General features: G+C 71.6%; 106 protein-coding genes (2 of these 106 only partly in view). 58 read left to right on the top strand and 48 right to left on the bottom strand.

Features of this window, described 5'->3' with window-relative positions:
• A protein-coding gene (locus ACWEVP_RS32640) for an FAD-dependent oxidoreductase (RefSeq protein WP_452066402.1) crosses the window boundary here: on the bottom strand, window positions 1-622 show its 5' portion. The gene continues 881 nt to the left of window position 1, outside the view; only the first 622 of its 1,503 coding nucleotides appear in the window; its start codon is at window positions 620-622; the stop codon falls past the left edge of the window.
• An 84-nt stretch (window positions 623-706) separates the two neighbouring features.
• Between ACWEVP_RS32640 and ACWEVP_RS32645 the strand changes: the two genes are divergently transcribed.
• From ACWEVP_RS32645 to ACWEVP_RS32660, 4 genes are all read left to right on the top strand, one after another.
• On the top strand, window positions 707-1,981 hold the full coding sequence (locus ACWEVP_RS32645) for an ATP-grasp domain-containing protein (protein ID WP_452066403.1): 1,275 nt from the start codon (window positions 707-709) through the stop codon (window positions 1,979-1,981).
• 81 nt (window positions 1,982-2,062) lie between these two features.
• Window positions 2,063-3,079: a chemotaxis protein CheB gene (locus tag ACWEVP_RS32650; RefSeq protein WP_452066404.1), complete on the top strand. Its 1,017-nt coding sequence runs from the start codon at window positions 2,063-2,065 to the stop codon at window positions 3,077-3,079.
• Window positions 3,076-3,846, top strand: a complete 771-nt coding sequence (locus tag ACWEVP_RS32655; protein WP_452066405.1) for an ATP-binding protein — start codon at window positions 3,076-3,078, stop codon at window positions 3,844-3,846. The genes ACWEVP_RS32650 and ACWEVP_RS32655 overlap by 4 nt, the downstream gene beginning before the upstream one ends.
• 11 nt (window positions 3,847-3,857) lie before the next feature.
• The gene (locus ACWEVP_RS32660) at window positions 3,858-5,711 is read left to right on the top strand and encodes a CheR family methyltransferase (protein WP_452066406.1); all 1,854 of its coding nucleotides are present in this window, start codon (window positions 3,858-3,860) and stop codon (window positions 5,709-5,711) included.
• 42 nt (window positions 5,712-5,753) lie between these two features.
• On the opposite strand, the gene ACWEVP_RS32665 is transcribed toward ACWEVP_RS32660, so the two are convergent.
• The gene (locus ACWEVP_RS32665; protein ID WP_436392435.1) at window positions 5,754-5,909 is read right to left on the bottom strand and encodes a hypothetical protein; all 156 of its coding nucleotides are present in this window, start codon (window positions 5,907-5,909) and stop codon (window positions 5,754-5,756) included.
• A gap of 166 nt (window positions 5,910-6,075) precedes the next feature.
• On the opposite strand from ACWEVP_RS32665, the gene ACWEVP_RS32670 reads away from it, so the two are divergent.
• Window positions 6,076-6,786, top strand: a complete 711-nt coding sequence (locus ACWEVP_RS32670; protein WP_452066407.1) for a methyltransferase — start codon at window positions 6,076-6,078, stop codon at window positions 6,784-6,786.
• Window positions 6,773-6,982, top strand: coding sequence for a CDGSH iron-sulfur domain-containing protein (locus ACWEVP_RS32675; RefSeq protein WP_452066408.1), 210 nt, complete (start codon window positions 6,773-6,775; stop codon window positions 6,980-6,982). Before ACWEVP_RS32670 ends, ACWEVP_RS32675 begins: the two co-directional genes overlap by 14 nt.
• Here ACWEVP_RS32675 and ACWEVP_RS32680 read toward each other — a convergent pair.
• Together ACWEVP_RS32680 and ACWEVP_RS32685 are read right to left on the bottom strand one after the other, a co-directional pair.
• Window positions 6,967-7,959 carry an iron-containing redox enzyme family protein gene (locus tag ACWEVP_RS32680; RefSeq protein WP_452066409.1) on the bottom strand — a complete coding sequence of 331 codons (993 nt, stop codon included), beginning with the start codon at window positions 7,957-7,959 and terminating at the stop codon, window positions 6,967-6,969. The genes ACWEVP_RS32675 and ACWEVP_RS32680 overlap by 16 nt on opposite strands.
• Before the next feature lie 9 nt (window positions 7,960-7,968).
• Window positions 7,969-9,081: a carboxylate-amine ligase gene (locus ACWEVP_RS32685; protein ID WP_452066568.1), complete on the bottom strand. Its 1,113-nt coding sequence runs from the start codon at window positions 9,079-9,081 to the stop codon at window positions 7,969-7,971.
• 133 nt (window positions 9,082-9,214) lie between these two features.
• Between ACWEVP_RS32685 and ACWEVP_RS32690 the strand changes: the two genes are divergently transcribed.
• On the top strand, window positions 9,215-9,610 hold the full coding sequence (locus ACWEVP_RS32690; protein ID WP_452066410.1) for an STAS domain-containing protein: 396 nt from the start codon (window positions 9,215-9,217) through the stop codon (window positions 9,608-9,610).
• Here the strand turns inward: ACWEVP_RS32690 and ACWEVP_RS32695 are convergent.
• Window positions 9,607-10,695 (bottom strand): carboxylate-amine ligase, encoded by a 1,089-nt coding sequence (locus tag ACWEVP_RS32695; protein WP_452066411.1) that lies wholly within the window; start codon window positions 10,693-10,695, stop codon window positions 9,607-9,609. The genes ACWEVP_RS32690 and ACWEVP_RS32695 overlap by 4 nt on opposite strands.
• A gap of 98 nt (window positions 10,696-10,793) precedes the next feature.
• Here ACWEVP_RS32695 and ACWEVP_RS32700 point away from each other — a divergent pair, with 98 nt between their 5' ends.
• The 3 genes from ACWEVP_RS32700 to ACWEVP_RS32710 all read left to right on the top strand — a co-directional run bounded on the left by ACWEVP_RS32700 (window position 10,794) and on the right by ACWEVP_RS32710 (window position 12,585).
• Window positions 10,794-11,141 carry a hypothetical protein gene (locus ACWEVP_RS32700; RefSeq protein WP_452066412.1) on the top strand — a complete coding sequence of 116 codons (348 nt, stop codon included), beginning with the start codon at window positions 10,794-10,796 and terminating at the stop codon, window positions 11,139-11,141.
• Window positions 11,142-11,149: 8 nt separating this feature from the next.
• Window positions 11,150-11,629 (top strand): hemerythrin domain-containing protein, encoded by a 480-nt coding sequence (locus ACWEVP_RS32705; protein ID WP_452066413.1) that lies wholly within the window; start codon window positions 11,150-11,152, stop codon window positions 11,627-11,629.
• Between the two features lie 62 nt (window positions 11,630-11,691).
• Complete coding sequence (locus ACWEVP_RS32710; protein ID WP_452066414.1) at window positions 11,692-12,585, top strand: IS982 family transposase; 894 nt, start codon at window positions 11,692-11,694, stop codon at window positions 12,583-12,585.
• Window positions 12,586-12,605: 20 nt separating this feature from the next.
• On the opposite strand, the gene ACWEVP_RS32715 is transcribed toward ACWEVP_RS32710, so the two are convergent.
• Window positions 12,606-14,066 (bottom strand): aminotransferase class I/II-fold pyridoxal phosphate-dependent enzyme, encoded by a 1,461-nt coding sequence (locus ACWEVP_RS32715; RefSeq protein WP_452066415.1) that lies wholly within the window; start codon window positions 14,064-14,066, stop codon window positions 12,606-12,608.
• Window positions 14,067-14,145: 79 nt separating this feature from the next.
• On the opposite strand from ACWEVP_RS32715, the gene ACWEVP_RS32720 reads away from it, so the two are divergent.
• On the top strand, window positions 14,146-15,333 hold the full coding sequence (locus tag ACWEVP_RS32720) for an amidohydrolase (RefSeq protein ID WP_452066416.1): 1,188 nt from the start codon (window positions 14,146-14,148) through the stop codon (window positions 15,331-15,333).
• Here the strand turns inward: ACWEVP_RS32720 and ACWEVP_RS32725 are convergent.
• From ACWEVP_RS32725 to ACWEVP_RS32755, 7 genes are all read right to left on the bottom strand, one after another.
• Window positions 15,284-16,222, bottom strand: a complete 939-nt coding sequence (locus tag ACWEVP_RS32725) for an alpha/beta hydrolase (protein ID WP_452066417.1) — start codon at window positions 16,220-16,222, stop codon at window positions 15,284-15,286. The two genes, ACWEVP_RS32720 and ACWEVP_RS32725, sit on opposite strands and share 50 nt — an antisense overlap.
• A 52-nt stretch (window positions 16,223-16,274) precedes the next feature.
• Window positions 16,275-17,171, bottom strand: coding sequence for a TauD/TfdA dioxygenase family protein (locus ACWEVP_RS32730; RefSeq protein ID WP_452066418.1), 897 nt, complete (start codon window positions 17,169-17,171; stop codon window positions 16,275-16,277).
• On the bottom strand, window positions 17,168-18,481 hold the full coding sequence (locus ACWEVP_RS32735) for an LLM class flavin-dependent oxidoreductase (RefSeq protein WP_452066419.1): 1,314 nt from the start codon (window positions 18,479-18,481) through the stop codon (window positions 17,168-17,170). The genes ACWEVP_RS32730 and ACWEVP_RS32735 overlap by 4 nt, the downstream gene beginning before the upstream one ends.
• Window positions 18,478-19,320, bottom strand: coding sequence for an ABC transporter permease (locus ACWEVP_RS32740; RefSeq protein ID WP_452066420.1), 843 nt, complete (start codon window positions 19,318-19,320; stop codon window positions 18,478-18,480). The genes ACWEVP_RS32735 and ACWEVP_RS32740 overlap by 4 nt, the downstream gene beginning before the upstream one ends.
• On the bottom strand, window positions 19,317-20,090 hold the full coding sequence (locus ACWEVP_RS32745; protein ID WP_452066421.1) for an ABC transporter ATP-binding protein: 774 nt from the start codon (window positions 20,088-20,090) through the stop codon (window positions 19,317-19,319). The genes ACWEVP_RS32740 and ACWEVP_RS32745 overlap by 4 nt, the downstream gene beginning before the upstream one ends.
• Window positions 20,087-21,106, bottom strand: a complete 1,020-nt coding sequence (locus ACWEVP_RS32750; protein WP_452066422.1) for an ABC transporter substrate-binding protein — start codon at window positions 21,104-21,106, stop codon at window positions 20,087-20,089. The genes ACWEVP_RS32745 and ACWEVP_RS32750 overlap by 4 nt, the downstream gene beginning before the upstream one ends.
• 101 nt (window positions 21,107-21,207) lie before the next feature.
• Complete coding sequence (locus ACWEVP_RS32755; RefSeq protein WP_452066423.1) at window positions 21,208-22,422, bottom strand: ROK family protein; 1,215 nt, start codon at window positions 22,420-22,422, stop codon at window positions 21,208-21,210.
• Window positions 22,423-22,513: 91 nt separating this feature from the next.
• Between ACWEVP_RS32755 and ACWEVP_RS32760 the strand changes: the two genes are divergently transcribed.
• Window positions 22,514-22,849, top strand: a complete 336-nt coding sequence (locus ACWEVP_RS32760; RefSeq protein ID WP_452066424.1) for an ArsR/SmtB family transcription factor — start codon at window positions 22,514-22,516, stop codon at window positions 22,847-22,849.
• A 1-nt stretch (window position 22,850) separates the two neighbouring features.
• Window positions 22,851-23,330 carry an SRPBCC family protein gene (locus tag ACWEVP_RS32765; protein ID WP_452066425.1) on the top strand — a complete coding sequence of 160 codons (480 nt, stop codon included), beginning with the start codon at window positions 22,851-22,853 and terminating at the stop codon, window positions 23,328-23,330.
• Here the strand turns inward: ACWEVP_RS32765 and ACWEVP_RS32770 are convergent.
• Complete coding sequence (locus ACWEVP_RS32770; protein WP_452066426.1) at window positions 23,299-24,267, bottom strand: helix-turn-helix transcriptional regulator; 969 nt, start codon at window positions 24,265-24,267, stop codon at window positions 23,299-23,301. The two genes, ACWEVP_RS32765 and ACWEVP_RS32770, sit on opposite strands and share 32 nt — an antisense overlap.
• Before the next feature lie 62 nt (window positions 24,268-24,329).
• Here ACWEVP_RS32770 and ACWEVP_RS32775 point away from each other — a divergent pair, with 62 nt between their 5' ends.
• The 3 genes from ACWEVP_RS32775 (at window position 24,330) to ACWEVP_RS32785 (ending at window position 29,887) form a co-directional block, all read left to right on the top strand.
• Window positions 24,330-25,448 (top strand): epoxide hydrolase family protein, encoded by a 1,119-nt coding sequence (locus ACWEVP_RS32775; RefSeq protein WP_452066427.1) that lies wholly within the window; start codon window positions 24,330-24,332, stop codon window positions 25,446-25,448.
• 184 nt (window positions 25,449-25,632) lie between these two features.
• Window positions 25,633-28,629, top strand: coding sequence for an ATP-binding protein (locus ACWEVP_RS32780; protein WP_452066428.1), 2,997 nt, complete (start codon window positions 25,633-25,635; stop codon window positions 28,627-28,629).
• A gap of 31 nt (window positions 28,630-28,660) precedes the next feature.
• Window positions 28,661-29,887, top strand: a complete 1,227-nt coding sequence (locus ACWEVP_RS32785) for an FAD-dependent monooxygenase (RefSeq protein ID WP_452066429.1) — start codon at window positions 28,661-28,663, stop codon at window positions 29,885-29,887.
• Here the strand turns inward: ACWEVP_RS32785 and ACWEVP_RS32790 are convergent.
• Window positions 29,853-30,179: a DUF3140 domain-containing protein gene (locus ACWEVP_RS32790; protein ID WP_452066430.1), complete on the bottom strand. Its 327-nt coding sequence runs from the start codon at window positions 30,177-30,179 to the stop codon at window positions 29,853-29,855. The two genes, ACWEVP_RS32785 and ACWEVP_RS32790, sit on opposite strands and share 35 nt — an antisense overlap.
• A gap of 56 nt (window positions 30,180-30,235) precedes the next feature.
• On the opposite strand from ACWEVP_RS32790, the gene ACWEVP_RS32795 reads away from it, so the two are divergent.
• Window positions 30,236-30,445, top strand: a complete 210-nt coding sequence (locus ACWEVP_RS32795) for a DUF2945 domain-containing protein (protein ID WP_452066431.1) — start codon at window positions 30,236-30,238, stop codon at window positions 30,443-30,445.
• A gap of 80 nt (window positions 30,446-30,525) precedes the next feature.
• Here ACWEVP_RS32795 and ACWEVP_RS32800 read toward each other — a convergent pair whose 3' ends face one another.
• The gene (locus ACWEVP_RS32800) at window positions 30,526-31,650 is read right to left on the bottom strand and encodes a helix-turn-helix domain-containing protein (RefSeq protein WP_452066432.1); all 1,125 of its coding nucleotides are present in this window, start codon (window positions 31,648-31,650) and stop codon (window positions 30,526-30,528) included.
• Between the two features lie 173 nt (window positions 31,651-31,823).
• Between ACWEVP_RS32800 and ACWEVP_RS32805 the strand changes: the two genes are divergently transcribed.
• Window positions 31,824-33,092, top strand: coding sequence for a YncE family protein (locus ACWEVP_RS32805; RefSeq protein ID WP_452066433.1), 1,269 nt, complete (start codon window positions 31,824-31,826; stop codon window positions 33,090-33,092).
• Here ACWEVP_RS32805 and ACWEVP_RS32810 read toward each other — a convergent pair.
• The 3 genes from ACWEVP_RS32810 to ACWEVP_RS32820 are packed head-to-tail and all read right to left on the bottom strand — an operon-like array spanning window position 33,087 to window position 35,831.
• Window positions 33,087-33,500: a DUF5655 domain-containing protein gene (locus tag ACWEVP_RS32810; RefSeq protein ID WP_452066434.1), complete on the bottom strand. Its 414-nt coding sequence runs from the start codon at window positions 33,498-33,500 to the stop codon at window positions 33,087-33,089. The two genes, ACWEVP_RS32805 and ACWEVP_RS32810, sit on opposite strands and share 6 nt — an antisense overlap.
• 33 nt (window positions 33,501-33,533) lie before the next feature.
• Window positions 33,534-34,025 (bottom strand): GNAT family N-acetyltransferase, encoded by a 492-nt coding sequence (locus tag ACWEVP_RS32815; protein ID WP_452066435.1) that lies wholly within the window; start codon window positions 34,023-34,025, stop codon window positions 33,534-33,536.
• A gap of 9 nt (window positions 34,026-34,034) precedes the next feature.
• Window positions 34,035-35,831, bottom strand: a complete 1,797-nt coding sequence (locus tag ACWEVP_RS32820; RefSeq protein WP_452066436.1) for a sigma-54-dependent Fis family transcriptional regulator — start codon at window positions 35,829-35,831, stop codon at window positions 34,035-34,037.
• Window positions 35,832-35,968: 137 nt separating this feature from the next.
• On the opposite strand from ACWEVP_RS32820, the gene ACWEVP_RS32825 reads away from it, so the two are divergent.
• The 9 genes from ACWEVP_RS32825 (at window position 35,969) to groL (ending at window position 45,061) form a co-directional block, all read left to right on the top strand.
• Window positions 35,969-36,208, top strand: a complete 240-nt coding sequence (locus ACWEVP_RS32825) for a hypothetical protein (protein ID WP_452066437.1) — start codon at window positions 35,969-35,971, stop codon at window positions 36,206-36,208.
• 106 nt (window positions 36,209-36,314) lie between these two features.
• The gene (locus ACWEVP_RS32830; RefSeq protein WP_372664668.1) at window positions 36,315-37,967 is read left to right on the top strand and encodes a ferritin family protein; all 1,653 of its coding nucleotides are present in this window, start codon (window positions 36,315-36,317) and stop codon (window positions 37,965-37,967) included.
• Between the two features lie 20 nt (window positions 37,968-37,987).
• Entirely contained in the window at window positions 37,988-39,016 is a 1,029-nt protein-coding gene (locus ACWEVP_RS32835; RefSeq protein ID WP_452066438.1) for an FAD-binding oxidoreductase, read from the top strand.
• Between the two features lie 8 nt (window positions 39,017-39,024).
• Window positions 39,025-40,194, top strand: coding sequence for a toluene hydroxylase (locus ACWEVP_RS32840; RefSeq protein WP_452066439.1), 1,170 nt, complete (start codon window positions 39,025-39,027; stop codon window positions 40,192-40,194).
• A complete protein-coding gene (gene mimD, locus ACWEVP_RS32845) occupies window positions 40,191-40,562 on the top strand; it encodes a propane 2-monooxygenase effector subunit MimD (RefSeq protein ID WP_452066440.1) in 372 nt (123 codons plus the stop codon). The genes ACWEVP_RS32840 and mimD overlap by 4 nt, the downstream gene beginning before the upstream one ends.
• A gap of 41 nt (window positions 40,563-40,603) precedes the next feature.
• Complete coding sequence (locus ACWEVP_RS32850; RefSeq protein WP_452066441.1) at window positions 40,604-41,641, top strand: amidohydrolase family protein; 1,038 nt, start codon at window positions 40,604-40,606, stop codon at window positions 41,639-41,641.
• Window positions 41,638-42,336 carry a metal-sulfur cluster assembly factor gene (locus ACWEVP_RS32855; RefSeq protein WP_452066442.1) on the top strand — a complete coding sequence of 233 codons (699 nt, stop codon included), beginning with the start codon at window positions 41,638-41,640 and terminating at the stop codon, window positions 42,334-42,336. Before ACWEVP_RS32850 ends, ACWEVP_RS32855 begins: the two co-directional genes overlap by 4 nt.
• Window positions 42,333-43,358, top strand: a complete 1,026-nt coding sequence (locus ACWEVP_RS32860; protein WP_452066443.1) for an NAD(P)-dependent alcohol dehydrogenase — start codon at window positions 42,333-42,335, stop codon at window positions 43,356-43,358. Before ACWEVP_RS32855 ends, ACWEVP_RS32860 begins: the two co-directional genes overlap by 4 nt.
• 11 nt (window positions 43,359-43,369) lie before the next feature.
• Window positions 43,370-45,061, top strand: coding sequence for a chaperonin GroEL (groL, locus tag ACWEVP_RS32865; RefSeq protein WP_452066444.1), 1,692 nt, complete (start codon window positions 43,370-43,372; stop codon window positions 45,059-45,061).
• An 87-nt stretch (window positions 45,062-45,148) separates the two neighbouring features.
• Here groL and ACWEVP_RS32870 read toward each other — a convergent pair whose 3' ends face one another.
• From ACWEVP_RS32870 to rox, 3 genes are all read right to left on the bottom strand, one after another.
• On the bottom strand, window positions 45,149-45,748 hold the full coding sequence (locus tag ACWEVP_RS32870) for a hypothetical protein (RefSeq protein WP_452066445.1): 600 nt from the start codon (window positions 45,746-45,748) through the stop codon (window positions 45,149-45,151).
• Between the two features lie 71 nt (window positions 45,749-45,819).
• On the bottom strand, window positions 45,820-47,976 hold the full coding sequence (gene helR, locus ACWEVP_RS32875; RefSeq protein WP_452066446.1) for an RNA polymerase recycling motor ATPase HelR: 2,157 nt from the start codon (window positions 47,974-47,976) through the stop codon (window positions 45,820-45,822).
• A 29-nt stretch (window positions 47,977-48,005) separates the two neighbouring features.
• Window positions 48,006-49,433 carry a rifampin monooxygenase gene (gene rox, locus ACWEVP_RS32880; protein WP_452066447.1) on the bottom strand — a complete coding sequence of 476 codons (1,428 nt, stop codon included), beginning with the start codon at window positions 49,431-49,433 and terminating at the stop codon, window positions 48,006-48,008.
• 256 nt (window positions 49,434-49,689) lie between these two features.
• On the opposite strand from rox, the gene ACWEVP_RS32885 reads away from it, so the two are divergent.
• Window positions 49,690-50,343: an N-acetyltransferase family protein gene (locus tag ACWEVP_RS32885; RefSeq protein WP_452066448.1), complete on the top strand. Its 654-nt coding sequence runs from the start codon at window positions 49,690-49,692 to the stop codon at window positions 50,341-50,343.
• Window positions 50,276-50,776: an LmrA/YxaF family transcription factor gene (locus tag ACWEVP_RS32890; protein WP_452066449.1), complete on the top strand. Its 501-nt coding sequence runs from the start codon at window positions 50,276-50,278 to the stop codon at window positions 50,774-50,776. The genes ACWEVP_RS32885 and ACWEVP_RS32890 overlap by 68 nt, the downstream gene beginning before the upstream one ends.
• Here the strand turns inward: ACWEVP_RS32890 and ACWEVP_RS32895 are convergent.
• The 5 genes from ACWEVP_RS32895 to ACWEVP_RS32915 form a co-directional block, all read right to left on the bottom strand.
• Window positions 50,773-51,903 carry an epoxide hydrolase family protein gene (locus ACWEVP_RS32895; RefSeq protein WP_452066450.1) on the bottom strand — a complete coding sequence of 377 codons (1,131 nt, stop codon included), beginning with the start codon at window positions 51,901-51,903 and terminating at the stop codon, window positions 50,773-50,775. The genes ACWEVP_RS32890 and ACWEVP_RS32895 overlap by 4 nt on opposite strands.
• 104 nt (window positions 51,904-52,007) lie before the next feature.
• Window positions 52,008-53,903, bottom strand: coding sequence for a GmrSD restriction endonuclease domain-containing protein (locus tag ACWEVP_RS32900; RefSeq protein WP_452066451.1), 1,896 nt, complete (start codon window positions 53,901-53,903; stop codon window positions 52,008-52,010).
• A 22-nt stretch (window positions 53,904-53,925) separates the two neighbouring features.
• Window positions 53,926-54,708 carry an SDR family NAD(P)-dependent oxidoreductase gene (locus ACWEVP_RS32905; RefSeq protein WP_452066452.1) on the bottom strand — a complete coding sequence of 261 codons (783 nt, stop codon included), beginning with the start codon at window positions 54,706-54,708 and terminating at the stop codon, window positions 53,926-53,928.
• 22 nt (window positions 54,709-54,730) lie between these two features.
• Window positions 54,731-55,714 (bottom strand): glutathione S-transferase family protein, encoded by a 984-nt coding sequence (locus ACWEVP_RS32910; RefSeq protein ID WP_452066453.1) that lies wholly within the window; start codon window positions 55,712-55,714, stop codon window positions 54,731-54,733.
• A gap of 8 nt (window positions 55,715-55,722) precedes the next feature.
• Window positions 55,723-56,199 carry a MarR family winged helix-turn-helix transcriptional regulator gene (locus ACWEVP_RS32915; protein WP_452066454.1) on the bottom strand — a complete coding sequence of 159 codons (477 nt, stop codon included), beginning with the start codon at window positions 56,197-56,199 and terminating at the stop codon, window positions 55,723-55,725.
• Between the two features lie 108 nt (window positions 56,200-56,307).
• On the opposite strand from ACWEVP_RS32915, the gene ACWEVP_RS32920 reads away from it, so the two are divergent.
• Complete coding sequence (locus tag ACWEVP_RS32920) at window positions 56,308-56,865, top strand: YceI family protein (RefSeq protein WP_452066455.1); 558 nt, start codon at window positions 56,308-56,310, stop codon at window positions 56,863-56,865.
• Here the strand turns inward: ACWEVP_RS32920 and ACWEVP_RS32925 are convergent.
• Entirely contained in the window at window positions 56,852-57,493 is a 642-nt protein-coding gene (locus ACWEVP_RS32925; RefSeq protein ID WP_452066456.1) for a TetR/AcrR family transcriptional regulator, read from the bottom strand. The genes ACWEVP_RS32920 and ACWEVP_RS32925 overlap by 14 nt on opposite strands.
• A gap of 54 nt (window positions 57,494-57,547) precedes the next feature.
• Between ACWEVP_RS32925 and ACWEVP_RS32930 the strand changes: the two genes are divergently transcribed.
• Window positions 57,548-58,486 (top strand): pentapeptide repeat-containing protein, encoded by a 939-nt coding sequence (locus ACWEVP_RS32930; RefSeq protein WP_452066457.1) that lies wholly within the window; start codon window positions 57,548-57,550, stop codon window positions 58,484-58,486.
• Here ACWEVP_RS32930 and ACWEVP_RS32935 read toward each other — a convergent pair.
• Genes ACWEVP_RS32935 through ACWEVP_RS32955 form a run of 5 tightly spaced genes read right to left on the bottom strand, consistent with a single transcriptional unit; the run spans window position 58,483 to window position 64,533 of the window.
• A complete protein-coding gene (locus ACWEVP_RS32935; protein WP_452066458.1) occupies window positions 58,483-60,501 on the bottom strand; it encodes a glycoside hydrolase family 31 protein in 2,019 nt (672 codons plus the stop codon). The two genes, ACWEVP_RS32930 and ACWEVP_RS32935, sit on opposite strands and share 4 nt — an antisense overlap.
• Before the next feature lie 10 nt (window positions 60,502-60,511).
• Window positions 60,512-61,327, bottom strand: a complete 816-nt coding sequence (locus ACWEVP_RS32940) for a carbohydrate ABC transporter permease (RefSeq protein WP_452066459.1) — start codon at window positions 61,325-61,327, stop codon at window positions 60,512-60,514.
• Window positions 61,324-62,259: a carbohydrate ABC transporter permease gene (locus tag ACWEVP_RS32945; protein WP_452066569.1), complete on the bottom strand. Its 936-nt coding sequence runs from the start codon at window positions 62,257-62,259 to the stop codon at window positions 61,324-61,326. Before ACWEVP_RS32945 ends, ACWEVP_RS32940 begins: the two co-directional genes overlap by 4 nt.
• 2 nt (window positions 62,260-62,261) lie before the next feature.
• Window positions 62,262-63,491, bottom strand: coding sequence for a sugar ABC transporter substrate-binding protein (locus ACWEVP_RS32950; RefSeq protein WP_452066460.1), 1,230 nt, complete (start codon window positions 63,489-63,491; stop codon window positions 62,262-62,264).
• Window positions 63,492-63,525: 34 nt separating this feature from the next.
• Window positions 63,526-64,533 carry a LacI family DNA-binding transcriptional regulator gene (locus tag ACWEVP_RS32955; RefSeq protein WP_452066461.1) on the bottom strand — a complete coding sequence of 336 codons (1,008 nt, stop codon included), beginning with the start codon at window positions 64,531-64,533 and terminating at the stop codon, window positions 63,526-63,528.
• 347 nt (window positions 64,534-64,880) lie between these two features.
• Between ACWEVP_RS32955 and ACWEVP_RS32960 the strand changes: the two genes are divergently transcribed.
• Both ACWEVP_RS32960 and ACWEVP_RS32965 read left to right on the top strand, forming a co-directional pair.
• Entirely contained in the window at window positions 64,881-67,799 is a 2,919-nt protein-coding gene (locus tag ACWEVP_RS32960; protein WP_452066462.1) for a glycoside hydrolase family 3 C-terminal domain-containing protein, read from the top strand.
• 190 nt (window positions 67,800-67,989) lie between these two features.
• On the top strand, window positions 67,990-68,526 hold the full coding sequence (locus ACWEVP_RS32965; RefSeq protein ID WP_452066463.1) for an HNH endonuclease: 537 nt from the start codon (window positions 67,990-67,992) through the stop codon (window positions 68,524-68,526).
• Here ACWEVP_RS32965 and ACWEVP_RS32970 read toward each other — a convergent pair whose 3' ends face one another.
• Window positions 68,527-69,342: an SAM-dependent methyltransferase gene (locus tag ACWEVP_RS32970; RefSeq protein WP_452066570.1), complete on the bottom strand. Its 816-nt coding sequence runs from the start codon at window positions 69,340-69,342 to the stop codon at window positions 68,527-68,529.
• 122 nt (window positions 69,343-69,464) lie between these two features.
• Here ACWEVP_RS32970 and ACWEVP_RS32975 point away from each other — a divergent pair, with 122 nt between their 5' ends.
• The 3 genes from ACWEVP_RS32975 to ACWEVP_RS32985 all read left to right on the top strand — a co-directional run bounded on the left by ACWEVP_RS32975 (window position 69,465) and on the right by ACWEVP_RS32985 (window position 74,133).
• A complete protein-coding gene (locus tag ACWEVP_RS32975) occupies window positions 69,465-70,787 on the top strand; it encodes a cytochrome P450 (RefSeq protein ID WP_452066464.1) in 1,323 nt (440 codons plus the stop codon).
• A 67-nt stretch (window positions 70,788-70,854) separates the two neighbouring features.
• The gene (locus ACWEVP_RS32980; protein ID WP_452066465.1) at window positions 70,855-71,946 is read left to right on the top strand and encodes an alpha/beta hydrolase; all 1,092 of its coding nucleotides are present in this window, start codon (window positions 70,855-70,857) and stop codon (window positions 71,944-71,946) included.
• 87 nt (window positions 71,947-72,033) lie between these two features.
• Window positions 72,034-74,133: a putative bifunctional diguanylate cyclase/phosphodiesterase gene (locus tag ACWEVP_RS32985; protein ID WP_452066466.1), complete on the top strand. Its 2,100-nt coding sequence runs from the start codon at window positions 72,034-72,036 to the stop codon at window positions 74,131-74,133.
• A 4-nt stretch (window positions 74,134-74,137) separates the two neighbouring features.
• Here ACWEVP_RS32985 and ACWEVP_RS32990 read toward each other — a convergent pair whose 3' ends face one another.
• Window positions 74,138-74,800: a nitroreductase family protein gene (locus ACWEVP_RS32990; RefSeq protein WP_452066467.1), complete on the bottom strand. Its 663-nt coding sequence runs from the start codon at window positions 74,798-74,800 to the stop codon at window positions 74,138-74,140.
• 220 nt (window positions 74,801-75,020) lie between these two features.
• On the opposite strand from ACWEVP_RS32990, the gene ACWEVP_RS32995 reads away from it, so the two are divergent.
• From ACWEVP_RS32995 to ACWEVP_RS33005, 3 genes are all read left to right on the top strand, one after another.
• On the top strand, window positions 75,021-75,440 hold the full coding sequence (locus ACWEVP_RS32995; protein WP_400874874.1) for a hypothetical protein: 420 nt from the start codon (window positions 75,021-75,023) through the stop codon (window positions 75,438-75,440).
• Window positions 75,441-75,471: 31 nt separating this feature from the next.
• A complete protein-coding gene (locus tag ACWEVP_RS33000; RefSeq protein ID WP_452066468.1) occupies window positions 75,472-77,571 on the top strand; it encodes a (Fe-S)-binding protein in 2,100 nt (699 codons plus the stop codon).
• A gap of 76 nt (window positions 77,572-77,647) precedes the next feature.
• On the top strand, window positions 77,648-78,220 hold the full coding sequence (locus ACWEVP_RS33005) for an FHA domain-containing protein (protein ID WP_452066469.1): 573 nt from the start codon (window positions 77,648-77,650) through the stop codon (window positions 78,218-78,220).
• Here the strand turns inward: ACWEVP_RS33005 and ACWEVP_RS33010 are convergent.
• Window positions 78,182-79,501: an MFS transporter gene (locus ACWEVP_RS33010; RefSeq protein WP_452066470.1), complete on the bottom strand. Its 1,320-nt coding sequence runs from the start codon at window positions 79,499-79,501 to the stop codon at window positions 78,182-78,184. The genes ACWEVP_RS33005 and ACWEVP_RS33010 overlap by 39 nt on opposite strands.
• Window positions 79,502-79,638: 137 nt before the next feature.
• Window positions 79,639-80,283: a TetR/AcrR family transcriptional regulator gene (locus tag ACWEVP_RS33015; RefSeq protein ID WP_452066471.1), complete on the bottom strand. Its 645-nt coding sequence runs from the start codon at window positions 80,281-80,283 to the stop codon at window positions 79,639-79,641.
• Between the two features lie 114 nt (window positions 80,284-80,397).
• Between ACWEVP_RS33015 and ACWEVP_RS33020 the strand changes: the two genes are divergently transcribed.
• The 8 genes from ACWEVP_RS33020 to ACWEVP_RS33055 all read left to right on the top strand — a co-directional run bounded on the left by ACWEVP_RS33020 (window position 80,398) and on the right by ACWEVP_RS33055 (window position 92,348).
• On the top strand, window positions 80,398-81,246 hold the full coding sequence (locus tag ACWEVP_RS33020) for a shikimate dehydrogenase (RefSeq protein WP_452066472.1): 849 nt from the start codon (window positions 80,398-80,400) through the stop codon (window positions 81,244-81,246).
• Window positions 81,236-83,035 carry a TIM barrel protein gene (locus ACWEVP_RS33025; RefSeq protein WP_452066473.1) on the top strand — a complete coding sequence of 600 codons (1,800 nt, stop codon included), beginning with the start codon at window positions 81,236-81,238 and terminating at the stop codon, window positions 83,033-83,035. The genes ACWEVP_RS33020 and ACWEVP_RS33025 overlap by 11 nt, the downstream gene beginning before the upstream one ends.
• Window positions 83,036-83,379: 344 nt before the next feature.
• Window positions 83,380-84,681, top strand: a complete 1,302-nt coding sequence (locus ACWEVP_RS33030) for a sugar ABC transporter substrate-binding protein (RefSeq protein ID WP_452066474.1) — start codon at window positions 83,380-83,382, stop codon at window positions 84,679-84,681.
• Complete coding sequence (locus tag ACWEVP_RS33035) at window positions 84,678-85,664, top strand: carbohydrate ABC transporter permease (protein ID WP_452066475.1); 987 nt, start codon at window positions 84,678-84,680, stop codon at window positions 85,662-85,664. Before ACWEVP_RS33030 ends, ACWEVP_RS33035 begins: the two co-directional genes overlap by 4 nt.
• A complete protein-coding gene (locus tag ACWEVP_RS33040; protein WP_452066476.1) occupies window positions 85,661-86,491 on the top strand; it encodes a carbohydrate ABC transporter permease in 831 nt (276 codons plus the stop codon). Before ACWEVP_RS33035 ends, ACWEVP_RS33040 begins: the two co-directional genes overlap by 4 nt.
• A gap of 3 nt (window positions 86,492-86,494) precedes the next feature.
• Window positions 86,495-87,934, top strand: a complete 1,440-nt coding sequence (locus ACWEVP_RS33045; RefSeq protein ID WP_452066477.1) for a glycoside hydrolase family 3 protein — start codon at window positions 86,495-86,497, stop codon at window positions 87,932-87,934.
• Between the two features lie 94 nt (window positions 87,935-88,028).
• Window positions 88,029-91,475 carry a tetratricopeptide repeat protein gene (locus ACWEVP_RS33050; protein WP_452066478.1) on the top strand — a complete coding sequence of 1,149 codons (3,447 nt, stop codon included), beginning with the start codon at window positions 88,029-88,031 and terminating at the stop codon, window positions 91,473-91,475.
• A 102-nt stretch (window positions 91,476-91,577) separates the two neighbouring features.
• Window positions 91,578-92,348, top strand: coding sequence for an SH3 domain-containing protein (locus tag ACWEVP_RS33055; RefSeq protein ID WP_452066479.1), 771 nt, complete (start codon window positions 91,578-91,580; stop codon window positions 92,346-92,348).
• Between the two features lie 227 nt (window positions 92,349-92,575).
• On the opposite strand, the gene ACWEVP_RS33060 is transcribed toward ACWEVP_RS33055, so the two are convergent.
• Window positions 92,576-93,106, bottom strand: a complete 531-nt coding sequence (locus ACWEVP_RS33060) for an ArsR/SmtB family transcription factor (protein WP_452066480.1) — start codon at window positions 93,104-93,106, stop codon at window positions 92,576-92,578.
• 75 nt (window positions 93,107-93,181) lie between these two features.
• Between ACWEVP_RS33060 and ACWEVP_RS33065 the strand changes: the two genes are divergently transcribed.
• Window positions 93,182-94,390: an MFS transporter gene (locus tag ACWEVP_RS33065; protein ID WP_452066481.1), complete on the top strand. Its 1,209-nt coding sequence runs from the start codon at window positions 93,182-93,184 to the stop codon at window positions 94,388-94,390.
• Here ACWEVP_RS33065 and ACWEVP_RS33070 read toward each other — a convergent pair.
• The 4 genes from ACWEVP_RS33070 to ACWEVP_RS33085 form a co-directional block, all read right to left on the bottom strand.
• Window positions 94,366-94,716: an MmcQ/YjbR family DNA-binding protein gene (locus ACWEVP_RS33070; RefSeq protein WP_452066482.1), complete on the bottom strand. Its 351-nt coding sequence runs from the start codon at window positions 94,714-94,716 to the stop codon at window positions 94,366-94,368. The genes ACWEVP_RS33065 and ACWEVP_RS33070 overlap by 25 nt on opposite strands.
• Window positions 94,717-94,782: 66 nt before the next feature.
• Complete coding sequence (locus ACWEVP_RS33075) at window positions 94,783-96,213, bottom strand: DUF1996 domain-containing protein (RefSeq protein WP_452066483.1); 1,431 nt, start codon at window positions 96,211-96,213, stop codon at window positions 94,783-94,785.
• 564 nt (window positions 96,214-96,777) lie between these two features.
• On the bottom strand, window positions 96,778-97,677 hold the full coding sequence (locus ACWEVP_RS33080; protein ID WP_452066484.1) for a hydroxymethylglutaryl-CoA lyase: 900 nt from the start codon (window positions 97,675-97,677) through the stop codon (window positions 96,778-96,780).
• On the bottom strand, window positions 97,677-98,885 hold the full coding sequence (locus ACWEVP_RS33085) for a CaiB/BaiF CoA transferase family protein (protein WP_452066485.1): 1,209 nt from the start codon (window positions 98,883-98,885) through the stop codon (window positions 97,677-97,679). The genes ACWEVP_RS33080 and ACWEVP_RS33085 overlap by 1 nt, the downstream gene beginning before the upstream one ends.
• Before the next feature lie 115 nt (window positions 98,886-99,000).
• On the opposite strand from ACWEVP_RS33085, the gene ACWEVP_RS33090 reads away from it, so the two are divergent.
• Both ACWEVP_RS33090 and ACWEVP_RS33095 read left to right on the top strand, forming a co-directional pair.
• Complete coding sequence (locus ACWEVP_RS33090) at window positions 99,001-99,795, top strand: IclR family transcriptional regulator (protein ID WP_452066486.1); 795 nt, start codon at window positions 99,001-99,003, stop codon at window positions 99,793-99,795.
• Between the two features lie 112 nt (window positions 99,796-99,907).
• The gene (locus tag ACWEVP_RS33095) at window positions 99,908-101,302 is read left to right on the top strand and encodes an MFS transporter (RefSeq protein ID WP_452066487.1); all 1,395 of its coding nucleotides are present in this window, start codon (window positions 99,908-99,910) and stop codon (window positions 101,300-101,302) included.
• Here the strand turns inward: ACWEVP_RS33095 and ACWEVP_RS33100 are convergent.
• Window positions 101,271-101,786 carry an AAA family ATPase gene (locus ACWEVP_RS33100; RefSeq protein WP_452066488.1) on the bottom strand — a complete coding sequence of 172 codons (516 nt, stop codon included), beginning with the start codon at window positions 101,784-101,786 and terminating at the stop codon, window positions 101,271-101,273. The two genes, ACWEVP_RS33095 and ACWEVP_RS33100, sit on opposite strands and share 32 nt — an antisense overlap.
• A gap of 92 nt (window positions 101,787-101,878) precedes the next feature.
• Window positions 101,879-102,487: a sigma-70 family RNA polymerase sigma factor gene (locus ACWEVP_RS33105; RefSeq protein WP_452066489.1), complete on the bottom strand. Its 609-nt coding sequence runs from the start codon at window positions 102,485-102,487 to the stop codon at window positions 101,879-101,881.
• 235 nt (window positions 102,488-102,722) lie between these two features.
• On the opposite strand from ACWEVP_RS33105, the gene ACWEVP_RS33110 reads away from it, so the two are divergent.
• The 4 genes from ACWEVP_RS33110 (at window position 102,723) to ACWEVP_RS33125 (ending at window position 105,981) form a co-directional block, all read left to right on the top strand.
• A complete protein-coding gene (locus ACWEVP_RS33110; protein WP_452066490.1) occupies window positions 102,723-103,127 on the top strand; it encodes a pyridoxamine 5'-phosphate oxidase family protein in 405 nt (134 codons plus the stop codon).
• Between the two features lie 147 nt (window positions 103,128-103,274).
• Window positions 103,275-104,780 carry a GAF domain-containing sensor histidine kinase gene (locus ACWEVP_RS33115; RefSeq protein ID WP_452066571.1) on the top strand — a complete coding sequence of 502 codons (1,506 nt, stop codon included), beginning with the start codon at window positions 103,275-103,277 and terminating at the stop codon, window positions 104,778-104,780.
• Window positions 104,777-105,436, top strand: coding sequence for a response regulator (locus ACWEVP_RS33120; RefSeq protein WP_452066491.1), 660 nt, complete (start codon window positions 104,777-104,779; stop codon window positions 105,434-105,436). Before ACWEVP_RS33115 ends, ACWEVP_RS33120 begins: the two co-directional genes overlap by 4 nt.
• Before the next feature lie 110 nt (window positions 105,437-105,546).
• The gene (locus ACWEVP_RS33125) at window positions 105,547-105,981 is read left to right on the top strand and encodes a hypothetical protein (protein WP_452066492.1); all 435 of its coding nucleotides are present in this window, start codon (window positions 105,547-105,549) and stop codon (window positions 105,979-105,981) included.
• Between the two features lie 67 nt (window positions 105,982-106,048).
• Here the strand turns inward: ACWEVP_RS33125 and folE are convergent, their stop codons facing one another.
• Complete coding sequence (folE, locus tag ACWEVP_RS33130) at window positions 106,049-106,669, bottom strand: GTP cyclohydrolase I FolE (RefSeq protein WP_452066493.1); 621 nt, start codon at window positions 106,667-106,669, stop codon at window positions 106,049-106,051.
• A gap of 86 nt (window positions 106,670-106,755) precedes the next feature.
• Here folE and ACWEVP_RS33135 point away from each other — a divergent pair, with 86 nt between their 5' ends.
• Window positions 106,756-107,406: a helix-turn-helix transcriptional regulator gene (locus ACWEVP_RS33135; protein ID WP_452066494.1), complete on the top strand. Its 651-nt coding sequence runs from the start codon at window positions 106,756-106,758 to the stop codon at window positions 107,404-107,406.
• Window positions 107,407-107,443: 37 nt separating this feature from the next.
• On the opposite strand, the gene ACWEVP_RS33140 is transcribed toward ACWEVP_RS33135, so the two are convergent.
• From ACWEVP_RS33140 to ACWEVP_RS33150, 3 genes are all read right to left on the bottom strand, one after another.
• On the bottom strand, window positions 107,444-108,208 hold the full coding sequence (locus ACWEVP_RS33140; RefSeq protein ID WP_452066572.1) for a TSUP family transporter: 765 nt from the start codon (window positions 108,206-108,208) through the stop codon (window positions 107,444-107,446).
• A gap of 6 nt (window positions 108,209-108,214) precedes the next feature.
• On the bottom strand, window positions 108,215-108,913 hold the full coding sequence (locus tag ACWEVP_RS33145; RefSeq protein WP_452066495.1) for a CU044_5270 family protein: 699 nt from the start codon (window positions 108,911-108,913) through the stop codon (window positions 108,215-108,217).
• 153 nt (window positions 108,914-109,066) lie between these two features.
• On the bottom strand, window positions 109,067-109,513 hold the full coding sequence (locus tag ACWEVP_RS33150; RefSeq protein ID WP_452066496.1) for an RNA polymerase sigma factor: 447 nt from the start codon (window positions 109,511-109,513) through the stop codon (window positions 109,067-109,069).
• Between the two features lie 105 nt (window positions 109,514-109,618).
• Here ACWEVP_RS33150 and ACWEVP_RS33155 point away from each other — a divergent pair, with 105 nt between their 5' ends.
• From ACWEVP_RS33155 to ACWEVP_RS33165, 3 genes are all read left to right on the top strand, one after another.
• A complete protein-coding gene (locus tag ACWEVP_RS33155) occupies window positions 109,619-109,834 on the top strand; it encodes a hypothetical protein (protein ID WP_452066497.1) in 216 nt (71 codons plus the stop codon).
• A gap of 83 nt (window positions 109,835-109,917) precedes the next feature.
• The gene (locus tag ACWEVP_RS33160) at window positions 109,918-110,961 is read left to right on the top strand and encodes a LacI family DNA-binding transcriptional regulator (protein WP_452066573.1); all 1,044 of its coding nucleotides are present in this window, start codon (window positions 109,918-109,920) and stop codon (window positions 110,959-110,961) included.
• Between the two features lie 160 nt (window positions 110,962-111,121).
• Window positions 111,122-113,210 carry the 5' portion of a beta-galactosidase gene (locus ACWEVP_RS33165; RefSeq protein ID WP_452066498.1) on the top strand. It continues 1,991 nt past the right edge of the window, so 2,089 of the gene's 4,080 nt are visible here — the first part of the coding sequence; its start codon is at window positions 111,122-111,124; its stop codon lies off the right edge, out of view.

Below are 113,210 nucleotides of genomic sequence, written 5' to 3' on the forward strand. Positions count from 1 at the left end.
CGTTCAGCGCGGTCGCCCGCGCGTTCTCGACGACCGTGCCGCCCGCGCGCTCGACCTCGGCGGCCAGCCCGAGCAGCCACCGGCGCGGGTGGAAGTGGGCCTGCCCGGTGGTCCGGACGGCGCCGAGCGCGGGCACGTCGAGGGCGATGTCGGTGGTGAACGAGGCGGCCAGGCCCGCCGCGGCGGCGGCGTCCGCTTCGCTCTTGAGCGAGTCGACGGTCTTCTCCAGCGTGGTGTAGACGTAGCTGTCCGCGCGGGTGAAGCCACAGTCGATGCCGAGGTCGGCGGCGGTGGCGGCGATCCATTCGAGGGCCGCGGTCTGCGTCCTGGCGTAGATCCGCGCCGCTTTCTCCCCGTGCCGGGACGTCAGGTCCGCGTACTTGGCCCCGTGCTGGGCGCTGACCTTCGCGGTGGTGTGGCCGGACACCCCGGCCGCGACGCGTTCCGCTTCGAGCACCACGACCGAGCGGCCGCCGCGGGCGAGCAGCAGGGCGGTGGTGAGGCCGGCGATGCCCGCGCCCAGCACCGCGACGTCGGCCGACTCCGGGACCGGCACGCCGGTGCGGTCCGGCGCGGGGGCGGTCTCGACCCAGAGCGAAAGCGGTTCGGGCAATGCGGTCATGCGCGCGGGTTTCCCCTTCGCGGCACGCCGAAACTCGGCCGGCCGGACCGTTTCGGCCCGGGAGCGCCGGGTAGGCCACCGGACATGAGTACGAACATCTTCGTGGTCGGGCTGGACGAAGAGAACCAGCGCGTCCTGCAGAGACTGCCGTGGGCCGGGACGTACGACTTCCACGGCCTGCTGACTCCCGAGGAACTGCAGCACGGCGACATCGACTTCGAGGCGCTGCTGAAGACGGCGCAGCACCAGCTGGACGCCTTCGACGGCGACGTCGGCGCGATCGTCACCTACTGGGACTTCCCGGCGGCGACGCTCGTGCCGATCCTGTGCGCCCGGTACGGCCTCCCGAGCCTGTCGCTGGAGGCGGTGCTCAAGTGCGAGCACAAGTACTGGAGCCGGCTGGAGCAGCGCAAGGTGATCGACGAGCTGCCGAACTTCGGCATCGTCGACCTCGACGACGAGCACCCGGCGCCGCCCCGCGGCGTGGGTTTCCCGATGTGGCTCAAGCCGGTCAAGTCGTTCTCCTCCGAACTCGCGTTCAAGGCCGGGGACGAGGCCGAGTTCGCCGACGCGGTCGCCGAAATCCGGGCCGGCGTCGGCCGGGTCGGCGAACCGTTCGGGTACGTGCTCGACCAGGTGCGGCTGCCGCCGGAGATCGCCGAGGTGGGCGGGGCGGCTTGCCTGGCCGAAGAGGCCCTGCACGGCGTCCAGGCGGCCGTGGAGGGCTACGTCTACCACGGCGAAGTCGTCGTCTACGGCGCCCTCGACTCGATCAACTACCCGGACAGCTCGTCGTTCCTGCGCCACCAGTACCCGTCGCAGCTCGGCGAGGAGCCCGTGCGGCGGATGCGCGAGGTGGCCGAGCGCGTGATGAAGCAGATCGGCTACGACAACGGCACCTTCAGCATCGAATTCTTCTGCGACCCCGAATCGGGGCAGGTGTGCCTGCTGGAGATCAACCCGCGGCACTCGCAGTCGCACGCCGAGCTGTTCGAGTTCGTCGACGGCGTCGCCAACCACGAGATCATGGTGCGCCTGGGCCTCGGCCAGGATCCCGGCCGCCGGGCCGGCAAGGGCAAGTACCAGATCGCCGGGAAGTGGTACCTGCGCCGCTTCGAGGACGGTGTCGCCACGCGCGTGCCGACCCCGGAAGAGGTCGCGGCGATCGAGGACCGGATCGACGGCACGCAGATCGAGATCGTGCCCGAGGCCGGGCAGCGGCTTTCGGAGCTGCCGGAACAGGACAGCTACAGCTTCGAGCTGGCGCAGCTGTTCGTGGCGGCGCACACCGAGCACGAGCTGACGCAGAAGTACCAGGCGTGCGTGGACGCCTTGCGGTTCGAGTTCGACGAAGGGTGACGATCACGTTTCGACCGGCCGTGGGTGGGCTATCCGCCGGGCGTCCCCAGGTCTACCGTGGTGGTCGAGGAGGTGGTCACCGTGCCCGCAGTCCGGCGGGACGTCGTGGTCGCCGGGGCGTCGGCCGGCGGGGTCGAGGCGCTGCGCGCGCTGGTCCGGTCGCTGCCCGCCGACTTCCCCGCCACGCTGCTGGTGACCATGCACTTGCCCCCGGGGGCCCGCAGCGCGCTGCCCATGATCCTCGACCGTGCCGGCCCGCTGCCGGCTTTGCCCGCCACCCATGGCGCGCCGCTGCGGCCGGGGGTGATCTACGTGGCGCCGCCGGACCGGCATCTGCTGATCGCCGACGGATCGGTGATCCTGACGAGGGGACCGACGGAGAACGGACACCGGCCGGCGATCAACGCGACCTTCCGCTCGGCGGCGGTGACGGCCGGACGGCGCGCCATCGGCGTGGTCCTCTCCGGCACGCTCGACGACGGCGCCGCGGGCTTGCGCGCGATCGTCGACCGCGGCGGCTTGGCCGTCGTCCAGGATCCTGGCGACGCTCTGTACTCCGGCATGCCCCAGAGCGCGCTGGCGGCGGTGGATGCGGAGTTCGTCCTCCCGGTCGGCGAACTCGGCGCGGCACTGGACAAGCTGGCCCGCGTCCCCCTGGAGCCCGCCGAAACGCCGCCGCCGTCCGGCGCCCTGCTGCTGGAGGACCGGATCGCCCGCGACGGCGTCCGGCTCGGCGCCGTGCCGCCGAGCGCGGACCTGCCGACCGCCGGGTACACCTGCCCGGATTGCCAGGGCCCGTTGCTGGAGACCGACCCCATGGGGCAGTACCGCTGCCGGATCGGGCACGCGTGGTCGGCCGAAGCGCTGCTGGGTGCGCACGACACGGAGTTCGAACGGGCGCTCTGGACGGCGCTGCGTTCGCTCGACGAAAAGGCGGGGCTGGCCGAACGCCTGCGGGACGACGCGGAGCACCGCAACCACTACCTGCTGGCGGGCCGGTACGCGTCGACGCAGCGGGAATGTGCCGTAGCCGCGGAGGCCCTGCGCAAGTTCCTGCTTTCGCTGCCGGCGGAGGCGCCGGAGGAGTCCGGACGATGACCGCCGCGGCCGGGCGCGTGCAGCTGGAACCCGAGTACCGGAGAGGCGCGACCACCGCGCTCGTCTCCGGGGTCCTCGACATCGAGTCGTACCCCCAGTTGCGCGACGGGCTGCTCAAGATCGCCGCGGAGGCCCCCGACGGGCTCATCGCCGACATCGACGGGCTGATCATCCGCGACCCGGCCCTCGTGACGGTGTTCTCGCTGGTCGCGATGCGGATCGGGGACTGGCCGGGCATTCCGTTCAGCGTCGTCACCGGCCAGGCCGAGCACCGGACGATGTTCGCCGACCGGACCGTCGACCGCTTCGTGCCGGTGCTCGTCGACCGCGAAAGCGCCGAGGACCGGCTGCTGGTGCCGCCGCGCCGCCGGGCCGCGCAGCTGCTGGCGCGGTCGGCGAACTCGTCGGCGCTCGCCCGCGACTTCGTCCGCCGGGTCTGCACGGAGTGGGCGGTCCCGGACCTGGCCGACGACGCCCTGCTCGTGGTCACGGAGTTCGTCGAGAACGTCATCCGGCACACCGAGTCGGCCCCGCGGGTACGGCTGGAGCTGCGGGGCGGCCTGCTGAGCGTCGCGGTGAGCGACGACGACCGGAAGCAGGCGGTCCTGCTCGAACGGCTCGGGGCCCTCGAACCGGGGCTCGGCCTGCGCATGGTCGCCCAGGTGGCGAAGGTCTGGGGCTGCAACCGCTCGTGGTCCGGCGGCAAGGTCGTCTGGGCGGTGCTCACCAGGCGTGCCGCTCCGCCCGGTGACGGCGACGGCGGGTAGCGTGTCGCACCGTGACCGAGCCCAAGGAGCCGAACGGCGAATTCGAGTCGGTGCTCGCCTACCTCAAGGAGTCGCGGGGCTTCGACTTCACCGGGTACAAGCGGAGCAGCCTGATGCGGCGCGTCCGCCGGCGGATGAGCCAGATCGGTGTCGAGAACTACACCGACTACATCGACCAGCTCCAGGTGAACTCCGAGGAGTTCGTGTCGCTGTTCAACACGATCCTGATCAACGTCACCGGGTTCTTCCGCGACCCCGACGCCTGGGAGTACCTGCGTGAGCACGTGCTGCCCGGCCTGCTGGCCGAGCGCAGCCCGGAAGAGCCGATCCGGGTGTGGAGCGCGGGGTGCGCGGGCGGTCAGGAGGCCTACAGCCTCGCCATGCTCTTCGCCGACGCCATCGGCGTCGACGCGTTCCGCCAGCGGGTCAAGATCTACGCCACCGACGTCGACGACGAGGCGCTGGCGCAGGCCCGGCACGCGGCCTACACGCCCGCCGAGGTCGAGGGCCTGACCGAGGACCAGCTGGAGCAGTACTTCGAGCTGCAGGGCAGCCGGTACTGCTTCCGCAAGGACCTGCGCCGCTCGGTGATCTTCGGCCGCAACGACCTGGTGCAGGACGCGCCGATCTCGCGCATCGACCTGCTGGTCTGCCGCAACACGCTGATGTACTTCAACGCCGAGACGCAGACGAAGATCCTCGAGCGGTTCCACTTCGCGCTCGCCCCCAAGGGCATGCTGTTCCTCGGCAAGGCCGAGATGCTGCTTTCGCACGCCCGGATCTTCGAGCCCCTCGACCTCAAGCGCCGCGTGTTCCGCAAGGCCGTCAACGCCCCGGTCAGCTACAACCACTTCATCTCCACGGGCTTCCCGCAGCGCCGGACCCGCGACATCTCCGGGCTGGACGAGCTGCGCGAGCACGCTTTTTCGGCGAGCCCGGTGGCGCAGATCGTGGTGACCGAAGACGAAGTCACCGCGCTCGTCAACGCGCAGGCGGAAGTCGCGTTCGGACTGTCCGAACGCGACATCGGCCGCCCGCTGCGCGACCTCGACGTGTCCTACCGGCCGGTGGCGCTGCGCGCGTACGTCGAGCAGGCGCGGCTGGAGCGCCGGTCGCTGCGGATCAAGGACGTCGAGTGGCGCCGGGCCGGCGAGGTCGTCTGGTACGAGGTGCACGTCAACCCGTTGGTGGGCAAGGAGAAGAAGCTCCTCGGCGTGTCCGTGGTGTTCCACGACGTCAGCTGGGCACGGCAGCTGCTCACCGAACTGGAGCACACGAACCGCCAGCTGGAGTCGGCCTACGAAGAGCTGCAGTCGACGAACGAAGAGCTGGAGACCACGAACGAGGAGCTCCAGTCCACGGTGGAGGAGCTGGAGACCACGAACGAGGAGCTCCAGTCCACCAACGAAGAGCTGGAGACGATGAACGAGGAGCTGCAGTCGACCAACGACGAGCTCCAGACGATCAACGACGCCCTGCGCGAGCGCAGCCTCGACCTCGACGAGGTCAACGAGTTCTTCGAGTCGGTGCTGACGTCGGTCCAGGCGGGCATCGTGGTGGTCGACCGCGAGATGCGGGTCAAGGCGTGGAACCGCGGCGCCGAAGATCTCTGGGGTGTGCGCCGCGAAGAAGCCGAAGGGACGCACCTGCTCAATCTGGACATCGGGCTGCCGCTGACGGACCTGCGCCCGGCGGTCCGCGACGCGCTGGCGGACGCGGGATTCCACACCGAGGTCACGCTGGAGGCGATCAACCGCCGCGGCCGGGCGACCGTGGTCAGGCTGCGCTGCAGCGCCTTGCGCGGCGCGAACGGCGACAGCCAGGGCGCACTGCTGATGATGGAGGAAGCCGCGCCGGCCACGTAGCCACCGGACCAGGCGGGGACGCCGTCACGGGGGTGCCGCGCGTCAGCCGGACTGCGGGTCGCTGTCGTCGTGCTGGTCGCCGCTCGACGTACCTTGTTCCCCGCGCAGGGTCTCGCGCTGCGCCTCGGGGGTGTCGCCGTGCGGGTCTTCGCCCTCGGCCGGGTCCGTCGGGTGCTGCGTGCGGTCCTGCGATGTCATCTCGAATCCTCCTCCGGAGTCGTTTCCGCAGGCGGTTACCCCGCCGGTTTCCGTTCAACCACCCCGCGGCCGATCCGTTTGCCCCGATCTTCGCCGGGTAGCCCGGGGCGACGCGGACGTCCGCCGGCGGATGCGCCGGGGCCGCGGCGAGGCGAAGGAGACCGAGATGACCACGTCGGCGGAACCCGTCCGCCCGGGCCCCTTGGCCGCCCGGCCCGTCGTCCTCCGGCCCGCTCCGCGGCTGCTGCGGCTCCCGGGCGTCTATCGCCCCCAAGAAGACACCGCCCTGCTCGCCGCCGCGATCGCCGACCTGGCGATCCCGTCCGGAGCGCGGGCTCTGGACCTGTGCACCGGCACCGGCGCGCAGGCACTCACGCTCGCCCGCCGCGGCGCGGAAACCGTACTGGCACTGGACCTCTCCCGTCGCGCGCTCGCGTCGGTCCGCCTCAACGCCCTCACCCGGGGCCTGCGGATCCGGCCCCGCCGCGGCGACCTGACGACCGCGCTGGGGGAGGGGCCGTTCGACGTCGTCGTCGCGAATCCGCCGTACGTGCCGTCCCCGGCCGCCACGGTCCGCTCGACCCGCGGCTGGGACGCGGGCCCGGACGGCCGTGCCGTGCTCGACCCGCTCTGCGCGCAGGCGGGCACGCTGCTGCGGCCCGGCGGCACCTTGCTGATCGTCCACTCCGCACTGTCCGGTGTGGACAAGTCGCTGGAGATGCTGGCCGCGCAGGGGCTCCGGGCCGAGGTGGACCGGACCGCGCGCATCCCGTTCGGCCCGGTCCTGTCCGGACGGAGGGCGTTCCTGGAGGCCGCCGGCCTGATCGAGCCGGGGCAGCGGATGGAAGAGCTGGTGGTGCTGCGTGCCGAACGCTGACCGTCCCCGCCGCGTCACCGTGGTTCCGGGTGGACCGATCCTCGTCGAGGGACCGGTCGAGCTGTGCACGCCCGACGGCGACGTCGTCACGTCCGACCGGTTCGTCGTCGCGGTGTGCGCGTGCCGCCGGAGCAAGCGGTTCCCCTTCTGCGACACGAGCCACCGCAAGCGCGTCCGGGCTCAGCCCGGCGGCTGACGCAGCGACGACCGCCCGGCGCGCCAGCTCTCCAGCAGTCCCGCGCCGAAGCGGCCCTCCAGGAACTCCGTCGCCTGGATCCCGAACACGACGTCGGCGGCCAGCCCGGGCTCCCGCTCGAGCAGGTCGCCGAGCACGTCGTGCCGCATCACCTGTTCGTGGACGGCGTCCGCCTCGATGTGCTCGGTGTAGAAGAACCGGCACGCTTCGGGCGCGTCCAGCCGCCGCAACGCCTGGTCCAGCCGCGTCGCCGACGGCGCCGTCGTGATCTCCGCCGCCGCGAAGTGCCCGCACAGCGCGCCCCGCAGCGACCGGTGCAGGCCGAACAGCGACATCATGTTGACCACCGCGAGCATCGTGCCCGGCACCCGGTCGATCAGCTCGAGGTAGCCGTCCGGCAGGCCCGCGGCGCGCAGCAGGTCGGTGTAGAGGCGGGAGTGCGCGAGCTCCGCGCGGCCGCCGCCGTACTCGTCGAACTCCACCGCCACCAGCGCCGCCTTGGCGCGACCGCGCAGCCGCGGGATCACCCACGCGTGCGGGTCGGCTTCCTTGTGGTGGTAGATCGAGCGGTGCGTGAAGTACTCGCGCACCTGGTCCCAGTCGCCGTGGTCGCGCAGGAAGTGCGAAACCCCTTCGGCGTCGACCGGTTCGACCAGCAGCGCGTCGAGCTCGGCGGCGACGTCGTCGCCGCCCGGCACGGTGTCGCGCAGCGCGGCCAGGAACCGGGCCTCGAGGGCCCCGCGCAGCCGCAGCAGTTCCGGGTCCCACTCCCAGTCGGCCGAGACGCCCGGCAGGCCCTGGTAGTGCAGCTCGTAGCACAGGTGCAGGGCGAGCTGGAGGTCGTCGCCGAGCGGGTCGGCGTCCGCGAGGCCGTCGAACTCCAGGTCCGCGCGCGGCTGTTCGCGCAGCAGAGTCCGGCGGACGGAGCCCGAAAGCGGACCGCGGGAGGCCGGCAAGGTGGCGGCGAAGGTCGTCATGGCCGGGGTTTACCCGGTCAGCCGCGTTCCATGCCCCGGCGGGACGGTCCGCGCGGTCAGCCACCGCACCGCTTCCGCCGTCCCGCGCCCCGCCACCGCGCGCTGCTGCACCGAGCCGGTCCCGTCGGCGCGCAGGGCCGCGACGAGCGCTTGGACCTCGGCCAGGTCGCCGCTGTCTTCGAGCGCTGTGCGGACGTGCTCCAGCAGCGCCTCGACCCGCGACCACGCCGGGCCGCGCGTCTCCTCGATCGGGTCGACGAGCAGGCCGGTCAGCCCGTGCCGCGCCGCGGCCCACACCGCGGCCGCGCTCACCTGCGGCGACAGCGGCGCGGCCTCGCGCCCGGCGGCGAGGTCGGCCAGCGCCTGTCGCACCAGCGCCCGGCTCAGCAGGGCCTGGAGCACGGCGTGGTCGACGGTCAGCGCGGTGTCGGCGACGCGGAACTCGACCGTCGGGAACCGGCCGGACGGGCGGGCGAGCCAGAACGTCTGGTCCGGGTCGACGAGCGCGCCGCAGTCGACGAGCGTGCCGACCAACCGCCGGTAGGAGGCGTGGTCCCGCAGGTGCGGCGCGACACCGGAGCCGGGGAACCGGGACTGCAGCACCATCCGCCAGCTGTGGTAACCGGTGTCGCGCCCGTGGTCGAACGGCGCGTTGGCCGAGAGCGCGAGCAGGGTGGGCAGCCAGCGGCCGAGGTGGTTGACGACGGCGACCGCGGTGTCGGGGTCGCCGACCCCGACGTGGACGTGGCAGCCGCAGGCCTCGTAGTCGGTGACCACCGCGCCGTAAGCGGCATCGATGGCGGCGTAGCGGCCGGTGGCCGCGGGCGCCGCCGTCGCCGGCCCGGGTCCGACCGGCGTGCCGGTGGCCAGCAGGGCGCAGTCCTCGGCCGCGGCCGCGCCGGCCAGCACCCGCCGGGCCGCCGTCAGCTGGTCACGCAGCTCACCGGCGGTGGTGCAGACGCCGCTGGCGGCCTCGATCTGCGTGAGCCGCAGCTCGCGGTGCACCCGGGCGCCCTCCGGCAACGGACCGTGGTGGCGGTACCGCGCCAGCACCGCCTCCGCGCCCGGCGATGCGTGCCCGGTACGCGGGTTGACCAGCAAGAACTCTTCTTCGACGCCCATGGTGGGCGGACCGTCGGACACGGGCGGGCTCCTTCCGCGGGAAGCTCGCCGGCGATTACCCGCTCCGGTCCCGGAAATGCGCCCCCGCCGGGCGTTGTTTGGCCGTCGCCGCGAATCGGGTACCTGACTTCTCATGACTACTCATTTCCGGCGCGGAGAGGCTCCGACGGCCTCGCCGGCCCATCAATTGCCTTCGCCGCGCGCGCCCGCCGACCTGCACAGCGAGGTCCGCTGGAAGAGCGCCGACGCGATCGTCGTCCATGTGGCGGGCGACATCGACGCGTGTACGGCGCCGGACCTGCAGGGAACCCTGGCCGCGCACGTCCTGGCCCGGCCCGCCACCCTTCGCGTCGACCTCGGCGAAGTCTCCTTCCTCGGCACGGCGGGCATTCGGGCGCTTCAGCGGGCGCACCTGCTGGCCGATGACGCCGGCGTGCACCTCGTCGTCGACCCCGGCGAGTCCCGCGCCGTGGGGCGCGCGCTGGACCTGCTCGGCCGGCTGGGTGCCGATCCGCTGCCGAAGTCCTAGTCCCCACCGGTCAGCAGGTCGACTACGGCCTCGGCCCGGTTCTTCTCCGCGAAGGCGCGGCGCTGCCGGTCGGCGCCGCCGCCTTCGGCGACCAGCCGGGCGATCCCCTCCCGTGCGAACTCCAGGTCGCCCGCCGCCTCCAGCGCGGGGGCCGTCAGCGCGATCAGGTCTTCGAGCACCGCTTTCGCCGGCTCCAGGTCACCCGTGCGCGGATGCGGGCACGAGCCGGTCACGCCCTCCTTCGACGCCCGCCAGAGCCGGCCGCGCAGCACTTCGTTCGACAGTTCCGGCGCTGGGCCGCCGGTGTCCAGCGCGGTCGCGACGAGCCCGCGGGCCAGTACCGCCAGCAACACCGCTTCCGACGGTGTCGCGGCGACATCGGAGATGCGGAACTCCAGCGTCGGCTGCTTTTCCGAAAGCCGGACGTCCCAGTAGATCATCCCGCGGTCCAGGATGGCGCCGCTGCGCAGCCAGCCGTCGACGATGCTCTCGTACTCGTCGAGCGAGGCGAACCGCGGCGGCGGCCCGGCCGAAGGCCACCGGCTCCACTGGTGGTAGCGCCAGCTGGCGTAGCCGGTGTCGTAGCCGTCGACGATCGCCGAGTTCGCGGTGATGGTGAGCAGGACGGGCAGCCACGGCCGCACGCTGTTGAGGACGTCGATCCCGCTCGCCTTGCCGGGGATCGCGACGTGCACGTGGCAGCCGCAGGTGAGCGAAGTCCAGGCGGTGGCGCCGAAGTGCTCGGCCATCCGCTGGTACCGCGGGTTCGGCGTGATTTTCGGCGGCTCCGCTTCGGCCAGCGGGGGCGCGCCGGCGGGCAGCAGGCGGTAGCCGCGGGCCCGGGCCGCCTTGGCCAGGTCTTCGCGCAGCCCGCTCAGCTGGCGCAAGGCTTCGGCGTGCGTGCCGCAGACGTCGGTCGCGGCTTCCGCCTGGGACAGGTTCAGCTCGTGTTGCAGTTCGCCGGGAGCGTCTTCGGCGGCCTCCGCGGCGTCGACGACGTCGTCGCCTGCCTGCGAAAGGTGGCCGCGCCGGTCGACGACGAAGAACTCCTCTTCGATGCCGAAGGTCAGCACGTCTGGATTCACCGGGGCTACTCCTGCGGGTCGGGGAGCGGACGGAATACCCGGGCGCGTGCCTGCGCAAACGGCGTTTTCCCGGACGGGGAGCGGGTAATCGGCCCGGCATGAACGCTCCCACGCCGTCACTGCTGGCCGCCGACGCCGGGGCCACCCTGCGCCGGCTCGCCCGCAGCCTCGGTGACGGCGAACTCGACTCACCCGCCGAGGTGTACCGCGTGCTGGTCGCCCTGCGGCTGCTCGCGGGCGACCTGGCCTGCCTGCTGCCCGCGCTGCAAGGCGGGCTGGAGGAGGGCCTGCTGGCCGGCCGGGTGAGCGGGGACGCCGTCGCGGCGACGTGGGACGCGGTGGGGGAAGCCGGCCGGGCACTGGCCCACGCCCGGACCGTGGCCCTGCTGATGACGAAGGAACTGGAGAACGCCCAGGTCACCCTGCGGGACCTGGCCGCACCGTGAGGACACCGATGTCGACCGACGCGATCGTGCTGCTCAAGAACGACCACAAGACCGTGGAGAAGCTCTTCAAGGAGTTCGAGAAGGCCGGTGAGGAGGCGTACGCCGAGAAGCGCCGGATCGCCGACTCGATCATCGAAGAGCTGACAGTCCACGCGTACATCGAGGAGGAGATCTTCTACCCGGCCGCCCGCGAAGCCGTGCCGGAGACGAAGGACCACGTGCTGGAGAGCGTGGAAGAGCACCACGTCGTCGTGTGGATGCTGTCCGAGCTGCTGGGCATGGACCCCCAGGACGAGACGTTCGACGCGAAGGTGACGGTGCTGACCGAGAACGTCCGCCACCACGTCGAGGAGGAAGAGGACGAGTGGTTCCCGGAGGTCCGGTCGGCGATGGGCCGCAAGAAGCTCCAGGAACTGGGGCAGCGGATGATCGACGCCCGCGGTGACGCGCCCAAGAATCCCCTCGACCTCACCAGCGCCAAGGCCTAGACGAGTAATGCGTAAGTCTGGGTGGTGACCAGAGACAGGCGAAGGGTGTCCAAGATCCGTTTGTGACGACAGACCTGAACACCCTTCTCACCGCACTCTACGTCAAGATCGACGACCACCTCGCAGGCAGGCGCCGAACGGGCAGACCGCCAAAGCTGACCGACGCCGAACTGGTCACCCTGGCCGTGGCCCAGGCGCTGCTGGGGTTCACCTCCGAGGCCCGCTGGCTGCGGTTCCTGCCGGCTCGGATGCCCGGCGCGTTCCGCTACCTGCCCGGCCAATCCGGCTACAACCGCCGCCTGCGTGCCGCGTTGCCGCTGATCAAACACGTGATGCGCTGGCTCGCGGCGGACACCGACCTGTGGACCGACACGACCTGGATCGTGGACTCCACCCCGGTCGAATGCGGCCGATCCCGGCCGACGGTGAAACGTTCGGAGCTGGCCGGCTGGGCCAAGTACGGCTTCTGCCGCTCCCACTCGCGCTGGTTCTGGGGACTGCGGCTGCATCTGGTCTGCACCCCGGCCGGACTCCCGATCGCCTGGGTCCTGGCCGACCCGAAAGTCGACGAGCGACAGGTACTCATGGCCATCTGCAACCACGAACCCCACCTGCTCACCGACCGGCCCGGGCTGCTGATCATCGCTGACAAGGGCTACGTCTCCCGCGAATTGGACCACTACCTCGCCGAGCGCGGGGTCCGGCTGATCCGCCCCTCCTACCGCAACCGCACACCCCACCCCGGCGAACCGCTGCTCAAGTCCATCCGCCAGCTCATCGAGTCGGTCAACGACACCCTCAAAGGCCAACTCAACCTCGAACAACACGGCGGCCGCACCATCGACGGCGTCGGCGTCCGCGTCGCCCAACGCCTCCTCGCATTGACCGCCGCCATCTGGCACAACCGCGCCACCGGCCAACCCATCACCCGATCACTGACCGCCTACGACCACTGACTGAGTTACGCATTACTCGTCTAGCTCCGCGCCACGACCCGGACCGACTTCAGCTCGGAGTCGGCCGGGTCGGGCAGTTCCATGCCCGCTCCCAGCCCGCTGCGCAGGTAGCCGAGGATCGGCTCGGTGAGCACCTCGCCCGGCAGGACGCCGGGGGCGCCCGGGGGATAGGGCGTGATCATCTCCGCCGCGATCCGGCCCGGCGCTTCGGACAGTGGCACCTGTTCAGTGCGGCCGAAGAACGCGTCGCGCGGCAGCATCGCCGTCTCCAGCTCGAACTCGTGCGGCGGCGGGATCTCCACCGACGGCGGCTTCTCGAACGACGGCGCGGCCTTCAGCAACGCCCCGAGCGCGTCGACCAACGTGGCCGCCGTCCCGTCGTCGTCGGCATGGGTGAACTGCGCGACGATCCGGCGGTGGTCGGACAGGCCCACGGTCACGTGCTGGTGCTCGCGCAGCCAGTCGGCGGCCTGGTAGCCGCTGATGCCCAGCGGGTCCAGGTCGAGCACGACCTTGAGCGGGTCGACGGAGTCGGCGAGGTCCGGGCCGAGGAACTCGTCGTGCAGCACGGTGAGACCGAGCTCGCCCAGCCGGCCGCGCACGGAGGTCACCAGCCGCAGCGCCCCGTCGAGCAGCTCTTTGCCCTGCTCGGCCATCTGCCGCCGCCAGCCGTCGAGGGCCGCGTACACCAGTGAGCTGGGGCTGGTTGTCCCGAGCAGGTCCTCGCGCGCCTTCAGCACCTTCGGGTCCACGCGGTCGCCCTGCAGGTGGAACACCGAGCTCTGCTCGACCGCGGCGCCCATCTTGTGCACGCTCGTGACGCACACGTCGGCGCCCGCGTCCATGCCCCAGGGCGGCAGGCCGTCGTGGAAGGGCAGGTGCGCGCCCCACGCCTCGTCCACGATCAGCGGGATTCCCTGCTCGTGGCACCAGTCGGCGACCGCGCGGAGGTCGCCGCACGTGCCGTAGTCGGTGGGGGTGACCATCAGTGCGCCCTTGACCTCCGGGTCGCGCTCGTACGCTTCGGCGAACTCCCGGACGCCCGGCGGGTGGGTCATCCGCTGCTCGGCGTCCCAGTGCGGCCGCACCCACACCGGCTGCACGCCGCTGACGATCAGGCCGGAGATGACCGACTTGTGGACGTGCCGGGGCACCAGCAGCTTCTCGTGCGGGCCGGCGACCGCCAGCATCGCGCTCTTCACCGACAACGAGCTGCCGCAGGTGGAGAAGAACGTGTGCTCGGCACCGACCGCGTCGGCCATCAGTTCCTGGGCCTCGGCCAGCACGCCCCGGCGCATCAGCCGGTCGTCGAGGCCGTTGAGCGCGATCACGTCGGACCTGAACACGTCGGCGCCGACGACCTCGACGACCCGCGGGTCGATCCCCCGGCCCTGCTTGTGGCCGGGCGCGTTGAACGGGACGTACCCGATCCGGTGGTAGTCGCGCAGTGCTTCGAGCACCGGTGCCTTGCTGTGGTCCATTCCGCGCGGGTAGCCGGAAGCCGGCCGGGTGAAACACCCCCGTGGTGTGGCCGTGCGTGGTAGGGGTATTCCGGTGGGCATGGAGTGGCACGAAGAGCTGCACGAGCGGGCCGACGAGCGGATCGACGCGCTGGCGGACCGGCTGTGGTCGGTCGCGACCGACCTGCACGAGCGGCCGGAGCTGTCCTATGAGGAGCACGCGGCCGCGGAGCGGCTCACCGGGGAGCTGGCCACCGGCGGGTTCGCCGTGGAGACCGGCGTCGCCGGGCTGCCCACGGCGTTCGTCGCGCGGGCGGGCAGCGGCCGGCCGTGCGTGGCGCTGCTGATGGAGTACGACGCGCTGCCGGGGCTGGGGCACGCGTGCGGGCACAACCTGATCGCCGCCGCCGGGCTCGGTGCCGCCCTGGCCGCCCGCGAGGTGCTGGCGGACGAGCCGGGATCGCTGCTCGCCGTCGGCTGCCCGGCCGAGGAACGCGGCGGCGGCAAGGTGGCGCTGGCCGAGGCGGGTGTCTTCGACGACGTCGACGCGGCCCTGATGGTCCACCCCGGCGTGCACTCGTGGTCGTGGGCACCGCTGACCGCGCAGGTCGAGCTCAAGGTGACCTTCCACGGCCGCGCGGCGCACCCGACCGGCGACCCGGAAGCCGGCATCGACGCCCTGGCCGGGCTGATCCAGGCGTTCGGCGCGGTCTCGGCCCTGCGCCAGCGGCTCCCGGCGGGTTCGCACGTCCAGGGCATCATCACCCACGGCGGCGAGGCCACGAACATCGTCCCCGACCGCGCCGAAGGCCGTTTCGGCCTCCGCGCCCTGACGACCGACGCGCTGGACCGCCTGGCCGAGGACGTCGCGACGTGCGCCCAAGGCGCGGCACTGGCGACGGGGGCGAAGGTCGACGTCGAACGCCTCGGGCGCGGCTACGCGCACTTCCGCGACAACCCGGTGCTGTCGGAGCGGTTCACCGAGCACCTGGCGGCGTGCGGCATCCACGCGACCCCGCCCGCGCCGGGGGTGTACCTGGGGTCGTCCGACATCGGCGACGTGAGCGTCCGGGTCCCGGCGATTCACCCTTTCGTGGCGATCACGGCGGAGGAGTACTCCGACCACACGGCGGAGTTCGCGGCGGCCGCGGCGAGCCCGCGCGGCCGGTCGGCGATGCTGGCGTCCGCGGCGGCCCTGGCCCGGACGACGATCGACCTGTGCACCCACCCGGCGCTGGTCAGCCGGGCGTGGGACTGCTTCCGGGACCTGGAGCGCAACGGCCGCTGACCGGCGGGCGGCGCAGGAGCCGTTCGACGTGGTTCATCGCCTCGACGCCTTCCGGGATCGCCTGCATGAGCCAGTTGTGGAACATCCCGCTGTACTCGCGGTAGTCCACCTCGGTCCCGGCCTCCCTCGCCCGCTCCCGGAACCGGCGGCAGTCCGGCAGCAGGACGTCCCGCGTGCCGATGAACAGCGTGATCGGCGCGAGCCCGGCCGGGTCGGCGTGGATCGGGCTGACCAGCGGGTCGTGCGGGTCGGTCCCCTCGGTGTACATCCGGCCCGCTTCGCGCAGCCCGGCGATGCCGAGCATCGGGTCGGTCTCGTCGAGCAGTTCCGAAACCGGGTCCTCGAGCAGGACGTCCAGCCACGGCGAGTACAGGATCAGCCGCTCGGGCTGCGGCCGGCCGCCGGCCCGCAGGTTCTGCGCGATCGCCAGCGCCAGCGCGCCGCCCGCCGAATCGCCGGTCACCACCACGCGTCCGGCGTCGATCCCGTCGTAGGCCGCCTGCACCATCGGGATCGTCGCGGTGTGGTCGTGGTGCGGCACCAGCGGGTACACCGGCAGCGTCACCGCGCAGCCGAGCCGCGCCACCAGGTCGGCCGCGTACTTCCAGTGGTGCTTCTCGACCTGTTCGACGTACCCGCCGCCGTGCAGGTGCAGGACGTGCAGGTCGCCGGCCGCGCCCCCGCGCGGCCGGAACGTGAAGCAGGGGAAGCCGTTCACTTCGTGCTGCTCCACGTCGCAGCGCCGCCGGATCCTGCGCGGTGGCCGGGCCATCGACGGCTTCTGGTGCCGGGGCAGCCGGTGGTGCAGCGCGGAGGCGTTGTCGTAGAACCGTTTCTGGCCCGACGCCCGCAGCAACCCCATCCTGACCTTCGCCTGCACGCTGACCACCACGAACTCCTTCCCGTCCGGGCCCGGGTACCCGAGCCCGGACGGGACCTAACTAGGCGACGGAGGTGTAGTGCGACGCGTCTCCTTCGAGCGACTCGCTCGGCCGCCCGTCGAGGCCCACCGGGATGTCGCCGGCGACCGTGACGCGGTTGAGGCGGCGGGGGAGGCCGTCGTAGTTGTCGATCGCGTAGTGCTGGGTGATCCGGTTGTCGAACAGCACCAGCTGGTTCGGCTCCCACGCCACGCGCACGACGTTCTCCGGCCGCGTGACGTAGGACTGCAGCAGGCGCAGCAGATCGCGGGACTCGTTCACCGACAGCCCTTCGATCCGCTGCGCGAACCCGCCGATGAACAGGCCGCGTTCGCCGGTCACCGGGTGCACCCGCACCACCGGGTGCACGGTCCGGTACTCGCGCGAGACGAACTGGGCCCGGCGGGCCTGTTCCCGCTCGTCCACGGTCTCGGGCGGCTGGACGTAGTCGTAGTCGTTGGTGTGCACCGCCCGCAGCGTGCCGGCGAACGCGCGCAGCGGCTCCGGCAGGTCCCGGTAGGCCGCGGCCGCGTTCGCGATCAGCGTCTCCCCGCCGTAGGGCGGCACCACGAGACTGCGCAGCGTGCTGGCCTTGGGCGGATTGAGCACGAACGTGACGTCGGTGTGCCAGTGGTTGGCCCGGCCCAGTTCGCTGTCCACCGGCAGGATCGTCGGCGCGCCGTCGGCCGCGGGCACCGTCGGGTGCGCCTTGGTCAGCTCGCCGAAGCGCGCGGCGAACCGTTGCTGGCCCTCGTCGTCGAGCTCGGTGTTCCGGAACACGAGCGCTTTGTGCTCGTGCAGGGCGTCGGTGAGGAACGCCACCTGGGTGGCGTCGAGGTCCCCGGCCGGGTCGAGGCCGATGATCTCGGCGCCGATGGTTCCGGTGAGCTTGCGGACGTCGGTGCTGATCGCGGTCATGCGGGTTCCTTCACTCGGTTGCGGTTGACGGGACGCGCGAGGCCGTAGTGCTCGCGCAAGGTGGCGCCGGAGTACTCGGTGCGGAAGAGCCCGCGCCGCTGCAGCTCCGGGACGACGAGGTCGACGAAGTCGTCGAGCCCGCCGGGCAGGGTGGGCGGCATGACGTTGAAGCCGTCGGCGGCGCCGCCGGTGAACCAGGCCTCCAGCTCGTCGGCCACCTGGACCGGGGTTCCGGCGAAGACGCGGTGCCCGCGCCCGCCGGCCAGCCGCTCCAGCAGCTGCCGGATGGTGAGATCTTCGCGCCGGGCCAGGCCGACGACCAGCTCGAACCGGCTCTGGCCGCCCTCGGTGAAGCTGCCGACGTCGGGCAGGGGGCCGTCGAGCGGGTAGCCGGTGACGTCGTGGTCGAGCATCTTCGACAGCTGCCGCAGCCCGTAGTCCGGGGTGATCAGGGCGTTCAGCTCGGCTTCGCGCTCGCGCGCCTCGGCTTCGGTGCGGCCGAGGATCGGCGAGATGCCCGGCAGGATCTTGATCTCCTCCGGCGTGCGGCCGTACTTCGCCAGCCGGCCCTTGACGTCGTCGTAGAAGGCCTTGCCCTCGGGGAAAGTCTGCTGCGCGGTGAACACGGCTTCGGCGTGCCGGGCCGCGTACTCCTTGCCGGTCTCCGACGAGCCGGCCTGCACCAGCAGCGGGTGGCCCTGGACCGGGCGTTCGATGTTGAGCGGTCCCCGCACCCGGAAGTGCGGCCCGTCGTGGGAGATCGCGCGGATCCGGTCGGTGTCGGCGTAGACGCCGCTCGGCCGGTCGACGACCGCGGCGTCGTCGTCCCAGCTGTCCCAGAGCTTCTTGACGACCTCGATGAACTCTTCGGCCCGGTCGTAGCGCGCCGCGTGGGCGGGCCGGGTGGCCAGGTTGAAGTTCCGCGCTTCGTCGACGCCGGCCGACGTGACGATGTTCCAGCCCGCCCGGCCGCCGGAGAGGTGGTCGAGCGAGGCGAACTTGCGCGCGAGGTGGTAGGGCTCGTTGTAGGTCGTGGACGCCGTCGCGATGAGCCCGATGTGGACCGTGCTCGCGGCGAGCGCGGACAGCAGCGTCAACGGTTCGAAGTGGCTGTGGGAGTTGTGCTTGACGTTGCCCCACAGCGCGACGCCGTCGGCGAGGAAGAGCGAGTCGAGCTTGCCGCGCTCGGCGGTCCGCGCGATGTCCACGTAGTGCTGGAGCGTCCGGGCCCGGTGCGGGTCGGTCGACGGGTGCCGCCAGGCGGCCTCGTGGTGGCCGTTCGGCATCACGAACGCGTTGAGGTGCATCATGCTTTCTCCTTGGGACGCCAGGTCGAGAACCGCCGTTCGAGGCCGACGAAGCCGGCGTTGACGAGCACGCCGAGCACCGAGACCGCGATGATCCCGGCGTACATCTGCTGGATCTGGAAGTTCACCTGGCTGGTGTTGATGAGGTAGCCGAGCCCGGCCTTCGCGCCGACCATTTCGGCCGCCACCAGCACCAGGATCGAGGAGGACGCCGCCATCCGGATGCCGGTGAAGACGGTCGGCACGGCCGAGGGCAGGATCACCTTCCGGAACAGCCGCGGGCTGGACAGCCCGAGCGACCGGGCGGCCTTCACGAGCAGCGGGTCGACGGTGTTGACGCCGGCGATCGTGTTGAGCAGCACCGGCCACACGCAGGCGTAGACGACCAAGGTCACTTTGGACAGTTCGCCGATGCCCAGCAGCAGCGTGAACACCGGCAGCAGCGCCAGCGCGGCGGTGTTGCGGGCCAGTTCGAGCAGCGGCTGCAGGAACCGCGCCACCGGCCGGTACCAGCCGATCAGCAGCCCCAGCGGCACCGCCACCGCGACGGCGATCGCGAACCCGGCGGCCGACCGGCCGATGCTGGCCAGCAGGTGGTCGGCGAGCTGTCCGTCCAGGGTGAGCTCCCAGAGCGCCTGCAGGTCCTCCGACAGCGGCGGGAGGAACGTGCGGGTGCCCTCGTCGAGGACGAACCGGGGGACCAGCTCCCACAGCAGGACGAACAGCACGACGGCGGCGGACGCGTGCACCGCGCGCGTGAGCTTCTTCCGGACCCGCCGCGGCTTCGGTGACCGAATATCCGGTCCGATGTGGACGGACGGCTTCTCGAGGGTGGTGGTCATCCGGCCGCGCTCCGTTCGTGTTCGGCCGCCTTGCGGACCTCGTCGTGCAGCAGTTCCCAGAGCCGGTGCCGCTGCCGCCCGAACGCCGGGTCGGAGCGGACGTCACCGGAGCGGTCGCCGAGCTCGACGTCGACGACGGCCTTGAGCCGCCCGGGCCGGGACGTCAGGACGGCCACCCGCTGGCCCAGGTAGACGGCTTCGTCGATGCCGTGGGTGATGAAGACGATCGTCTTGCCGGTGCGGCGCCAGATCCGCAGCAGCTCGTCCTGCAGCTGTTCGCGGGTCTGCGCGTCGAGCGCGGCGAACGGCTCGTCCATCAGCAGCACGGCGGGGTCGTAGGCGAGGCTGCGGGCGATCGCGACCCGCTGCTTCATCCCGCCGGACAGCTCGTGCGGGTAGCGGTCTTCGAAGCCGGAAAGCCCGACCAGGGAAAGGTATTCGCGCGCCCGCTCGGCCCGCTCCCGCTTGCCGAGCGGCCCGCCTTCGAGGCCGAACTCGACGTTGGCGCGGGCGGTGCGCCACGGGAACAGCGCGTACTGCTGGAAGACGACGCCGCGGTCGAGCCCGGGGCCGCGCACCGGTTCGCCGTCGATGCGGACTTCACCGGACGTCGGGGTGGTGAGCCCGCCGAGGAGGTCGAGCAGCGTCGACTTGCCCGAGCCGCTCGGCCCGACCAGGGAGAGGAAGGTGCCGTCGGCGACGTCGAGGGAGACCTCGTCGAGAGCGGTGAGCGCGCCGAAGGTCTTGGTGACCGCCCGGATGCTGATCACTGGGTCACCGCCGGGGCGCCGTCGCGGTAGGGGTTGAACTCGTTGGTGTAGAGCTTCGAGGTGTCGATCCGGTCGCCCTTGATGTAGCCCTGCTGCTTCAGCCACGGCTCCCAGAGCGTGTAGTCCTTGTCGGCGATGAGGCCGCCGCGGGTGATGCCGACGCTCTTCCAGTACTTGAGCGTGTCGGTGTTCTCGTTGCGCCCGCGGGCCTGGATGATCTTCGTGAAGCGCGCGATCACCTGCTCGCGGGGTGTGGTGCGCTCCCACTCGATCGCCTTCGCCACGGCGGAGACGAAGATCTTCGTGGTCTCCGGGTACTTCTTGATGAAGTCGGTGCGCAGCACGTACGGGCCGCCGTTGTACGGGCCGAACGCCTGGACGTCGCTGAAGAGCGCTCGGACCCCGCCGGCGGCGACGGCGTGGTCCTGCAGGATCCCTTGCAGTGCGACGACGTCGAGCTGGCCGTTGCGCAGGGCCTGCTCGGCGTTCACCGGCGGGATGACGACCAGCTGCACCTGCTTGATCTCGTCGTCGGAGAGGCCTTGGCCCTTCAGCCAGGTGTCGAGCGCGGCTTCGAGGTTCGCGCCCGCGGTGTTGACGCCGACCTTCTTGCCGATCAGGTCGCGGGCGGTCCGGATCGGACTGTCCTCTTCGGTGTAGTAGCCGATGAACGCCTTGTCGTCGGAGCCGTAGTAGTTGACGACCGCCTTCACCGGCGCGCCCGCTTCGACGAGCTTGACGACCGCGCCGGTGAAGGCACCGCCGAAGTCGGTCTGGTCGGTGGCCGCGGACTGGATGTCCTGCGGGCCGCTGATCGTGTTGCCGACCCACTTCAGTTTGACCGGGCCGAAGTAGCCGAGGTCTTCGGCGAGCTCGGGCAGGGTCACGGCGTTCGCGCTGCCCTGGTAGCGCAGTTCGAGGTTCTCCGGCTGCCCGGGCGTGCCGGTGGCCGTCGCCGAAGCGCAGCCGACCAGCAGCACCGCGGCGGCGGCGAACAGGGGCAGGATTTTCTTCACGGTGGTTTCGTCCGTTCCGGGAGTCGGCGGGGTTGCCACGATTGTTCGGGGCCGCCGGGCGGACGGTCAATTTTGCGAGTTCGTGAAAAAACTCCGGCGATTCACGAAGCGTGCGAGAACCGGGTGAGAAGCGGACCGAACGGGTCTTCGTAGAGTCCCTGGAGGAGCACCGCGCCGCCCGCCGTCGCCAGCTCGGTGCCCGGGAAGCTCGTCGGCACAACGGTTTCCGCCGGATCGGCGCAGGTCCGGGAGCGCTCGCGGACCTCGTCCCGGATGGCGGGAAGGCAGCCGGCAACCTGGGCTACACTCCGGTCGACCACGACGAGCACGGCCGGGTTCAGGACGTCCAGCAGCAATGCGGCGGCCTGCCCGATGAGCCGCGCGCGGTCGTGGAACATCCGCACCGCCGCGGAATCGCCGGCCGCGGCGAGCGCGAGCAATTCCGGGAAATCCGGGCGGGCGAGGAGCCCGTTTTCCGCGGCTTTGCGCGCGAGCGTCGCTTCCGAAACGGCCGCTTCGAGGCAGCCGGTGCGCCCGCAGCGGCACGGCTCGGCGCTGTCGTCGACCGGCAGGTGCGCGACGGCTCCGGCGGCGGAGCGCGGTCCGTGGTGGACGGTGTCGCCGGTGGCGAACGCGGCGTCGACGACGTTGCCGGCGAACAGCTGCACGACGCTCTCGCACGCCTTCGGGTGGCCGAAGAGGCGTTCGGCGTGCACGAGGGCGCGCGCGTGGCCGTCGACTTCGACGGCGAGGCCGGTGCTCCCGGCGAGCAGGTCGCGCACCGGCACGTTCCGCCAGCCCAGCAGCGGGTGTTCGACGACGGTCCCGGACTCGCGGTCGACCCAGCCGCCCGTGGCGACGCCGAGCCCGAGCGGCTCGCGGTCCGGGGCGTGCCCGAGCAGCAGGTCGTCGAGGATCTCCGCGGCGCGGGCGAGCAGGTCTTCGGCGGCGAGCCCGTCGTGCGGTTCTTCGTGCTGCACCAGGACGTTCCCGCGCAGGTCGAGCAGCGCGACGGTGGCGTGGTGCACGGCGAGGTGCAGCGCGCCGGCGACGTGCCGCCCGGTGTCGAGGTCGACGGGCACGTGTGGCCGCCCGACGCGTTTTTCGGTCTCCGGGAGCTCGCGCAGCAGCCCGCGCCGGAGCAGCTCGGCCGCGTGCCCGGTGACGGCCGCGGCGGACAGGCCGGTCCGCCGCGCGATGGTGCTGCGCGCGATCGGCCCGTGGTCGAGGACGGCACGCAGGACCGCGCTCGCGCCGGCGCTGCGCCGGGCGCCGCGCGCATCCGTCCTCTGTGGACCGTCGGCCGCCGCCGTCATGGCCCGATCGTGGCAGACGCGGCGGCGGGTGCCCAGCGTGCCCAGGATGCGGGCTCTTGACGCATACTCATATCGGCATATGATGACTCCCGTGGCCCGAGCAGCGACAACCGCCGACACCTTCAACGCCGTCGCCGAACCCCGGCGGCGGCAGATCCTCGACGTCCTGATGGGCGGCGAACGGTCCGTCGGCGACCTCGTCGACGTGCTCGGCCTCGCCCAGCCGCAGGTGTCCAAGCACCTGCGCGTCCTGCGGGAGGTGGGCGCCGTGGACGTGCGCGGCGACGGCAGGCAGCGGCTCTACCGGCTCAACGGCCCGGCGCTCAAGCCGATCCACGACTGGGTCAAGCGCTACGAGCGGACGTGGGTCGAGCGGTTCGAGCTGATGGACGAAGTCCTCGAAGAACTCAAGGAACAGGAGCAGTGACGTGGAGATCACCACTCCCGCCGACGACCGGATTCTCATCACGCGAGAGTTCGACGCGCCCCGGCACCTCGTCTACCGCGTGTGGACGACGCCGGAGCTGGTGCGGCGCTGGTGGAGCGGGCACCGCGGCACCACCACCGAAGTCGAGCTCGACCTGCGGCCCGGCGGTCGCTGGCGATACGTGATCAAGACGAACGACGGCGCCGAGGTCGGCTTCCACGGCGAGTACCGCGAAGTCGTGCCGGACGAGCGGATCGTCTACACCGAGGTGTTCGAAATGCCCGGTGTGGACCTCGACTCCGTGGACGGGCCGCTCAACACCGTCACCTTCACCGCTCTGGACGGCGACCGCACGCGGCTCGAGCTGCTGACCGTGACCGGCAGCAAGGAGCTGCGCGACACCATCCTCCAGTCCGGCATGGAGGTCGGCGTCCGGGAGCAGATGGTGCTCATCCAGGAGCTGGCGGACTCCCTGCGCTAGCGGCGCGCAGGAACCGTTCGCCCGTCTTCGCCAGCTCGGCGGCGAGTGCCGGCGCGTCGAGGACCTCGAAGTCGACCTCGAGCAGCCCGAGGTACAGGCCGAGCATCTGCGCGTGGTCGGAGCCCACTTCCGCGACGCAGCGGTCCGGTCCTTCGGGCGTCACCTCGACCGCGAGCGGCAGCCGGGCCCGGACGTACGCCTCGGAAGCGTGCAGGCGCACCTTCGCGTGGAACCGCCAGGTCGCCGCCCCGACGCTGCGCTGGACGAACTGCGCGACGTCGCCCTCGGGCGGCTCGCGCGGGGTGAAGCGCGGCCCGTTCGGGACCTTCGGCGTCATCCGGTCGACGCGGAACGTGCGCCAGTCGTCCCGCGCGGTGTCCCACGCGACGAGGTACCAGCGGCGGCCCCAGCTGACCAGCCGGTGCGGCTCGACGTCGCGGCGGCTCGCCGCGCGCGTGTGGCTGGTGTAGTCGAACCGCAGCCGCTCGCCGGCCCGGATCGCCGCCGCGATCGCCGTGAGCACGTCCGCGTTGACGGCCGGGCCGCCGCCCGGCACCGCGACCGTCGCGGCCTGCAGCGCGTGGACCCGGTGCCGCAGCCGCGACGGCAGCACCTGCTCCAGCTTCGCGAGCGCACGCACCGACGTCTCGGCGATCCCGGCGACGCCGGTGGCCGTCCGCAGCCCGACCGCGACGGCCACCGCTTCGTCGTCGTCCAGCAGCAGCGGCGGCAGCTGCGCGCCCGCGCCGAGCCGGTAGCCGCCCTGGACGCCGGGGGAGGCCTCGACCGGGTAGCCGAGGTCGCGCAGCTTCCCGACGTCGCTGCGGACGGTGCGCGCGGTGACGCCCAGCCGCTCGGCGAGGTCGGCGCCGGTCCAGTCGCGCCGCGTCTCGAGCAGCGAGAGCAGCCGCAGCAGGCGGGCGGAGGTTCGCAGCATGCTCCGAGGATCGCACGAATCGCGGAAGAAAGTCTTCCGCAATGGTTCGTAACGTCCTTCCCATGACGAACCCCTTCCGCATCGACATCCCGCAGACCGAGCTGGACGACCTGCACCGCCGCCTCGCCGGGGCCCGGTTCGCCGACCCCGTGCCCGGCGACGAGCCGGACTGGTCCCGCGGCATCCCCACCGCCGCCGTCCGCGAGCTGGCCGAGTACTGGCGCGACGGCTACGACTGGCGCGCACAGGAGGCGGCGCTCAACGCGTTCCCGCAGTTCACGACCGTGATCGACGGCCAGCTTATCCACTACCTGCACGTCCGGTCGCCGCGTGCCGACGCGCTGCCGCTGCTGCTCACCCACGGCTACCCCAGCTCCTTCGCCGAGTTCCTCGACGTCATCGGGCCGCTGACCGAACCCGGCGCGGACGCGTTCCACGTCGTCGTCCCGTCGGTGCCCGGGTTCGGGTTCTCGACCCCGTTGAGCGGCCCGGGCTGGGAGCTCGCCCGGACGACCGACGCGTTCGCCGAGCTGATGGCGCGGCTCGGCTACGACCGCTTCGCCGCGCACGGGGGCGACATCGGCGCCGGCGTCACGGGCCGGCTCGCCGCCCTTTACCCGGATCGCGTGCTCGGCACCCACGTGAACAGCGACCGCGGCACGATCGCGCTCGCCGGTGAGCAGCTTCCTCTGCCGGAGAACCTGTCCGACGCCGAACAGTCCGAATTGGACGCCGCGCGCACGGCGTGGCGGGCGGGCCGCGGCTACCTCGACCTCCAGTCGCACAAGCCCGAGACGATCGCGGCCGCGCTCACCGACTCCCCGGTCGGGCAGCTGGCCTGGATCGCGGAGAAGTTCGAGGCGTGGACGGGTGCGGACGGCGTCGACCGCGACCGGCTGCTCACGAACGTCAGCCTCTACTGGTTCACCCGCAGCGGCGCGAGCGCGGCCCGGTTCCTCTACGAGGCCGCGCACTCCGGTCACGGCTGGCTGGCGCCGTCGGACGTCCCGGCCGGCTGGGCGGTGTTCGACAGCTCGCCGGTCGTCCGGCGGATCATGGACCCCGACGAGAAGATCGAGCACTGGTCCGACTTCGCCGAGGGCGGCCACTTCGCGGCGATGGAAGTGCCGGAGCTGCTCGTCGCCGACATCCGCGCGTTCTTCCGGACGCTGCGGCCGTGAACGTCCGCGCGCTCGCCGTCGGCCTGGTGCCGACCGCGTAGGGGACGCCCCGCGGCGTCCGGGGCGAGACAGTCCCGGCAACGCTGGCGCGGGGAGCGGGCGGAGAACGCGGCGGCCGAGCGCCTGCTGGGGTTCCTCGGCACCGGCCCCGCGGACATCCGGGTCCTGGGCCAGAATCGGCGGCGTGCAGTTCGCGATCCTCGGGCCGGTCGAAGCCCGCCGCCCCGACGGGACCGCCGTCGCCCTCGGCGGTCCCCAGCTGCGCGGGTTGCTCGCGCTGCTCGCCCTCGACGCCGGGCGCGTGGTCAGCGCCGAGCGGCTCATCGACGGCCTGCACGGCGACCACCCGCCCGAGGGTGCCGCCGAAGCGCTCCAGTCCCAGGTCTCCCGGCTGCGGCGGCGGCTCCGGGACGGCGGTGCGCCCGACGGGCTCGTCGAGTTCACGCCCGCCGGGTACCGGCTGGCCGTCGACCCGCAAGCCGTCGACGTCCACCGCTTCGAACGCCTCACCGCCGACGCGCGGGAAACACCCGATCCGGCCCGGAAACGCGCGTTGTTCGCCGAAGCGCTCGCCCTGTGGCGAGGGCCGGCGCTCGACGGTCTCGCCGACGCGCCCCGCGCGGCCCGGCTGGCCGAACTGCGGCTGGCCGCGACCGAGGACCGCGTCGAGGCCGACCTGGTGCTCGGCCGCCACGACCACGTCGTCGCCGAACTGCGCGAGCTGATCCGGGAGCACCCGCTGCGCGAACGGCTCGCCGCCCAGCTCGTGCGCGCGCTGCACGGCGGTGGCCGCTCGGCCGAGGCGCTGACCGTCTTCGCGGAAACGCGGGAGCGGCTCGCCGACGAGCTGGGCGCCGACCCGTCGCCGGAGCTGGCGGACGCGCACACCGCCGTCCTGCGCGCCGCCGCCCCGGCCCCGCCCCGGCGGGTGCCGGTGCCGCTCACCGGGTTCGTCGGCCGGACCGAACTCGACCGGCTGAAGACCGCGCTCGAGACGGCCCGGCTCGTGACGCTCACCGGACCCGGCGGCGCGGGCAAGACCCGCCTCGCCGTCGAAGCGGCGACCGGCGACGCCTGCTTCGTCGAACTGGCGACGACGACCGACGTGCCCCGCGCCGTGCTCGCCGCGCTGGGCCTGCGCGAACAGGGCGTCCTGACGCCGGGCGCGCCCGAAGACCCGGCCGATCGCCTGGCCACCGCCCTCGCCGACCGGCCGCCGCTGCTCGTGCTCGACAACTGCGAACACGTCGTCGGCGCGGCCGCGCGGCTCGTCCGGCGGCTGCTCGCCGCGTGTCCCGGCCTGCGCGTGCTCGCCACGAGCCGCGAACCCCTCGGCCTGACCGGCGAGACGCTCGTGCCGGTCGGCGCCCTGCCCGCCGGCGCCGCGGCGGAGCTGTTCACCGACCGGGCCGCGGCCGTCGCGCCCGGCGCGGAGCTCGACCCGGGTGCGGTGACGCGGATCTGCGCCGCCCTCGACGGCCTCCCGCTGGCGATCGAGCTCGCCGCGGCGCGCCTGCGGACGTTGCCGGCCGCCGACGTCGCCGCCCGGCTCGGCGACCGCTTCCGGCTGCTCTCGCGCGGCGACCGGACCGCCGAGCCGCGGCACCGGACCCTGCGCGGCGTCGTCGAGTGGAGCTGGGACCTGCTCGAACCGGACGAACGGCGGCTGGCGGGCCGGTTCGCGGTGTTCGCCGGCGGCGCGCGGCTCGGCGCCGCCGAGCGCGTGTGCGCCGAACCCGACACCGACGTCCTGCTCGCCGGTCTGGTCGAGAAGTCCTTCGTCGAGTTCGACGGCGGCCGCTACCGGATGCTGGAGACGATCCGGGCGTTCTGCGCCGAGCACGGGGAAGACCGGCGTGCGGAGCACGCGAAGTACTTCCTCGAGCTGGCCCGCGCGGCCGAGCCGAAGCTGCGTTCCGCCGAGCAGCTGAACGCCCTGGACACGCTGACCGCCGAGCACGCCGACCTCACCGCGGCGCTGCGCTGGAGCACCGCCGAAGACCCCGAAACCGCGGTCCGGCTCGTCGCCGCGCTGACCTGGTACTGGTGGCTGCGCGGGCGCCGCGGCGAGGCGACGCCGTTCGCGGACGCCGTCGTCGCCGCCTTCGGTTCCGAGCCACCGCCGGGGCTGGCCGAGGAGTACGTCGTCTGCCTGATCCACGCGTCGCGCACCGACGTCGAGCCGGAGCCGATCCTGCGGGAGCTCGCCGGGCCGCTGCGCCACCCGTACCTGTTCCTGCTGTGGGCGTTTTCGCCGCGCACCAAGGTGAAGGACGGCGAACGGCTGGCCGCGCTGGTCGGTGACGACCCGTGGTCGCGGGCGTTCACGAGCATCGGCGACGGCCTCGGCGCCCAGTACCGCGGCCGGATCGAGGAAGCCGAGACGCACTTTTCCACGGCGCTGCACGGGTTCCGCGCCCTCGGCGACCGCTGGGGCGAAGCGAGCGCGCTGGAGAAGCTCGCCGAGTTCGCGGACTGGCGCGGCGACCACGGGCGGTTCCGCGAGCTGATGGACGAATCCGTCCGGCTGGCCGGCGAACTGGGCTCCTTCGAAGACGCGGCCGACCTGCTCTGCCGCCGCGCCGACGGCGTTCTCCGCGCCGGCGACGCCGAAACCGCCCGCGCCGACTACGAAACCGCCGCCGAGCGAGCCCGCGCGGCCGGCACGCCGGTCACCCTGGCGCGGGCGCACGGCGGCCTCGGCGAAATCGCGCGGCGCGAGGGTGACCTGGCCACGGCCCGGCGCTGGTACACCGCGGCCGTCGGGCTCACCGGCGGCCCGGTCACCGGCGGCGAGACGCGCATCCGGCTCCACACCGGCTTCGGCTGGACCGCCGCCGCCGAGGGCAACCTCGACGAGGCGACCGAACTGCACCAGGAGGCGCTGGCCACCGCGCTCGAACACGCGAACCTGCCGGGCGCGGCCCAGGCGATCGAAGGCCTGGCCGGCGTCCTCGCCGCGCGAGAGGAGGACGAGCGGGCCGCGTTCCTGCTCGGCGTCGCGGTCGGGCTGCGCGGCGCGCCCGTCACCGGCGATCCGGATGTCGCGGGCGTGACCGAGCGGGTGCGCTCGCGCATCGGTGCCCCGGCTTACGAGGAGGCGTTCGGCCGCGGCCGGGAAATGCCCCCTGAGCAGGCCCTGAGCGAGTTCGGTCAGCGGCGGTTCGCGCTCGGTTCGTGAGCGGTCGGCGGGCGCGCCCACAGTCCGGGGCATGACGAAGACGATCCTGATCTCCGGCGCGAGCGTCGCCGGCCCCGCCCTCGCCTGGTGGCTGCACCACCACGGCTTCCGCGCCACCGTCGTCGAACGCGCCCCGAGCCTGCGCGAAGGCGGCTACAAGGTCGATATCCGCGGGGTCGCGGTCGACGTCGTCCGCCGGATGGGCCTCCTGGACGAGGTGCACGCGGCGAGCACCGACATGCGCGGCGCGGCGTTCGTGGACAAGCGCGGCAAGGAGATCGCGACGCTGGACGCCGACACGTTCGGCTTCCGCGACGGTGACGACACCGAGATCCTGCGCGGCGACCTCGCGAAGATCCTCTACGACGCGACCCGCGAGACCACCGAGTACGTCTTCGGCGACCGGATCACCGGCCTGGACGAGCGCGCGGACGGCGTCGACGTGACGTTCGCCCACGCGGCACCGCGCCGGTTTGACCTGGTCGTCGGCGCCGACGGCCTGCACTCCGGCGTCCGGGCGCTCGCGTTCGGCCCGGAGGAGGACTTCCTGCGCCGGTTCGACGCCTACCTCTCGATCTCGACCGTCCCCAACACGTTCGGGCTGGACCGCTGGGAGCTCCTGCACTCGGCGGCCGCGGGGAAGATGGTGAACGTCTACAGCACCGCCCGCGCCGACGACGCGAAGGCCGCGTTCTGGTTCAGCGCCCCGCCGCTGAGCTACGACCGCCGGGACGTCGAGAGCCAGAAGGCCCTGGTCGCGGACCAGTTCGCCGGTCTCGGCTGGGAGACCGCCGCGCTGCTCGACGCGATGCGCGAAGCCGGCGACTTCTACTTCGACCCCGTCTGCCAGATCGTCATGGACCGGCTTGCGGCCGGCCGCGTGACCCTGCTCGGCGACGCGGGGTACTGCCCGTCACCGGCGTCGGGGCAGGGCACCAGCCTGGCCCTGGCCGGCGCGTACGTCCTGGCGGGAGAACTGGCCACCGCGCCCGATTTCGAGGTGGCGCTGGCCCGGTACGAAAGCAGGATGCGGCCCTACATCGAGAAGAACCAGGCTCTGGCGAAGACGGCGTTGCGCGGGATCATCCCGCAGTCGCGCGCGTTCGCGTGGATCAACACCCGGATGATCAAGCTGATGCCCTACCTCCCGGGCCGCAACCGCGTCCTGGAGCAGATGGCCCGCCCGGTCCGGGAAGCGGCGAACGCCCTGACGCTCGACGACGTCACTTCTTCAGCGGATCGTGCCCCCAGTTCATGAGCGAGTACCGCCAGGTCGTCTCCTTGACGTCGCCGGACGGGCGCTGCGCGAGGTGGCGGTGGACGTAGCCGACGACCTTGCGCATGTGGGCGAGGTCGTCGGCGGAGACGTCGTCCTTCTTCTTGGTCAGGATGCCGATGATCCGCCGGCCGGACTCGTGCCCGACGGACTCGCCGCCACCTCGGTGCTGCCCGGCGTCCTTGGACTCGTCGGTCTTCAGCCAGTCTTCGAGCTGCTTGGCGGTCATGTTGACGCTCTCGCCGAACTCGCGGCGGGTTTCTTCGTCGTCCATTCGGGACGCATACCCGCTCGGCTGCGGGGGTATGCCCACCCGAGGAGGTGGTTCTCGTGAGCAAGGACTTCGAAAAGGGCGACCGCGTCCGCTGGGACGCGGGCAACCAGAGCTCGGTCGGGACGGTCGAGGAGAAGATCACCCAGGACACCCACGCGGGCAAGCGGGACGTCAAGGCGTCGCCGGAGGAACCGCAGTACCTGGTGAAGAGCGAGAAGTCCGGGAAGACCGCGGTGCACCACCCGGACAAGCTGCACAAGGCCTAGCGCGGCGCGGACCGGAACCGGCGGTGCGGGTGACCGGCCCGCCGGCGGCGTGCCGGTGGTCGGAGCCGCCCCCTCGCGAGTCAGCCCGCGGCCGTGAGCCAGTGGTGCAGCGCCCACCACGAACGCACCGCGTCGAGCACCCGGCCGCCGGTGTTCTCCGCCAACGGCAACGGCGTCAGCTCCGCCAGCCGGTCCAGCCGGTACCGGACGGTGTTCGGGTGCAGGTGCAGCGCCTCCGCCGTGGGGCGCAGGCGCTGGCCGTGGTCCAGGTACGCCAGCGCCGTCGCCGCCAGCTCGCGGTGGAACGGGTTCACCGGATCCAGCGCACCCAGCAGGGCCGTCGTCAGCAGGCCCGCCAGCAGGGGCTGGGCGGTCAGCGCGATCTCGCCCGCCAGCGCCGTCAAGTCGTGGTAGCCGCGGCCGGCGACGCGCGCCGCCGCCGTGCACAGCCGGTGCACCTCCCGCAGGGCGGGCAACGCCGCCGGGGGCGCCACCACCAGCAGGACGTCCTCGGCGAGCGCGACCCCGGCCGGTGACCGCACCGCCAAGCCGGTCAGCCTGCCTTCGACCAGGCCGTACACCCCGCCGAACTCGAGCAGCGCCTGCTCCAGGGTGCGGGCCTGGGCCGGGTCACTGACGTCCGACACCACGCAGGAGTACCGGACGTCCGCGTGCAGCCCGGCCCGCCGGAGCTCGTCGGGTGCCGGCGGGTGCCCCGAGAGCAGCAGCGTCCGCAGCAGCTGCGTGCGCGCGTCGCGCACCGTGCGGGACAGCTGGAGCTCGGCCGCGTGGTAACCCTTGACGATGTGGTGCTCCAGCGCCCCGGTGTAGCGCTCGGCGTCGAGGACGGTTTCCAGGATGATCTCGTCGGGCACGCCCGCCGCGCGGGCGCGTTCGACCGCGACGCGGGCCGCGTGCGTGCGGCCGGCCTGCACCCCGCGCAGCAGCTCGGTGAGCGGGACACCCTGCGCCGCGCGGTCGGCTCCGAGCGCTTCGGCAGTGGTGTAGTCCTCCCGGGCCGGGCCGTCGGGACTCGCCGTCGCCCGCAGCGCGGCCGACAGCAGCACCTGGACGTGCCGCCGGTTCTCGGCTTCGGGCAGCCGGGCGACCTCGGGCGACTCGCTGCGCGCCACCTTGACCAGCTCGTCCAGCAGGGCCTCGTCCGCGGCCAGCTCGTCGAGGATGCGGTGGAGCAGCGGCGTCACCGGGTACCTCCCGAAACCGTTGTGGCACCGCCACAACCGGCACCGGCGACGTTGGGCGGCCGACCCTACCGGCCGGGCTCCGGTGCCCGGTTATCGTGGCAATACCGGACAGTAACCCCTGCCCGGGGCAAAAACCACCGCCGCACCTCTTCATCGTCGAAAGGTGTCCTGTCGTGCGCACTTCCCCGAGAACCCGCCGACGGCGGTCCTACCTCTCGCGCCTGGCGTACCTGACCTCCGCCGTCGCCCTTCTGGCGACCGGCGCGGCGGTGCCCGCGACCGGCGCGCCCGCGGCCCTGCGGGAGGTGATGTTCGTCGGCAACAACTGGGAGGGGACGGCCGACGTCATCCAATCCCGCGGCTCGTTCGCGAAGGTCGGGCGCGTCAACATCATCCCCGACAAGGACGACCGGCTCCGCGAGATCTACCTCAACCCGATCAAGCTGGCGTTCTTCCTCGGCATCCGCAACGGGCCGGGGGAGGGGCACGACCAGTTCGTCGACGACATGTACACGACCCCGGACGGGGCATCGGTGGTGGCGTCGCGGCCGAGTTTCGCCGACGTCGTCTCGATCAGCCTGAGCACCGGCCGGATCAACTGGCGCTTCCCGGTTTCGGGGTTCCGCGCCGACCACATGGCGGTTTCGCCGGACGGCCGCCGCGTCGCCGTCTCGGCCTCGACGTCGAACACCGTGCACGTGCTGGACATCGTGACCGGGCAGCAGGTCGGCTCGTTCGCCACCGGCGACAAGCCGCACGAGAACGTCTTCACCGCCGGCGGCCGGTACCTGTGGAACATGTCGATCGGCAACGTCGACACGAACCTCGACGACCCCGGCTGGGACTTCACCAAGGGGGACCGGCGCATCACGGTCGTCGACGCCACGACCTTCCAGCAGGTCAGGGTGATCGACATGCGCGACCGGCTCGACGCCTTCGGGCGCCGGGACCTCTCGGACGCCGTCCGGCCGGTCGCGTTCACCCCCGACGAGTCCAAGCTGTACTTCCAGGTGTCGTTCTTCAACGGCTTCCTGGAGTACGACGTCGCGACCGACAAGATCACCCGGGTGAAGGAGCTGCCGAAGAACCCGGCCACCAGCGACGACCGCACGACGTTCGTCAACGACTCCCGCCACCACGGCATGTCGATGAACCCGGCGGGCACCAAGCTCTGCATCGCCGGGACGATGGACGACTACGCCACGGTCGTCGACCGTGCGACGTTGCAGCAGGGCACGCTGGTGCCGGCGGTGAAGCCGTACTGGGCCACGGTGAGCGGCGACGGCAGCGCGTGCGTCATCTCCGAAGCCGGCGCGGACCGTGTCACGGCGATCGACTTCGCGACGGGGCAGAAGCTGGTCTCGGTGCCGGTGGGCGACCACCCGCAGCGGGTCCGCATCGGCCACGTCCCCGACGGCTGGACGGGCCCGGCCGGGTCATGAGAAGTCGTAGGCGAGCGTGAACCAGCCGCGGACTTCGTCGTCCACATCGGACACTTCGCGCAGCTTGAGCCGGTGGCCGACCCGGGGCCCCGACGCCCACCGCGCCGGGGCGATCCGGTTCGTCTCGACCGGCCGCGGCAGGAACAGGTACACCAGGATGTCCCGGGAGCGGGGCCGGAGCTCGGCGAGCTTCCGGCCCCGCTTGAGGAACACGCCGACCTCGACGGCGTCCTCGTGCACGTCGCCGAGCGTCCGAAGGTGGTCGAGGACGGCGTCGTAGATCGCGCGGAACTTCGGGTCGCGCCCGGTGAAGGTCTCCTCGACCGTGCAGCCCGGCACGCACGTGTGGCCCTGGCCGGCCCGCGCGAACTCACGGTCGCAGCGCGGGCACGTCCAGCGGGTGGCCATGCCGTCCAGGATGGCACGGCCGCCGGAGCCGGCTTACCGGCCGGCCGGCGACCGGACGCCGAGCCACTGCTCGGCGCCGTACTCCTCGTACCGCTTCACCTCGGTGAAGCCCAGCTTCGCCGCGAGCCGCAGCGAGGCGGCGTTGGCGGTCTGGGTGCGCAGCGCCACCGGCTCGCCGGGCCGCGCGCCGGCGAACCACTCGAGGGCCGCCGCGCACGCCTCGGCCGCGTATCCGCGCCCCCACGCCGAGGGCAGGAACAGGTAGCCGATCTCGGTCTGCCCGTCACGGGAGTCGAGGGTGACCATGCCGATCATCGCGCCGTCGAGGTCCACCGCGAACGACCCGAACCGCCGCCCCGGCAGCTCCGGCACCGCGGCCTCGACCTCGGCGCGCGGCCGGGACCCGCCGATGTACGTGCCCACCTCCGGTGAGGCGAACAATTCGACGTACGCCGGCCGGTCACGGGCTTCGGATTCGCGCAGCACGAGCCGCTCGGTGCGGAGCGGGGCGGGTGGCCAAGTCACCCCGCCAACCTAGCGGGCCGGCGGCACGATCCCGTACTCGTGGATCTTGCGGTAGATCGTCGCCCGGGAGATGCCCAGCAGCTTCGCCGCCCGGACCTTGTTGCCGTCCGCGTCCTCCAGGCACTTCACGATCGCGTCGCGCTCGATCGACTCGAAGCGGTTCAGCGGCCGGCGCGCGACCGCGTGGAACTCCGCCGGCAGGTCGCCCGGGCGGATCGTGCCCGCCCGGCGGCGCTGGGCCACCGCCCGCAGCACCTGGTAGAGCTGCCCGGTGTTGCCCGGCCACTCCGCCCGCATCAGCAGGTGCAGCGCCGCCGCCGAACACGTCAGCCGCCCGCCGTAGCCGAGCTTGCTCAGCACCAGCGGGACCAGCTCCGCCAGGTCCTCGACGTGGTGGCGCAGCGGCGGCACCCGCACCGTCCGCGGGAACGACTTCAGCAGCTCGGCCAGCGCCGGTTTCGTCTCGGCCTCCGGGACGAGCGTGAGCACCACCCACGGCGCGCCGGCCCGCTCGCGCAGCTCCCGCAACGTCGTGGCCAGCGCGTTCGCCGCCGGGGCCGACAGCCGGTCGGCGTGGCGGACGACCAGCGTGCGGATCGGGGCCTCGGCGTGTTCGCGCAGCAGCGCGGCCCCGTCCACGCCCGCCGCCGCGTCCACGGTCAGCAGCCGTGCCGCCGGGTGGTGGCGCTGGTGCAGGCCCTTGGCCAGGGTCAGCTTGCCGGTCCCGGCCTCGCCTTCCAGCGCGACCCACTCGTCGCGCTGGTAGCCCGTGTCGAGCTCGTGCCCGCAGCGCAGCCACAGCGGCGCCGACCCGACCACGCCCGGCAGGTACATCGGCAGCATCGGCGTCGACGGCACCGCCAGGGCTTCTTCGGCCTCGATCAGCTTCACCGACAGCACGCCGCCCGCGGTGTCGGTCTCCCGCTGGCCCGGGACACGGCGGCAGAAGACGCGTACGCGCAGGCCGCTCGACAGCGCGAGCGTCGCCGACGTCCGGCGCCCGTCGGTGAGCGCCGCGGTGCCGTGGCTCAGCAGCACCGACTGGTCGGCCGGGTCGAGCAGCTGCCGCGCCCGGTCGTTCATCATGACGATGTCCTCGTTGAACGCCAGCACGATGCCCGTCCACCGGCGGCAGGTCTGCAGGTAGGCCTGGAAGAGGATCATCTCCCGCAGGTCGCTGTGGCGCAGCAGCGCCTGCCGGATCTGCTCGGCCGTCGACCGCGCCAGCGCGATCAGCAGCCCGCCGGCGTCCTTGTACCAGCAGGTGAGGTCGACCGCGCCGATCTTCTTGCCGGAGATCGGGTGGTGGATCGGCACGCCCGCGCAGGCCAGGTTCTCCAGGTGCTCGGCGTAGTGCTCGTGCCCGAACACCGTGGTCGCGCGGCCGTCCTCGAGCGCGGTGCCGATGCCGTTGGTCCCGACCGACTGCTCGCCGTAGCTGAACCCGGGCACCAGCTCGACGCGTTCGAGGTGCCGCTTCAGGTCGGCGTCGCCGGTCCGCTGGGTCAGTACGACGCCGCTGGCGTCGGTGAGGATCAGGCTGATGGGCTGCCCGTCGAACTGCTCGCCCAGCTTGTGCAGCACCGGCTCGGCGCCGCGCATGAGCGGGATGTCGAGGTTCTGGTCGCCGAAGTAGCGGGGGTCGATCCGGTCGGCCTCCACCCGGAACTCCCGCGAGCGCCGCCAGGAGGCCAGGATCGTCTGCCGGACCGTGCCGGGCGGCACCGGTTCGGCCGTCAGGAAACGCACCCGGGTGCGGGCGAGCTCGTCGTCGGCGAGCAGGGTTCCGGGCGCCATCTCGTCCACGTGACCTCCAGCTTCCCGCGGCCCACGTGGGTGCGGGCACACCCGTTGTGCCGCCCGTTCAGCGTAGGCGGGACGCGCGCACGGCGGTGTCTCAAATTGAGACGGTCTCCGCGGCGCGGTGGCAGTGCGATGGAGACATGACCGCCGAAACGTACAACCCGTGGACGATCGTCAACCTGGTCTTCACCCACCTGGCCGAACAGGGGCTGCACCCCACGTTCGGCGGGGAGGGCCACCCCGGTGAACCGGCCGCGGCGCTCCTGCGCGCGCTCGGGATCACCCCGACCGTCGAGGGGGACGCGCGCGTGCGCACGGGCGTCCACAGCGAGCTGGCCGAGCTGCGCGCCCGGATGCTCGGCCCCGGCGAAACGCCCTGAGCAGCGGTTCTGTCTCAGATTGAGACCCGCGTCACGCGAGCGCGCCCCTTCAATGGTCAACGCAGGACGTCCGCCCGACGGCGAGCGACCGACAAGGAGTTGATCCATGAGTCGCCAGAGTGTGGCGAAAGCCCACCAGAAGATCCAGGAACTGTCGTGGGAGCCGGCGTACCACACCCCGGTTTCGCACTACGGGACCGACTACACGTTCCAGAAGGCCAAGAAGAAGGACCCGTTGAAGCAGGTCCTCCGCTCGTACTTCCCGATGCAGGAGGAGAAGGACCACCGGGTCTACGGCGCCGAGGACGGCGCGATCCGCGGCAACATGTTCCGCCAGGTGCAGGAGCGCTGGCTGGAGTGGCAGAAGCTGTTCCTGTCGATCATCCCGCTGCCCGAGATCTCCGCGGCGCGGGCGATGCCGCTGCTGTTCCGCACGGTCCCGAACCCGGAACTGCACAACGGCCAGGCGATCCAGATGATCGACGAGGTCCGGCACTCGACGATCCAGCAGAACCTCAAGCGCCTGTACATGCAGAACTACATCGACCCGGCGGGCTTCAACTCGAGCCTGCGCAACTTCCAGAACGACTACTGCGGCACCATCGGCCGCCAGTTCGCCGAAGGCTTCATCACCGGTGACGCCATCACCGCGGCGAGCATCTACCTCACGATCGTCGCCGAAACGGCGTTCACGAACACGCTGTTCGTCGCCATGCCGGCCGAGGCCGCCGCGAACGGCGACTACCTGCTGCCCACGGTGTTCCACTCGGTGCAGTCCGACGAGTCCCGCCACATCAGCAACGGCTACGCGACGCTGCTGATGGCGCTGTCGGACGAGAGCAACCACCAGCTGCTCGAACGCGACCTGCGCTACGCGTGGTGGAACAACCACGCCGTCGTCGACGCCGCGATCGGCACGTTCATCGAGTACGGCACCAAGGACCGCCGCAAGGACCGCGAGAGCTACGCGGAGATGTGGCGCCGCTGGATCTACGACGACTACTACCGCTCCTACCTCGTCCCGCTGGAGAAGTACGGGCTCGTCATCCCGCACGACCTCATCGAGGAAGCCTGGAACCGGATCTGGAACAAGGGCTACGTCCACGAGGTCGCGCAGTTCTTCGCCACCGGGTGGCTCGCCAACTACTGGCGGATCGACCCGATGACCGACGAGGACTTCGAGTGGTTCGAGTACAAGTACCCGGGCTGGTACGACAAGTACGGCAAGTGGTGGGAGAACTACGCTCGCCTCGCGACGCCGAACGGGCACCACCCGATCGTCGCCGAAGACGTCGACTACGTGTACCCGCACCGCTGCTGGACCTGCATGGTGCCGTGCCTCATCCGCGAGGACATGGTGGTCGACCAGGTCGACGGCCAGCACCGCACGTACTGCTCGGAGACGTGCCGCTGGACCGACGCCGAGGCGTTCCGGCCCACCTACCAGGGCCGCAACACCCCGAACATGGGCCAGCTGGTCGGCGCCCGCGAGTGGGAGACGCTCTACCACGGCTGGAACTGGGCCGACGTCGTCTCCGACATGGGCTTCGTGCGCGACGACGGCAAGACCATGGTCGCCCAGCCGCACCTGGACCTCGACCCGAAGAAGATGTGGACGCTCGACCACCTGCGCCGGATGCCCGAGGTGCAGTCGCCGAACGTGCTGCTGAACCAGATGACCGACGAGCAGCGCGCCGCCTTCGTGGCCGACTACAACCGCCAGGGCCCGGCCGGGCGCCCGGCGCCGCAGACGGCCTGACCGCGTAGGAAGGGCCTGGCATGGCGGAAAAGCACCGCGTCCGGTTCGAGCCGGTCGGGATCGAAATCGACGTCGACGAGGACACCACGATCCTGCGCGCCGCCGCCGAGCAGGGCGTCATGCTCATGCACGGCTGCAAGGAAGGGCAGTGCGCGGCGTGCAAGTCGTTCATCCTCGACGGCGACGACGTCGAACACGACCGGTACTCGACCTTCGCGCTCCCCGACTACGAAAAGGAGGAAGGCTTCACGCTGCTGTGCCGGGCCCACGCCTACGAGGACCTGACGATCGAGCTGCTCAACTACGACGAGGAGATGATCCAGTCCGGGCTGCCGATCCAGGAGGCGACCGTCGAGGTCGTCTCGAACGAGAACGTCACCCACGACCTCCGGCACCTGGTGGTGCGCCTGGACGAGGAACTGAAGTTCTTCCCCGGGCAGTACCTGGACTTCGCGATCCCGGGCACCGAGGAGACGCGGTCGTTCTCGATGGCCAACACCTCCGCGCGCGACGGGCTGCTGGAGTTCGTCATCAAGGTCTACCCCGACGGGTTGTTCTCCCGGTTCCTGGACGCACGAGTCGCGGTCGGCGACCGGCTCCGGGTGACCGGCCCGTTCGGGGTGTTCACCCTGCGGGACAACCCGGGCGCGGACCTGATCTTCGTCGGCGGCGGTGCCGGGATGGCGCCGATCCTGTCGCTGCTGCGGTCGATGGCCGAGCGCGGCATCGACCGGAAGGCGACCTACTACTACGGCGCCCGTCGCGAGGCCGACCTCTGCTTCCACGCCGAACTGCGGGAGCTCGAGGAGAAACTGCCGAACTTCCGGTACGTCCCAGCGCTGTCCGAGCCGGGTGACGACGGCTGGGACGGCGAGACCGGCCTGATCACCGACGTCCTGCGCCGGGCCGGCCTCGATCTCAAGGGCGCCGATGCCTACGTCTGCGGGCCGCCGCCGATGGTGGAAGCCGCGCTGGAACTGCTGCCCGCGCTCGGCGTCGCCGACAAGCGCGTCTTCTACGACAAGTTCACCACCACGGGCGAAGGGTAAGGAAACCCATGACAGCCACCCAAGAACGCAGCGTACCCAAGCCGACGTTCACCGACGCCGAGGCGGGCGCCAAGGTCTTCCCCGACTCCACTGCCCGCCAGTACAACTACTTCACCCCGGCCAAGCGCAAGCAGAGCCACTACGAGGACGTCACCGTCGAGGTCCAGCCCGACCCGCGCCACTACCTGTCCCAGGGCTGGCTCTACGCCTTCGCCGACGGCAAGGCCGGGTACCCCCTGGAGTGGACCGCGCTCAAGGCGTGGGGCTCGGACCGCCCGGTGCCCGAACGCGGCCCCGGGTCCGGCGGCAAGGGCTACGACTGGCCGGCCCACGGCTGGCACGAGTTCCGCGACCCCAACGAGGAGTGGGAGCTCACCCTCTACCGGTACAACGCGAACGTCGTGCGCCAGCTCAACCAGAACATCGACGCCGCGCGCCAGGCCAAGGCGTTCGAGCAGTGGAACCGGAACTGGGTGGAGTTCGTCGCCAAGCACGTCGGCGCGTGGATGCACGTCGACCACGGCCTCGGCTTGTACCTGTTCGCCAACGCCAACCGCCGGGCGCCGACGAACATGCACAACAACGCGATCTCGGTGAACAGCATGCACCGGATCCGCGCGGCGCAGGACCTGGCGCTGTACAACCTGACGCTGACCGAGGAGATCGAGGGCTTCGACGGCACCGCCCACCTCTCGACCTGGAACGAGGACCCGGCCTGGCAGGGCGTGCGCGAGACCGCCGAACAGCTGACCGGGATCTGGGACTGGGGCGAGGCGATCTTCGCCGCCAACATCGTCTTCGAGCCCCTCGTCGGCGAGCTGTTCCGCAGCAACCTCGTGCAGCAGGCCGCGCCGGCCAACGGCGACTTCGTCACCCCGACGCTGATCGGCGCCGAGGAGTTCGACTTCTCCGAACGCGACCTCCGCTACACCAAGCCGCTGTTCGACCTGCTGATCAACGACAAGGAGTTCGCCGACCACAACCGCGCGCTGCTGCAGAAGTGGCTCGAGGACTGGGTGCCGAGGAGCATCGCGGCCGCCCGGGCGCTGCAGCCGCTGTGGTCGCAGCCCGACGCCAAGCCGATCCGGTTCGAGGACGGTCTCGACCGCGTGAAGAGCCGGTTCGCCGGAATCCTGTCCGAATTGGGCCTCAAGGCACCCGAGGAGCTGGGCCAGTGACTGTCTTCAAAACCGCGGAAAGCCCGTTCAAGGTCAACAACACCGCGTCCAACATGTGCGGTTTCACCCTGATGAACAACCAGGTCGGCGCGATCGTCGCGGAGGTGATGGGAACGAAGGACAACGTCACCATCACGCCGCTGCCGTCGATGATCCGGGTCGACGCGGTCGGCCGCATGGACGTCGTCTACGCCGAGGTCGACGAGGCCGCCGGCGAGGAAGAAGGCTGGTTCAACGCGGCCGAGTTCGAGGAGAGCATGTCCACCCACTACGGGCGGATGATCCACGAAGACGACCGCACGATCATGTTCGCCAACCCGGAGGACGCGGCCGAGTACCTCGATTTCGACCTCAAGCCCCTCAAGTAATCCAGCCAGGAAGCACTCGATCCCGCTCAGGAGGATCAACCATGTACGAAAAAGACGGCGAAAAGTATTTCGTGGTGGACGCCCACACCCACTTCTGGGACGCGAGCCCGGACAACTGGGTGAAGGGGCAGGAGGAATACGCCAAGGGCTGGATCGAGTGCTTCCACGCCTACCAGGGGCTCGGCCCGAAGGAGACCCACTGGCCCATCGACCGGTTCCAGAAGTACTCCGAGGAACTGATGATGCACGACCTGTTCGAGGTCGGGCACGTCGACACGGCCATCTTCCAGCCGACCAACCTGCGGCAGTGGTACAAGAACGGGTTCAACACGACCGAAGCCGACGCGGCGCTCGCCGAGAAGCACCCGGGCAAGTTCCTCGTCAACACCACCTTCGACCCGCGCGAAGGTGACGAAGGCCTGAAGGCGCTGGAAGAGCGCGTCAAGCGCTATGGCTGCAAGGGTGTCAAGCTGTACACGGCCGAGTGGCACGGGGACTCCCGCGGCTGGAGCCTGAAGGACCCGGAAGCCGCGCGGTACCTGGAGAAGTGTGAAGAGCTCGGCGTCAAGAACATCCACGTCCACAAGGGACCGACGATCTGGCCGCTGGACAAGGACGCCTTCGACGTGTCCGATGTGGACTACGTGGCGACGAACTTCCAGGGCCTCAACTTCATCGTCGAGCACGTCGGGCTGCCGCGCATCGAGGACTTCTGCTTCATGGCCACCCAGGAGCGCAACGTCTACGCGGGGCTCGCGGTCGTGGTCGGCGGCCTGATGCACGCCCGGCCGAAGTTCTTCGCGAAGGTCATGGGCGAGCTGATGTTCTGGCTCGGCGAGGACAAACTGATCTTCGGCGCGGACTACGCCATCTGGGAACCCAAGTGGCAGGTCGAGGGCTTCGTCGACTGGAACATGCCGGCAGACGACGAGCTGTCGGACTTCCCGCCGCTCACCGTCGACCAGAAGAAGAAGATCCTCGGGCTGAACGCCGCGCGGCTCTACGACATCGACGTGCCGGCGGAGCTGAAGCTCGCGGAGCCGAAGTCGGTCGAGCCGGTCGGCGTGCCGAACTCATGACCACCCTGGTGCTCGGTGCCCGCGCCGCCGTGTGGGCGGCGCTGGGCACCGTCCGCGACCCCGAACTGGACGAACCCCTCACCGACCTCGGGTTCGTCGCCCGCTGCGAGGTGGACGACGAAGGTCACGCCGTCATCCGGCTGCGGTTGCCGACGTACTTCTGCGCGCCCAACTTCGCGTTCCTGATGGTGGCCGACGCCTACGACGCCGTGGCCGGCGTGCCGGGCCTGACCGGGCTCGACATCAAGCTCGACGACCACTTCGCCTCCGACGTCATCAACCGCGGGGTGGCGGCCCGGCAGGGGTTCGTCGCCTCGTTCGAAGGTGAGGCCGCTGACGAGCTGGACACGCTGCGGTACGACTTCGTCCGCAAGGCGGTGCTGGCCGGCACCGACCGCGTCTGCCGGTCCCTGGCCGGGCGTGATCCGACGGCGCTGACGCTCGGCGAGGTCCCGCCGAGCCCGGACCTCGACCGCCTGCGGGCCCGGCGCCGTGAGCTGGGCCTGCCCGCCGACGACGGCGACCCGCTGCTGCTCGACCCGGCGACGGGGGCGGCGGTGGCCCCCGCCGACGCGAAGCGCCACCTGGCCTTCGCCCGGCTGACCCGCACGAGCATGGAGGCCAACTCCGGCGTGTGCCGCGGCATGTTGCGCGCGCGGTACTCGCTGACCGCAGAAGAGGAGGGCACGGGATGAAGGCCGTGCGGCTGCAGAAGTACCACCAGCAACCGGTGATCGAAGAGGTGCCGGAGCCGCGCGCCACCGGACCCTTCGACGTCGTGGTCAAGATCGGCGGCGCCGGCGTGTGCCGCACCGACCTGCACATCATCGAGGAGCAGTGGGCCGAGAAGTCCGGCGTCGAACTGCCGTACACGATCGGGCACGAGAACGCGGGCTGGGTGCACGAGGTCGGCCCGGCGGTGACCAACGTCGAGGTCGGGGACACGGTCATCCTGCACCCGACACCCACCTGCGGGCTGTGCCACGCCTGCCGCGCGGGCGACGACATGCACTGTCCCAACGGGAGCTTCCCGGGCATCGACTCCGACGGCGGCATGGCCGAATACCTGCTGACGTCGGCGCGGGCGTGCATCAAGCTCGACCCGGCGACGCAACCGGAAGACGTGGCGGCGCTGGCCGACGCGGGCATCACCGCCTACCACGCGGTGCGCAAGGCCGTGCCGCTGCTGTACCCGGGCACCACGTGCGTCGTCAACGGCGCCGGCGGGCTCGGGCACATCGGCATCCAGTCGCTCAAGGCGCTCACCGCGACCCGCGTGATCGTCGTCGACCGCAACGCCGACGCGCTGAAGCTGGCGGCCGAACTGGGTGCCGACGAGACGGTCCTCGGCGACGGCAAGCAGGTCGACGCGGTGCTCGACCTGACCGGCGGCGACGGCGCGGAGGTCGTGCTCGACTTCGTCGCCGAGCAGGGTGCCCAGCAGGACGCCTTCGCGATGACCCGGCGCGCCGGGTCGCACTTCGTGATCGGCTACGGCAGCAACATCGACATCCCGACGATCGACATCATCTCCACCGAGCGCAACGTGATCGGCAACCTGGTCGGCACCTACAACGACCTGGTGGAGCTGATGGTGCTCGCCCAGGCCGGGAAGGTCACGCTCCACACGAAGAAGTACCCGCTGGACGCGGCTCTCGACGCACTGGCCGACCTCGACGCCGGTCGCGTGCGCGGTCGGGCCATCCTCACCCCCTAGGAGCTCCGAATATGGCGAAGGAACTGCGGTTCGGCTCGGACGCCCGCGACCTGCTGCTGGCGGGGGTGGACAAGCTGGCCGAAGCGGTCAAGTCCACGTTGGGTCCCAAGGGCCGCAACGTGATCATCGAGAAGATCACCGGCTCGCCGGTGGTCACCAACGACGGTGTCACCATCGCGCGCGAGATCCACCTGAAGAACCAGTTCGAGAACATGGGCGCGCAGCTGGTCAAGGAAGCGGCGATCAAGACCAACGACGTCGTCGGCGACGGCACCACCACGGCCACCGTGCTCGCCCAGGCGATCGTCCACGAGGGCATGCGGGCCATCGCGGGCGGCGGCAACCCGGTGCTCGTCAAGCGCGGGATCGACCACGCCGTCGGACTCCTGGTGGCGCACCTGGAGAAGCAGGCACACCCGGTGGTGTCCGAACAGGACTACGCGCGGGTCGCGGCGATCTCGGCCAACGACGACGACACGGTCGGCGCGGTGATCGCCAAGGCCCTGCACACCGTCGGCGACGGCGGCGTCGTGACGGTCGAGGAGTCGCCGTCGATCGGGATGAGCGTCGACTTCGTGGAGGGCTTCGAGTTCGACAACGGCTACCTCTCGCCGTACCTGGTCACCGACCCGGGCCGGCTGGAAGCGGTGCTCGACGACCCCTACATCCTGATGTGCGCGGAGAAGATCACCAAGGTGCAGCAGCTGATGCCGTTGCTGGACAAGGTGATGCGCGCGCCGCGGCCGCTGGTGGTGATCGGCGAGACGGTCGAGGGCACGGCGCTGTCCATGCTGGTGCACAACCACCTGAACGGCACGTTCCAGTCGGTCGCGGTCCGCGCGCCCGGCTTCGGCGACCGGCGGCTGCACAAGCTGGAGGACCTCGCCGCGATCGTCGGCGGCGCCGTCCTTTCGCGACAGTCCGGGTTCACGATGGAGACGATGACCCTGGACCACCTCGGCCGGGCCAAGCAGGTCCGGGTCACCGAGAACCGCACCACGATCGTCGGCGGCGCGGGTTCGTCGGAGGCGGTGGACTTCCGGGTCGGCCAGCTGCGCGCGGAGCTGGAGCGCGCGCAGTTCGGCGTCGACGAGGACGTCCTCACCGAGCGGATCGGCGCGCTGACCGGCAAGGTCGCGGTGGTCCGCGTCGGCGCGGCCACCCCGGCCGAGCTGAAGGAACTGCAGCACCGGGTCGAGGACGCGCTGTCGGCGACCCGGGCGGCGATGGCCGAGGGCATCGTGGCGGGCGGGGGCGCGGCGCTCCTGCACGCGGAGAAGGCGCTGGAAGGCCTCGGCCTGGACGGCGACCAGGCGATCGGCGTCGAGATCGTCCGGCGGGCCCTGGCCGAACCGGCGTACCTCATCGCGCACAACGCGGGCCACCCCGCGCACGAGATCGTCGCCCGGACCCGGGAGCTGGGCGACGACGAGGGCTTCGACGCCCTGAACGACCGCTACGGCGACATGATCGCGCTCGGCGTGGTCGACCCGCTGCGGGTGTGCCGGTCGGCGGTGCAGAACGGGGCGTCGGTGGCGGGCCTGCTGCTGACGACCAATTCGCTGATCGCCGAGGAGCAGACCCCGTGGGGCGGGAGCCCAGCGTTGATGACGGAGTTCGGTCCGCTCGACGAAGGGCTGCACCAGCCTTCGCCCGACGCGAGCACGCCGCAGTCGCTCGGGATGGGCCCCTCCGTGGGCTGAACCTTCCGTCCGGCCCACGGGGAACGGAGGTCCCCTCACCGGTGTCCTGAGCCCCGGTGAGGGGACCTTTCGCCGCCGGTTCGGCGGTCAGGCCACCAGGCCGTGCCGGGCCAGCTCGTGCCCGGCCAGCTCCTCGATGACGTCCCGGTCCCGCTGCCGCCACCCCGTCGCGGCCTCGCCGAGCGAAGCCAGCCGCCGCGCCGGCAGGGTCGTCAACGCCCGCAGTGCCAGCAGGTCGAGCCCCTCGTCGCCGAGCGCGCGCAGCCGGGCGGCCGCCGACGCGCGGCGCGTGAACCGCCAGCGCAGTGGCAGCCACGTCGTCACCAAGACCACCACCGGCAGCGCGATGATGATCACCGCCAGCCACCACGCGAGGCTTTCCACCGCCTCGATCTGCCAGTGGCCCGCGTCCGCCAGCTTGGCGCCGGCGGACGAACCGCCGTGCAGCGCCTTCGCCAGCGCGTCGCCGACGAGCGGGAGCCCGCCCGCCGAGTTCGCCGCCGAATCGAACGTGCCCCGCAGCCCCGTGCCCGCGTCGACGAGCCCGTCACCGGGAGCGCGCAGCTTCATCACCTCGTCGTGGGCCGACGTCCCCAGCCAGACCGCGAAGATCACGAGCAGCAGGGCGAGCAGGTCGCTGACGAGCTGGGCGGTGCGGCGGATCGGCCGTTCGGCGTAGAGCTGCATCGGAGTGCCTTTCGCGGTGGGGGAGCGCGGGCGCGGGCAACGTACCCGCGCTCCCGGCGACCGAACCGCGGCTAGCTCCGGACCACCTCCGCGAGCCCGGCCAACGCCGCGGGCAGCGGGCCTTCGTGCAGCACGCCCAGCCGTTGCGTCGCGCGGGTCAACGCCACGTACAGGTCCGCCGCGCTGTCGGCCAGGATCGCCGCCGGTTCGACGACGAGCACCGCGTCGTACTCGAGCCCCTTCGTCTCCGACGCGAGCACCGCGCCCGGCACCCCCGGCGGCCCGATCACCACACTCGTCCCGGGACGCCCGGCCTCCTCCCGCACGAACTCCTCGATCGCCGCGGGCAGTTCGTCACCGGTCACCTGCCTGGACCACGGCGGAACCCCGCACGCCCGCACGGACTCCGGGGGTACGACGTCCGGCGCGAAGTCGGCCAGCACCGCCGCCGCGACCGCCATGATCTCCGCCGGCGTCCGGTAGTTGACCGTCAGCGAGCGGTACACCCAGCGGTCGGCCACGTACGGCGCGAGCATCGCGCCCCATGACCGCGCGCCGGCCGCCGAGCGGCGCTGGGCCAGGTCGCCCACCACCGTGAACGACCGGCCCGGGCAGCGCCGCATCAGCACCCGCCAGTCCATTTCGGACAGTTCCTGGGCCTCGTCGACGACCACGTGCCGGTAGGTCCAGTCCCGGTCCGCCGACGCCCGCTCGACCAGCGTGCGCGTGTCGGCCTCGACGAATCGTTCGGCCAGGTCCTCGGCGTAGAGCAGGTTCTCGGCCGAGAGCATGACGTCTTCGTCCATCTCCTCCCGGTCCAGCTTCATCGTCTGGAAGACGCCCTCGGCGTACTCGGCCTCGGCCCGCCGCCGTCGCGTCTCCGCCGCGGCGGCCGCCTTCTCCGCGGTCTTGTCGTGGCCCAGCAGGTCGACCAGCTCGTCGAGCAGCGGCACGTCCGACACGGTCCAGGCGGCACCCTCGGCCCGGAACAGCGGCGAGTCCGCGGGAAGCGAGGCGTACCACGAGGACAGCAGCTCCTCCGGCGTCAGGACCGGCCACAGGGCGTCCAGCGCCGCGCCGAACTTCGCGTCGCCGGCCAGGTCGGCCAGCAGCCCCTTCCGCATGCTCTCCCACTCGTCCTTGTCGTCGCGGCTGAGCCAGCCGCGGCCGATCCGGCCGATCGCGCGTTCGGTGAGCACGTAGGTGACGATGTCGGTGAACACCGCGCGGGCCTCGTTGTGCGGCAGCCCGCTGTCGCGCGCTTCCTGCCGGGCCCACTCCGCGGTCTCGGCGTCGATCCGCACGGTGACGTCCTTGAGCACGACCGGCACCGGTTCGGCCGGCAGCCGCTGCCGGTCGGCGACCGCGGCCTTCAGCACGTCGAGGATTTCCAGCGATCCCTTGAGCCGCGCGGCTTCCGGCGTGTCCTCGGCGGTGACGTGCAGGCCGGGGACGAGGTCGCCGGTGGTCGTGAACACGACGTCGGTCTCGCCCAGCGACGGCAGGACGCGCCCGATGTGGTTCAGGAACGCCGGGTTCGGCCCGACGACCAGGGCGCCGTGCCGTTCCATCCGCTCCCGCTGCGTGTAGAGCAGGTACGCGACGCGGTGCAGCGCCACGACCGTCTTCCCGGTGCCGGGGCCGCCCTCGATCACCAGCACGCCCGGGTGGTCGAGCCGGATGATCTCGTCCTGCTCGGCCTGGATGGTCGCGACGATGTCACGCATGCCCTCGCCGCGCGGCGCGTTGACCGCGGCGAGCAGGGCGGCGTCGCCCTGCGCGTCCCCGCCGGGCCGGCCCAGGTCTTCGTCGGTGAAGCCCAGCACCCGCCGCCCGCGCGTGTGGAACTGGCGGCGCCGGCGCATCCCCTCCGGGTTCGCGCCGGTGGCGGTGTAGAACGGGCGCGCCGCGGGCGCCCGCCAGTCGAGCAGCACCGGCCGGTACTCGTCCTCCTCGTCGAACAGCCCGACGCGCCCGATGTAGGTCCGCTCGTCCGAGACGGCGTCCAGCCGTCCGAAGCACAGCCCGTTGTCGACGACGTCCAGCCGCTTCACCTGCCGGCCGAGCGCCCGTACGCTGACGTCCCGTTCCATGGCGCCGACGCCGTTGCCGCCCAGGGCGGCCTCGTACTCGGCCTTGACCCGCGCGCGCTCGGCGTCGAGCCGCGCGTACAGCCCGGCGACGTGGTCGCGCTCGGACCGCAGTTCCGCTTCGTACCCCTGTGTCACATTCCCTCTTCGTTGTCCCGCTACAGCTTTCAGGCAGTGGGTGTGCCGAACCACTTCCGCAGCACGCCGGGCAGCCCGGCTTCGTCCTCGCCGGCCCAGACGACGTGGCCGTCGGGCCGCAGCAGCACCGCCGGCACGTCCAGTTCCTCGCTGACGTCGACGACGTGGTCGACCCGGTCCTCCCAGCCCGCCGCCGACAGCCGGCCGGTCTGGTCGAGCAGCAGCCCGCGGCCGGTGTGCATCAGCCCGTAGAGCCGGCCCTGCTTCAGCTCGACGTCCCGCAGCCGCCGTCCGAGCAGCGCGGGCCCGTCACCGAAGTCGTAGCGGATGCCGATCGCGATGATCTTCTCGGTGAGGTACCGGTTGACCTCGTCGAAGTCCATCAGTTCGGCCAGCAGCCGCCGCGCCGCCTGCGGGCCGGGCTCGAGCAGGAGCAGCTCCATCTGCGCGCGGGTGTTGTTCAGCACCTCTTCGGCCACCGGGTGCCGCTCGGCTTCGTAACTGTCCAGCAGCCCTTCCGGCGCCCACCCGTGCACTTCGGCGGCCAGCTTCCAGCCCAGGTTGAACGCGTCCTGGACACCGAGGTTGAGCCCCTGCCCGCCGACCGGCGGGTGGACGTGCGCCGCGTCGCCCGCCAGCAGCACCCGCCCCACCCGGTAGCGCTCGGCCAGCCGGGTCGCGTCGCCGAAGCGCGAGAGCCAGCGCGGCGAGTGGATCCCGAAGTCGGTTCCGGCCGTCTTGACCAGCTGCTCCTTCAGCTCCGCCAGCGTCGGCGGGGTCCGCCGGTCCTCGGCGACGTCCCCGGCGGGGACGCCGACCCGGTAGGTGCCGCCCTCCACCGGCATGAACCCGAACCGCTTCTGGGTCTTGCGGACCTCGACGTTGGCGGTGTCGATCTCCTCCCGCGAAACGCCCACCTCCACCTCGCCCAGCAGCGTGTCGTTCCGGCTCGGCTCGCCGGGGAACCCGACGCCGAGCAGCTTGCGCACGGTGCTGCGGCCGCCGTCGCAGCCGACCAGGAACCGGGCGCGCTCCCGCGTGCCGTCGGCCAGCTCGACCGTCACGCCGTCGTCGTCCTGGCTCAGCCCGGTCACCTCGTGGCCGCGCCGGATCTCGGCGCCCAGCTCGAGCGCGTGCTCGGTCAGCAGGCGGTCGATGACGGGCTGGTGGATGCCGAGCGTGTACCCGTGCGCGGTGTCCAGCTTGTCCGGCGACGGCTTCGGAATGCCGGCGAAGAAACCCCCGACCGGGTACTTCGTGCCCAGTTCCAGGAACCGCTCCAGCAGCCCCCGCTGGTCCATCACCTCGATGCTGCGCGCGTGCAGGCCGAGCGAGCGGACGACCTTCGTCGGCTCGGCGTCCCGCTCGAGCACCAGCACGCCGACGCCGTGCAGCCGCAGCTCCGCCGCCAGCATCACGCCGGTCGGCCCGCCGCCGGCGATGATCACGTCGAACAAAAAAGACCCCCTTGCATCACCCGCGTTTGCGCAGGTTGTGGCAACGGCTGAGAATTGTGCGGCACAACGGGGGTCTTGCCGCAAGCCCGGGGGTGCGCTATACGTTGGACATGGAGGGGAGTGGTTTTCCTCCCTCCGGTCTCCGGGACGTCTTCCCAGATCCAGCCCGTTCCTACCAGGTTCGCTTCGTCGCGTCCGGTCGATCTATGACGGCTGTCATAGTGTGGTTCCGGTCGCACTGTGCTCTCATGGAGTCATGACAGCTGTCATAGAAATCCGGGAGCTGGGCGACTGCCCGGCGGACCGGGACCGCGTCGCCGCGCTCGTCGCGGCCTGCTCGCCGGAAAGCCTCCGGCTGCGGTTCCTGATGGGCGGCCCGGCGTTGCCGGCCGAGGTCTTCCGGCGCTACGGGCGCTTCCTGCTCGCCGGGGCGCCCGCGCTGCTGGCCGTCCGGGACGGCGTGCCCGTGGGGCTGCTCAACTTCGTCGCGGAGACCCCGGGCGAAGCCGAGATCGGGATCCTCGTCGCCGACCCCTGGCAGCGGCGGGGGATCGGCAGCGCGCTCGCCCGGTGGCTGTGGGCGTCCGGGCGGTGGCCCGGCTGGACCGTGCGGGCCACCGTGCGCGCCGGCAACACCGGCGCCGAGGCTTTGCTGCTGCGTCAAGGGTTCCGGCCGGTGCCGACCTACGAACGCGGCGAACGGGACTTCGCGCTGGTCGTCCCGGACTGGGCTACCATGACGGACGTCATGAAGGAGGCGGCGGATGACGCGGACACCCCGCGAGCGGATGGTGCTGAGCGCCGCGCAGCTGGTGCGGATCCACGGTGTCGGGGCGACCGGCATGCGGGACGTGGTCGCGCACGCCGAGGCGCCACGGGGGTCCCTGCAGCACTACTTCCCGGGCGGTAAGGACCAGCTGATCGCCGAAGCCGTCGCGTGGGCGGGGGACTACGCGGCCCGCCGCGTCGCGCGGATCGCGGCGAAGATCGAAGACCCGACACCGGGCAAGCTCTTCGAGGCGATGGCCGCCCAGTGGCGCGACGAGTTCACGACACTGGGGTTCGACGCGGGCTGCCCGCTGGTCGCGACGGTCGCCGACACCGCGGCCACCAGCGAGAGCCTGCGCGAAGCGGTCGGCAAGGCGTTCGAGGGCTGGCAGCGCCCGGTCGCCGCGACGCTGCGCGAACTGGGCGTGCCGGCGGCCCGCAGCGCGTCGCTGGCGGTGCTGATGCTGAGCGCGCTGGAGGGCGCGATCGTCCTGGCCCGGGCGCACCGGGACGTCACGCCGCTCGACACGGTGGTGGCGGAGCTGCGCCCGCTGCTCGACGGTGCCGTGGCCTAGCGGCCGCGGAAGAACTCCCGGATGTCCCGCACCAGCACTTCGGGCGCTTGCAGGGACGCGAAATGGCCGCCGGTGTCGTACTCGGTCCAGCGCGTGACGGTGTTCGACAGCGCGGCGAGACCGCGGATCGCGTGGTCGCCGCGGAAGTTCGCCACCGCCGTCGGCACGCCCGACGGCGCCGGCCGCTCGCCCCAGCCGTCCTGGGCCGCCTCCCGGTAGAGGCGCGCGGCCGAGCCGGCGGTGCCGGTGAGCCAGAAGATCGTCACGTTCGTCAGGATCGCGTCGCGGTCCACCGGCGTCTGGGTCGTCGATGTGGGGTCCCAGCCTACGAACCACTCGAGGTTCCAGGCGAGCTGGCCGGCGGGGGAGTCGTTGAGCGCGTAGGCGAGGGTCTGCGGCCGGGTGGCCATCTGGGTGGCGTAGCCGGAATGGCCGTACCACCAGGCTTGGTTCTCCTCCGCCCGTTTCCGGTCCTCTTCGGACAGCCGCTCGAGGTCGCCGGGCGCGGTCGGCACCCCGGCATTGGCGACGGCGTTGACGTGCACGCCGAGCACCGCCTCCGGAGCGACCCGGCCCAGCTCGGGCGAGACGATGCTGCCGAAGTCGCCGCCCTGGGCGCCGTAGCGCGCGTAGCCGAGCCGTCGCATCAGCTCGGCCCACGCCCGGGCGGTGCGCCGGGTGTTCCAGCCGCGGTCGTGCGTCGGACCGGAGAAGGCGAAGCCGGGCACGGACGGCGCGACGACGTGGAAGGCGTCGGCCGGGTCACCGCCGTGGGCGCGCGGGTCGGTGAGCGGGCCGAGGATGCCGGCGAAGTCGGCGACGGTGCTCGGCCAGCCGTGGGTCAGGATCAGCGGCGTGGCGGCCGGCTCGGGGGAGCGGACGTGCAGGAAGTGCACACGCTGGCCGTCGACGGTGGTGGTGAACTGGGGGAAGGCGTTGAGCCGCGCTTCGTGGGCACGCCAGTCGTAGCCCGCCTGCCAGTATTCGACGAGCTCGGCGAGGTAGGGCTCGCTGACGCCGTAGTCCCAGCCGGCGCCGGGCAGTTCGCCGGGCCACCGGGTCCGCGAGAGCCGGCTGCGCAGCTCGTCGAGGTCGGCCTGCGGGATGTCGATGCGGAAGGGATCCATGGAGCCAGGATGGCGTCCGATCCGGACAGTTCCGGTCCTGATCGTCAGGTGTGCGGGGGAAAATGCGCGGAACCCCCGCCGGCCGCTGGGGCCGAAGGGCGCCGTCACAGACCGCCGCTGAACACGCCTTTCAGCTCATCGTCGACTGGTGCGTCGGTCTGCACTTCCTTGCCCATGACTTTGCTGATCAACGACACCAACGCTCGCTCGCGCCGGCTCACGACGGACTCGAAGTCGTCGCTTCGGAGATCGACGGCGGAGACTTGGTGGGAGCGCACGTTCCGATCGATCGTTTCGGGAGTCGTTTCGGCACTCTTCGCGAGTCCTCGCAGGTAGACCGACGGCGGCCGGCCACCGATGATCCGGTTGGTGCGTGCGGTCAGCGGTGTCTTGTTGATGATGGAGTTGTAGCGGTTGGCGTCGATGCCTGCCTTCTCGCACCACACTTTGGGAAAGATGTGGTGGATGTCGACGGCGTTGTCGAAGTAGTTCTCGTCGGACATGTCCGAGCCGGTGCACCAGTCCAGGGGGCTTTCGCGCAGGAGGAGGGCGTACAGGCCCTTGTAGGCGGCGGATCCGCGGGTGCGCAGCGACCACAGGCGGCTGGAGACGAACTGGGCTTCCTGCACGGTCCGCGGTTCGGTTTCCGCCCCACGGACCCAGTCCACCAGGTCCGGGACGTCGCGCGCGAACCGCGTCTCCGTGGTGCCGCCGTACAGCTCGCCGAAGACTCCGCACCAATACCAGCGGGAGATCTTCTGCCGGGCGCCGACCGTCTCCGCTTGCTGTCGCAAGAGCGCGAACACGGCGGCCATCGGGATCAGCTGGCTGCCGTAGGGCAGGAACCTGGTGTCGAAGATGTGCTGGGCGTGGAGGAACTGCGCGGCCGCCTTGAGGCCTTCGGTCACGTCCGGGGCCCACTTGAGGTATTCGGGCAGGGTGAGGTTGAGCATGTCCGCCCGGCGACAGCCGATCCGGGGAGCACTGGCCTCGTCACGTCCGGCCTCGATCGCCGCCTGCCGCCGCTCGATGGTGGCGAGCAGGGCTACGGCCTGCAGAAAGTCGGTGTTGGCGACGTTGGCCAGGATGTCGTACTTCCCGGTGTCCCACGCCGCCTCGCGGTCCTTCCAGTCCTGGCGCAGGTCGAAGTCGTCGGCCGCGAACGTGGCGGTGAGCAGCTCGAAGACCGTGAGCGTGACGCCACCCGTGTTCACCTTCTCGAAGACCTGGCAGACGGCTTGCCGGGGCGTGCCGCGACCGAGTTCGATGACGGGCAGCTGGTACTGGAGGAAGCGCTGCACGACGACGTCGTGAAAACTGCCCCACAGCTTGAAGTTCTCGCTTTGCCGTTCGGGGTCGAACTGGCAGAAACCCATCATCCACTGCATGGAATCGAACAGCGCGGTACAGGGGAACATCCTCGCCGCGTATTCCTTTTCGGGCGTGGAGAGGTCGAGGACCGTCCGGCCGCGGAAGTCGAGGCGGATCTTCGTTTCCGGCACGAACACGATCGCTTCCTCGCGATCACCCTCGTCGAGGACAGCCCGCTCCATGTCGAGGTAGAACCATCCCTTGACATCCTTGCTCCGAACGTCCTGGGTCTCGACGGGTGCCTTGCGAAAGATCGACTGGTAGAGGGACGTCAGCCGTTGCTGCCCGTCGAGGATCAGCCGGTCGGGAGTGGTTTTCGGCGACGGCGGGGCGCCTTCGACGGCACGGGTCTTGAAGCGGGTTTCACCGCCCTGCCTCAGCATCATGACCGTGCCCGCCGGGTAGCCGAGCGAGATGGAGGCGATGAGGCTCGCGATGTTGCGGTCCGGCCAGACCCACCCGCGCTGGAACTCGGGCAGCTGTGTTTCGCCCTGGTCGACCTGCGAAAGCAGGTCCTTGAGGAACTCCTTCTCGATACCGAAGGCCTCGACACCCACATCTGCTCCGTTCTTTGCGCCGTCCGCCCTATGTCGTTGACGGACGACGAAAGGTTTCAGAGTGGAGGTCAAGGAGCGATATCGATCGACGCTCTCAGGTGTGCGTACCGCCGTCGATGCGGATTTCCGTGCCCGTGATGAACTTGCCGTCCTCCGAAAGCAGCATCGCCACCACCCCCGCCACCGTCTCCGGGCCCGCCACCGCGTTGCCCACCTCCGTCGTGTGGTCCGTCGGCAGGATCGGCAGCAACCGCCCGAACAGCGAAAAGTCGACGTCCGGCGGCAACCACTGAGCCGCCGAGTCCGTGATGCCGCTCTTCACGCTGCCCGGCGCGATGCTCACCGCTCGCAGCCCCTGCTTGCCGTACTCCAGCGCCAGCGCGTGCGTGAACGCCTGGATCCCGCCCTTGCTCGCGCAGTACGCCGCCATGTACGGGTGGGCGAACGTCGCCGACGTCGAACTGAAGTTGACCACCACGCCGTGCTCGGAGGCGAGCAGCGCGGGCAACGCCGCGCGCGTCACCAGGAACGTGCCCGTCAGGTTCACCGCCAGCACCCGGTTCCACAGCTCCAGCGACGTCTCGTGCGTGTGCGACGCCAGCAGGATCCCCGCCGCGTTGACCACCGCGTCGAGCCCGTCGAGGGCGTCGGCCGCCGCGGCCACTCCGGAGCTCACCGAGGTCTCGTCGGCCACGTCCATGACGTACGTCGTCAGGCCCCCGCGCGGTGCGGCCTTCCGGGTGTCGATCAGCCCCTCTTCGTGGACGTCGACGCCGATGACGAGGGCACCCTCCTCCAGCAGGCGGAAGACGGTGGCCCGGCCGATGCCCGAGGCGGCTCCGGTGACCAGGATGCGGCGATCGCGCAGGCGTTCCATGGCGATCACCGTAGCCGGGGACCTACAGCGCGGGCACCCTCTCGTCGGCGGGCGGCGGGCCGGGTGGCGTGCCGTCGCCGAACGGGCGGCCGCCCAGCTCCTCGCGGCCGTGCGGGGTGAGCCAGCCCGCCGGGTCCGGCCCCAGCGGCACGATCCCGCTCGGGTTCACGTTCTTGTGCACCACGTAGTAGTGCTCCTTGATCTGCGCGAAGTCGATCGTGTCGCCGAAACCGGGCGTCTGGAACAGGTCGCGCGTGTAGGCCCACAGCACCGGCAGCTCGGTCAGCTTCTGCCGGTTGCACTTGAAGTGGCCGTGGTAGACCGCGTCGAACCGGACGAGCGTCGTGAACAGCCGGACGTCGGCTTCGGTGATCGTGTCGCCGACCAGGTACCGCCGGTCGGCGAGCCGCTCCGACAGCCAGTCCAGCCGCGCGAACAGCTTGCGGTAGGAGTGCTCGTATGCCTCCTGCGAGCGCGCGAACCCGCACTGGTACACCGCGTTGTTGACGTCGGTGAACACCGACCGCGCGACGTCGTCGATCTCGTCGCGCAGCTTCTCCGGGTACAGCTCGGGCGCGCCGTCGCGGTGGTACGCGGTCCATTCGGTCGACATGTCCAGCGTCATCTGCGCGAAGTCGTTGGTCACGACCTGGCCGCTCGGGACGTCGACGAACGCCGGCACCGTGATGCCGCGCGGGTACTCCGGGTCGCGCTTGAAGAACGCCTCCTGCAGCCGCTCGATCCCGAGCACCGGGTCCCGGCCGCCGGGGTCCAGGTCGAAGCTCCAGCTCCGCTCGTCGTGCACCGGCCCGGCGATGCCCATCGACAGGACCGGCTCGAGGCCGAGCAGCCGCCGCACGATCACCGCGCGGTTGGCCCACGGGCAGGCGCGGGCGACGACCAGCCGGTAGCGGCCGGGCTCGACCGGCCAGCCGTCGCGGCCGTCGGCGGTGATGCGGTCCGGGATGTAGTTCTGGTCCCGCTTGTACTCGCCCTTGTCGCTCATCGGCGTCCTCAGCAGTCGTCGGTCGGGGGAGCGGCGTCGAGCGCCGCGGCCAGCCGGGCCAGCACCGGCCCGGCCGTGCGGATGTCGTCGGCGCTCAGGTGGTCGAACACCGAAGCCCGCACGCGGGCCAGGTGGCTCGGGTAGGCCGCCTCCAGTCTGGCCAATCCCGCGCCGGTCAGCACGGCGTTGGACGCGCGGCCGTCCTCGGCGCACTTGCGCTTCTCGACCAGGCCGCGGCGGGTGAGGTCGTCGACGACCCGGCTGATCCGGCTCAGCGACAGCCCGGTCGTCGCGGCCAGCGCCGAGATGCGGAGCAGGTGGTCGGGGGCCTCCGACAGCGCGACGAGCACGCCGTAGTCGGTGATCGCCAGGCCGGTCTCGGGCAGGAACTGGTCCTCGAGCGCTCGCGGCAGCGCGGTCGTGATGCGCATCAGGGCCCGCCAGAACGGGGCTTCGTCGAGGTCGAGCGCGGACTGTTCACCCATACCGGCGAGTCTAGCCAATGCTTGCTTGCGCAACCAGTAAAAGTGAGTACAGTGTCGTTGAACCCTCAATCACCTGGGGGCGCCACCACGAGGAGATGACGTAGAGCCATGACCAGCGCGACCACCTACCCCCAGCTGACCGGTGAGTACACCCTGGACGCCGCCCACTCGCGGATCGGGTTCGTCGCCCGGCACGCCATGGTGACCAAGGTCCGCGGCAGCTTCAACGAGTTCACCGGCACCGCGACGATCGACGGGGACGCCCCGGAGAAGTCGTCGGCCCAGGTGACGATCCAGGCCCACAGCATCGACACGCGCAACGCCGACCGCGACGGTCACCTGAAGAGCAACGACTTCCTGTCGATGGACGAGTACCCGCAGATCACCTTCACCTCGACCGAGATCAAGCAGACCGGCGAGACCAGCTTCGACGTGACCGGCGACCTGACCATCAAGGACGTCACCCGCTCGGTCACCGTCCCCTTCGAGTTCGAGGGCTCGGCCAAGGACCCGTTCGGCAACGACCGGATCGGCTTCGAGGGCTCGACCACGATCAGCCGCAAGGACTACGGCATCACCTGGAACGCCGCCCTCGAGACCGGCGGCGTCCTGGTGAGCGACAAGGTCACCCTCGAGTTCGAGATCTCCGCGATCAAGAACGCCTGACGCCGGGAGCGGGGGCCGGTGCCGGGGGCCGGTTCCCGCTCGCCCGCAGGTTTTCGATCCCCACGTCGAGCGCCGCTTCCAGGTGGTCGATGCGGCCGGTCGACAGCATCACCACCACGCCGCCCTGCAGGCCCGCCAGCAGGGCGGCCGCGGTGCGTTCGACGTCCAGGTCCGGGCTCACCTCGCCCGCGTCCCGCAGCCGGACGATGCCCGCTTCGAGCTCGTTCTGCCAGCTCCGCAGCAGCTCGGTCACCACGGCCTGTGCGCCCGGGGTGGCCCGGCCCAGCTGGGAGATCAGCACGTTGAGCGGGCAGTACTGCCCACGCTCGCGGTAGTGCGAGACGACCGTGTCCCGCCAGCGCCGCCACGCCGGCCACGAATCCAGCTCACCCAGCTGCGGCTGCTGGGCCGCCATCACCTGGGTCGCTTCGAACCGCGCGACCGCCAGCAGGAGCTCTTCCTTGCCTTCGGGGAAGTAGTGGAAGAGCTGGCTCTTGCTGGTGCCCGTCCGGGCGCGGATGTCGTCCAGGGTGGTGACGGCGACCCCGCGTTCGCGGATCTCCGCCGCGGCGCCCTCGACGATCCGCTGCCGCGTCGCGGCGCCCTTCCGGGTCAGCGTTGGACTCACGGGTCCACTTTAAACCGGTGTCGCCGCGCCCTGCCACCGCGGAACAATCCGGACATGTCCACGTCGACGCCGCTTCCGGTCCTGGCGCTGATCAGCGCGGTCTCCGGCGCGGTCACGGCGTGGTGGATGCTCCGCCGCGACCGGCCCGCCGCGGTGATCACCTCGCCGCCGCCGGTGGCGGCCGTCCCCACGCAGCTGCCGGCCGACGAGCGCGCCGCCCGCCTGGCCGGCCTGGCGCACTTCGCCGAGGAGGCCGACGCCGACCCCGGCCTGCGGCAGGAGTGCGTCGACGAGCTGGTCGCCCACCTCGGTCACTGGTGGCCCGACTGGGCGGCGTGGCAGGCGGAGGTCCGGGCGCTCCTGCTCCCGCACCTGCGGCCGGGGTCACCGCGGTTCTGGCCCGGAATGGACCTCCATGCGGACGGCTGCGTGTTCCACGACATGGACCTGCGTGGCTGCGAGGTCCGTGACGTGGTCTTCCACCGCGTGCGCTTCGTCGGCGACGCGCGCTTCGACGGCGTGGTGGCCACTCGGTTGGTGAGCTTCGAAGGGTGCTGTTTCGCCCGCCACGCGTTCTTCGGGGGCGCCCGGTTCGAGGCGGGGGCGGATTTCGGGAATGCCACCTTCACCGGCACGGCCTCGTTCGCCGGAGCCACCGCCGGCGGCGAGGTGTGGTTCGACGAGGCCCGGTTCTCGGCCCGCACCGACTTCTCCGGGAGCGCGTTCGCCGACGTGTCGTTCGCGGACGCGGGCTTCGCCGGCCGGACGTCCTTCCGCGACACCCGCTTCGGCGACGCCTTCTTCGGCGGAGCGCGCTTCGGCGGGCACGCCGACTTCGCGGGCGCGACGGCGACCCGGTTCCGGTTCTCGCGGGCGCGGGCCCGCACGGACGTCCACGTGCGCCGGACGTGGCCGCCGGGCTGGGCCCTCGGACTTCCGGCGCCACGCAAGCCGGGCACCTGGGCCGGGGTCGTGCGCGGGAAACCGGGTTAGCACGCGGTTTCCCGCGCACGACCGGTGATCGGCACCTCCGCGCCGTCCCGCAGGAAGACCGGGATCCGGTCCGGGGGAGCGTCGGCGTCGACCCAGTCGCCGCCGTCGTGGCGGGAGCCGGTGACCGCGTCGGTCCAAGACGCGCCGGCGGGCAGGTAGACGCGCCGGGAAAGCACGCCGGGGGACAGCACCGGCGCGACCAGCACGTCCGGCCCGAGCAGGAACTCGTCGGAAACGTCCCACGCGGCCGCGTCCGCCGGGAAGTCGACGAACAGCGGCCGCATCGGGGGGATGCCTTGCTCGTGCGCCACCCGCATCTGCTCCATCAGGTACGGCCGCAGCCGCTCCCGCAGCCGCAGCGACGCCACGATCGAGGAGTAGGCCGAAGCGCCGTAGGACCACACCTCGTTGGGACCGCCGGTCATCGACGGCCCGAAGGCGGTGCGCGGGTCGCGGAAGCCGTGCAGGCGGAACAGCGGGCAGAACACCCCGTACTGGAACCACCGGACCAGCAGCTCCCGATAGGACTCCGAGGCCGGGTCGCCGCCGTGGAAGCCACCGATGTCCGTGGTCCACCAGGGAATCCCGGCCAGCGCCACGTTCAGCCCCGCGCGCACCTGGGCCCGCAGCGACTCCCACGTCGCCCCGACGTCGCCCGACCACAGCGCCGCCCCGAACCGCTGGCTGCCCGCCCACGCCGACCGGGACAGCAGCACGACCTCGTCGTCGCCCTCGGCGCGGATGCCGTCGTGGAAGGTCTGCGCGTTCGCCTGCGGGTAGAGGTTGAACACCGCCGAGCCCGGGCCGGCGTGGAAGCCGAGGTTGTGCGGGTGGCCGGGCTGGATCTCGGGCTCGTCGCCGTCCAGCCACCACGCGCGCACGCCCAGGTCGTAGTAGTTCTCCTTGACCTTGCTCCAGACGTACCGCCGGGCCGCCGGGTTGGTCGCGTCGTAGAACGCCACCGGCATCTCGACGTCGAACCCCTTGTCCTTCCAGGGCGCGTGCGCCGGGACGCCGTTCTCGGCGGCGACCAGCAGCCCCTTCTCGTGCAACTCCCGGTAGTTCGAAGACAACGGGCTCACCGACGGCCACACCGACACCATCAGCTTGGTACCCAGGGCGGACAGCTCCCGCACCATCCCGGCCGGGTCCGGCCACTCGGCCGGGTCGAACCGCCAGTCGCCGAGGTGGGTCCAGTGGAAGAAGTCCGCCACGATCACCGACAGCGGCAGCCCGCGCGCGTGGTACTCGCGGGCGACGGCCAGCAGCTCGTCCTGCGTGCGGTAGCGCAGCTTCGACTGCCAGAACCCGGCCGCCCACTCCGGCAGCATCGGCGCGTACCCGGTCGCGTCGGCGTAGTGGCCGAGGATCTCTCGTGGCCCGTCGCCGGTGGTGACCCAGTAGTCGAGCTGGCGGGCGTCGTCGGCGACCCAGCGGGTGCCGTTGGCGGCCAGCTCGACCCGGCCGACCGCCGGGTTGTTCCAGAGGAACCCGTAACCGCGGCTGGACAGCAGGAACGGCACCGACACCTCGGCGTTGCGCTGCACCAGGTCGAGGACGAGGCCTTTCTGGTCGAGCCGGCCGTGGGTGTGCTGGCCGAGGCCGTAGACCCGCTCGTCGTCGTAGGCGGTGAACCGCTGCTCGAGGCGGCCGTACCCGTTGCGCGACGGCATGAACAGCCGAGCGCCGGGCCACCAGAAGTGCGCGCGCTGCTCGGACAGCAGCTCCTCGCCGGTGCCGGTCCGGACGAACCGCAGCTGCGCGTCGATGCCCGTGTCGGTGTCGGCGATCTCGACGATCGCGGTCAGCGGGCCGTTGACGACCTTGCCGGTCCGCTCCTCGACCGACGCGGTGGCGGCCGACGGCTTCGCGGGCAGCAGCGCCCCCGGGACGTCGTCGGCAATGCGATGGCGCCCCGCGCGCACGCGCAGGCTGCCGTCGCCCCACGGTTCGATCCGGAGCACCTCGTGCCGCACGGTGACCTCGAGCGAGCGGCCGTCTTCGGACGTGATCACGCGCATCTCCTTAGTCTTTGACGGCGCCGCTGGTCAGCCCGGCGACGACGTACCGCTGGGCGACGACGAGCAGGACGGCCGCGGGGACCGCGGCGAGGACGGCGGTGGCCATGACCCCGTTCCAGTCGGCGGACTGGTTGCCGACGAACCGGTAGATGCCCACGGTGATCGGCTCGAACGACCGGCCGGTGGTGAGGGTGACGGCGAACAGGAAGTCCGCCCACGCGAACAGGAACGAAAACAGCCCGGCGGTGACGAGTGCGTTGCGGCTGACCGGCAGGATGATCGACACGAACGTCCGCCAGTACCCGGCACCGTCCACCCGGGACGCTTCGGTGAGCTCCTTCGGCACGGAGATCATGAACGCCCGCAACAGCAGCACGGCGAACGGGATGGTCGCGGTCGAGTCCGCGAGCACCAGCCCCAGGTAGTCGTCGATCAGCCCGAGGTTGCCGAACACGGTGTAGAGCGCGTTGGCCATCACGATGCCGGGGATCATCTGCACGATGAGCAGCACGAACACCAGCACCGGCCCGCCGCGGACCTTGAGCTGTGCGAGCGCGTACGACGCCGGCGCGGCGATCGCGAGCGACACGAGCACCGTGCCGAGCGCGACGACGACGCTGGAGAGCAGGTGCGGCCCTTGTGAGGCGAAGGCCTTGCGGTAGCCGTCGAGCGTGCCGTCGGACGGGAAGAACGCCGGGTCGGGGCGCAGCAGCGCACCGCTGGGCTGGAAGGAGGCGTTGACCATCCAGTACAGCGGGAACAGCAGCACCGCGACGATCAGGACGCCGAACACCGTGCGCGGCCAGGACGAGGTCTTCATGCCGCCGCCTCGGTCAGGGTCGCCTTCGCCGAACGCAGGTACAGCAGCCCGAACCCCGTCGCCACCAGGATCAGCACGTTGCCCACCGCGGCGCCCTGCCCGAACGCGAAGTCCCCGAAGCTCAGCCGGTAGGACCACGTCGTGAGCGTCTGGGTCGCGTTGGCCGGGCCGCCGCCGGTGACGACCATGATCACGTCGAACACCTTGATCGTGTAGACCAGCCCGAGCATGAGCACGATCCCGGTGACCGGCCGCAGCAGCGGCCAGGTGACGTGCCGGAACCGCTGCCACGCGCCCGCGCCGTCCAGCGCCGCGGCTTCGTGGAGCGACGCGGGGATCGCGCGCAGGCCGCCGTGCAGGATCACGAGGTTGAACGGGATGCCGATCCAGATGTTGGTCAGGATCACCGCCGGCAGCGCCCAGGCCGTGCTGCTCAGCCACGGCACCGCGTCGAACCCGAGGAACCGCAGCGCGGCGTTGAGCACGCCGTGGTCCTGGTCGAACATCCACCGCCACACCGCGCCGCTGACGACCAGCGGCAGCAGCCACGGCAGCAGGAGCAGCGACCGCAGCAGCGTGCTGCCGAGGAAGCGGCCGGTGAAGAACACCGCGAGCGCCAGGCCGATGCCGAACTGGAAGAGCAGTGAGCCGGCGGTGAACAGCACCGTGTCGAGCACCGCCGTCCCGAACAGCGGGTTGCCGAACACGGCCGTGTAGTTGCCGATGCCGACGAAGGGCGCTTCGCCGGTGTAGAAGGACTTCACCGTGTAGTTCTGCGTGCTCATCACGACGTTCGCGGCCAGGGGGTAGCCGAAGAACACCACGATGTAGGCCAGCGCGGGCAGCAGGAACGCCCACGCGGCGAACCGGCTGCCGCGCCGCGGTTTCCGGCCGGCGCCGGGGTTTCCGGCCGCGACGGCCGGGGCGACCAGCGTCACGAACCGCTCGCCTGCTGGGCGGCCTTCAGCGCCTGGTCGGCGGGCTGCTTGCCGGTGAGCGCCGCCTGCAGCGCGTCGGCCAGGGCCTGCGAGACCTTCGGGTACTTCTCGCCGAGTTCGGCGGTGCGGGAGCGGGCGCTGCCGACCTCGTCGACGAACGCCTGCATCGCCGGCTGCTCCGCGCCGAACTTCGCCGCGGTGGCCGTCTTCGACGGGATGTAGGCGTGGGCCTTGCTCCACTCGAGCATGGTGGGCTCGGCGAGGACGCAGGAGAGCACCTTGCCGGCGGCCTGCTGGGCCGGCCCGCCGGTGACCGGCACGGTGCCCACCTCGCCGCCGAGCGCGACCACCGGCTTCGCGCCCGCCTGCGGCACCGGGATCGGGACGACGCCGTAGTGCAGCGCCTTCTGCTCGTCGAGCCGGGCCAGGTTCCACGACCCGTTGACCATCATCGCCGCGTTGCCCGCGACGAACTGGTCGGCGACGTCGTTCTGGTTCCACGTCACGACGGACTTCGACGCCGACCCGGAGGTCACCAGGTCCGTCACGAATCGAAGCGCTTTCACCGACTGCGTCGAGTCCAATTGCGACAGTTCGGCGCCGTTGCTCCAGAAGAAGGGGAGGAACTGCCAGGTGCCCTCTTCGGACGGGATCGCGGAGAAGGCGAGGCCGTACTTGCCGTCCTTGGTGAGCTTGGCCGCGGCGGCCTTCAGCTCGTCCCAGGTCTTCGGCGGTTCGACCCCGGCCGCGGTGAGGAGGTCCTTGTTGTAGATCAGCGCGAGGCCGTTGACGCCGGGGGCGACGCCGTAGACCTTGCCCTGGTACGTCCCGGCCTTGACGATGCTGTCGTAGTAGCCGTCGGTGGTGATGCCGTAGGTGTCCAGCGGGGTCAGCGCGCCGGTCGCGGCGACCTGCTGCAGCGTCGGGTTGTCGGTGAAGAGCAGGTTCGGCAGCGTCCGGGAACTCGCGCCCTGCAACACCTTCGGCAGCATCTGCGCGGTCGGCACGGTCTGGCGCTGGATCTTGATCCCGGTCTGCGCCGCGCACGCGTCGAGGATCTTCTGCCACGCCGCCGAACCCTGCTCGTCGGCGTAGTAGTCGAGCTCGGTGATCGACGACGCGGGTGCCTCGCCGGCCCCGGAGGGCGGGGCGGCCGGGCTGGGGCTGCAGGCGGCGAGCACGGCGGCGCTCGCGGCCAGGACGAGGGCGCGACGGGGTAGGGACACGGTGATCCTCCTTCGACGCTGGAGCAGAACCAGGTCAGGCGCGCGGCGCGGCGGTGCTGTCGCGCCGGGTGAGCCGGGGCCCGAGCAGCCGGACCTCCGGGGTGGTGTGGCCGGCGAGCCGGCGCATGGTCATTTCGACGGCCTGGGCCCCGACCTCCTCGGCCGGGATGGCGACCGTCGTCAGCGCGACCGGGTGCTGCTCGGCCATGGTGTCCGGGCAGACCGCGACGACGGAGATGTCCTCGGGCACCCGCAGGCCGCGGTGGCGCAGGTCCGACAGGAGCCCCGGCAGCACGGCCTCGTTGTGCACGACCAGGCCGGTGAGATCCGGGTCGGCGGCGAGCAGTTCGCCGACGCACGCGCTCACCGCTTCGTAGGAGTGGGCGCAGGGCCGGTTCGTCGCCCGCACGTCGCGGCTCTTCGCGGCGTCGTCGAACCCGCGCAGGAACCGCGTCGCGTAGCTCGTGCCGCGCCGGTAGACGGCGGGGGAGGGGCCGATCAGCGCGATCGAGCGGTGGCCGAGGTCGGCCAGGTGCGCGACGCACGCCGAGCCGGCGGCGGTGAAGTCCAGGTCCACGCAGCTCAGCCCGGCCGGGTGGTCGGGCACGCCGATGAGCACCACCGGCAGGTCGAGCGCGATGAGCATCGGCACGCGCGGATCGGCGGCTTCGACGTCCATCACCATCAGCGCGTCGGCGATCGCCGACGAGGCCACCCGCTGCAGTGCCGCGGGGCCTTCGTCCTTCGTGAGCAGCAGCAGGTCGTGGTCGTGCGCGCGGGCCGCGGTGACCGCCGAGGCGACGAATTCCATCACCACGGCGACGTTGAGGTCCGTGCGCAGCGGCACGACCAGCGCGAGCACGTTCGTCTTGCTGCTGGCCAGCGCCCGGGCACCCGCGTGCGGGTGGTAGCCGAGCTTGCGGATACTCTCCTCGACCAACCGCCGGGTCTTGGGCGAGATCGAGCGCTTGCCGCTGATCACGTACGACACCGTGCTGGGTGCCACGCCCGCCGCCGTCGCGACGTCGTTGATCGTGACCACGGGCGGCCTCCTGGGGACAGGGTGGGCGGAAGGGCCGTCGAAGCGCATCGACGATGGGACGAAGGTAGAAGACACCAGACCGAAACACAAGCAGTGATTTGCCGACCATGGGAATTCGATTCCCATTCGACGGACACTTCCGTGTCGAATTCGTCGAACGCCGCTGATAGCGGCTTCTTGCCCAGCTCAGCGGCCGATTTTGACGCTGGGCCGGATCGGCTGGGAGCGCACCCAGAAAGTCTTGACCGCGCGCTCACACCGCTGTAATAGTCGTCACCATCCTCACCTTCGACGCGAATGTTCCGCGCCGCACTGTCGAAACGATTCGACGATTCGGGAGGCCGTCCGTGCGCCAGTCCCCGCTCCGCCGCGCCCTCGTCCCGGTGGTGGCCGCCACCCTGCTGCTGGCGCCCGCGCCCGCGCTCGCGGCGCCCCCGCCGCCGTTCCGGGACCCGGCGCTGCCCCTCGCGACGCGGATCGGCGACCTGCTGTCCCGGCTGACCGCGGACGAGAAGATTTCGCTGCTGCACCAGTACGAACCGGCCATCCCGCGGCTGGGCATCGGGGTATTCAAGACCGGCACCGAAGCGCTGCACGGCGTCGCCTGGTCGACCGACTACGACGCCGGCGGCGCGGTGGTGAAGGCCGACGGCACGGTGTTCCCGCAGGCCATCGGCCTGGCCTCGACCTGGGATCCCGCGCTGGTGAAGCAGGTCGGCACGGCCGTCGGGCGGGAGGCGCGCGGCTTCAACGCGCGCAACCCGACGCTGTGGGGCCTCAACCTGTGGGCGCCGGTGGTCAACCTGTTGCGCGACCCGCGGTGGGGCCGCAACGAGGAGGGGTACTCCGAGGACGCGTACCTCACCGGTGAGCTCGCGACGGCGTACGGCCACGGCATCCAGGGCGACGACCCGCGCTACCTGCAGGCCGCCCCGACGTTGAAGCACTACCTGGCCTACAACAACGAAGTCCGTCGCGACACCAGCAACTCCTCGGTGCCGCCCAAGATCCTGCACGACTACGACGAGCAGGCGTTCGAGATCCCGCTGCGCGCGGGGGCGGCGAACGCCGTCATGCCGTCGTACAACCTGGTCAACGGGCGGCCGAACACCGTCAGCCCCGATCTCGGCGGCCTGCTGCGGAAGTGGGCGCCGCAGGACATCGCCGTCGTCAGCGACGCCGGTGCACCGTCCAACCTGGTCGACTCCGAGAAGTACTACGCCACCAAGGCCGAAGCCGACGCGGCGGCGATCAAGGCCGGGCTCGACAGCTTCACCGACAACGACACCAACGGCTCGATCACCGTCGAGGCGGTCAAGGAAGCGCTCTCCCGCGGGCTGCTGACGATGGCCGACGTCGAGAAGGCCGACCGGCACCTGCTCTCGCTGCGCTTCCGGCTCGGCGAGTTCGACCCGCCGGGCCGCAACCCGTACGCGAAGATCACGCCGGCGGTCATCGGCTCCCCGGAGCACCGGGCCCTCGCCCGCAAGGCGGCCGACGAGCAGGTCGTCCTGCTGCGCAACGACGCGAACGCCCTGCCGCTCGACCCGGCGAAGAAGAAGGTCGCCGTCGTCGGGCCGCTGTCCGACACGCTCTACGAAGACTGGTACAGCGGCGCGATGCCGTACCGCGTCACGCCGAAGCAGGGCATCGCGGAACGGCTCGGGACCGCGGTTTCCTCGTCCGAAGGCGTCGACCGGATCGCGTTGAAGGACCTCGCGACCGGCCGCTACCTGACCGCGCCCACCACACCCGGCAAGGTGACCGCGGGCGCGACGAGCGCGGGGACGGCGGAGTCCTTCGACGTCTACGACTGGGGCGCCGGCAAGAACACCCTGCGCGCGGCCGCGAACGGCAAGTTCCTCGGCTACTCCGGCGGCGCGCTGGTGAACGACGCCGACCAGCCCGCCGGCTGGTTCGTGCAGCAGCAGCTCAAGCTCGACCCGCAACCCGACGGCAGCTACGTGCTCGAGTACGCGGGCAACGAGGTCACCGAGCCGTGGTTCGGCCCGAACCGCTTCGCCGTCGTCGGCGCCGACGGGATCCTGACGATCGCGTCGCCGGACGCGGCGCACGCGACGAAGTTCGGCCGCGAGGTGCTCAGCAGCGGTGTCGCGTCGGCGGTCGCGGCCGCGACGGGCGCGGACACGGCGGTCGTCGTGGTCGGCAGCATGCCGTTCATCAACGGCCGGGAGGCGAACGACCGGACGAGCACCGAGCTCGCGCCGGGGCAGCGGGCGTTGGTCGAAGCCGTGCGGAAGGCGAACCCGCACACGGTGGTCGTGGTGGAGAACAGCTATCCGACGACCGGCTGGGACAGCCTGCCGGTGCCGGGGCTCGTCTGGACGAGCCACGCCGGCCAGGAGACCGGGCACGCGGTCGCGGACGTGCTGTTCGGCGACGTGAACCCGAGCGGGCGGCTCACCCAGACCTGGTACGCCTCCGACGCGGGCCTGCCGGGCATCCTCGACTACGACATCGCCAAGACCGGGATGACCTACCAGTACTACCGGGGAAAGCCGTTGTACCCCTTCGGGTACGGGCTCGGTTACACGAGCTTCCGGTACGGCGCGGTGCACGCGTCGCGGGCCGGTTCGTCCGTGCGGGTCGGCGTCGAGGTGACGAACACCGGCGGCCGCGCCGGGACCGAGGTCGTCCAGCTGTACTCGAAGGCGTCCGGGGTGCAGCGGTTGCGGGACTTCTCCCGCGTGACGCTTTCCCCGCACGAGACGCGGACAGTCCGGTTCGACGTCCCGGTGGCGGCGCTGGCGTCCTGGGACGTCTCACGCGGCCGGTCCGTGGTGGCGCAGGGCGTGTACGGCTTCGCCGTCGGCCGCAACGCATCGGAGGTGTCGGCGGCACAGCCGGTCTTCGTGCCGGGGGAGCGGGCCGAGCCCCGCGACCTGAGCCGTCCGACGGAGGCGCAGAACTTCGACGACTACGCGGGCACGACGTTGACGGACACGGCGAAGACCGCGGGCACGTCGGTCGCGGCGGTGGCGGGCAGCTGGCTGGCGTACCGCGACGTAGCGCTGAACGGCCCCACGCGGTTCACGGCGTCGGTGTCCACAGTGGAGCCGGCGCGGGTGGCGGTCCGCCTGGACTCGCCGACGGGCCGGGTCCTCGGCACGGCGGCGATACCGTCCACCGGGGACAGGTACGCGTACACGACGGCGACGGCCGCACTGGCCGGGGCGACCGGCCGGCACGACGTCTACCTCACCTTCGACGGACCGGTGAACGTGGCGACGTTCTCGCTGCGGTGACCCCTGCGTAGGATGTGGGTGCGGTTGGCGGAGGAGGTCGCGTGAGGAGCTGTGAGCCGTGCCGGGTGGGACCTGTGTCATAGGTGGTTGCGGTCGGCCGTGGAAGGCTCGAAGCCTTTGCTCACGGCACTACCAACGTCTCCTGAAACACGGCGACCCTCTGACAACGAGGTGGCACGATCCGGCCGACATGGCGCGGACCTGCCTTGCCTGCGGGGCCGACATCGCGCACAAGCGCAGCAATGCGGTGTACTGCAACCGGACCTGCAAGATGGCGGGCTGGCATACGCTCAACCGAGGGACACCCGAAGGCCGAGCTCGTGAGAAGACCCGCAACACCGGCCGTTACCGGCGTGAAGGCGATCATCGTCGGTCCCGCGCCAGAGCGTACTACCAGGACAACCGCGAATTGCGCATCCAGTACGCACGTGAGTGGCGTAAAGAGAATCCCCACCGACGTCGTGACCAGGCGGACAGACGGGCTCACCTGATGTTGACCAACCCGGGGTTCGTGCCGTTCGGCGAAGCGGAGTGGCAAAAGCTGCAGAGGCAGTACGGTTACCGCTGTGCTTACTGCAGCGTCCGTCCCGGCAAGCTGGAGAAGGACCATGTCGTCCCCTTGGCTCGGGGCGGCCGTCACGCCATCGCCAACATCCTTCCGGCCTGCAAGACCTGCAACATCTCGAAGTACGACTCTCTCCTCGTGGAATGGAGACTTCGCCGGTGATCAGGGTTTCCGGCCGACCCCGGCGTAGGGCAGGGTGTTGATGGCGGGGTCGTCGGACATGTCGCCGGCGCCCTCGGGCTTCCACATCGCGCAGCCGACCACGCCGGGGTCGACCACCTCGAAGCCGTCGAAGAAGGCGAGGACCTCGTCGTGGGTGCGGGGGACCGGCTGGTTCTGCTGGTTCTGGTTGCTCTTGTACACCTCGACCGCTTCGTCGAGCCGCGTCGACTCGGAGTCCGCCGCGACGTGCGTGACCGCCAGGAAGCTGCCCGGGGCGAGCCGGTCGCGGTAGCGGGCCACGATGCCCGCCGGGTCCCACGAGTCGGGCACGAAGTGCAGCAGCAGCAACATGAACACGCCGACCGGCTGGTCGAGGTCGAGCAGTTCGGCCGCGCCGTCGAAGATGTCGTTGGCGTCGCGCAGGTCGGCCTGCAGCACGGCGCAGCGCTCGTTGTCCTGCAGCAGCAGCCTGCTGTGCGCCACGGCCACGGACTCGCGGTCGACGTACACCACGCGGCACGACGGGTCGGCCTGCTGGACGATCTCGTGCAGGTTGCCGACGGTCGGGATGCCGGAGCCGATGTCGAGGAACTGCCGGACGCCGTTGCCGACCATGAACTTCGCGGCCCGGCGGAGGAACGCGCGGTTGAGGCGGGCCGCGTCGCGCACGCCCGGCATGATCTTGAGGATCTGCTCCCCGAGCGCGCGGTCGGCGGCGAAGTTGTGGTCGCCGTCGAGCCAGAAGTCGTACACCCGCGCCGGGTTCGGCACCGTGGTGTCGATCTCCGGCGGTACCCAGCTCAGCTCCCCGGTCACGGGACCTCCCACCCTCGCGCTCCTTGGAGTGGGGGAGTGTAGCGCCCTCATCCGTTCGTGTGGACCCGCCGTCGCGGCCCGCGTCGCCCGCTAAGGTGACGCCGTCACGAGGAGACGAGGCCATGACGAACGTCCCGGGCCGGTGGCCGGTGCTCGGGCACACGGTGCCCCTGCTGCGCGACCCGCTGAAGCTCTTCACTTCCCTCCCGGCGCACGGAGATGTCGTCGAACTCCGGCTCGGCCCGCTGCCGGTGCACGTGGTCACGACCCCGGAGCTGGCCTGGCGCGTGCTGGCCACCGACGCCGAGAAGTTCGACAAGGGCCTGGTCTTCGACAAGATGCGCCCGCTCTTCGGCGACGGGCTGGCCACCTCGAACGGCGAGCTCAACCGCCGCCAGCGGCGGCTGGTGATGCCCGCGTTCGGCCGGACGCGCATCGCGGGCTACGCCGACACGACGATCACGAAACTCGCCGACGAGCTGGCGAGCTCCTGGCGGCCCGGCGAGGTCGTCCAGTTCGACAAGCGGATGCAGGACCTCGTGCTCACCATCGCCGGCCAGACGCTCTTCTCCACCGCGCTCGGCGACGAAGCACTCTCGGAAATCCGGCGGTCGATCCCGATCATGCTGAAATACGTGCTGATCCGGGCGTTCTCTCCGAAATTCGTGGAGAAACTGCCGATCCCGGCGAACCGCCAGTTCGACGCCGCGGCCGCGCGGCTGCGCGAAGTGATCGGTGAAACCGTGATCACCGCCCGGAAGGAGGGAGCCGACCACGGCGACCTGCTGTCGATGCTGCTGCTGGCCCGCGACGAGGACACCGGCGAAGGCATGTCCGACCGGCAGGTGCACGACGAGGTCATCACCATCCTCACCACCGGCGCCGAGACGACCGCCGTCGCGCTGGCCTGGTTCTTCCACGAGCTCGGGCAGCACCCGGAGGTGGAGCGCCGCTTCCACGCGGAGGTCGACGAGGTCCTGGGCGGCCGGCCCGCGCGCTTCGAGGACCTGCCGGATCTGGTGTACACCCACCAGATCGTCAACGAGATCGTCCGCCGCACGCCGCCGCTCATCCTGATGCGCCGCGCCCGCGAGGACGTCGAACTGGGCGGGGTCACCATTCCCGCCGGCGGCGAAGTCGCGGTCAGCCAGCACACGCTGCACCGGGATCCGCGCTGGTTCCCGGACCCGGACCGCTTCGACCCGGACCGCTGGACACCCGGCGAGACCGCGGAACTGCCGAAGGGGGCGTACATCCCGTTCGGCGCCGGCGCGCGGCTGTGCCCGGGCCACGTGTTCGCGCCGACGGAGATCGGCATCGTCGCCGCCACGATCGGTGCGCGCTGGCGGCTGGTCCCGGTGCCGGGCAAGAAGGTCCGCGCCCAGCTCAAGGCGACCATGCAGCCGAACCGCCTGCCGATGACGGTGGTACCGCGCGGGACCTGACGGTGCCCGTTCGGCTACCAGGTGTAGTGTTCCGGAGTTCCTTCACCTGTCCGAGAGGGAGAACAGCGTGAAGCTGCCCGTCAAGGTGACGTCGGCCTTGTTCGCCTGTGGTGTTCTGCTCGCCTCACTGACCGCCGCGATGCCGGCCGAGGCCGCCGCCATTTCCTGCACCGACACGGACCTGCCGGTGAGCGGCCCCGGCCTGCCGCCGCTGGTCCCGGGTGCGCCGGCGACGGTGCACGGCCGGCTGTGCCTGCCGACGGGCGACGCCCCGGACACCGTCCAGCTGCTCGTGCACGGCGGGACGTACAACAGTGCGTACTGGGACCTGCCGTACGAGCCCGAGCGCTACTCCTACCAGCGCGACATGGCCGCACACGGCTACGCGACGTTCGCCGCCGACCAGCTCGGGGCCGGCGGCAGCAGCCACCCGCTCAGCCTGCCGCTGTCGGTCTGGGCGGCGGCCGAGTCGATGCACGAGGTGGTCGGGCACCTGCGCGCCGGCCGGGTGGGCGGCGTGCCGTTCGCGAAGGTCGTCATCGTCGGGCACTCGGTCGGGTCCGGCGTGGTCGCGGTCGAGGCGTCGACCTACCACGACGTCGACGGCGTGGTCCTCACCGGCATCACCCACCTGCCCGCCCTGCCGGTGCTGGTGCTCGGCGCGGCGCTCGGCCTGCAGCCGGCGCTGCTCGACGGGCAGCTCGGCTCGCTGGGCAGCGACCCGCTGTACTTCACGACGAAACCGGGCGCGCGGGCCGGGTTGTTCTACGCGGCCGGCGATTCCGACCCGGCCGTGATCGCCGCCGACGAGGCGACGAAGGACCAGGTTTCGGTGCCCGGGATGGGCACGGTCGCGTTGTTCGGGATCGTGCTCCCGGCGACGAAGGGAATTACCGTACCGGTTTTCCAGGTGGTGGGGGAAAAGGACGTCCTTTTCTGCGGGGTGCTCGCCCTGCGTGACTGTTCGGACGCGGACGTGCTGCGCGCGCAGGAGGCGCCGTATTACGCCGACCCGTCGAAGCTGTCGATGTACGTCCTCCCGGGTGCCGGGCATTCCGTTGCGTTGCACGAAAACGCCGCCGAGTACCGCGACGCCACCCGGTCGTGGTTGCGCGATCGCCTGGCGATCGCTCCGCAGGGTTATCACTCGATTGGATGAATGCTGTTTCGTGCGGCGGACACAATTTCGCGCCAAGATATATCGGCTACCCGACCGAAGCGTGAGTGAAACCCAGGACAGGCCGAGGTGACTGCTCCTCATCCCCGCGGTGACCACCCACGGAAGAGGCCGTCCGCCGAACGCGCGGCGAGACGGCTCGGCACGCTCGCGCGCAAATGGGGCTACCTGATCTCCACCACGGCGTACCTGCCGCACACGCCCGAGGAGATCGAACGCGAGCTGGCGGTGCTGCTCGGCAAGCTGTTCGAAGCGGTCGCGAGCGAGCCCGCGGACCTCGACGCGGCCGCCGCCGCGGGCGGGCGGCTCGTCGAGCTGCGCTGCGTGGGCGCCGACAGCCTGCGCCGCACCCTCGAGGTGCTCGGCAAGGCGCTGCTGCGCGAACCGGAACTGCGGCAGGTCGACGGGCTGGCCGAGCGGGTGGTGCTCGTGCTCGGCGCGCTCAGCTCGGGCTACGGCGAGATGCTGCGCGAAGACATCCAGAAGCGCCAGGAAGGCCTCAGCCGGGCGCTGCTCAAGGTCGAGCAGGAGACGCGGCAGAAGCAGGTCATCACGCGCGCGCAGTTCGAAGAGGTGTTCGCCGGCTCCGCCAGTGGCGTCGCGCTCACCGAGCTGGACGGCCGGGTGCTGCGCGCCAACGCGGCGCTCGCCAAGACCCTCAACCGCACCCCGGCCGAGATCGCGTCGATGACGCTCTTCGACCTCGTGCACCCCGACGAGGTCGAGCAGCTGCGGGAGTCCTACGGCGAACTGGTCGCCGGCCGGCTGCACCGGCTGCGCGTCGGACGCCGGCTCGTCGGCCGCGACGGCGAGCCGATGTGGGCGACCTTCGCCGCGTCCGTCGTGCGCGACGCGCTCGGCGCGCCCCGGCAGCTGATCACGATCGTCGACGACGACACCGAGGTGTCGCTGCTGCAGCGGCGGCTGTCCCACCAGGCCCTGCACGACGTGCTGACCGGGCTGCCGAACCGCCAGTTCTTCAGCACCCGCCTGGAAACCCTGCTGCGCGACGCCGACGCGTCCCGCGGCGTCACGCTGTTCCACCTCGACCTCGACGGCTTCTCGCACATCACCGGCGGGCTCGGCCAGGACCTGGGCGACCGGGTCCTGCGCGGCGTCGCGGCGAAGCTCAAGGCGGTGTTCGAGGGCGAGAAGGCCCTCGTGGCGCGCCTCGGCGGCGACGAGTTCGGCGTGCTGGTGCAGAACGCGGCCGAGACGCCGGGCGTGGTGACGCTCGTCCGGAAGATCACCCACGAGCTCGCGGAGCCGGAGTACGTGGACGGGCACCGCGGGGTCGCGGTCTCGGCCAGCATCGGCGTCGTCCACCGGCCGCCGCGGGACGTCACGCCGGCCGAGCTGCTGCGCGCGTCGGACCTGACGCTGCGCCGCGTCCAGCGGACCGGCAACCAGTGGGGCCTGTTCGACCGCGAGCTGGACCGCCGCGACCGCCACGACTTCGGCCTCGCCGCGGCGCTGGCGGGCGCCTGGGAGAACGGCGAGATCGAGGTCGGCTACCGCCCGCTGGTGGACGCGCGGGACGGCGCGGTGCGGGGGGTCGAGGCGCGGCTGCGGTGGAACCACCCGGCCGAAGGCGTCCTGCCGCACGAGACGTGCGTGCGCCTGGCGGGGGAGACGGGCTTGGCGCTGCCGCTGAGCACCTGGCTGCTGAAGACGGCGGCCGAGCGCGTCGTGGCCGCCCGCGTCACCGTGCCGCTCACCGTCGAGCTGGCCACGCACCAGGCCGCCGACCCCGAGCTGGTCGGCGAGATCCGCGGGGTGCTGGAGTCCACCGGCCTCGAGCCGGACCGGCTGCGGCCGGGTTTCCCGATGGCGTCGCTGTCGGCGGCCACCGGGGACGCGGCGGACAACCTCAAGGTGCTGGCCGAAATCGGCGTGAGCGCGGAGATCCACGAGTTCGGCGACGTCACGTGCCTGACCGAGTTCCCGGCCCGGGCGGTCCGGGTGGCGGCGCACATCGCGCAGCGACGCGAACACCCGCTGGTGGCGCACGCGCTGACGGCGCTGATCGACGCGGCCCACCTGGCCGGGGCGGAAGTCGCCGTGGCCGGGATCGCGACGGAGGAACAGGCCGGGTGGTGGCGCGACCGCGGCGCGGACCGGCTGTCCGGGCCGCTGTTCACCGGTTTGCCGGGCGGGCTGCCGTCCTGACGGGTCAGATCCGGACGAGCACCTCGTCGAGGGACTTGCGCCGCAGGTCCGGGACCACGCAGTCGTCGGCCGGGTAGCCGACCGGGATCACCGCGAACGCCTTTTCGTTGCGGGGCCGGCCGAGCAGCTCGCCGAGGAAGCGCATCGGCGACGGCGTGTGCGTCAACGCCGCCAGCCCGGCCACGTGCAACGCCGTCAGCAGCATGCCGACCGCGATGCCCACCGACTCGTCGACGTAGTAGTGCTTGCGGACGCCGCCGTCGCCGTCGAGGGCGAACCGCTGCTGGAACACGACGATCAGGTACGGCGCGTCGGTCAGGTGGGGCTTCACCGCGTCCGTGCCCAGCGGCCGCAGCGCGTCGAGCCACGCCTCGCCGAGCCGGCCGTCGTAGGAGATCCGTTCCTCCGCCTCGGCGGCCTCGCGAAGCCGCCGGCGGACTTCGGGATCGGTGACGAGGACGAACGTCCACGGCTGCTGGTGCGCCCCGCTGGGCGCCGTCGAAGCCACCGCGATCGCGTCGAGCACCGCGCGTTCGGGCACCGGGTCGGGGGAGAACATCCGGACCGACCGCCGCGCCTCCATCCGGTGCCGCAGCGCGGCGGCCCGGGCGAGCGCTTCGTCGTCGGGCAGCCGGGCGGGGCGGTAGGGAACCGGGTGGAAGGTCATGTCCGGATTGTGGCGGGAGACACGCGCCCGCAGCAGGGCCGAACGTACGATCCGCGTGATGAAGCGTCCGATATACGGACAGTAAGGTCATCCTTGCCTCGATTTTTACGCTGAATGGCGCAACAGAACTAGGCCGTTCGGTCCTGTCGCGCGAAGTGATCTCGTCATTACCCTCCAGTAGCAGACAGTGGTGCCGATCACAGTCGTTCCGGGAGGCTCTATGGCGTCGCGCGTCCGAGGACCCGGCTCCGAAGACCGGCGCGAACTGCGGCTCAGGCACATCGCCGGCTGCCTGTCCTGCACCCTCAAGTGCGGGTACTGCGGGCTGCCGGTACGGCTCACCGGACCGGGCGCGCACCCCGGCTACGGCGTGGTCGAAGAAGTCGGGGCGGAACTGGTGCTGCTGCACCGGTTCTGCCGCGGCGCGCTCGGCCGGTGCGGGACGCGGGGGTGCGTGCTGCGGCGCGCCCACCTCGGCCGCGCGACCGAGCAGTACGAAACCGGCCGCCGCCGTCCCGGGCGCTACCAGCGCCTCGGCGTCCGCCGGTCGGCCGACCTCGATCTGTACCGGAAACACTGGCGGGTCGCGAAGATGCGGTACGCGTGCAAGGCGTGCCGGTACTACACCGGCTCGCACTGAGCCGTTCCGTCCAGCACGTCACGGAGGACTCGTGCTCGTTCGTCTCATCCTCGGCCTGCTCATGACCGTCGTCGGCCTCGCCGTCGCCGGCAAGCGGGTGGCGTTCCTGTACCGGCTGATCAAGGCCGGCCAGCCGGACACCAAGCGGTCCGACGACCTCGGTGCCCGGCTCTTCGCGCAGGTGCGCGAGGTGTTCGGCCAGCGCAAGCTGCTGAAGTGGTCGGTGCCCGGCCTGGCGCACTTCTTCACGTTCTGGGGCTTCGTGATCCTCGCCTCGGTGTACCTCGAGGCGTACGGCGCGCTGTTCGACGAGAAGTTCGCCATCCCGTGGATCGGCCACTGGGCGGTGCTGGGCTTCCTGCAGGACTTCATCGCCGTCGCGGTGGCCGTCTCGCTCGGCGTCTTCACGGTCATCCGGATCCGGAACGCCCCCGAGCGCAAGGACCGCGCGTCGCGCTTCTACGGCTCGCACACCGGCGGCGCGTGGCTGATCCTCGTGATGATCTTCAACGTCGTCTGGACGATGTTCTTCTTCCGCGGCGCGTCCTCGGCGTCCGGCAACTTCCCGTACGACAACGGTGCGTACGTCTCGCTCGGCGTCGGGAACCTCCTGGAACCGCTCGGGCACTCGACGACCGAGGTGCTCGAGACGGTCGGCCTGCTGCTGCACATCGGCGTCATGCTGGTGTTCCTGTCGATCGTGCTCTACTCCAAGCACCTGCACATCTTCGTCGCGCCGATCAACGTCTCGGCGAAGCGGCTGCCGGACGCGCTCGGCCCGCTGCTGCCGATGGAGTCCGGCGGCAAGCCGATCGACTTCGAGGACCCGGGCGAGGACGACACGTTCGGCCGCGGCAAGATCGGCGACTTCACGTGGAAGGGCATGCTGGACTTCGCCACGTGCACCGAGTGCGGCCGCTGCCAGTCGCAGTGCCCGGCGTGGAACACCGGGAAGCCGTTGTCGCCCAAGCTCGTCATCATGAACCTGCGCGACAACCTGTTCGAAGAGGCGCCCTACATCCTCGCGGGCACCGAGCACGAAGAGGCGCGCCCGCTGGTCGGCCCCGAGGCCGACGGCGGCGTCATCGACCCCGACGTCCTGTGGTCGTGCACCACGTGCGGCGCGTGCGTCGAGCAGTGCCCGGTGGACATCGAGCACGTCGACCACATCGTCGACATGCGCCGCTACCAGGTGATGATCGAGTCGGCGTTCCCGACCGAGCTGGGCGGGCTGTTCAAGAACCTGGAGACCAAGGGCAACCCGTGGGGCCAGAACAACTCCGAGCGGCTGGCCTGGACGAAGGACCTCGGCTTCGACGTCCCGGTGTTCGACGGCGAGCTCGCGGAGGACGTGGAATACGTCTACTGGGTCGGCTGCGCGGGAGCGTTCGACGACCAGGCCCGCAAGACGGTCCGGGCGACGGCGGAGCTGCTGCACATCGCCGGCGTCAAGTACGTGGTGCTGGGCAAGGAGGAGTCCTGCACGGGCGACCCGGCGCGGCGCGCGGGCAACGAGTTCCTGTTCCAGATGATGGCCCAGCAGACGGCGGAGACCCTGAACGCGGTGTTCGAGGGCCGCGAGCCGCGGCTGCGCAAGATCGTCACGACGTGCCCGCACTGCCTCAACACGCTCGGGCGCGAGTACCCGGACCTGGACGGGCACTACGAGGTGGTCCACCACACGCAGCTGCTCAACCGCCTGGTCCGTTCCGGCGTGCTGACCCCGGTGGCACCGGTGGACGAGGGGCCGCGCGTGACGTACCACGACCCGTGCTACCTGGGCCGCCACAACAAGGTCTACACACCACCACGCGAGCTGGTAGGTGCGACGGGGGCAACGCTGGAGGAGATGCCCCGCCACGCGGACCGGGCCCTCTGCTGCGGCGCGGGTGGTGCGCGCATGTGGATGGAGGAACAGATCGGCAAGCGCATCAACCTGGAGCGCGTGGACGAGGCCATCGCGACCGAGGCTTCGACCATCGTCACGGGCTGCCCGTTCTGCCGGGTGATGTTGACGGACGGGCTGGTACAGCGGCAGAGCGAGCAGAAGGCGGAGAACGTCGACGTCCGCGATGTGGCGCAGCTGCTGCTGGAACGGGTGAAGACCCCGGAGGCGGCACCGAAGCCCTGACGAGTTCACCCGTTCGCCACCTATTTTCCCGCCACGGCCCGGCTCTGTTCCGAGCCGGGACGTGGTGGGAGGGGCGATGGAACAGCGAGCGACGATCGAGACGGTCGACGGTGCCGTGACGCGGCTGGACGTGCGGCGCGGCTCGTGGCTCGTCGGGCGTGCCCGCGAGGCGGACCTGAAGCTCTACTCGGACCGGGTGAGCCCGCGGCACGCCTGGCTCCGGCGCGACGCTCGCGGTACCTGGGTGTCCGACGCCGGTTCCCGCGCCGGCACCCTCGTCAACGGTGAGCCCCTCGCGCCGGGGCAGGCGCGGCTGCTGCGGGACGGTGACCGGGTGTCCTTCGGGCCGATCACCACCGTCTACTCGGACCTGCGCGCGGGCGGCGACGAGCCGGTGTTCGCCACCGTCCCCGCCGCCCGGACCGGCACGGTCGCGCTCGTCGCGGGGCCGGTCCTCTTCGTCGCCGGGTTCGGGATCGGGGCCGCGCGGGTGCTGCGGCACTTCGACGCCGGGCCCGAGCTCGGCCTCGGCCTGCTGGCCGCCGGACTGCTGGTGTCGGCGCTCGGAGTGGCGCGGGCGCGCCGGCGGAAGACGCGCCCGCGCCGGCCCTCATCCATCCACAGTGGACGCAGCCACAGTGGACGGTGACGGCGTCGCCGGGACCCGGCTGCCCAACTCCGCCGTGGGCACCCGGTACGTCTCCCGCGCCGTCGCCGCGGCTGCCGCCGCGACCACGCAGACCGCCGCCGTGAAGATCGCCACGCCCAGCCAGTCCTCCTTCGCCGAGCCGATCGCCGCCACCACGCTCGGGGCGAAGCCCGCCACCGCGAAGCCGATCTGGGTGCCGATCGCCATGCCCGACAGGCGAACCCGGGCCGTGAACATCTCGCCGTACAGCGACGGCCACACCCCGTTGACGCCCGAGTACGCCACGCCGAACAGCACGATGCCCAGCACGAACAGCAGCGCGTACGAGCCGATCGAAATCGACCACAGGTACGGGAAGATCAGCACCCCGCACAGCAGGCACCCGGTGATGAACACCGGTTTGCGCCCGACCCGGTCGGCCAAGCCGGCCAGCAGCGGGATCGCCGCCAGCGCCACGATGTTCGCGAGCACGCCGACCCACAGCATCGGCGTCCGGGCCAGGCCGATCGTGTTGACCGCGTAGCTCAGCGCGTACACCGTGAAGATCGTGCTCACCGACGCGATCGTCGCCGCGACGACCACGCGCAGCACGTCCGCCCAGTGGTGGCGGAACAGCACCGCCACCGGCAGCTTCGCGACCTCGGTGCGTTCGAACACCGGTGTCTCGTCGAGCTTGCGGCGGATGACGAACCCGACCACCACGACCGCCGCGCTGCACCAGAACGGCACCCGCCAGCCCCACGTCAGCAGCTGGTCCGCCGGCAGCGCCGCGACCGGCAGGAAGATCGCCGTCGCCAGGATCTGGCCGGCCTGCGTGCCGCTCAGCGTGAAGCTGGTGAAGTACGCGCGCCGGCGTTCCGGGGCGTGCTCGAGCGACATCGAGTTCGCGCCCGCCTGCTCGCCCGAGGCGGAAAGTCCCTGCAGCAGGCGGAGAACGACCAGCAGGACCGGGGCGAGCACGCCCGCCGTCCCGTACGTCGGCAGGCAGCCGACCGCGAACGTCGCCACGCCCATCAGCAGCAGCGTGAACACCAGGACCCGCTTGCGGCCGAAGCGGTCGCCGACGTGGCCGAGGACGAACGCCCCGACCGGCCGGGCGAGGTAGCCGACCCCGAAGGTGGCCAGGGCCAGCAGCGTGCCGGTCGCGGGGGAGGAGGCGGGGAAGAAGACCTTGTTGAACACCAGCGCGGCGGCGGTCCCGTAGATGAAGAAGTCGTAGTACTCGAGCGCGCTGCCGATCCAGGCGGCCAGCGCCGCCTTGCGGGGCATCGATCCGGTCACGGGGATGAGCTCCTGACGTCCGTGCTTCGTTGCTCAGAGTCGGCGGGGAAGCAATGTACGGTCTAGTTAGTTAATAGAGGGTGCGAGACGGGACCCCGGGTGTCAAGAGTGGGTTCCCGAGCGACGGGCGCGGGACCTCAGCGCACCGTCAGGTAGTCGATCACCAGGTCGCCGAGCATCGTGCGGTAGTGCTCGCGCCGGGCCGGGTCCAGCATGTCGCGGCCGAAGATCGCCTGGAACGTGTGCCGGTTCGCCAATCGGAACACGCAGAACGAGCTGATGATCATGTGGACGTCGAGCGCGTCGGCGTCGTCGCGGAAACGCCCGGCCGCGCGGCCGCGCTCGAGGACGAGCGTCAGCCCGCCGAGCGCCGGGTCGGCCAGCCCGGCCAGGATCTCCGACTGCGCCAGGTGCTCCGCGTTGTGGATGTTCTCGATGCTGACCAGCCGGATGAAGTCCGGGTTCGCCTCGTGGTGGTCGAAGGTCAGCGCGGCCAGCTGCCGCAGCGCGTCCTCGGGGTCCAGGTGCTCGACGTCGAGCCGGCGCTCCAGCGACCGGATCGTGGAGTACGCCTTCTCCAGCACGGCGATGTAGAGCTGTTCCTTGCCGCCGAAGTAGTAGTAGATCATCCGCTTGGTCGTGCTGGTGCGGGCGGCGATCTCGTCGACGCGGGCGCCGGTGTAGCCCTTGTCCGCGAACTCCCGCGTGGCCACCGCGAGGATGTCGGCGCGCGTGCGGTCCTTGTCGCGCTGGCGCTCGGCCTCCGACGATGGTGCGGCCACCGGGCTCCTTCCGCTGCAGGTCGACGGCCCCACTCTAGCCCAGCCCTTCCGTCTGGACGGCCGTCACGCTACCGTGAACGTACTAGTTCGTACATTAATCTGGAGGGCGACCGCGTGACCAGCTACCTGATCGGACTCGTCGGCACCGGCATCGGGCCGTCCGCCAGCCCGGCGCTGCACGAACGCGAGGCCGACGAGCTCGGCCTCCGCTACGTCTACCGCCTGCTGGACCTCGACGCGCTGCGCCGCCCGGTCGCCGACGTGCTGGCCGCGGCGCGGCTCGCCGGGTTCGACGGCCTCAACGTCACCCACCCGGCCAAGCAGGCGGTCCTGCCGCACCTCGACGAGCTGTCCCCGGAGGCCGCCGCGCTCGGCGCGGTCAACACCGTCGTGTTCCAAGGAGGCCGCGCGATCGGGCACAACACCGACGCGACCGGTTTCGCCCGCAGTCTCACCCGCGGCCTGCCGGACGTCCGGATGGACGAGGTCGTCCTGCTGGGCGCCGGGGGAGCGGGCGCCGCGGTGGCGCACGCGCTGCTGTCCCTGGGCACCGGCCGGCTCACCGTCCACGACGTCGACCGGGGGCGGAGCGAGAAGCTCGTCGACGCGCTGCGCCGGCGGTTCGGTGCCGGCCGGGCGGACACCGGCGACCTCGACGCCGTCCACCGCGCCGACGGCCTGGTGCACGCGACCCCAACCGGGATGGCCGCCCACCCCGGCTCGCCGCTCCCGGCGAGCCACCTGCGGCCGGACCTGTGGGTCGCCGACATCGTCTACCGCCCGCTGGAGACCGCGCTGCTGGCCGAAGCCCGCGCCCGCGGCTGCCGCGTGCTGCACGGCGGCGGCATGGTCGTGCTGCAGGCCGCCGAGTCGTTCCGGCTGTTCACCGGCGTGGAGCCGGATCCGGCGCGGATGCTGCGCCACTTCGACGCCCTCGAAGGGGAGGCCGCCCGTGCCGCCTGAACCACGGACCGCGATCGCCACCGTCTGCCTCTCCGGCACCCTCGAGGACAAGCTCGCCGCGGCCGCGGCGGCGGGGTTCGACGGCGTCGAGCTGTTCGAGAACGACCTCGTGGTCTCGCCCTCGAGCCCGGCCGAGATCCGCCGCCGCTGCGAAGACCTCGGCCTCTCGATCGAGCTCTACCAGCCGTTCCGCGACTTCGAAGCGGTCCCGCCGGACGTGCACGCGGCCAACCTGCGCCGCGCGCGGCACAAGTTCGACGTCATGGCCGAGCTCGGCGCGGACACCGTGCTGGTCTGCTCGTCCGTCTCGCCGGACGCGATCGACGACGACGAACTCGCCGCCGAGCAGCTGCACGCCCTGGCCGGTGCCGCGCACGAACGCGGGATGCGGATCGCCTACGAAGCACTGGCCTGGGGCCGGCACGTCAGCGGCTACGAACACGCATGGCGCATCGTGCGCCGCGCCGCGCACCCCGCCCTCGGCGTCTGCCTGGACAGCTTCCACATCCTGTCGAAGGGGCACGACCCGGCGCCGATCCGCGCGATCCCCGGCGACAAGATCTTCTTCCTGCAGCTCGCCGACGCGCCCGAGCTGCCGATGGACGTCCTGCCGTGGAGCCGCCACCACCGGCTCTTCCCCGGCCAGGGCGACTTCGACCTGACGGCGTTCACCGGGCACGTCCTGGCCGCGGGCTACCGCGGGCCGCTGTCCCTGGAGGTCTTCAACGACGTGTACCGGCAGGCCGACCCGCGTCCGGCCGCGGTCGACGCCATGCGGTCGCTGCTGGCGCTGCAGGACTCCCTCGGCGTCCGGGACATCCCGAGCGCGCCCGCCCTGACCGGTCACGCGTTCGCCGAGGTCGTCACCGACCCGGGTGCGGGCCGGGTCCTGGCGTCGCTGGGGTTCGCCCGCACCGGCGTCCACCGCACCAAGCCGGTCGAGCTGTGGGAGCAGGGCGACGCCCGCGTGGTGGTGAACGAGGGCGGCGCGGCCCACGGCGCCGTCGGGGCGGTGGCGCTGGCCAGCACCGATCCGGCCCGGTCGGCCCGCCGGGCGGAAGCCCTGCTCGCACCGGTCCTGCCGCGGGTGCGCGGCCCTCGTGAGGCGGATCTGGCCTCGGTCGCGGCGCCGGACGGCACCCAGGTCTTCCTCTGCGGCGACGACTGGCGCGACGACTTCGTGCCCACCGGCGAAGCGGCGGCGGGCGCGGGGATCCTCGGCATCGATCACGTGGCCCTGACCCAGCCCTTCGACCACTTCGACGAAGCCGCGCTGTTCTACCGGTCGGTGTTCGGGCTGACGCCGTCGCCGGTGGCCGAGTTCGCGGCGCCGTTCGGGCTGGTGCGCAGCCGCGCGGTGGCGGCGGGGGAGGTCCGGCTGACGCTGGACAGCGCCCTGGTCCGCCGCGGCGGCTGGGCGCCGGCGGTCCCGGAACCGCAGCACGTGGCGTTCGCCTGCGCGGACGCGCTCGCGGCGGCCGTGGCGATGCGGGCCGCCGGTGCGCCGCTGCTGGCGATCCCGGCCAACTACTACGACGACCTCGAAGCGCGCCTGGACCTGCCGCCCGAGCGGCTGGCCGCGCTGCGGGAGCATTCGGTGCTGCACGACCGTGACGCCCACGGGGAGTTCCTGCACTTCTACACGGCGCTGGCCGGTGCGCGGGTGTTTTTCGAGGTCGTGCAGCGGATCGGCGGGTACCGCGGGTACGGGGTGGTCAACGCCCCGGTGCGGATGGCCGCCCACCGCGCGCTCCGGGGTGCCGGCGCGCCCGCGGCAACGGTGGTGTGAGCACGCCGTACCGGCGAAAACCGCACGACGCGCGTGACTGCCGCCCCGGGAAGCCTTTCCCGGGGCGGTTTTCGTCGTGCGGCCGAGGCGCGGTCACCCGGGTTTTCCGCTTCCCTGCGGTGAAAAACGGCCCGGACACCTTCCTATCAGGACGACTTCTGCCGCCCGTTCGTCGGTCCCCGGTAACCGTCCGGCTACTCGGCGTACAACTCCCGGGTGGGTTTACAACGTTCCGGCAACCGCCTTGACACCGCCTGTGGTACGTACCACTCTAACCCCAACATTGGTCTACACCATTTGGGGCGCCCGGCCGCGGTGGCCGGGCATGGAAAGGACGGCATCGAGTGAAACGCTGGCTCAAGCTGGCGGCGGGCGCCGCCGCACTCACCCTCGCGACCGCCGGCTGCGCGGGTTCCAGCGGCTCGGACACGGCCGCTTCGTCGAGCGGCGCTCCCGCGCAGCTCAGCGGCACGGTCACGGTCTGGCTGATGACGGGCTCCGCGCCCAGCACGCTGACCGACGCGCTCAACAAGGAGTTCGAGACCGCGCACCCCGGCGTCAAGGTCAAGTACGAAATCCAGCAGTGGGACGGCATCCAGCAGAAGCTGACCACCGCGCTGGCCGGCGGCACCCCGCCCGACGTCATCGAGGTCGGCAACACGCAGACGCCGGCCTTCGCGTCGCAGGGCGTCCTCACCGACCTGTCGGGTGACAAGGACGGCTTCAACGGCGCGCAGTGGCTGAAGGGCCTCGCGGCGTCCGGCGAGTACGACGGCAAGACCTACGGCGTCCCGTTCTACGCGGCCAACCGCGAGGTCATCTACCGCAAGGACATGTTCGAGCAGGCCGGCGTCACCAAGGCGCCGACGTCGAACGACGAGTGGCTCGACGCCATCACCAAGCTGAAGACGAAGTTCGGCTCCGACCCCGACTTCCAGGCGCTCTACCTGCCGGGCCAGAACTGGTACTCGCTGCTGTCGTTCATCTGGGACAACGGCGGTGACATCGCCAAGGCCGACGGCAAGAGCTTCAAGTCGACCCTCGACACCCCCGAGGCCAAGGCCGGCCTGGAGTTCTACAAGAAGCTCGTCGACACCTCCGGCACCAAGGCCCCGAAGGACGCCGACGAGGCCAAGCCGCAGCAGGCGACCGTCTACGGCGCCGGCAAGGTGGCCATGATGATCGGCCTCCCGTGGGAGCTCGCGACCGCGGCCAAGACCGACGCCAGCCTGACCGGCAAGACCGGCGCGTTCGCGATCCCGAGCAAGACCGCGGGCCAGAGCGCCCCGGTGTTCCTCGGCGGCTCCAACCTGGCCATCCCGGCCAACAGCAAGAACGTGGCCGCGGCCAAGGAGTACATCAAGCTGCTCTCCAGCGCGAAGTACCAGGGCCAGCTCGCCGCCGCCGGCGTCGTGCCCGGCACGTCGACCGACACCACCGGCCTCGACAAGGACCCGCTCGGCAGCGTCATGGCGAAGGCGTCGGCCAACGGCAAGGCCGTCCCGGCCAGCCCGAAGTGGGGCGACGTCGAGTCCGGCCAGAACCCGATCAAGGACATGCTGACCGCGTACCTGACCGGCAAGAAGACGCTCGACCAGGCGACCGCCGACGCCAACGCAGCGCTCGACAAGCTCATCGGCGGATGACGGCGACCGCGAACATCACGATGCCGGCGGGGGCGACCCCGCCGGCATCGGCGCGGGAGCCGGGAGCCCCCAAGCGCCGGAAGGGCCGGTTCGGCGACCGGATCCTCCCGTACCTGCTCCTGCTCCCCGCCCTGGCCGCCATCCTGGTCCTGCTCGCCTGGCCGCTGGTCCAGGTGCTCGGGATCAGCCTCCGCAAGCTCGACATCGGCGAGCTCGTCTCCGGCAAGACCGTCTGGGTCGGGTTCGACAACTACACGAACACGCTTTCGGACCCGGAGTTCTGGACGGTCACCGTCCGGACCCTGGTCTTCACCGCCGCGATCGTGGCCGCCACCATCCTCGGCGGCCTGCTGCTCGCGGTGCTCATGCGCCACCTCGGGCCGGTCGTGCGGATCATCGTGCAGGTCACGCTGGTGCTCGCCTGGGCGACACCGGTGATCGCGACGACCACGGTGTTCCAGTGGATCTTCGACGAGCAGTACGGCATCCTCAACAAGACCCTCGACCGCCTCGGGTTCCACGGCTTCATCGGCTTCTCGTGGTTCTCCAGCGGGGCCAGCACGCTGTCGGTCATCGGGCTGCTCATCGTGTGGCAGGCCGTGCCGTTCGTGACGTTCTCGCTGTACGCGGGCATCATCGGCGTCCCGCGCGAGCAGTACGAGGCCGCCGGCATCGACGGCGCCGGGCCGTGGCAGACGTTCCGCGCGGTCACCTGGCCCGCGATCCGGCCGATCACCACCATGGTGACGTTCCTGTCGGTGCTGTGGGACTTCAACGCGTTCGCCCAGATCTGGGCGATCCGCGAGGGCGGTCCCGACGGCGAGAGCACCACGCTGGCCGTGGTCCTGTACCTCAAGGGCATCGCGGGCAACCACTTCGGCGCGGCGGGCGCGATCGCGACCCTGATGCTGATCGTGCTCGCGCTCATCACCGGGCGGTACATCCAGCTGCTGGTCCGGACCCCGGAAGGTGATCTCAAGTGAGGAAATCGCTGCCGCAGCGGATCGCGCTGTCGGTCGTCGGCGTGCTCGTCGCGCTGCTGATCGTCTTCCCGACGTACTGGATGTTCGTCACGTCGCTGCGCACGCCCGGCGAGATCCTCTCGCCGAAGTACGACCTGATCCCGACGTCGTTCTCGTTCGGCAACTTCACCACGGCGCTGGGCAAGGACAACTTCCCGGTCTACCTGATGAACAGCCTGATCGTCACGGTCGGGTCGGTGCTGTGCGCGCTGGTCGCCGGAACGCTGGCGGCGATCCCGCTCTCGCGGCTGCGGTTCACCGGCCGCAAGGGGTTCCTGGTGCTGGTCATGGTGGCGCAGCTGGCCCCGGTGTCGGCGCTGTTCATCCCGCTGTTCCTGCTGATGCGGGACGCCGGGCTGCTCAACACGCTGCCGTCGCTGCTGCTGATCTACTTCGCGACCACGCTGCCGTTCACGGTCTGGATGCTCTACGGCTTCGTCAACGGGATCCCGTACGAGCTGGAGGAGGCCGCGATGATCGACGGCTGCAGCCAGACCGGCGCGTTCCGCCGGGTGACGCTGCCGCTGCTCGGGCCGGGACTGGTCACCACGTCGGTGTTCAGCTTCATCACGGCGTGGAACGAGTACCTGTTCGCGCTGGTGTTCATCCAGGACAAGCCGAAGGAGACGCTGCCGGTGTGGCTGGCGTCGTTCCGCACGGCGTTCGCCACCGACTGGGGCGGCGTCATGGCCGCGTCGGTCATCTACGCGATCCCGGCGCTGGTGTTCTTCCTGCTCGTGCAACGCAAGCTGGTGTCCGGCGCGACCGCCGGCGCGGTGAAGGGGTAGCGGGTGACCACACCGGAGAAGCTCGCCGAAGCCGTTCTCCTGCCCGGGTTCGCCGGGACCACCGCGCCGGGCTGGCTGCGCCGCCGCGTCGCCGACGGCCTGGGCGGGGTCGTGCTGTTCGGCCGCAACGTCGTCGACGACGAGCAGGTGGCCGCGCTCACCGCGCAGCTGCGGGGCGAGCGGGACGGTGTCGTGGTCGGGATCGACGAGGAGGGCGGCGACGTCACCCGCCTCGACGTGAACACCGGGTCGTTCGTGCCGGGCCCGCTGGCCCTCGGCGCGGCCGACGACCCGGAGCTGACCACGGCGGTCGCCGCCGCGCTCGGCGAGCGGCTCGCGGCCTGCGGCGTCACGCTGAACCTGGCACCGTGCGCGGACCTGACCCTGGCGGCCGAGGACCCGATCATCGGCGTCCGGGCGTTCGGGTCCGACCCGGCGAAGGCGTCGCCGCACGTCGCGGCCTACGTGACGGGCCTGCAGAAGTACGGCGTCGCGGCCTGCGCCAAGCACTTCCCCGGCCACGGCGCCGCGACCGAGGACTCGCACGTGGCGCTGCCGGTGCTGCCGCGCACGGTCGAAGAGCTGCGGGAGATCGAGCTGGTCCCGTTCGCCGCGGCGATCCGGGCCGGGGTGCGCTCGGTGATGTCGGGCCACCTGGTGGTCCGGGCCTGGGGCGAGGAACCCGCCACGCTCAACCGCGTCGCGCTCACCGACGTCCTGCGCGGCGAGCTGGGGTTCACCGGCGCGGTGATCACCGACGCGTTGGAGATGGGCGCGGTGTCGGGCGCGTACGGCAAGCACGACGGCCTTGGCCGCTCGGCCGTGCGGGCACTGGCCGCGGGCGCGGACGCGCTGTGCCTCGGCGGCGCGGCGTTCGAAGCCGAGCACCTGGACGCGTGCGTGTCGGCGATCGTCGCCGCGGTCGCGGCGGGGGAGCTGCCTCTGGAACGGCTGGAAGAGGCGGCTTCGCGGACGGCGGCGCTGGGCACCGACCCGGCGCCGGCGTCGGTGAGCCCGGTCGATCGCCGCCTGGGGCTCGAGGCGGCCCGGAAGGCCCTGCGCGTCCAGGGTTCGCCGAAGCTGGCCGGGCCGCCGCTGGTGGTCGACGTCCAGACCGAGCCGACGATCGCGGCGGGGCCGATGCCGTGGGGCCTCGGCGCGCACCTGGCCGAGCTGGTGCCGGGAACGCGGACGCTGACGGCGACACCGGACGACGCGGCCGCGATCCTCGAGGCGGCACGGGAGGTCCGCAGCGTCGTGGTGGTGACCCGGGAGGCGCACCGCCACCCGCGGGTGCGCGAGCTGCTGGCCGCGCTGTCCACAGTGGACTACATCAGGGTGGAGACGGGGGTACCGGGACCGCCCGACGGGGACGGTCCGCGGATCGACACGTTCAGCGGCTCGTACGTCAGCCTGCGCGCGGCGGCCGAGTACCTGGCCTGATCCCGCCTTTCGGCGAAGCCCCGCTTTCCGGCGGGGCTTCGTCCGTTCCCGGCTTGCTATGGTCGATGTCCGGGCGGAGGGAGGGCGGCGGACCTTGGACGCGGGCAGGCTGACCTTGCAGGACCTGATCAAGCGGCGGCAGGCCGGCGGGTTCGTCGGGCGCCGCCAGGAGATCGGCCGGTTCGACGAAAACCTCCGGCTGCCGCTGGAGGACCAGCGCCGCCGGTTCCTGTTCAGCGTCCACGGCGACGCCGGCGTCGGCAAGTCGTTCCTGGTCAACCAGTTCCAGCGGATCGCGGGGGAGCAGGGCTGCGCCACCGCCTACACCGACGAATCGGTTTTCGACATCCCCTCGGTCATGTCGGGCATCGTCCGGTCGTTCGCCCGGCAGGGCGACCCGTGCAAGGAGTTCACGAAGAAGTCCGAGCTCTACCACGAGAAGAGGCACGAACTCGACGCGGACCCGGCGACCCCGGACGGGCTGTCCTCGGTGCTGACCCGCTCCGCCGTGCGGATCGGCCTGCGCGCCGCGGAGGACATCCCGGTCGTCGGGTCCTTCGCCAAGGAGCTCGACCGCGATGCCATCTCCAACCAGGTCGAGAAGTTCCGCGCCTTCCTCAGCGTGAAGCTGCGCAACCAGCACGACGTGCGCCTGCTGATGTCGCCGGTCGAGGAGCTGACGCCGATCTTCGTCGCCGAGCTGCGGGAGGTGGCGGCGAAGCGGGGGGTGGTGCTGTTCTTCGACACCTTCGAGCGCACCGGGGTGTTCCTCGAACGCTGGCTCCTGGACCTGCTCGACGGCCGGTACGGGAGCCTGCCGCCGAACCTGGTGCTGGTGCTCGCGGGCCAGCACCCGCTGGACGTCCACGTGTGGGGCGACTACCTGGGCATCCGGGCGGACTGCCCGCTCGAGGTGTTCACCGAAGAGGAGGCGCGCGAGTTCCTGGCCGCCCGCGGCATCACGGCGGACGAGGTGGCCGAAGTGGTCCTGGCGTTGTCCGGCCGGCTCCCAGTGCTGCTGGCGCTGCTGGCCGAGTCCCGCCCGGACAGCGCGGCGAGCGTGGCCGATCCGGGCGACAACGCCGTCGAGCGGTTCCTGAAGTGGGAGAAGGACGAGAAGCGGAAACAGGCGGCGTTGCGTGGCGCGCTGCCGAGGCAGCTCGACCGGGACGTGTTCGCGCTGGTCGCCGACGCGGCGACGCCGGACGAGGATTTCGCGTGGCTGCGCCGCTTGCCGTTCGTGACCGAGCGCGCGACCGGCTACCGGTACCACGACGTGGTCCGCGACACGATGATCCGCACCCTCCGGCGCCGCTCGCCGGCGGAGTGGCGGGAGCGCCATGGGGCGTTGGCCGAGTACTTCCGGACGGCTTGTGACGCTCTCGGACTTGACGAAGGGGCTCGTTGGCAGGACGAGCGGTGGCAGGTGCCGGCGGTGGAGGAGCACTACCACCGGCTCTGCGCAGGTGTGACGGGCGCGGTCGCGAGCGTGCTGGCAGCTTTGGTGGAGACGATGTGGTCGCGGGCCGATCAGGCCGGGCGCTGGGTGGCGATGATCCGCCAGGCCGGTGCGGACTCGAGCTCGGAGCAGCTGACGGCCCTGGGGACCCGGCTGACCGCGGCGACGGCGGCCGACGGCGACGAGGCCGTAGTGGCCTTGCTGACCTGCTTGACGGGCGAACCTGTGTTGCCACGCACGGATCGGCGAACGGCGTACAAGCAGCTCATCCAGCTGTACCTGCGCCGGCGCGACTTCCCCCGTGTGGTGGATGCGTTCACCGCCCTCCTCGAAGACAGGCCGGACGACCGGTGGGCGCTCGCGGGACGCGGCAGTGTTCGTCGCCTGATCGGCGAGTTCGAGGAGTCGCTCGCGGATCTCACCCGGGCGGTCGAGCTGGATCCAGCGTCCGCTTGGGAGATCGGACAACGGGGACAGACCCTTCACGCGTTGGAACGGTACGAGGAGGCGTTGGCCGAGTTCGGCCGATCACTGGACATCGATCCGGGCGTAGCGGACGTGCACCGCGCACGCGGCGAGACGTACCTGGCCACGAAGCGGTACGAGGAGGCCCTGGCCGGCTTCACGCGCGCACTCGAGATCGAGCCGGACGTCGTCTGGACGCTCTGGTCGCGCGGACGCACCAACCGGGCGATGGAGCGGTACGAGGCGGCCTTGGCCGACTTCACCCGGGCAATCGAGCTCGAGACGGATGCCGATTCGGTGCTTGCCTACCGTGGCGAGGTCTACTACGCGATGGAGCGTTACGCGGAGGCGTTGGCCGACTTCACACGCGCGATAGAAATGAACCCGGAAAACGGCTTGGCGCTCAGGCGCAGAGGGCTCACACATGAGGCTTTGGGCCGGTACGACGAGGCGTTGGCCGACTACACCCGCTGCTTGGAGATACACCCCGATTCCGTGGGGGTTCTCGAGCGCCGCGCGGTGGCCCACCGCGCGGCGGAGCACTATGCGGAGGCGTTCGCGGACCTTGCCCGGGCACTGGAGCTGAAGCCGGACGCGGAGTGGATCCTCGGTATTCGCGGCGAGATCCATTACAGGCTGGGGGACTACGAGCAGGCACTGGCCGACCTGACCAAGGCGATCGAGCTCAGCCCGGACTACGTCTGGGCGCTCGACATGCGCGCCAGGACCCACCGAGCGATGGGGAATCACGCGGAGGCGCTGGCGGATTTCGGGCGGGCCGTCGAGATCGACCCGATGGCCGACTGGGTCTTCGTGGATCGCGGGGAGACCCACCATCTCATGGGAAGTCTTACGGAAGCATTGGCCGACTACGACCGAGCAATCGACGTGAACCCGGAGTTCTCGTGGGCGCTGACGAAACGAGCGTTGACCTTGCGGCTGCTGAAACGCGAAGAAGACGCGGTCGCCGATCTCACCCGTGTCCTCGACATCGTGCCCGACAGCCCGGAGCGCTGGAGGATGCGCGGTGAGCTCCAGCACGAGCTGGGGCGTTACGACGAGGCGCTGGCCGATTTCACCCGGGCGATCGATTCCGACGCCTCGATGGCGCGGGCGTTCTGCTGCCGGGGCCGGACCCATCAGTCGCTGAAGCGGTATGCCGAGGCGTTGGCGGACTACGACCGAGCCCTCGGGATCGATCCCGGGTTCGGGTGGGCGGCCAGCCTGCGGGGGCAGCTTTACCGCAGGCTCGGACGGTTCGCGGAAGCGTTGCCCGATCTGCGGCGTGCGGTCGAGCTCGACGCGGAGGGGTGGGATCACTACCAGCTGGGCCTCCTGGCGCTGGCGCAGGGCAGGGCGTCGGCGGCGAAAGAACTGTTCTCGACAGCGGCGAGGGCCGAGGATGTCGAGGACGGTGAAGAGGCCGCGTTGCTCAACCTCATGACCTACCACCTCGCGCTCGGGGACGAAGATCAGGCGCAGTCCCGGCTCGAAGCGGCGCTGGTCCTGGCTCCCTCGGTGGGAGATATCCGGGACGTTCTGGAAGACCTCGAAGACCTCGCCACCCTCATGCCGGTACCCGAGCGCTTCGCGACCACGTTGCGCGCCGAACTCTGATTGTCCTTTTTGCCGTATCTCCAGACGCCGCCCCGGCTTTTGTACGGGGCTTGTATCGGTGGGCGCCATTCTGTCCGCACACCACGACTGGAGGACGGACAAATGAGAATTCGGATCGGGAAGCGTGCGGCGGGCGTCGTCGGCATCGCCGCGTCGATCGTGCTGGTCGGCGCCACCCCGGCCCTGGCCGCGACGGGCACCGTGCACACCGACTCCGGCGCGCCGCTCACCGTGCGCTCGGCGCCGAGCACCAGCGCCACCTCGGCCGGCACGGTCGCCGACGGCACCGCCGTGGACATCGACTGCCAGACCACCGGCGAGACGGTCACCGGGAAGTACGGCACCAGCAACATCTGGGACCACGTGCCGGGCGGCTACATCACCGACACCTACGTCTACACCGGCTCCGACGGCCGGATCGCGCCGGACTGCACCGACGTGCCCACCGTGCCGACCGAGGTGTGCTCCACCGCCGGCCTGGGCGACCCGAACACGTGCGCGCAGGCGGTCACCAAGGCGAAGTCGCGGATCCACACCACCTACGACTCGTCCTACGACGGCTGGTGCGACCGCATCAACGCCCAGAACTACGGCTTCACCGCGAGCGGCTCGACCACGGCGTACGTGCACTGGACGCAGATCCCCAGCCAGTACAAGCACCCGGGCAGCCTGGACGTCCCGGCGGGCGGCCTGGCGTTCTTCTCCAACGGCGGTGCCGGCCACACGATGATCTCGATCGGCGGCGGCAAGTTCCTGTCGAACGACATCAACGGCTCGGGAACCTACACCGAGACGACGATCGCGCAGATCAAGAGCAAGTGGGGCCAGACCTACCTCGGCTGGTCGCAGCCGTGGTTCAAGGTGAACCACTGACCCGCTGAGGCGGGGAGCGGGTCTCGCCGGCCCTGGGGCGGCGAGACCCGCGCCGGGCGGGGTGCCGCCGCCGAGGTTCAGGCCCGGCTGCGCTCATGGCACGCAATCCGGCGTTGTCCACCATCCCCGGGCAGCGCCGTGAAGCGGCCGGCTTCACGAGGTGCCGGCCACCGATGATCCCGGTCGGTCCCTGCCCGCCTCCCCCGGGCAGGGACCGGTCGCGGTGGTCAGCCGCCCGGTTTCATGCGGTGCAGCACGAAAATCCCGCCGATCGGCGGACGGTCACGGCGCTCGTGGTCGGTCGCCACGTATTCGTCCAGGACCGCCAGGATCCGGCGGTCCAGCTCCTCGATCTCGTCGGGGGACAGGTGCAGCAGGAACTTCTCGTGCACCGCCACCGACTCCGGGCCCGCCGCCCGGATCTCCTCCTGGAAGATCTCGATCGGCGCGAACCGCGTCTCCGCGTCGGCTTCGGCCAGCGGCCCGTCGAGCCACCACGTCTCGCCGTTCGACTTGTACGGCTTCTCCAGCGCTCCGCTCGGCCCCGTGCGGACCGGCGCCGGTTCCAGCAGTCCCGCCGCCACCAGCTGCCGGACGTGGTGCAGGACGGTGCCCGGGTCGCGGTCGAGGCGGTCCGCCAGCTGCTTGTTCGTCAGCTCCTCGACCAGGCACAACCGCATGATGCGCAACCGCAGCGGGTGGCCGAGGGCCTTGGCCTCCTCGGGCGTCGCCGGGCGCCGGCGGCGGGGTTCCGTCATGAGCGGAGCGTAGTCCATCGATGGGATCCGGTCACATCGATGGAGAAAACCCCATCGATGTGCGATCCTCCATCCATGACCACCGTGTTCTGGCGGCTGTGGACCGCCGCCGGCCTGTCCAGCCTCGCCGACGGGGTCCTCAAGGTCGCCCTGCCGCTCGTCGCGGTCGGCTACACCCGGGAGCCTGCCCTCATCGCCGGGCTCGCCTTCGCCTTCAGCCTGCCGTGGCTGCTCCTCGCGCTGCCCGCCGGCGCGCTGGTCGACCGGCTCGACCGACGGCGCGCGATGCTCGCCGCCAACCTCGCGCGCGGCGGGCTCCTCGCCGCCGTCACGCTGCTGACCGTCTTCGGCGCGGGCTCGATCTGGGTGCTCTACGTCGCCGCCGTCGGGGTCGGCTGCGCCGAGACGATCTACGACACCGCGGCGCAGTCGATCGTGCCGCAGGTGGTGGGGCGCGCCCAGCTGGCCCGCGCCAACGGCCGGATGTTCGCCGCCGAGCAGACCGCCAACGAGTTCGCCGGCCCGCCGCTCGCCGGCGTCCTGGCCGCGGCCGGGGTCGTCGCCGCGCTCGTGACGCCGGTGGCGCTGTGGGCCGTCGCGGTCGCGGCCCTGCTGCTCGTGCGCGGCGGATACCGGATCCCGCGCGAGGGTCGCACCACCCTGCGCGCGGACATCGCCGAAGGCCTGCGGTTCCTGGTGCGGCACAAGGTGTTGCGGACGTTCTCGCTCATGGTCGGCACGTTCAACTTCGCCACCGGCGCGACTTTCGCCGTCCTCGTCCTCTACGCGGTCGGCCCCGGCTCGGCGATGGGGCTGTCGGCCCCCGCGTTCGGCGTGCTCATGGCCACGAGCGCCGCGGGCGGGCTGACCGGTTCGCTGGTCGCCGAAGCGGCCGAACGCCGCCTCGGCGGGATCCGCGCGCTGTGGATTTCGTGGCTCGTCGGCGGGCTTTCGGTCGGCACGCTCGCGGTGACCGCGAACCCGTACGCCGTCGGGGCGGGCTTCTTCCTCGGCGGCGTGGGGGTCATGGTGTCCAACGTCGTCATGGTGTCGCTGCGCCAGCGGCTCACCCCGGACCGGCTGCTCGGCCGGCTGAACAGCAGCCACCGCCTCGTCGCGTGGGGAACGAAGTCCCTGGGTGCCCTCGCGGGCGGCGCGATCGCCCAGGCGGCGGGGCTGCACGCGGTGTTCGTGGTGATGGCGGTGCTGGCGTTCGCGGTCGTGGCCGGGCTGCGGGTGGTGACCGAGGAGCGTCTCGGTCAGAGCGAGTGCGTCTCGGCGTAGGCGGTCCAGACCTTCTTCGGCACGCACATCCGCCAGGCGTCGAGGACCAGTTCGCGCATCTCGTCGGCGTCGATCGCCGCGAGCCGGCACCGCACCCACTGGTAGCGCAGGTCGGACGGCTCGGGCATGAGGAACTTCTCCGGTTCGCCGGCGACCAGCGCGTCCCGCTGGTCGCGGGGGTAGCCGAAGCCCATCACGGTCTCGTCGCGCGACAGCGCCACGAACACGATCCGCCCGACCCGGAACTTGGGCCGGTCCCGCACGACGGCTTCGTAGGCGCGGGGCAGCGTCAGCGCGAACGCGCGGACCTCGTCACCGGTGACCACACCGGTCAGTAAACCGCAAAAGCCGGCGACGCGGGGGTGCACCCGCGCCGCCGGCTTCGGCGAACGTCACGCCCGGCAGGTCCGGCCGCGGTTCACGCAGTTGACCAGCCCGTTCATGATCCGCTGCGACATCACGTTCGCGAAGTCGTCGTGGTCGGAGAGCGGGTTGTGCTTCTCCTGCGGGAAAGCGTCCACTTTGTACTGCTTCTTGACCTGGATGTCGTGCGGGATGTCGTAGGTCAGCGAGATCTGCAGCTGCGGAACGGCCTTGAACCCCTTGGCGCACCGGCCGAACTGGTCCGGGAACACGATGTGCGTGCGGTGGTTGGCGCTGTCGGTGTTCTTCCCGTCCCAGCAGCTCGGGAACGTGTGGATCCGCTTGACCTTGCTGTTCGGCGGGCAGATCGGGTACTTGTCGGTGAGGCGGTTCTCGAACCCGGAGCACGTCCAGCTCGCCCGGGCGTTGGCCGGCCCGTTCGTGGACTGCTTCGCGTCGCCGTAGAGCACGCGCAGGAACTTCGGCATCGCCACGACCTTGCCCACCGGGCTGCCGCGGAAGGTGATCTGGACCTTCTGCGGGCGCAGGATCTTGCCGTCGTTGCCCGGCAGCTCGTTGTTCTCGTCCTGGCCCGGCAGCGCGCCGCCCGCTGTCGTGCTCGGCGGCGGCGTGGGCGTGCCGGTGTCCTTGCCCGGCTTCGGCGCGCACGGCGCGAGGCCGCCGAGGTCCTGCGGCTTCGGCGCGAACCGGCCGATCGCGATGGCGATGCGGTCGATGATCGCGGCGCGCCGGTCCTTGAGCGGGTTCAGGATCGCGTTCTGCACGAAGTTCTGGCCGCCCTGGCCCTGCGTCGCGGCGATGCGCTGGTTGGCCTCGTCGGTCTGCGTGTCGAGCTGGTCGAGGTTGCTGTCGACCTCGGCCATGGCCTGGTCGGGCACGTCGGCGAGCTTGCTGGCGACGTCCGGGCAGGCGACCTGGACGGTCTTGGCCTCCTGGTCGGCCTGCGCGCGGTCGCCGTCGGGCTTCTTCGCGGGTTCGTTCTTCTCCTCCTCGCCGGTGTCGATGCGCACGACCGGCCAGAAGTAGGCGGACTTGTCACCGTTGCGGCAGGTGGTGCCCGCCTTGACGAGGCTCTTGTTGTTCGAGTCGGCGTTCGTCGAGAGGTTGCCGACGTAGTCGTGCAGGTGCTGGGCACCGTTGCGGACGCCGGGCTGGGCGATGAAGTTGTCCGGGTTGAAGTGCTGGTTCTCGTTGCGGCCGCAGTCGACGGTGAAGGTGCCGGTCGACGCGCCGTAGACGGGGCGCGGGTCGAACTGGTTCGGCTGGACCTTGAGGATGTCGACGAAGAACGCGGGGTTCGCCTCGTCGGCGCTCGCTTCACCGGTGTTGCCGGTGGTCGTCGCGACGACGATGCCGCCGACCGCGATCGCGAGCGCGAGGCCGCCGGTCGCGATCTTGGTTCTGCGGGAAATGCGATGGCGCCCTTGGGTGCGGGACATGGATCCTCCGGGGTGTCGGGCTGGCGGGAACGCGCGACACTGGCGGTGCGAGCCCAGGCTCGTACGCACCAGGTACTGCGTCGGCGGGACGGAACGACGCCCGCGCCGGCCACCGACCCGACATCGGTGGGTGCGCGGCCACCTGCCCGTGGCCACGCCGTCAACCGGCTGGTTATCGTTCCGTGATGGAAGCTACACCGGGGTTTGACACCGGGCAAGAAGGTATTTCCGGCAATCACGAACTGTCATTCCGGGTTCCTGTCTGCGTAGTCGTGTGGGTGCGCGAAAACGCGCCGGAAATCGAGGAAGAATGGCGTACGCGAAAAACGCGGGCGCGACGGCCCGCATCCGGATCACGCTGGATCGCCGCGCGTGTCCCTCTCCGGCGTACTCGGCTGTGCGGTCATCCTGGGCCGCTGACCGGGGCGTTGTCCAGCTTCGCCGGGTGTGGCGAAAAACTTTGAACCGATCCGAACCGGCGTCCGTATCCCTGGGTGAGACCCTTCGAATGCCCGCCGGCCGAATAGGCTTCGTGCGCCCATTTCCGCGGGCGTGGAACAGTTGTCAGCGCAGGGTGGCCGGGATTGCCGGGATCGCCGCCAATGCCGAATCCAGCCGGTGGCCGACCGCGATCCCCACCTGGTCGCGCAGCTCCGCCAGCTTGTCCACGTCGATGCCCGTCGCGATGCCTTCGCGGTGGAAGAAGTCGACCAGGTCGTCGGTCGCGACGTTGCCCGACGCCCCCGGCGCGAACGGGCAGCCGCCGAGGCCGCCCAGCGCCGAGTCGAAGCGGCGGATGCCGAGCGTCAGCCCCTCCCACGCGTTGGCCGCCGCGCGGCCGTAGGTGTTGTGCAGGTGCAGGCCCAGCGGGACGTCCGGCAGCTCGTCGCGCACCGCGGCGACGGTCGCGCGCAGCTGGCCCGGCCGCGCCGCGCCGATCGTGTCGGCGAGGTGGACGACCCGCGCGCCCAGCTTTCCCAGGCGGGCGGCCACGTCGGCGGCGCGGTCCGGGTCGGTGTCGCCGTCGAACGGGCAGACGAACGCCGTGGCCACCGAGGCTTCGATGGCCACGCCCGCCGCTGTGAGCAGCGACGCGCACCCGGCCAGCCGGTCGAGCGCCGCGTCCGTGGGGACGCCCGCGTTGGCCGCGCTGTGCCCGTCGCTGGCCGAGACGACCAGCCGCACCGACTTCGCGCCGGCCTCGATCGCCTGCCGGGCGCCCCGTTCGGTGAACACGAGGGTGTGCAGTGCCGCCGGGAGGTCCAGCAGCGTCCGCAGCACCTCGCCGGTGCCTGCCATCTGCGGCACCCGGCGCGCGGAGACGAACGACCCGACCTCGAGGGAGCGCACCCCGGCGTCGACGAGCCCGCGCGCGAGCCGCACCTTTTCGTGGGTGGGCACGGTGATCGGCTCGTCCTGCAGGCCGTCGCGCAGCACGACCTCGGTGAGGAGGACTTCGGTCATCAAATCACTCCAGACTCGCGGAGGCGGGCAACCGCCTCGCCGGTGACGCCGAGCTCGGCGAGCACGGCCTCGGTGTGTTCGCCCAGCTCCGGCCCGAGGGCGCGGGTCCGGCCGGGCCGTTCGGTCAGCGCCGGCACGATGCCGGGGAAGGTGACTTCGGCGTCGAGGCCGGGCACTCGATGCCGCTCGTGCATGCCGCGCGCGGTGAAGTGCGGGTCCTTCGCGATGTCGGCGGCGGTCAGGATCGGTCCACACGGGACGGACGCCGCCCGCAGCGCCGCTTCGGCGGCCTCCTGGGTGAGCGTCGCCGTCCACGCGCCGATCGCGTCGTCGAGCAGCCCGGCGTGGGCGACCCGGCCGGCGTTGTCGGCGAACCGCGGGTCGGCCGCCAGGTCGGCGCGCCCGACGGCGGCCATCAGGCGCCGGAAGATCGCGTCGCCGTTGCCGCTGACCACGATGTACTTGCCGTCGGCGCAGCGGTAGGTGTTGGACGGCGCCACCCCGGGCAGCGCGGAGCCGGCCGGGCCGCGCGTGACGCCGAACGCGTCGTAGTCCGGCAACAGCGACTCCATCAGGGAATAGACGGCTTCGTACAGCGCGACGTCGACCACTTCGCCCGGCGTGGCGCCCGGCTCGCGCTCGCGGCGGAGCAGGCCCATCAGCGCGCCGATCACCGCGTAGAGCCCGGCGACGGAGTCGGCGAGGCTGACCCCGACCCGCGTCGGCGGCCGGTCGGGGTAGCCGGTCAGCGCGCGCAGGCCGCCGATCGCCTCGGCGACGCCGCCGAAGCCGGGCCGGTCGCGGTAGGGGCCGGTCTGGCCGTAGCCGGAGACGCGGACGACCACCAGCCGGGGGTTGCGCGCGCGCAGCTCGTCCGGGCCGAGGCCCCAGCGTTCGAGGGTGCCGGGGCGGAAGTTCTCCAGGAGGACGTCGCTGCGGGCGGCGAGCGCGCGGACGAGGTCCTGGCCCTCCGCGCGCCGCAGGTCGACGGTCACCGAGCGCTTGTTGCGCCCGAGCGCGCGGAACAGCAGGGACGTGTCGCCGTCGTGCAGCCGCCAGCGCCGGAGCTCGTCGCCGGTGCCGGGGCGCTCGACCTTGACGACGTCGGCGCCGAAGTCGGCCAGGAGCCGGCCGGCCGTCGGCGCGGCGATGAAGTTCCCCAGTTCGACCACCCGGAGGCCGGCGAGGGGTCCGGTTTGCTGACTCATGCCCGACTCCAAACCACTATGTGAGTTACAAACCCAGAATACGGGCGAGTGTCGGGGAGTCAACAGCGTCGAGCCTGGATAGACTGTGCGGCACACCACGGCACGGGGCGGGGCGATGGCAGAGGAAGAACGCAGCGGCACGACGCCGGTGCTGGTGCTGAGCAAGTTCAAGCAGATCCTCGAGTCGTTCACGATCGACAACCCCGAGCTGACGCTGCAGCAGATCACCCGGTCGACCGGGTTGCCGGCGAGCACCTGCCAGCGGCTGGTGCACAACCTGGTGCGCGAAGGGTTCCTCGACCGGTACGACGACACCTACCGCGTCGGGCTCGGCCTGGTCCGCTGGGCGGCGCCGGGGACGTTCGGCCTCGACCTGGTCCGGCTGACCCGGCCGGTGCTGCAGCAGCTGCGGGACGAAACGGGCGAGACGGCGTGCCTCTACGTCCGTGACGGCGCCTACCGCACGGTGATTTCGCTGGCCGAGTCGCGCCACCCGGTGGTCCGGCTGTTCGTGGTCGGCATGGTGATGCCGCTGCACGCCGGTTCGGCCGGGAAGGTGTTCCTGGCCTGGGACAAGCTCGCGGTCAAGGACGCGATCGGCCACGGCCTGGCCCGGTTCACCCCGCGCACGGTCGTCGACATCGACCTGCTGACGGAGCAGCTCGGGCAGATCCGGCAGGCCGGCTACGCGGTGAGCTTCGAGGAACGCGACCTCGGGGCGGCATCGCTGAGCGCGCCGGTGTTCGGGCTGAACGGCGAGGTCAGCGCGGCGATCGGGATCGGCGCGCCGACGCAGCGGTTCACCCCGGCCGACGTGCCGCGGCTCGCGCCGATCGTGGTCGAAGCGGGCAGGCGCGCCTCCGAGCGGCTCGGGTACCGCCCCGGCGTCGAGCGGGTCGCCGCTCTCTGATCCATCCTGTCTTCGCGACGTGCCGGGCACGCTCGCGCCCTTGACGCGGCCAGCTGTCCGTCACATTATGAGTTGGCCAACCACATCGTGGAGAAGTCAAAGGAGACGACGGATGGCGAACATCCCCGACGCCGCAGTGCCGGACACCGGCACGATCGCGGGCCGGCTCGACCGGCTGCCCATCACCCGCACGCACCGCCGGGCCACCGTCGCCGTCGGGCTCGGCCTCTTCTTCGACTTCTACGAGGTCTTCCTGACCGGCGTGCTGAGTTCGGTGCTCGTCGAGGAGTTCTCGCTCACCAAAGCCGAGCTGCCGCCGCTGCTCGCGTCGACCTTCGTCGGCATGTTCTTCGGCGCCCTGCTGCTCGGCCGCCTCGCCGACCGGTTCGGCCGCCGCGGCGCCTTCCTGCTCAACCTCGGGCTGTACTCGCTGTTCTCGCTGCTCGGCGCGTTCAGCGGCAGTGCCCTCATGCTGCTGGTGACGCGGTTCTTCGCGGGCATCGGCCTGGGCGCGGAGCCGCCGCTGGCCGACACTTACCTCACCGACCTGCTGCCGGCCCGCAAGCGCGGCCGGTTCATCGCGTGGGCGTACACGCTCGCCTTCTGCGGCTTCCCGGTCGTCGGCTTCCTCGCCCGCGGCCTGACCGACCACGAGATCCTCGGCGTCGCCGGCTGGCGCTGGCTGTTCGTGATCGGTGCCCTCGGCGCGGGCGCGGTGTTCCTGCTGCGGCGCGGCCTGCCCGAGTCGCCGCGGTGGCTGGAGTCCGTCGGCCGCACGGAGGAAGCCGAGCACCTGGTGACGGGCATGGAAGCCGAAGCCCGCGGCACCGCCGACGCGACGCCGGCCCCGCCGCGCGGCGCCACCCGCAGGCGCGCGGCCGCGCCGGTGCGCGAGCTGTTCGGCCCCGCCCTGCGCCGCCGGACCGGCATGATGGTCGTCTTCCACGTCCTGCAGACGCTCGGCTACTACGGCTTCGGCACGCTCGTCCCGCTGGTGCTGGCCGCCAAGGGGTACGCCGTCTCGCAGTCGCTGCTGTTCGCCGCGCTGACCTACCTCGGCTACCCGGTCGGGTCCGCGCTGTCGCTGCCGATCGTGGAACGCGTCGAGCGGAAGTACCTCGTCATCGGCTCGGTGCTGGCGATGGCGGCGTTCGGCATCGCCTTCGGCTACGCGGGTTCGATGACGCTGATCCTCGTGTTCGGCTTCCTCTACACCGCGACCAGCAACCTGTTCTCGAACGCGTTCCACATCTACCAGGCCGAGATCTTCCCGACGGCGCTGCGCTCGACGGCCTCCAGCGGCACCTATTCGCTGTCCCGGCTGGCCAGCGGCGCGATGCCGTTCGTGCTGGTGCCGCTGCTGAACTCGCACGGCCCGACGACCCTGTTCCTGGTCGTCGCCGGGGCGCTGGTGGTGGTCGCGCTGGACGTGGCGGTGCTCGGCCCGCGCACGACGGGCCGGCGGCTGGAGAGCGTCAACGACGAAGCCGCGCCGCTGCCACGATGATCGCCGCCGCCTCGCCGGCCGACCACCGGGCGGTGTCGACGACGAGCCGGTCGCGGGTCCAGGTCTCGTACTCGCGGCCGGTGATCTCGGCCCAGGTGGGCGGGACGTGCCCGGGGATGCCGGTGTCGCGGGTTTCCGCGCGGCGGCGGTGTTCGGCTGGGTCCGAGCAGACGATCTCGGCTTCCAGCACGTGCGCGCCCTGCCCGAGTCCGGTGTCCCGCCAGGCGTCGCGGGTGACGGCCAGGGGATTGACGCACTCGGCGATCACGCTGACCCCGGTGCGCAGCAGGTCGGCGGCGACCTCCCGGGCGACGACGTACCCGACCGGCCCGAGCGGCTGCGTCAGGGCGGTGGTGCCGACGATGGCCTGCTCGATCGTGTCGACCCGCAGGAAGGAGAACCCGGTGCGGCGGGCGGCCTCCGCGGCGACGGCGGTCTTGCCGGTGGCGGGCAGGCCGCCGACGACGATCAGCAGCGGCGGCACCAGGCCATGATCGCACGGCGGCTCCGGGGGGAACGCCGGATCGGAGGAGGCCAAGTCCCTCGATCCGGCGGTCCCGGTCCGCCGCCCGCGGTTCAGGACGCTTCGGGCTTCTGGGCCAGCAATCCGCGGCGCAACGTCGTCAGCGCGCGGTGCTGGGCCACCCGGACCGCGCCCGCGCTGCTCAGCCCGACCGCCGCCGCCGTCTCCTCGGCCGAGAGGCCCAGGATGATGCGCAGCACCAGGATTTCTCGCTGGCGCGGCGGAAGCGTGTCGAGCAGCCCCTCCGACCAGTCCAGGCCCGCGGCGCGCTCGACCTCTTCGCCCGTCGGGTCCGGGCCGGTCCAGCGGTCCGCCGGCGGCTCGGCCACCGGGCTCGTGCGGTCGCGCGCCCGGCGGCGGTGGAAGTCGGACACCTTGTGCGCCGCGATGCCGAACACGAACGCGAGGAAGCCGTCGGCCTCGTAGCGGTAGCCGGGCAGTGCGCCGACCACCGCCAGGAGCACGTCCTGCGCGCAGTCCTCGGCGTCGGACGACCCGTCCTGCCACGTGCCGAGCCGCCCGAGGCAGTAGCGGAACACCATCGGCCGCAGCGCGCGCAGCACGCCCGCGACCGCGGCGCGGTTGCCGGTCATCGCGGACCGGACCAGCTCCGGGTCGAGGCCGAACGTCGCGGGTTCGCCCGCGGCGGACTGCGGCGGCATCGGATCTCACCTCTTCTCGGCGACGGACCGTCACGACGCTAGGTCACCCCGCGTGGTCGCGACACCGGCCGGGCGGCCGCCACGACCCGGGTCTTCCGGCCCTGGCGCACCTGCTGCCGGTGTGCGTGCCGGGCCGGTGCGGCGGCGGCCGGGCCGAACGGCCCTACCGGCCTCCCCGGCCCAGCGATCACGCTGGTGGCCGGGGATTTTTCACAGGAGAAACACAGGGAACGCGATGGTGGACGACGTGGGCTTCGGACTGCTGCTGGACCGGCAGCAGTGCCTGGCCTTGCTCCGGACGGCGAACCTCGGCCGGGTGATCTTCACCCACCGGGCCATGCCCGCGGTCCGGCCGGTGCGGTTCGCGGTCGTGGACGACGCCGTCGTGTTCGCCGTCCCCACCGGCAGCCCCCTCTACGCGGGCGCGCGCGACGCCGTCGTGGCCTTCGAAGCCGACGACTTCACCGCCGACTTCGGCACCGGGTGGTACGTCAGCCTGCTCGGCCGCGCCACCGAGTCGCCGGTCGACGACGCCGGCGTCGCCTGCCTGTGCCCGTGCCCGGCGCTGTCCGGCCGCCGGTTCCTGCGGATCCCGGTCGAGGCCATCACCGGCCACCGCATCAGCTGCCACGCCGAGTAACAAAGCCACTCCGCCGATCGACCCACCGGATGGACGAACCGGATTGGGCCGACACGGGCAGTCGCCTGTGGGACCCTTGACGGCCCGAGGACACCCTCGGGATCGGACGGACACGGGGTCGGCGGGAAAGTGGCGGACGAAATCGGCATGCCGGCGATCCTGGCCGCGGTGGCCGGGATCGCGCGGGAGCTCGAGGTGCCGGCGGTGCTGGGAACCGCGGTCACCGTGGTGTGCGACCTGGTCGGCGCCCGGCACGGGCGCGTCGAGCTGACCGGCCCCGACGGCGGGGTCGCGGAATACGGCCGGGCCGCCGGCGACGGCGTGGTCGAGCTGCCGGTGCGGGCCGGGCCGAAGGTGTTCGGCACCTTCCGGGTCGAACCGGCCGCCGGCCGCGAGTTCGGCCGCCGCGAACGGGAAGTGCTGGGGGCGCTCGTCGCGGCGACGGCGATGGCCGTCGACAAGGCCGTGCTCGTCGACCAGATGCGCCGGCGCGAACGCTGGCTCGAAGCCTCCTACGACGTCACCCGTGCCCTGCTCGCCACGAAGGACCTGCACGCCACGCTCCGGCTGATCGCCGAACGCGCGCGCGTCGTGGCCGGCGGCACCGCCGGCGCGATCGCGCTGCCCGACGGGCCGGGGCAGCTCGTCTTCGACATCGTCGAGCCCCCCGGCGAGGACGCCGACCGGCTCACCGGCGCGACCGTGCCGACCGAGGGGACCGCGACCGGGGTCGCGTTCACCACCCGCCGCCCGGTCGTCGTGCGCGACTACGGCGAACGCGTGCAGGAACAGCAGCGCGACCGAGCCGGCTCGATGCCGGCGATGATCAAGGACCTGGACTCGGCGATCTCGGTGCCCCTGATCGTCGGCGACGAGACCCTCGGCGTGCTCGTCGTCGCCAAGTTCCGGGACAAGACGCCGTTCACCGAAGCCGAAGTCCAGCTCGCCGAGACGTTCGCCGGTCACGCCGCGCTCGCCGTCGAGTTCTCCCGGGCCCAGGACGCGCGCCAGCAGCTGGCGGTGTTCGAGGACCGCGACCGGATCGCCCGCGACCTGCACGACCTGGTCATCCAGCGGCTGTTCGCCACCGGGCTCGGGCTGGAGGGCGTCAGCAGGCTGATCGCCGACCCCACGGTCGCCGGGCGCGTCGCCGGGTTCGCCCAGGACCTCGACGGCACGATCCGCGAGATCCGCAACAGCATCTTCTCGCTGCAGGCGCCCGCACAGGCCCAGGGCAGCCTGCGCGCCGAGCTGCTGCGGGTGGCCGTCGACGCGCGGGACACGCTGGGCTTCGAGCCGCGCGTCGGCTTCGACGGGCCGCTCGACGCGGCGGTGCCGGACGCCGTCCGGTCCGACCTGATCGCGTCGCTGCGCGAGGCGCTGACGAACGTGGCGCGGCACGCCGGGGCGACGTCGTGTTCGGTCGAGGTCACCGTGGACGCCGCCGGCCGCCGGCTGGCCCTGGCGGTGCGCGACGACGGGACGGGGCCGCCCTCGGGGCCGGGCCGGGTGAGCGGGCTGGGCAACCTGGCCGCTCGTGCGGCGCGGTGGGGCGGCAACTGCGTGCTGGCGGCCGCCGACGGTGGCGGCTCGCGTCTGGAATGGACCGCGGAACTGCCGGCGCGGACCGGCGAGCAGGGGAGTGGGCGATGACGATCTCGGTGTTCCTCCTGGACGACCACGAGCTGGTCCGCACCGGGCTGAAGACCGTCTTCGAGTCCGAACCGGACATCGAAGTGGTCGGCGAGGCGGCGACCGCGGCCGAGGCGCTGGTCCGGATCCCGCAGTCCCGCCCGGACGTCGCGATCCTCGACGTCCGGCTGCCCGACGGCCAGGGCGTCGAGGTGTGCCGCGAGATCCGCTCGGCGATCGCGCCGCCGCCCGCGTGCCTGATGCTGACGTCCTATTCGGACGACGACGCGCTCTTCGGCGCGATCATGGCGGGCGCGGCCGGGTACATGCTGAAGCAGGTGTCGGGCCGGTCGCTGGTCGACGCCGTCCGCACGGTCGCCGTCGGCGGCTCGCTGCTGGACGCCACGCTGACCGCGTCGGTGATGAACAAGCTGCGCGGCGCGGACGTGGCGGCGCCGGACCCGCGGTACGAGCAGCTCAGCCCGCAGGAACGGCGGGTGCTGGACCTGGTCGCCGAAGGGCTGACCAACCGGCAGATCGCCGAGCGGTTGTTCCTGGCGGAGAAGACGGTGAAGAACTACGTGTCGTCGGTGCTGCACAAGCTCGGGGTCGAGCGGCGCACCTCGGCGGCGGTCTACTTGTCGCAGCGACACGCCGACGGCGGCCGTTCAAGCTGATCGCACGCCCACTCGGCGCAAACCCGTGGGGCATCCGACGTATCTGACCGCGAATGCGATACACCTGTCGGGTGACGCACGGATCCGCGTGCGCGACAAGAGGGGACGGCATGTCGGGGTTGTCGAGCGGGGACTATGTCACGCAGCAGATCCGGGCGCTGGCGAGAGCCGTGCGCAGCGAAGGGGCCGGCGGGGTCGGCACGCGCAGCTTCCAGCTGGCGGAGCACCTGGCGGCGGAGGGAGGCGTCCACCGCGGCGACATCCTGACGGCGACGGCGACGCTCCTGGCGATGACGGCGTGGTGCGACGGCGAAGCCGAGGCGGCCCGCCGGTTCGCGGAGCTGGCCGGTGAGAACGACGTCGAGTCGCGCGAGCTGGTGGGGCACCTGCTGTGCCTCGAAATCGGGGCCGAGGAGGGGTGGCTGCCGGAGGAGCAGGCGGAGGCGCTGCTGGAGTACGCCCGCCGCGCGCGCCGCGGCGATCTGGCCCTGCGGGTCCGGGCGATCGCCGGCTCCCGCGGCGGACGCCACCGCCGGGACAACTGACGGTCGCGGCCGGCTCGGGAGGGGAGGGGCGGGATCAGCCCGGCGCCGGCGACGACGAACGCGTCCGTCAGGCGTGCACCCCGGTCAGCGCGAAGAACTCCTGCCGCGTCTTGGGTTCCTCCCGCAGCAGGCCGTGCAGCGACGACGTCACGGTGAGCGCGCCGGCGGCCCGCACCCCGCGCAGCGACATGCACAGGTGCTCGGCTTCGATCACGACGCCGACGCCCTTGGGCGCGAGGTGCTCCTGCAGCCAGTCGGCGACCTGCTTGGTCAGCCGCTCCTGCACCTGCAGGTCGCGCGCGAACATCTCGACCACGCGGGCGAGCTTCGACAGCCCGAGGATCCGCTCGCCGGGGAGGTACCCGACGTGCGCGACGCCGCGGAAGGGCAGCAGGTGGTGTTCGCAGAGCGACTGCACCGGGATGCTCTTGGCCAGCACGAGCTCGTCGTAGCCCTCGTCGTTCGGGAACGTCGTGAGCCGGAAATCGCGCGGCTGCAGCATTTCCGCGTAGGCGTGGGCCACCCGCCGCGGCGTGTCGCCCAGGTGCTCCGAGGAGGGGTCCTTCCCCAGGGCGCGCAGCAGGTCCGCGACCGCGCGTTCCGCCGCGGGCAGGTCCATCGCGTCGCGATCGTGGACGACGCCCAGGTGTCGCAGCGGCACCGGCTGGCTGACGGGTTCGACGGTCACGGGGGCCTCCTTCTAAAACCAAGACGAGCCGACGTTAGAAGCCGGTGCGGGTTTTCGTCAACGGTTGTTTGTTTTAGAGTGCTCAGATGCACAAGTCCCAGGCCGGCGCGCTGGCCGCGGTGGCGGCGCTCGACGAGCCGACGCGCCGCCGGCTGTACGAGTACGTCGTCCGGCGCCCGCGCCCGGTGAGCCGCGACGACGTCGCCGCGGCGCTCGCCGTGCCCCGCGCGACCGTCGCCTTCCACCTGGACCGCCTGGTGGAGGAGCAGCTGCTGACCGTCGAGTACGAGCGCCGCAGCGGCCGCACCGGACCGGGCGCGGGCCGCCCGGCCAAGCTCTACCGCCGGTCCGACCGGCAGGTGAGCGTGTCGGTGCCGGAGCGGCACTACGAGCTGGCCGGGGAGCTGCTCGCGTCGGCGATCGAGGAAGCCGACGAGACCGGCGGCCCGGCGCGGGAGATCCTGGGCCGCCGCGCCCGCGAGCACGGCGCGGGACTGGCCGTTCCGGACGTCGTCGCCGCGCTGGAGGAGCACGGGTTCGAGCCGCGCTCCGAAGGCGACGGCGTGCTGCTCGGCAACTGCCCGTTCCAGCGGCTGGCCCGGGCCCACCCGCGACTGGTCTGCGAGATGAACCTGGGGCTGGTCGAGGGCCTGCTCGACGGCGCGGGCGAGCGTCGCCTGCGGGCCCGGCTCGACCCGCGGGCCGGGTTCTGCTGCGTGCGCCTCGCGCCCGCCTGAGGTCAGCCGCAACGCGGTCAGCTGTGCCGCGCGAGGTCTAGCGCGGGAGGAACGGGAGGACGGACAGGAAGGCGCCGAAGCCGACGAGGGCCGCCGAGGCGACGCGGTGGAGGTGACGGCCGCGCAGCCGCCGGGCCAGCCGGGTGCCGAGCAGGGTTGCCGCGCCCGCCACGGCGCCCAGGGCGCTGCCGAGTCCGAAGTGGACGGACCCGTGCGACGCGTAGCCGAGTGTCGCGAACCCCACGAGCGGCAGCTGGATCAGCTGGCCGGCGGCGATCGTCGGCAACGCGGGGACCCCGAGGGCCAGCAGGACCGGGACGAGCAGGACGGGCCCGCCCGTCCCGGTCAGCGCCGACCCGAAGCCGACGGCCGCGCCGACGGCGACGGCGGCGGGGGCCGGAAGCTCGCGGGATTCCCGCGGGCGCGCCCACAGGGTGAAGGCGCCGGAACCGGCGGTCACCACGGCGAGGAAGAGCCACAGCGCCGTCGCTGGGACGACGCCGTTCACCAGCGCGCCGGCCGCCGCGGCCGGGGCGGCGCCGAGCGTGAGCCACCCGCCGAAGCGCCACGGCACGGCCTGGTGCCGGGCGTAGGCCGCGGTGCCCACGGCCCCGGTGAACAGGAAGCACCAGCTGCTGGTGCCCGCGGCGGCGTGGATGTCGAGCCCGGCGAGCCAGGTCAGCGCGGGCGGCAGCAGGACGCCGCCGATGCCGATCAGCCCGATGAAGACCCCGACCGGCACCGCCAGCAGCAGGACGGCCACCACGGCGCCGACGCTAACACGCCGTGATGTGCCCTTCAGGGGCCGTTATTCGGCGGGAACCACCCCGAGCCGCGCGGCCACGCCCGTGGTGATCGCGCTCGCGCCGATCTCCGTGCCCGGCTTGATCCACGGCTCGTCCGGCTCCGCGCCCGCGACCTCGCGCTCGCCGATGAACTGCCCGGTCACCGGGTCGATGATCAGCTGCCGGATCTCGTGCGGGTCGTCGAGGCCGACGGCGACGCCGGTGCGGCCGTCGAGGTTCGTCTCCGCGGCCAGCACCGTCATGCCCGGGATCTTCGCCAGCGCCCGGTACCACTGCCCGCGCAGCTCGGCCGGCATCACGCCGGCCCGGAGCAATCTCGATGCCGAAGTGGACCATCGCCGGGGCGTCGAGCCGCGCGGCAGCGCGGCGTAGAACGCCGGGCTGTCCCAGTCGCCCGGGTCGTCGCACTTCTTGGCCGGCTTGGACTTCGGGAAGAAGTCGCCGCAGCGGCCCTGCCACTGCCCCTGGTCGGTCTTCGTGACCTCGGGCACCGGCGCCTGGGACTGCGGCACCGAGCCGCCCAGGAACTTCCCGGTGGCCAGGATCTTGCGGTTCTCCTGCCAGACGTCGTGGGCGTCGGCCGGGATCCAGCGGTCGATCCGCTGCTCCCACAGGTACGTGTACCCGGTCGTGCCGACGGGCTGGTCGGCCGTGCCGACGCTGAGGTCGGCCGCCCGGTTCAGCACCTGCGCCGCCGACATCAGCTCGATGCCGGGCCGGTTCGCGGTCGGCGCGGCGCTCGGCGGCGCGGCCCTCGAGACGCACGGCGATCCACCGGCGGGACCGCTTCGGCCGCGGCGCGACGACCGCGGGTGCGGCGTCCAGTTCGGCCATCAGCCGTGCCCGGGCGGCGGTCAGGTCGGCGGGTGCCGTGCGGGCGTCGCGGTGGAGCAGCTCGAGGGTTTCGTCGAGCTCACGCATGGGGGGTTCTCCTCGGTGGGGACGAGCAGGGCCTGGAGGCGGTGGCGGACGCGGTGCAGGCGCGAGCGCACCGTGCCGGCGGGCACGCCGAGCGCTTCGGCGACCTCGGCCGGTTCGAGCCCGGCCCAGGAGGTGAGCAGCAGGATGTCGCGGTCCTGTTCGGACAGCGCAGCGAGCTCGCGGGCGAGGACGCGCAGGCGCGCGGCCGCGTCGACCCGGCCCGCGACCGCGGTGTCGTGGTTCTCCTCCGGTCGCTCTTCGGCGCCGGCTTTGGCCGTCAGCTGGAAGCCGCGTACCTCTTGGCGCAGGTGGTTGCGCAGCAGGTTGGTGGCGATCGCGGCGAGGTCGGGCCGGTCGAGCCGTTCCACGATTCTGGTCACGCTACTGGTTGTCGTAACCCGCTGCCCGCGTCCCCGTCCGCCCGCCCGGGTGAGACGCAGGACACAACGGACGAACAGTGGCGGGTCGTGCGGACAACAAGGGGTATGGAGTCGCGAGGCGCGGTGCTGCTGGCCGGGACGTGCGCGGGTGTGGTGGTGGCGATGCTGGTGGCGGCCGCGGCGGTCCGGCCGCCGGCGTCCGTCGCGCCGCCGGTCGCGCCGCCGGTCACGACGAGCGTGGCCACGACGGCGACCTCCGCGCCGCCGGAGACGACGGCGAAGCGCCCGCCGACGACCCGGGCGCGGGTCGGCCGGGCCTGACGCGCCCGGCGTCCGCCGCCCGCGGGCCGTTCGGCGGTACGGTCTTCCCGGTGGTCACGCGGCGCGAGGTGAAGGGGGCCAGGGTGGTGGACCGGGCGAAGCCGGGGGAACAGGCCAGGACGTCGGCCCCGGGGCCGCGGCAGCCCAGCCTGGCCGACGTCGCCGGCATGGCCGGGGTCTCGCACATGACCGTCTCGCGCGTGGTGAACGAGAGCGGGCCGGTGCGCCCGGAGACCCGCGAACGCGTCCTCGCCGCCGTGCAGAAGCTCGGGTACCGGCCCAACTCCGCCGCCCGGACGCTCGTCACCGGCCGGTCGGGCACCCTCGGCGTGGTCGCGCTGGAGTCGAACCTCTACGGGCCGGCGAGCACGCTCTACGGCATCGAGAACGCCGCGCGGGAGGCCGGCTACGGCGTCGCGATCTGCAGCGTCACCCGGCCGGGCCGGACGTCGATCGGCGACGCGGTGGAAAGCCTGCGCCGCCAGGCGGTCGAAGGAATCGTCGTGATCGCCCCGCACGTCACGGCCGGGCGGGCGCTGGCCGCGGTCCCCGGCGACATCCCGGTGGTCGCCGTCGGCGGCGGCGAGTCGGCGCCGGTGCCGGTGATCTCGGTCGACCAGTACGACGGTGCCCGGCGCGCCACCGAGCACCTGCTCGCCCTGGGGCACAAGACGGTCTGGCACCTGGCGGGCCCGGAGGACTGGCTCGAGGCCCGCGACCGCGAACGCGGCTGGCGCGAAACCCTGGAGCGGCGCGGCCTGCGGGTCCCGGCGGTCGTGCGCGGCGACTGGAGCCCGCGGTCGGGTTACGAGGCGGGCCGGGCGCTCGTCGGCAAGCGCGGGCTCAAGGCGGTGTTCTCGGCCAACGACCAGATGGCGCTGGGCCTGCTGCGCGCGTTCACCGAGGCCGGGATCCGGGTCCCGGAGGACGTCCAGGTGGCGGGCTTCGACGACGTTCCCGAGGCGGCGTACTTCACCCCGCCGCTCACGACGGTCCGGCAGGACTTCATCGAGGTCGGCCGCAAGACGTTCGGGCTCCTGGAAGACCGGATGGCGGGCGGCGACACCGGCGCTCGGCACCTGGTGCCGGCCGAGCTGATCGTCCGGGAGAGCACCGGCCCCCGCTGAAGCGCCTTGGTGCGTCTGACGCATCGACGGTCACATCGGGCGCTGGTGTTAGCGCTAACACGACGTCGGCACTGATCCATCCCGGTGTTGTATCTTGACCGCTTCTGTGTGATCGGCAAAGGATCGTGTTCGGTTCAGCGTCGTTCCTGGAGGTCCCCGCATGCGCGCCGTCGTCCGGACCCTGCTCGTCGCCGTGCTCGCGTTCGTCGGGATGACCGTCCCGCAAGCCACCGCGGCGCCGCCGAAGGCCGCCCACACCGTCACCTACGACGGCTACTCCTTCCTCGTCGACGGCGCCCGCACCTACCTCTGGTCCGGCGAGGTCCACTCCTACCGCCTCCCCAGCCCCGACCTCTGGCTCGACATCTTCCAGAAGATGAAGGCGGCCGGCTTCAACTCGACGTCCCTCTACTTCGACTGGGGCTACCACTCGCCACGCCAGGGTGTCTACGACTTCAGCGGCATCCGCGACCTCGACAGACTTCTCGACCTGGCCCAGCAGACCGGGCTCTACGTCATCGCGCGGCCCGGGCCCTACATCAACGCCGAAGTCGACGGCGGTGGCTTCCCGACCTGGCTGTCCACCACCCCCGGCCACACCCGCAGCGCCGACCCGGTCTACCTGAAGTACTCCGACGAGTGGCAGACGCAGATCGACCGGATCATCGCGCGCCACCAGCTGACGAACGGCACCGGCAGCGTGCTCGCCTACCAGGTCGAAAACGAGTACTACAACGGCAACGCCGACGGCCGCGCCTACATGAAGCACCTCGAGGACAAGGCCCGGGCCGACGGCATCACCGTTCCCCTGGTGGGCAACAACAACGGCACCTTCAACGCCGGCGAAGCCGCGCTCGACGTCGACGCCGCCGACTCCTACCCGCAGGGCTTCGACTGCTCCAATCCCACGCGCTGGAACGGCGTCCCCGACATCAGCTACGACCACGTACCCGGCAAACCGCTGATCACCGCCGAGTTCCAGGGCGGTGCCTTCGACCCGTGGGGCGGCCCCGGCTACGAGAAGTGCGCCCAGCTGATCAACGACCAGTTCGCGAACGTGTTCTACAAGCAGAACATCGCGGTCGGCGCCACCGGCCAGAGCTTCTACATGCTGCACGGCGGCACCTCCTGGGGCTGGAGCGCGATCCCGCAGAACTACACGTCCTACGACTACGGCGCCGCCATCACCGAGGGCCGCCAGTTCGACCCGAAGTACGACGAGGACAAGCTGATCGGGTACTTCACCCAGTCCGTCGCGCCGTTGACCAAGACCGACGGGCTCGCGAGCGCGCCGCTGACCGATCCGGCGCTCACCGACACCGCGCGGATCAACCCCGACACCCGCACGCAGTTCCACACCCTGCGCCACACCGATGCGACGTCCACCGCCACCAGCACCACCACGATGGCGCTCGACCTCGCCGCGCACGCCGGCTACACCTACGACGACCGCGCCACCGAGGTCGGCTACACCGGCACCTGGAGCCACGTCGGGCCCGAGGTGAACTACACCGGCGGCGACTACCAGCACACCGAGTCGTTCTCCGAAGCCACCGGGGACAGCGTCAGCATCCCCTTCACCGGCACCGGAATCCGGTGGGTGACGTCGAAGGACGGCAACCACGGCATCGCCGACGTGTACCTCGACGACGCGAAGGCCGGCACCGTCGACCTCTACGCGGCGAGCAAGCAGAACCAGGTCACCGGCTACGAGGTGCGCGACCTGCCCGCCGGCGCGCACACGCTGAAGATCGTCGTCACCGGGCAGAAGAACGCGAGCGCGGCCGGGACGTTCGTCGTCGTGGACGCCGTCGACCTGCTGAGCGGCAGCGGCGACCGCTACCCGGTCGTGCCGCAGCAGCCGGGCACCGGGATCACGCTGAACGGCCGCCAGTCGAAGATCGTCGTCGCCGGGTACGACCTCGGGCGGACCCGCCTGCAGTACTCGACGTCGGAGCTCATGACGAACGCGGCCATCGGCGACCGCGACGTCGCGGTCCTCTACGGAGACAAGGGCGGGGCGGGCGAAACCGTCCTGCGGTTCGCGCAGCAGCCGTCGGTGCGGGTCCTCGGCGGCGCCGCGACGTCCACTTGGGACGCCGCCCGCGGCGACCTGAGACTGAACTACACCCACGACGGCCTGACCCGCGTGCTCGTCACCGCGTCCGGGCAGCGCCCGCTGCTCCTGCTGCTCGCCGACAAGGCCACCGCGGCGACGTTCTGGCGTCAGGACACCGCGGCGGGCCCGG

Source organism: Amycolatopsis sp. NPDC003865, assembly GCF_053605345.1.

Coding starts and splice junctions, on each gene's coding strand:
- ACWEVP_RS32645 (WP_452066403.1), top strand. CDS start 707: ATGAGTACGAACATCTTCGTGGTCGGGCTGGACGAAGAGAACCAGCGC.
- ACWEVP_RS32655 (WP_452066405.1), top strand. CDS start 3,076: ATGACCGCCGCGGCCGGGCGCGTGCAGCTGGAACCCGAGTACCGGAGA.
- ACWEVP_RS32665 (WP_436392435.1), bottom strand. CDS start 5,909: ATGACATCGCAGGACCGCACGCAGCACCCGACGGACCCGGCCGAGGGC.
- ACWEVP_RS32670 (WP_452066407.1), top strand. CDS start 6,076: ATGACCACGTCGGCGGAACCCGTCCGCCCGGGCCCCTTGGCCGCCCGG.
- ACWEVP_RS32680 (WP_452066409.1), bottom strand. CDS start 7,959: ATGACGACCTTCGCCGCCACCTTGCCGGCCTCCCGCGGTCCGCTTTCG.
- ACWEVP_RS32685 (WP_452066568.1), bottom strand. CDS start 9,081: ATGGGCGTCGAAGAAGAGTTCTTGCTGGTCAACCCGCGTACCGGGCAC.
- ACWEVP_RS32690 (WP_452066410.1), top strand. CDS start 9,215: ATGACTACTCATTTCCGGCGCGGAGAGGCTCCGACGGCCTCGCCGGCC.
- ACWEVP_RS32700 (WP_452066412.1), top strand. CDS start 10,794: ATGAACGCTCCCACGCCGTCACTGCTGGCCGCCGACGCCGGGGCCACC.
- ACWEVP_RS32705 (WP_452066413.1), top strand. CDS start 11,150: ATGTCGACCGACGCGATCGTGCTGCTCAAGAACGACCACAAGACCGTG.
- ACWEVP_RS32715 (WP_452066415.1), bottom strand. CDS start 14,066: ATGGACCACAGCAAGGCACCGGTGCTCGAAGCACTGCGCGACTACCAC.
- ACWEVP_RS32720 (WP_452066416.1), top strand. CDS start 14,146: ATGGAGTGGCACGAAGAGCTGCACGAGCGGGCCGACGAGCGGATCGAC.
- ACWEVP_RS32730 (WP_452066418.1), bottom strand. CDS start 17,171: ATGACCGCGATCAGCACCGACGTCCGCAAGCTCACCGGAACCATCGGC.
- ACWEVP_RS32735 (WP_452066419.1), bottom strand. CDS start 18,481: ATGATGCACCTCAACGCGTTCGTGATGCCGAACGGCCACCACGAGGCC.
- ACWEVP_RS32740 (WP_452066420.1), bottom strand. CDS start 19,320: ATGACCACCACCCTCGAGAAGCCGTCCGTCCACATCGGACCGGATATT.
- ACWEVP_RS32755 (WP_452066423.1), bottom strand. CDS start 22,422: ATGACGGCGGCGGCCGACGGTCCACAGAGGACGGATGCGCGCGGCGCC.
- ACWEVP_RS32770 (WP_452066426.1), bottom strand. CDS start 24,267: ATGCTGCGAACCTCCGCCCGCCTGCTGCGGCTGCTCTCGCTGCTCGAG.
- ACWEVP_RS32775 (WP_452066427.1), top strand. CDS start 24,330: ATGACGAACCCCTTCCGCATCGACATCCCGCAGACCGAGCTGGACGAC.
- ACWEVP_RS32785 (WP_452066429.1), top strand. CDS start 28,661: ATGACGAAGACGATCCTGATCTCCGGCGCGAGCGTCGCCGGCCCCGCC.
- ACWEVP_RS32790 (WP_452066430.1), bottom strand. CDS start 30,179: ATGGACGACGAAGAAACCCGCCGCGAGTTCGGCGAGAGCGTCAACATG.
- ACWEVP_RS32810 (WP_452066434.1), bottom strand. CDS start 33,500: ATGGCCACCCGCTGGACGTGCCCGCGCTGCGACCGTGAGTTCGCGCGG.
- ACWEVP_RS32825 (WP_452066437.1), top strand. CDS start 35,969: ATGACCGCCGAAACGTACAACCCGTGGACGATCGTCAACCTGGTCTTC.
- ACWEVP_RS32830 (WP_372664668.1), top strand. CDS start 36,315: ATGAGTCGCCAGAGTGTGGCGAAAGCCCACCAGAAGATCCAGGAACTG.
- ACWEVP_RS32835 (WP_452066438.1), top strand. CDS start 37,988: ATGGCGGAAAAGCACCGCGTCCGGTTCGAGCCGGTCGGGATCGAAATC.
- ACWEVP_RS32840 (WP_452066439.1), top strand. CDS start 39,025: ATGACAGCCACCCAAGAACGCAGCGTACCCAAGCCGACGTTCACCGAC.
- ACWEVP_RS32850 (WP_452066441.1), top strand. CDS start 40,604: ATGTACGAAAAAGACGGCGAAAAGTATTTCGTGGTGGACGCCCACACC.
- ACWEVP_RS32855 (WP_452066442.1), top strand. CDS start 41,638: ATGACCACCCTGGTGCTCGGTGCCCGCGCCGCCGTGTGGGCGGCGCTG.
- ACWEVP_RS32860 (WP_452066443.1), top strand. CDS start 42,333: ATGAAGGCCGTGCGGCTGCAGAAGTACCACCAGCAACCGGTGATCGAA.
- groL (WP_452066444.1), top strand. CDS start 43,370: ATGGCGAAGGAACTGCGGTTCGGCTCGGACGCCCGCGACCTGCTGCTG.
- ACWEVP_RS32870 (WP_452066445.1), bottom strand. CDS start 45,748: ATGCAGCTCTACGCCGAACGGCCGATCCGCCGCACCGCCCAGCTCGTC.
- ACWEVP_RS32885 (WP_452066448.1), top strand. CDS start 49,690: ATGACAGCTGTCATAGAAATCCGGGAGCTGGGCGACTGCCCGGCGGAC.
- ACWEVP_RS32890 (WP_452066449.1), top strand. CDS start 50,276: ATGCGGGACGTGGTCGCGCACGCCGAGGCGCCACGGGGGTCCCTGCAG.
- ACWEVP_RS32895 (WP_452066450.1), bottom strand. CDS start 51,903: ATGGATCCCTTCCGCATCGACATCCCGCAGGCCGACCTCGACGAGCTG.
- ACWEVP_RS32905 (WP_452066452.1), bottom strand. CDS start 54,708: ATGGAACGCCTGCGCGATCGCCGCATCCTGGTCACCGGAGCCGCCTCG.
- ACWEVP_RS32910 (WP_452066453.1), bottom strand. CDS start 55,714: ATGAGCGACAAGGGCGAGTACAAGCGGGACCAGAACTACATCCCGGAC.
- ACWEVP_RS32915 (WP_452066454.1), bottom strand. CDS start 56,199: ATGGGTGAACAGTCCGCGCTCGACCTCGACGAAGCCCCGTTCTGGCGG.
- ACWEVP_RS32920 (WP_452066455.1), top strand. CDS start 56,308: ATGACCAGCGCGACCACCTACCCCCAGCTGACCGGTGAGTACACCCTG.
- ACWEVP_RS32930 (WP_452066457.1), top strand. CDS start 57,548: ATGTCCACGTCGACGCCGCTTCCGGTCCTGGCGCTGATCAGCGCGGTC.
- ACWEVP_RS32940 (WP_452066459.1), bottom strand. CDS start 61,327: ATGAAGACCTCGTCCTGGCCGCGCACGGTGTTCGGCGTCCTGATCGTC.
- ACWEVP_RS32965 (WP_452066463.1), top strand. CDS start 67,990: ATGGCGCGGACCTGCCTTGCCTGCGGGGCCGACATCGCGCACAAGCGC.
- ACWEVP_RS32975 (WP_452066464.1), top strand. CDS start 69,465: ATGACGAACGTCCCGGGCCGGTGGCCGGTGCTCGGGCACACGGTGCCC.
- ACWEVP_RS32990 (WP_452066467.1), bottom strand. CDS start 74,800: ATGACCTTCCACCCGGTTCCCTACCGCCCCGCCCGGCTGCCCGACGAC.
- ACWEVP_RS32995 (WP_400874874.1), top strand. CDS start 75,021: ATGGCGTCGCGCGTCCGAGGACCCGGCTCCGAAGACCGGCGCGAACTG.
- ACWEVP_RS33005 (WP_452066469.1), top strand. CDS start 77,648: ATGGAACAGCGAGCGACGATCGAGACGGTCGACGGTGCCGTGACGCGG.
- ACWEVP_RS33035 (WP_452066475.1), top strand. CDS start 84,678: ATGACGGCGACCGCGAACATCACGATGCCGGCGGGGGCGACCCCGCCG.
- ACWEVP_RS33055 (WP_452066479.1), top strand. CDS start 91,578: ATGAGAATTCGGATCGGGAAGCGTGCGGCGGGCGTCGTCGGCATCGCC.
- ACWEVP_RS33060 (WP_452066480.1), bottom strand. CDS start 93,106: ATGACGGAACCCCGCCGCCGGCGCCCGGCGACGCCCGAGGAGGCCAAG.
- ACWEVP_RS33065 (WP_452066481.1), top strand. CDS start 93,182: ATGACCACCGTGTTCTGGCGGCTGTGGACCGCCGCCGGCCTGTCCAGC.
- ACWEVP_RS33075 (WP_452066483.1), bottom strand. CDS start 96,213: ATGTCCCGCACCCAAGGGCGCCATCGCATTTCCCGCAGAACCAAGATC.
- ACWEVP_RS33080 (WP_452066484.1), bottom strand. CDS start 97,677: ATGACCGAAGTCCTCCTCACCGAGGTCGTGCTGCGCGACGGCCTGCAG.
- ACWEVP_RS33085 (WP_452066485.1), bottom strand. CDS start 98,885: ATGAGTCAGCAAACCGGACCCCTCGCCGGCCTCCGGGTGGTCGAACTG.
- ACWEVP_RS33090 (WP_452066486.1), top strand. CDS start 99,001: ATGGCAGAGGAAGAACGCAGCGGCACGACGCCGGTGCTGGTGCTGAGC.
- ACWEVP_RS33095 (WP_452066487.1), top strand. CDS start 99,908: ATGGCGAACATCCCCGACGCCGCAGTGCCGGACACCGGCACGATCGCG.
- ACWEVP_RS33105 (WP_452066489.1), bottom strand. CDS start 102,487: ATGCCGCCGCAGTCCGCCGCGGGCGAACCCGCGACGTTCGGCCTCGAC.
- ACWEVP_RS33110 (WP_452066490.1), top strand. CDS start 102,723: ATGGTGGACGACGTGGGCTTCGGACTGCTGCTGGACCGGCAGCAGTGC.
- ACWEVP_RS33115 (WP_452066571.1), top strand. CDS start 103,275: ATGCCGGCGATCCTGGCCGCGGTGGCCGGGATCGCGCGGGAGCTCGAG.
- ACWEVP_RS33120 (WP_452066491.1), top strand. CDS start 104,777: ATGACGATCTCGGTGTTCCTCCTGGACGACCACGAGCTGGTCCGCACC.
- ACWEVP_RS33125 (WP_452066492.1), top strand. CDS start 105,547: ATGTCGGGGTTGTCGAGCGGGGACTATGTCACGCAGCAGATCCGGGCG.
- ACWEVP_RS33135 (WP_452066494.1), top strand. CDS start 106,756: ATGCACAAGTCCCAGGCCGGCGCGCTGGCCGCGGTGGCGGCGCTCGAC.
- ACWEVP_RS33145 (WP_452066495.1), bottom strand. CDS start 108,913: ATGTCGGCGGCGCAGGTGCTGAACCGGGCGGCCGACCTCAGCGTCGGC.
- ACWEVP_RS33155 (WP_452066497.1), top strand. CDS start 109,619: ATGGAGTCGCGAGGCGCGGTGCTGCTGGCCGGGACGTGCGCGGGTGTG.